Raw genomic sequence first — 110,089 nt, forward strand, 5'->3', positions numbered from 1 at the left:
GAACGACGCCACGGTCGAGGACTGCAAGTCGGCCTATCTGCTGTCCTGGAAGCTCGCCCTCAAGGCCAACGCGCTCTATCGCGACGGCTCGAAACTGTCGCAGCCGCTCAACTCGCAGCTCATCAGCGACGATGAGGACGAGGACGATGCGGTCGAGGCGCTCTACGAGAAGCCGATGGCAGCAAGAGCGGCGCAGATCTCCGAGCGCGTGGTCGAGAAACTGGTCGAGCGTATCGTGGTGATGCGCGAGCGCGAGAAGATGCCGGATCGCCGCAAGGGCTACACCCAGAAGGCGGTGGTCGGCGGTCACAAGGTCTATCTCCGCACCGGCGAATATGATGACGGCCGGCTCGGCGAGATCTTCATCGACATGCACAAGGAGGGCGCGGCGCTGCGCTCCTTCATCAACAACTTCGCGATCGCCGTGTCGCTCGGTCTGCAATACGGCGTGCCGCTGGAAGAATATGTCGACGCCTTCACCTTCACCCGCTTCGAGCCGGCGGGTCCCGTGCAGGGCAACGACTCCATCAAGTACGCGACCTCGATCCTGGACTATGTGTTCCGCGAGCTCGCCGTCAGCTATCTCTCCCGCTTCGACCTCGCCCATGTCGATCCCAGCGAAAGCAATTTCGATGCGCTCGGCCGCGGCGTCGACGAAGGCAAGATGGCCGAGGACGGCCCAAGCCAGCAGGCCGCGAAGTACCTCTCGCGCGGCCTGACCCGCTCGCGGACGGACAATCTGGTCGTGATGCGTGGCGGCTCCTCCAGCCACGGCGGCGGTGCCTCCGTTCCCTCCCCCCTCGTGGGGGAGGGTCAGGGAGGGGGGCCCCGGGTCTCCGCTCTCTCTTCTTCAAGGACCGGCGACACCATCGAAGGCGCCGTCGCCCTGAAGCAGGAGCCGAGCCACGACCTCTCGCCCACCGAGAAGCTGGAAGCCCTGCAGTGGAGCAAGGCCGGCAGCGCCGCCGCCCAAACCGCCACCAAGGCCGAGCGCCGTGCCGAAGCCAAGGCCAAAGGCTACGAAGGCGAGATGTGCAGTGAGTGCGGCAACTTCACCTTGGTGCGCAACGGCACCTGCATGAAGTGCGATACGTGCGGGTCCACGACGGGGTGTTCGTAACGAAGACCAAACCGAAATGCCCGGGCCTCGGCTCGGGCATTTCACCATCTGATCCACTTACGGGGGAATGCGATGACAGATAAGCGTATCTACGTCGAACGCCGGCCGGAAGGTGACTACGCTGTCCGGCGGGCAGGCTCAGAGCGGGCTAGTGATGTCCTGCCGACACAGCGCGAAGCGATCGACCGCGCCCGAGAGCTCAGCCCGGACGCACAGCCCCACGTGGAGCGGGTTCGAAATACGTCTCGCGGCTCGCCCGACAAGTGGCGGAAGCCGTAATCAAGAAAAACGCGCGCGGCCCTGCATGAAGTACGATGGAGTGTTCGTAAGGAACCATCGACGATAAGGAGCTTCAATGGACGATGAGCATGACGATCGCAAGGTCACCCGTCGCTCCAACGACGAGTGTCGGCGCTTAGCTCAACGTACAAAGGAGTACTACCACATCGGCAGAACGTGGCCAGTTAACATCGGCCGCGTCCTTCGTTGTGGAAAAATATTAACTGTCCGAGGTGAGAAGCCGCTTATATATCGGGTGGTCCCAGACGCCGTCCTTGGATTGAAAGATGCCAGAACAGAATTAATTGACGGTTCTGTAGTGATTACTACGAGGCAGTCGGTCGGTTCATCTCTCCTCTGGGGAGATCCCCGAACTCGAATGACAATGGCACACGAGCTTGGCCATGGGGTAATGCATGCCGAAGAGGGCGCCGTTGACCATCGCGCCACTGGCGCCACCGGCACAACCACCATTTCCAAGATGAGCGCCTCAGAGTCGGCTGAACACCAAGCAAAGGTCTTTGCATCAGCTTTTCTCATCGACGACCAAAGAGCCGCAGAACTCGCCACTTCGATGGATATCGCCCTGGAATTCTTGGTTAGCGGTTCGGCTGCCGAGATTTGCTTCGAGCGAGTTCAGGCGCAGCGCGAGCGAGAAGCAGCTGCGGCAAGAGTTATGGAGGAAAATAAAAAGTTTCAGGCCCTAATGAAAACGTCTCAAGAGAAGAACTACCATTTACAAGCTTTTTGCCCTTCTTGTAGACGCCAAACATTGCTCCCATTAGGAACGAAAGTAGGATGCAATGGAGAAGGTTGCGGATATATTGGCGACCACCCCGAAGACAATTAGCTATCCAGGTTATCAGCCCGTTGAGGACAGAAAGCGTCGTGCCAAGCTTACATAAGGCAAGACGACAGCATTTCGAACCGCTCACGAGAGCTAGTCTTAACGCGGCTCGGAGCGAATGGAGAAGGTCACCAAAAACGCGCTTCCTAATGGACGCAAATATGGAGCCTTGGGCGGTGCATGTTATGCGTTACAAAAACTTTGACGTGAAAGAGTGCGACGTGGCACGTCTCAGGACCGTTGACGATCAGACTGTGTTTGCAACTGCATGGAAGCTGCGCCGACTACTCATTACGCACGATGCCGACTTCTTAGATGATCGCCTGTTTCCATTTGAACGGTGCGCTGGACTGTTGGTCCTTCCAAGTTATGGAAGTGTCAGCATGGAATTTGCAAACGTATTAGCAGGCGCCTGTGACCTGATTTCAAAAGGAGCGCACCTTTGGTTTCACACCAAAATTGTCGCTAGACGTGACTTCACCGTCAAGGTTCGAACATGGGAAAGATCGAACGGATTCGTCGCAGAATGGGATTATCGAATCGCTAAGGGCTATCGCCAGGCTGCTCTCCATGCTCCGTGAATTTAGGCGATGGAATTACGGTGGCGTTGCACTTTACTTCCCATAGCCCGGGCCGATTGCCGCGGTCGACCCTTGCGCTGGCAAGGGCGGATTAGCGGAGCGTAATCCGCCAACTTCGGTATGCCGCTATGTGCGGCGCGTTACGCTTCGCTAACGCGCCCTACTCGCTCCATCAATGTCTGGCCACCTGGAGCATGGAGGACCGGAAGCGTCTTCCGCCCTCGCCCCTGCGGGCGAAGGCGGAAGCGACACGCATCAAGACATTTCTTGGAGGCATTTTTCTTTCGACATCGATGGCTTGCGCGTCCGCTCAACCCATGGCACGTGCCCGCCTATCCGACGAAGTCCGCCCAGCACCAGCCGCGGTATGGACCGAGATGGTAGTTGACCGGACAACCGCCATATGGGCCGGGCCGGACCCGTCGTATCCAGCACGCCTGGCCGGCATGGCCGAGCGAATAGCCTGGCGGACATCCGCCGAACGGGCCCGCCGGGACCGAGAGCGGATAAGCCTCCGCATAAGTAGCACAGCCGAAAAGAGGTGAAAGCGAGCGCCGTTGCGCCGAAGAGCAAGCGTAGGGCCGATTAGCGCAGCGTAATCCGCCGCTCTTGCTCCCAGTCGGCGCGTTACGCTTTGCTAACGCGCCCTGCTCACTGATCACGAAGGGAGCGGTGGGACAAATGGCCGATGTCGCGGCTGTAGTCGGCTAGCAGCCGAACGCCGTCCGTTCTCGCTGGGCTCGGCGAGGCATCTACACTTCTCGTCTGCTTGTCGGACCTCGCTGCTCTTCCCCCGAGATCATCTACCCGTGAAGCGAAGACACGCGTTAGATTTCTACTCGGGCTGTTCCCAAAAGTGGTCGGTCGCCGGCGGAGAGACCCATCCGTGTTTGAACTGCTCCCATACCGAAATCATGGGTGGAGGAAGCTGCGGGTCGGCGAAGGCGCCTGCGGCAATAACAACCCAGCCTGGCCTCAGGTCTGGAATTTCCCAATGAACGGTTGAGCCGCATTGCGGGCAAAAATGAAAAATGACGCGCCCTCCGCGATCGGAGATGCGAGAAAAACGATGCGACTCTCCGTGGATCTTTACCTGTTCTGGTAGCCAGAAGGTGTTCATCCCAAACGCTGATCCCGTCCGGCGCTGGCATTGTTGGCAGGAACAGGCCGCGACAAATATGGGCTCGTCCGTTGCTTCCGCTCGCAACGCCCCGCAGCAGCAGTGCGCTCGCCTCAGGCGGACAGGGGCTGTGACCGTCTGCCCCTTCAAGCCGCTGGAGCCATAGGCCAGTCTCGTGCGGGAAGGTGTCGTCTCATCTGTCATCGGCTCGTTCTCCATAAAGGTCTCCGTTCTCTATGGTGTCGGCCGTATATTGCGCGCGCATTTCACCACACTCTGGCGCGGCTACCACTGAAACATATCATCCAATCACGTGAGGGGGGTTTGAGCGGCAAGCGCAGGGCGGATTAGCGAAGCGTAATCCGCCAACTTCGCTGTGCCGCTATGTGCGGCGCGTTACGCTTCGCTAACGCGCCCTACTCGCTCCATCAATGTCCGGCCACATGGAGCATGGAGGACCGGAAGCGTCTTCCGCCCTCACTGCTACGAGGTGACGGCGGAAGCGACACGCATCAAGACATTTCTTAGACGCATTTTTCTTTCGAGGGCGATGGCTTGCGCGTCCGCTCAACCCACCGCACGCGCCCGCCTATCCGACGAAGTCTGCCCAGCACCAGCCGCGGTATGGACCGAGATGGTAGTTGACCGGACACCCGCCATATGGGCCGGGCCGGACCCGTCGTATCCAGCACGCTTGGCCGGCACGGCCGAGCGAGTAGCCCGGCGGACATCCGCCGAACGGGCCGGCCGGCACCGAGAGCGGATAAGCCTCCGCATAAGTGGCACAGCCGAAAAATGTGAAAGCGAGCGCCGTTGCGCCGACGAGAGCAGAACCAACACGGCCTATTTTCATGGGATCCTCGATGGGATTGATGAACGAGCCTCTATTGAGAACGAGCCTCTGCGATGGAGCGGCTTGTTCACCACCATGAACGTGGTGCTTCAATCCGCTTGCTATCGGTATCTACCTAAGGCTGAACGAGCGCTGAACGGTATCGCTGTATCAGCGACGATCTGCGCCCTGTTCATTCATCTACCCCCGCTGTTGTCAGCTTGTAGTTAGGTGGATGTGTTAGCTCGCGTAGGATGGGTAGAGCCGAAGGCGAAACCCATCACCCTGATGCGACAGATAACAGTGATGGGTTTCGCTGGCGCTCAACCCATCCTACACTGGCGCCGAAAGGCGTGATCGGCACGGCGCATAAATTCAGACCATTGGACGAGCGGCTATACCCAGGCCGAACTCGACGACGCCCAGGCGAAGCGCGCAGGGCGGATTAGCGGAGCGTAATCCGCCAACTTCGCTGTGCCGCGATGTGCGGCGCGTTACGCTTCGCTAACGCGCCCTACTCGCTCGCTTCGCTCATCCGGGCTACTGACAGCGACGCACAATCGTGCTAACGTTCTTGCCATGAAAACCAGAAAGCTGACAGAAGCCCTGGAGCGCGTCGAGAGATGGCCGGCCGAGATTCAGGACGAACTCGCCGAGCTCGCCCTTGAGCTCGACGCGGGCCTGGAGGGCGGCGAATACCAGCCCACCCCGGAGGAACTGGCCGGAATCGATCGCGGCTTGCGCGCCGCTGCCGAAGGCCGCTTTGCCAGCGAGCATGAGGTCGAAGCCGCGTTCGCCAAATTCCGCACGCGATGAAGGTCGTCTATACCGACGAAGCCCTCAACGACCTCGCTGCAATCGCCGATTGCCTCATGCTCCACTATCCGACCGTCGCCCCAGCCGTCGAGCGGCGCATCCGACGCGTTGTCGCTCACATCTCGCGCTGGCCGGCGAGTGCGCGGCGCGTCTCGGGCCGCTCGGACGTACGCGTGATGCCGCTGGGGCGCTACCCTTACAAGATCTTCTATCGCGTCGCCGACGACACGATCGAGATCCTGCACATCCACCACGCCGCGCGGCAGCCCTGGGACCCGAGCGGATAGCCGCCAGGTCGCCCGCAGATGAGCAAAGCGTAATTTGCCGACCACTCGGCTGGGGCGGTATGGCGTCCGAAGCCGGCCATCCTTTTGATCGGCCGCTAACGCAATTTGCGCCGCCAGCCGGCTTTTCTGGCTGAAACAAAGTTCCCGTTCGCCCGTTCCTGCAGGGCGAGGTGCGTCAACTCCTTAAGGACACAATACGGTCATGATCAAATCCCGATTGCTGATCGCCGGTTTCATTGCGGGCGCAAGCGCGATCGCCGTCCCCCTGGTCGCGGCGGTTGCCGTTCAGGAGAGCGGCCTCACCGGGCAGGATTTCGCGGTGCTCGCCGGCGTGATCCAGCTCGTCCGCAACGATTACGTCCATCCGGTCGGCTCCGACGAGCTGGTCAAGGACGCGCTCAAGGGGATGCTCAATCGCCTCGATCCGCACTCCGATTACATGGACGAACAGGAATTCAAGGACTCCCAGGCCGACACCGCCGGGAAATTCGGCGGGCTCGGCATGCAGATATCCGAGCAGGATGGCGTGCCCAAGATCATCGCGCCGATCGATGGAACCCCGGCCGCGCGCGCGAAACTCGAACCGGGCGATCTGATCGTGACGATCGACCACACCAGCACACTGGGGGTCAGCCTGCAGAAGGTGGTCGACCAGTTGCGCGGCGATCCCGGCTCGAACGTGACCATCAGCATCCTGCGCGGCAAGCAGGACCCGTTCGATGTCACGCTGACCCGGGAGATCATCAAGGTCGCGTCCGTCAAACCGGAGCTCAAGCCCGACGGCATTGGCTATATCAGGATCACCCAGTTCGGCGGCGATACGTCTGACAGCTTCAAGAAGGCAATCACCGATTTCAAGCGCAACGCCAACGGCGGCGTGAAGGGCCTCGTCATCGACCTGCGCGACGACCCGGGCGGGCTGTTGACCGCAGCCGTCGACGTTGCCGGCGATCTGCTCGACGGCGGATCGGTGGTCAGCATCCATGGCCGGCATACGGACGATCAGCACAGCTTCGATGCGCCCGCACATGGCGACATGCTGCCCGGCGTCCCCGTCGTCGTGCTGATCAATGGCGCCTCCGCGTCGGCCTCGGAGATCGTCGCCGGTGCCCTGCAGGACCGGCACCGCGCCACGATCATGGGTACGCAAAGTTTCGGCAAAGGCTCGGTGCAGACCATCGTGCCCCTGAAAGGACACGGCGCGGTGCGGCTGACGACCGCGCTCTACTACACGCCCTCGGGCCGCTCCATTCAGGATGAGGGCATCGCGCCTGATGTGGTCGTCGAAGCGCCGAAGGACCAGCAGATCAGCGGCGGCCCGCTGCTGCGCGAAGCCGCGCTGCAAGGCGCGTTCAAGAATCCCGGACCGCTCAAGCAGGCCCCTGGCGCGGGCGCGCCGCAGGCCGCAGCGTCGCAAGTCAAATCCACCACGTCGGCGCCGATCAAGGCGGACCTCATCGGCAAGCCCGACGACGCTCAGCTGAAGGCAGCGCTGACCTATCTGGATGCGCATGCGGGCGGGAAGCAGGAATCGACGAGACAACAAAGGGCCAATCCCGGACCGAAGTGATTGTCGCGGCTGCTGTCGAGGCGAGTGTGTAGGATGGGTAGAGCGCAGCGAAACCCATCACTTCTCTTCCCTTGGAGCAATCACGATGGGTTTCGCTAGCGCTCTACCCATCCTACATTTGCCGCACCAACTGATTTGCGCCTGATGTCCAGCCCTTCCGGCAAAAATATTTCACTTTCGTTTTTTCCGAAATCATGGTCTTATCCTCGCCGTCCTGCCTCGATCAAGAGGGACGTATCGCGGTCGTCACGAACGTGGAGTGCGGGATGCGGCGGGCGTGTCGGGTTGCAGCGTGATCATTCATGCCGACGAACGACCTGATACGCACGGCGAAATCGTGTGGTCCTGGCATCCCGGTGCTGATGCCCGCGCAACGCGTCAGCGTTGTCGCGACGCGACGAGGTTCGCCTCGCGCGGATACGGGGGCAAGAAAGCCGGTCCCCGAGGAGAGCGCGTATAAGCCGTAAAGCCATCCGCGCAGGGAATGCCGGGTTGATCCGGCGGCACCTGTGGTGACTGCCGCCTGCTTTTCTTGCTGCAGGCGGGCCATGGGTGAGGCCATCACCCGGCATTCCCTGCACCCTCTCCCATCAAGAGGGTCTTGTTCTCAGCAGAGCTCGGGCCGTTCCGGCCGCGAGAACGCGATGCCGTGACATCACATGGGCGCCGCACATTTGCTTGTTGCGGTCCCGGGCTGGTCAGCCGAGCGCGTGACTTGCGAGCGCATAGGTCACGGGCTGACCGCCGCTGCGGCTTCCGGGATCGGCGGACTGTCGGCCCAGCGACATCGTCAGGACAGTATCAAAAACGCGCAGGCCGGACTGCGACAGGAAGGTGCCGAACTGCCCTTCTCTCAGTTGCGTATCCAGTCTCAAGAACCGTCCCTCATGGTCCGAGACGTGCGGGGCCACCACCGCGAGCGCATCCTCATCGCACGATGCCGCCACGGGTCCGACGACATGGCCCCGGCCAAATCGGCGGCAGAGCGCGAACGCATTCAGTCGGCCGACGCGGAACAGGCCGAAGCCGACCGACTCCTGAACCAGCGCAGCGAGCAGTGCCCGACGTGGCACGCCAAACGCCTGCGCGTCCAGTTCAACGATCGCGGCAAGGTCCGCCTGCTGGAGACGGCGCAATTCGGCACCCGGCGGCACGACATGAGTCTGCCGCGGCACGCGCGCTTCGCCCTGGCACTGGAACACCGTCCTCTCAGGGCGGAAATCGAGCGACAGATAGAGCCGCCGCGCAGCACGCGTCGCATTCAGACGAAGCTCGCGTCCCTGCTGCTGTTCCAGGACACGTCGCATCAGCAGCTCGCCGGCGCCCAGCGACTGAAGACGAGGCGACGTGATGACCATGCCGATGGTGGCAAAGCCCGATCCATGTGGAAACCACATCGCCGATCCCAGCACGCGCCCGATCTCGTCCGACGCGGCGATGCCGTCTCCGACATTGCGCAGGAACTGCCAGTCCTCGTCACGGTGCGGCCAGCCGACGCCGATCGAGAGCGCGTGCAACTGGTCGAGATCGACCGCACCGATATCGGACAGACGCACCGCGAAGGCATCGATCGCAAGTGAGTGAGAAACGGAGCTGTCCATACTGTCCTCTTCGACCACGTCAGGCGCGAGCAGGCCGCGACACTCCAACTCCGCTCATCCTGAGTGGTCGCGAAGACTATCCGAATATGAAGACGTTTCATATCGGTGGGCCGACACCGACCCTCGGCCCCGATCGCTGTCATTGAATGCGATCGAGCGCCTTGTAATACAGCCCCACGAACGGCAGAAACCACGGCTTGCCGAAATGGCCGGGCACGGCGGGCCACTCCACGCCCTTCATCGGATTCCGATCCTCGCGGCCGAGCATCGCGTCCGCCATGATCATCCCGAGATGGGTGGAGAGCTGCGCGCCATGGCCGGAATAGCCCATGGCGTACCAGAGGCCGTCGTGGTAGCCGGCGCGCGGATAGCGGTCCCTGGTGATGTCGACCAGCCCGCCCCAGCAATAGTCGATCTCGACACCCGACAGCTGCGGGAAGATGCCCGCAAGACTGTCCATCAGGATGGCGCCGCTCTTGGCGTCCGAGCGCTGGTCGGAGGTGGCGGAAAAGCGCGCCCGGCCGCCGAAGATCAGCCGGTTGTCCGGCGCGAGCCGGAAGTAGTTGCCGACATTCATCGAGGTCACGCAGGTTCGGTTGCCCGGCATGACCGAAGCGGCCTCCGCCGCGGTGAGCGGCCGCGTGGCGATGATGAAGCTGCCGACCGCCATGATGCGTCGGCGGAAATAGCCAAAATTCGCCGTCGTATAGGCGCCCGTCGCGAGCAGCACCTGCTCCGCGGTCACGGTCCCGCGCGCGGTCGTCAGGCGGTGGCGCTTGCCCTCGCGCGCCGCGTCCGTGACCGTGGCGTTCTCATGGATGACGGCGCCCCGGCGCGTTGCGGCTTGCGCCAATCCGACCGCATAGCGGCCCATATGCATCATCGCGCTCTTCTTCGAGAGCATCGCGCCAAAGAACCGCGCGCCGATCTCGGACCTCAGATCGCTTGCTGTGAGCAGCGCCGTGTCGGGATCCACCTCGCGGTGGACCGCCTCGAAATTCCTGGTGATGCTGTCGAAGTGCTTCGGCTTGGAAGCGAGTTTCAGCTTGCCGGCGCGTCGGAAGTTGCAGTCGATCCCCTCCTCCGTGATCAATGCCTCGAGCGTGTCGATGGAGTCATCGAGCGCACGGTAGAGCGCGATGGCGCGCTCCTTGCCGAGCTCCGCCTTGGCTGCGAGATAGCTATGGGCAAGCCCATTATTGAGGTGTCCGCCGTTGCGACCCGACGCGCCGCCGCCGACCCGGCCCGCCTCCAGCACGACGACGCCGGCGCCGGCCTTGGCCAGTTGGCGCGCCGCGGCGAGCCCGGTGAAGCCGCCGCCGATGATCGCGACATCATAATGTCCCTCGACCCGACCATCGGCCCCGCCAGAAAAGGTCGGAGCCGTGTCGTGCCAGTAAGACACATACTTCATCGCGGCCATCCTTGCGTCAGAGTCCGAACACGCCGGGCAACCCGGAGATGTTCTCGATCTCCACATAGCCGTAATAGGGATTGGCCGGCTCGTGACGGCGATTGACCCAGACCTTGTTCCTGATGCCGAGGTCGTGCGCGGTCATGAGATCGTAGCGAAAGGACGACGAACAGTGCACGATGTCCTCCGGCCCGCAACCGAGCCTGTCGAGCATGTATTCGAAGGCCTTCATCCGCGGCTTATAGGCGTTCGCCTGCTCCGCCGTATAGACCGCGTGGAAGGGGGCACCGAGCTTGGCGACGTTCGAGCCGATCTGCGCGTTCATCGCATTGGACAGGATGACGAGCGGAATCTCCTTTGCGACCTTGGCGAGGCCAGCCGGCACATCCGGGTGAGGCCCCCAGGTCGGCACGCGCGCATACACCGTCTCTCCGTGCTCGGGCTTGAAGGCGACGTGGTTCTTCTTGCAGGCGCGCTCAAGCGCATTCGAGATGACATCGGCGTAGGGCTTCCAGTCGCCCAGGATTTCGTCCAGCCGGTAAGCGGCGAAATCCCTGATGAAATCCACGATGGCCGCCTCCTCCAGAACAGCGCCGTAGAGGTCGCGGGCGGCCTCGGCCATCTGGAAATTGGTCAGCGTTCCGTAGCAATCGAACGTCACGTATTTGGGACGGAAAGAGCTCATCATCCTCATCCAGGCAACGGGAATGGCTGTCTCGAGCCGCCGGCAATCTTAGGCCGGTGGATCGGCATAAGATGCTGCTTTGTCCGATGCTGCGGCGGAAGATGTCGTCCACAGGCCGCGCTTCAGGAGATCTGCCAGATCGGAACGCCTAAGACTTGGGGCCGTCGCGCGCAGAGAAAGGAAGCGGCCTCACTATGACAGCGGAAGCGATCGAGCTTGTCGCCTTCGGTCCGGAGCACCTTGAGGGAGCACTCGCTCTCTCGCAGCAGGCCGGATGGCCGCATCGGATCGAAGACTGGCAGACGGCGTTTGCGCTGAGCACGGGATTTGCTGCCGTTTCGCACCCAAGAAGCGAGCTCATCGGCACCGTGCTGCTGACGCCATATCGGGACGATGCAGCGACCATCAACATGGTGCTTGTGGCGGAGGCCGCGCGCGGGCGTGGGCTGGGGCGCAAGCTGATGGAGGCGGCGCTCGCGCTCGCCGGCAATCGTCCGCTGCGGCTCGTCGCAACCGACGACGGCCTGTCGCTTTATCAGAAGCTGAATTTCGAAAGGACCGGCGTGATCGCGCAGCATCAGGGCATCGCACGATCCTGTCCCCTGCCAGCGGCCATACGCCCGATCACCGCCACCGAGATTCCGGCCGCTATCGAACTCGACCGCGTGGCGTTTGGTGCGGACCGGGCAGATCTCATCTCCCATCTCGCCAAGATCGGCAGCTTCGCAGTGCTCGATCGGGCCGGGACACCCGCGGGCTTTGCCGTGCTGCGTCCATTCGGGCGTGGCGAAGTCATCGGTCCCGTCGTGGCCAGGGACATCGGCGATGCCAAGGCCCTGATCGCTCATGTCCTCGCGGCGCGCGCCGGCAGGTTCGTGAGGTTAGACACGGACATCACGACCGGGCTCGGACCATGGTTGATCGACCAGGGACTGGATCATGTCGGCGGCGGCATCGCCATGCGCCGGCCCGTCGTCGCCCAGTCTGCTGCTCCCTTCACCACCTTCGCGCTCGCCAACCAGGCTCTCGGATAGACAAGAGAAAGTCATGCTAAGCAACTCGCTCATCGAACTCGATCGCGCTCATTTGATTCATCCGGTGGCCTCCTACCATGGCCACGAGGCGTCCGGCGTGCGGGTTCTGACCTCGGCCAAGGGGGCGACCGTCACGGACGCCACTGGCCACCAACTCGTGGACGGCTTCGCCGGCCTGTGGTGTGTCAACGCCGGCTACGGGCAGGACAGCATCGTCGCCGCAGCAACCCGGCAGATGCGCGAGCTGCCTTATGCGACCGGTTATTTCAGCTTGGGCTCGGAGCCCGCGATCCGGCTCGCCGCAGAGTTGGCGGACCGCGCGCCCGGCGACCTCAACCACGTGTATTTCACCCTCGGCGGCTCAGACGCAGTCGACAGCACGGTCCGCTTCATCCGCTACTACTGGCACGCGCTGGGCAAACCGGAACGCGATCAGTTCATTTCGCTGCAAAGCGGCTATCACGGCTCCTCGACCGTGGGTGCGGGGCTCACCGCCTTGCCCGCCTTCCATGCCGGTTTCGGCGTGCCGTTCACCTGGCAGCACACGATCCCGTCCCACTATGTCTATCGCAATCCCGCCGGGCCTGACGATCGCGCCATCATCGCGACCTCGATTGCAGCGCTCGAGACAAAGATCGCTGAGATCGGCGGCCTCGAGCGCTGTGCGGCCTTCTATGCCGAGCCCATCCAAGGCTCAGGCGGCGTCCTGGTGCCGCCGACGGGTTGGATGAAAGCCATCCGCGACTTCTGCAAGGCGCGCGGCATCCTCTTTGTCGCCGATGAGGTGATCACCGGGTTCGGCCGCACTGGGCCGCTCTTTGCGTGCACCGAGGAGGACATCGTTCCGGACTTCATGACCGTCGCCAAGGGACTGACCTCGGGCTACGTTCCCATGGGCGCGGTGTTGATGTCAGACCATGTCTACAACACCATCGCCGACGGCGCGGGCGCATCTGCCGTCGGCCACGGCTATACCTATTCGGCCCATCCGGTCAGTGCCGCCGTGGGGCTCGAGGTCTTGCGCCTCTATGAGAACGGTCTCCTGGAGAACGGCGTGAAAGCGGGTGCCCGGCTGATGGCTGGGCTTAGGTCCTTGAAGGATCATCCGCTCGTCGGCGACGTACGCGGACGGGGCATGCTGGCTGCGCTGGAGTTGGTCGTGGACAAGGAGCGCAAAACGCCCCTGCCCGCGGCCGCCGATCCCTCGCGACGCATCTTCGACCGCGCCTGGTCGAACGGTCTCGTCATCCGCGCCTTCCCGACCGGCGTGCTGGGCTATGCGCCGCCACTGTGCTGCACCGACGCCGACATCGACGCGATCCTGGACCGGACGCAAATGACGCTCGATCAAACCCTTGCCGACCCCGACGTGCGCGAGGCGATGCGCTCACGTGCCAGATGATCCCCACCGGGGCAGAGAATCGAAATGTTGCGGAGCCGGCCAAATTTGCAATTTTCTGCCGTGCGGCCGGTGCATTTCAGGGACTTCGCTCAAGACCAACTCGCGACACTCTTGGTGAAAAAAACGTCGCAAGCCACGCGAAAACGGCCGTTTTCAACACAAGAGCCGGAGCGCGCGCACCTGGACCGACATGTCGATCCGGCAGAATCTTCTGCCGAGCTAACGGCCGCCTCAAACGAGGCACGAGGGTAAAGCGTTGGACACTGGTCTTGGCAGATTCAAATATATGACGTTCGACGTCGTCGGCACGCTGATCGACTTCGAAAGCGGCATCAAAGGATGCCTTTCCGAGATCGCGACCGAAGCAGGAACGGCTATCGACGGCGAGCAGGCTTTGGCGCTTTACCGCGCCGCGCGCTATGACGAGGCTACGGATCTCTTCCCCGATGATCTCGTGAGAGTCTACGGGGTCATCGCGCCGAAACTTGGCCTGCCCCAGGACCGGCATCTGGCCGAACGCTTTCGAGATTCGGCCAGGACCTGGAAAGCCTTTCCCGATAGCGGCGCGGCACTCGCTCGGCTTGCGAGACGGTACAAACTGATCGCCATGACGAATGCGCGCCGCTGGGCGCTCGACCATTTCGAGAAAGAGCTGGGCGCGCCCTTCTATGCGACGTTCACGCCGGACGAGACCGGCACGGAGAAACCGGATCCGGCCTTTTTCGAAGCCGTGTTCGCTTATGTTGCCGTTGATGGGGGCAGCAAGGCCCAGATCCTGCATGTGGCGCAGAGCCAGTATCACGACATCGGTATCTCCCGGAAACTCGGCCTGACCAATTGCTGGATCGAGCGCCGTCATGGGCAGAAGGGCTATGGCGGAACGATCGAGCCGGCCGAGTTCACCAAGCCGGACTACCATTTCATCTCGCTGGCGGATCTGGCCGATGCCGTGGAAGCCGAGGCAAGATCGGCGATGCCATGACCGGCTGACGACACCGGTCGAAGCGTCATCGGTGCAACAAGAGGGGAAGGACATGAGCGACACGATCACGCATTGGTCCCGTTCCGATGACGCGATGCTGGAGACCGCCATCCGAAGTGGAGCTTCCCGCCGTGACCTCTTGAAGCTGATGGTCGCCAATGGCGTCGCGCTCGCGGCCGCAGGCACCGTTCTCGGCCGCGCCTCACGCGCCGCAGCCGCAACGCCGGTCAAGGGCGGTGCACTCAAGGCGGCCGGCTGGTCCTCCTCGACGGCCGATACCCTCGACCCGGCCAAGGCATCGTTCTCCACCGACTATGTGCGCTGCTGCTCCTTCTACAACCGGCTGACCTTCCTCGATCAGTCGGGCGTTCCTCAGATGGAGCTTGCGGACGCGATCGAGTCGAAGGATGCCCAGACCTGGACGGTGAAACTGAAGAAAGGCATCACCTTTCATAGCGGCAAGGAGCTGACGGCCGATGACGTCATCTTCTCGCTGAAACGCCACCTCGATCCCGCGACGGGATCGAAGGTCGCGAAGATCGCGGCGCAAATGGCAGGCTTCAAGGCCGTCGACAAGACCACGATCGAGATCACATTGGCGAGCCCCAACGCCGATCTGCCGACGATCCTGTCCATGCATCACTTCCTGATCGTCGCCGATGGCACCACCGACTTCTCTCTGGGCAACGGCACGGGCGCGTTCAAGCGCGAGCTGTTCGAACCGAGCGTACGCTCGATCGGCGTCCGCAATCCCAACTATTTCAAGAATGGCCCGTATCTGGACTCGATCGAGTTCTTCGCCATCCCTGACGAGAATGCCCGCGTCAACGCCTTGCTGTCCGGCGATATTCAGCTGGCCGCCGCGATCAATCCGCGTTCGTTGCGCCTGTTCGACGGCAAGGACGGCTTCGTGCTCTCGAAGACAACCTCGGGCACCTATACGGACCTGAACATCCGCCTGGACATGGCACCCGGTAGTAGCCGGGATTTTGTCGACGGCATGAAGCACCTGATCAACCGGGAGCAGATCATCAAGTCGGCGATCCGTGGCCTCGGCGTGATCGGCAATGATCAGCCGGTACCGCCGACTCAATTCTTCCACAATGCCAATCTCAGGCCGAAGCCGTTTGATCCTGACAAGGCCAAGTTCCATTTCCAGAAGGCCGGCGTGTATGGACAAACCATTCCGGTGGTCGCATCCGAGGCTGTCAGCTCATCGATCGACATGGCCTTGCTCGTCCAGGCGACCGCTGCGGAGATCGGCATGAAGCTCGACGTGCAGCGTGTGCCCTCCGACGGCTATTGGAGCAATTATTGGCTGAAATCTCCGGTGCATTTCGGCAATATCAACGCGCGCCCCACGGCGGATATCCTGTTCTCGCTGCTCTATGCATCCGATGCCGCGTGGAACGAAAGCCGTTACAAGTCGGAAAAGTTCGACTCGATGCTGATCGAGGCCCGCAGCTCGCTCGATCAGGCCAAGCGCCGCGAGATCTACAATGACATGCAGGTCATGGTCGCCGAGCAGGCCGGCACGATCATCCCGGCCTACCTCTCGAACGTGGATGCCACGACTGCCAAGCTGCAGGGATTGGAGCCCAATCCGCTCGGCGGCATGATGGGCTACGCGTTCGCCGAATATGTGTGGCTGACGGCCTGAGGCGGCCGCTCGCCGGACCTTCGGGCCGGGCGCTGTCTGGCGCGTGCAGTCCGACATGATGACGGGATCTCGAATCGGGGCGCGAATGTGAGAACACGGATCCCATCACTCGTCGTGAGCCGCCTGCTCATCGCAGTGGTCACGCTTGTGATCGTGTCATTCGCCGTCTTCTTTGCGACCGCTCTTCTGCCCGGCGACACCGCGACAATCCTTCTCGGGCAGTCCGCGACTCCGGAAGCCGTCGCGGGCTTGCGCAACGCGATGCACCTCAATGATCCGGCGTATGTCCGCTTCCTCAGATGGATCGCCGGCCTGATGCAAGGTGATTTCGGCACTTCCTATGCCAATAACAAGCCGGTCGCCAGCCTGATCGGCGGACGTTTTGTCAACACGATGAAGCTGGCCGGATTGACGGCGGCGGTTTCTGTTCCATTTGCACTTTCACTCGGCATCACCGCCGCGATATGGCGCGGCACGCTCTACGATCGGATCGTTACAGTCGCCACCATCGGCATCATCTCGGTCCCGGAGTTCATGATCGCGACGTTGGCGGTGCTGCTGTTCGCGGTTTACCTGAAATGGCTGCCGGCCCTTTCCTTCACCAGCGAGATCAGATCGTTCCACGACGCGCTACGCGCTTACGCGATGCCCGTCGTGACTCTCACTTTCGTTGTCACCGCCCAGATGATCCGCATGAGCCGTGCGGCTGTCGTGGAGACGCTCAATACGCCCTACCTGGAAATGGCGCTCCTGAAAGGGGCGTCACGACCGCGGCTGGTGCTGAGGCACGCATTGCCCAACGCGCTCGGTCCGATCGCGAACGCAGTTGCGCTCTCACTGTCCTATCTGCTCGGCGGCGTGATCATCGTGGAGACGATTTTCAACTATCCCGGCATCGCAAAGCTGATGGTGGATGCCGTGTCCACCCGCGATCTTCCGCTGATCCAGACCTGCGCCATGATCTTTTGCCTCGGTTATCTTCTGCTCACCACGATGGCCGACATCGTTGCCATCCTTTCCAATCCGAGGCTTTGATGACGGACGTTTCGGCCCCCTCCCCCACTGGACGATCCGCCTATCGGATCAATCTGGTCGGCCTGGTCGGCCTGACGGTCGTTCTCTTCTGGGCCGTGGTCGCGGCGCTCGCGCCTTACCTCATTCCGCATTCGGTCGGCGAGATCGTCGACACCGATTATTTCGGACCCATGAGTCGAGAACTGTGGTTCGGCTCCGACTATCTAGGCCGGGACATGTTCTCCCGCATCATGATGGGCGCGCGCTACACGGTCGGCATCTCCGTGGTCGCCCTCACCCTCGCCGGCTTCACCGGAATCGTTCTCGGCATGATCGCGGCGGTCAGCGGCGGCTGGCTGGATATGATCCTCAGCCGTCTCCTCGATGCCTTGAACTCGATCCCGAGCAAGCTGTTCGGCCTTGTCGTGGTCGCCGCCGTCGGCTCGTCCATCCCCGTGCTGATCGTGACGCTGTCGGTCATATACACGCCGGGCGCCTACCGGTTCGCCCGCGCACTCGCGGTCAACGTCAATACGATGGATTTCATGGTCGTCGCCCGGATCCGCGGCGAAAGCATCTTCTATCTGATCGGCGCCGAAATCCTGCCCAACATTCTCGGCCCTGTCCTCGCCGACCTCGGCCTGCGCTTCGTCTTCATCGTTCTGCTGCTGTCCGGCCTCTCCTTCCTCGGACTAGGTGTGCAGCCTCCTTATGCCGATTGGGGCGCGCTGGTGCGCGAGAATATCGGTGGCGTGCCCTATGGCGCGCCGGCGGTGATCTTTCCTTCGCTCGCGATCGCAAGTCTCACGATCAGCGTCAATCTCCTGATCGACAACCTGCCGAGCAAGATCCGCGACCGGGGCGCCGAAGCATGACAAGTCTCGTCCAGATCCGCGATCTGAAGGTCGAGGCCACCACTGATGCGGGCCGACGCGTGGAGGTCATCAAGGGTGTCAGTCTCGACATCGCGGAGGGCGAGGTCCTGGCCTTGATTGGCGAGAGCGGCTCCGGCAAGACCACAATCGCGATGACCATCATCGGCTATGCCAGGCCGGGCCTGAGGATCTCAGGCGGCGAAGTTCGGATCGACGGCACCGACATGGTTGCCCTGCCGGAAAACAAACGCGCCGCCCTTCGCGGTGCCAAGGTCGCCTACGTGCCCCAGAGTGCCGCCGCCGCCTTCAATCCGGCCATCACCATCATGGACCAGGTGATCGAGGTGACGCGGATCCACAAATTGATGTCGCCTGCATCTGCGCGAGCCAAGGCCATCGGCCTGTTCAAGGCCCTGTCGCTGCCGCAGCCGGACAGCATCGGCGACCGCTATCCCCATGAGGTCTCCGGCGGCCAGCTCCAGCGCCTTGCGGCCGCCATGGCCCTGATCGGCGACCCGAAGGTCGTGATCTTCGACGAACCGACGACCGCGCTTGACGTGACGACCCAAGTGGAGGTCTTACGCGCCTTCAAGGCCGTCACAGCCGAGAGGCGCGTCGCTTGCATCTATGTTTCCCATGATCTCGCCGTCGTCGCGCAGATCGCCGATCGGATTGTCGTCTTGAAAGGCGGTGAGATCCAAGAGAGCGGCACGACCAGGGAGATTCTGGAGCAGCCGCAGCATCCATATACACGGGAATTGCTGGCAGCTTTCGAGCCGAAAACCCACGCGCGCGCGCCCGACGGCGATGACACCGGCGGGCATCCGCTGCTTCTGGTCGAACAGCTGACCGCCGGATACGGCCCAAAGCAAAGTGGACGGCCACTGGTCAAGGCCATCGAGGCGATCAATCTCAGTGTGAAAAGTGGTCGCAACCTCGGCATCATCGGCGAGTCCGGCTGCGGCAAGTCGACGCTTGCGCGTGCCATCGCCGGTATCCTTCCGGGCTATGACGGCAACATCACCTTCAATGGCCGGGAACTAGGCAGGAATGTCCGTGACCGCACGCGCGATCAACTGCGTCAGATTCAGATCGTGTTCCAGCATGCTGACACCGCCCTGAACCCGGCGAAATCCGTCGAGGACATTTTGGGCCGCCCCTTGACCTTTTATCATCACATGAAGGGCAAGGCGCGCGATGCGCGCATCGACCAGCTTCTCGACCTGGTTCACCTCCCGAAGGCTGTGCGCCGGCGCCTGCCGGGCGAATTGTCCGGCGGCCAAAAGCAGCGCGTGAACTTCGCGCGTGCGCTGGCCGCCGAGCCCATGCTGATCCTGTGCGACGAGATCACCTCGGCGCTCGATGCGGTCGTTGCCGCGGCCGTGATCGATCTGCTGAAGGAGTTGCAGCGCGAGCTCGGACTGTCCTACCTCTTCATCAGCCACGACCTTTCCGTCGTCGAGGCGATCTGCGATGAGATCATCGTCATGTATCGCGGTCAGAAGGTGGAGGAGCTCACGCCGGCCAGCGTGAATGCCCCGCAACACCCCTACACCCAACTGCTGTTCTCCTCGGTCCCCAAGCTCGACCCGACCTGGCTCGACACCTTGCGGCAAGGCGCCAAACAGGTGCGCACATATTGCTAGCACTCAGCACGGCCCATCAGGTCAGCTCATGGAAGCCGGCCGTTCACAGCGGGAACAAGCTGGTGAGCGGCATATGAGAGCGGACGATCGGCGATTTCAGCACGACGTAGCTGAAATATTTGTCGATCCCGATATCCATGTCGGTCAGCCGCTCCATGATCACTTGGTACTCGGCGATTCCAGCAGTCACGAATTTCATCATGTAGTCATAGCCGCCCGAGACCAGATGGCATTCGATCAGTTGCTCGATCTTGTCCACCGCGGTCAGAAATCGCGCAAAATCGATCTGCCGGTGGTTCTTCAGCGTCACCTCGGTAAACACCGTCAGCGTCTGGCCAAGCTTGGTCATGTTGATCTGGGCCGAGTAGCCGTCGATATAGCCTTCCGCCTGCAGCTTTTTCACCCGGATGAGACAGGGGCTCGGGGACAGGCTGACGAGTTCGGCGAGCTCGACATTGGTAATGCGACCGTTCTTCTGCAGTTCGTGGAGGATCTTGATGTCGATCCGATCCAGCTTCATGGCCGATGTCCTTCGCCGGGTGATGGGCTTTGCGCGCTGACAGCATAATATTTGGCAATGTTCGTGCCAAAACCGTATTTTCTTGCCTCCCGCCGAGCCATTCCGGTTATCGCCGTCAATGATAATCCAGGCAAAACAACGTTTCGCAGCCTTCCTTTGATACGGCATAAAATGCTGGGCAATCGCCAAATCCGATGCCCGCTACCCGGCCGGCTGGCTAGGGTGCAGGACCAGTGCCGATTTTTCCAAGTCTGTGCAGCAGCGCGGCATCGTCGCTTCGCGGGCCGCGGAAAGCGGGCACTTGCCCTGCCGAGAGACATGATGCCTGCGCCGCTCCGCCACGTCGAGACTTCGCCACGTCTTCCCGCATCGGCCGATGCAGTCGTCATCGGCGGCGGCATCGTTGGGGTCTTCGCGGCCTACTATCTCGCCGGACGCGGCCTGACCGTCGCGCTGGTCGAGAAGGGGCGGATCGGCGCCGAACAATCCAGTCGAAACTGGGGGTGGTGCCGCCAGCAGAATCGCGATGCACGCGAATTGCCGATGGCGACCAGGAGCCTCGACTTGTGGGAGGCGTTCGGCGCGGAAAGTGGCGAGGATACCGGTTTCTCCCGTTGTGGCCTGCTCTATTTGAGCAATGACGATGCCGAGCTCAGTCGCTGGGCGCGCTGGCGCGATTTTGCAAGAACGGCCGACGTCGTCACCCACATGCTCGACAGCGGCGAAGCCACGCGACGCGGTGCGGCCACGCAACGCGCCTGGAAGGGCGGCGTCTTCTCGCCGACCGACGGCATCGCCGATCCGGCGAACGCCGCGCCGGCGGTGGCCCGCGCCATCCTCAAGCAGAGCAGCACCGTGCATCAAATGTGCGCAGCGCGCGGTCTGGAGACGGAAGGCGGACGGGTCAGCGCCGTCGTGACCGAGCACGGCGTGATCCGCACCCGCGTGGCCATCCTGGCAGCTGGCGCCTGGGCTTCATCCTTCTGCCGTCAGCTCGACATCCGCTTTCCGCAAGCCTCGATCCGCTCGTCGATTCTGTCGGTTTCCGCCGGAGCCCGAGGCCTGCCGGATGCGCTTCACACCGCGGCGATTTCGGTGACGCGCCGCGGTGATGGGGGCTACACGCTCGCCATCAGTGGCCGGGGCCGCATCGATCCGACGCTCCAGCAGCTGCGGTTCGCGCCGCAATTCGCACCGATGTTCCTGCGCCGCTGGCGCAGTCTGTTGCCGGGCGGCCTCGAAGGACTTCGGGCGGGACATGAGACGCTCGGTCGCTGGCGCCTCGATCGGCCCACGCCGATGGAGCGCATGCGCATCCTGGATCCGGCGCCCGACCGCAATACGCTTCGACTGACCCACCAGCGCGCCATTGATCTCCTACCGGAGCTGAACAACACGACGGTGAGCGCGAGCTGGGCCGGCTATATCGATTCGACGCCCGACGGCGTTCCTGCCATCGGTGCGACGTCGGTGTTGCCAGGCTTGATTCTCGCCGCCGGCTTCAGCGGGCATGGTTTCGGCCTTGGCCCGGGCGCTGGGCACCTGATCGCCGACCTTGTCGCCGGATCAACTCCGATCGTTGATCCCAAGCCATTTGAACCCGATCGCTTCCTCGGCTTCAAGGTCGGCAAGGTCGCGGATTTCTAGCTAGTCGCTGCCGACGGCAATCCTGTTCGGCAGCCGCTTCTCGAGCGCGTATTTGAACAGAGCTGCCGCGCGGAACACGGCGTGGGCAAATTTGCCGTAGGGCAAGGTCAGGAACAGCGCCATCACGGTGCCCAGATGGATCGCGAGCCACAGCGCCATGAATCGGGTGTCGCGGAGCGCCAGCAGCGCGAGACCGGTGAGACTGACCACGAGCAGCAGCGCGATGAAGCCGCGATCCATCGGACGCTGCGCGGCGTCGCCCCGCTCAGCACCGCGGTGCAGATTGAGCCAGAGCAGGCCCGCGGGGCCGATCAAGAGGCCGACACCGCCCACCGTGCCGAGCATGACCGGAAGGCTGAACCACGGATACGGCGCCTCATACGCCAACAGATAGTGATAGAGGGTCGCCACGCTGGTGGCGGCGAAGCAAAGCAGGAAGCCGTACATCGTGAGCTGGTGAAACCAGCGCCGCGACTGCGTGAAGCGATCGTCGTCCTCGTTGCAGCCCTCGTCATGACCACCACCGAGATAGCGCAGCCTGGCGATATCAGTGACCGCTTCCACGGCGGCCGGACCGCGCGCCTTGGCCAATTCGGTTGCGCCCGGCGGAACCGCGTCGCGCGCCGGCGAGATATCGCGCCAGAACCTGACGACGCCAACTACAAAGGCTGCAATGGCGAACACGAACACCGCGCCGAACATGATCACCAGCAGATTATGCGGGAATATCGCGTAGAAATTCCCGGCGAGCGGCTTGTCGGTCAGACCGCCCGCCATGGCGGCCGCGAGTACGAGAAACAGCGCAAGACCACCGGCCAGCGCCAGCGCAATCGTCAGGCCTTGGCGCTCATAGAGCCGCCCGAAGGTGGAAGGCCACGCATAGTACTGATAGGTCCGCCCTCTCACCTTCGCCATCGCCTGAGGTACGTTGACGGCGAATTCGTGCGGCGGCGCGTATTGACAGGCGTAGAGGCAGGCCCCGCAATTGTGGCAGAGATTAGCGAGATAATGCGTGTCGGCGGCTGTGAACTCGAGCCGGCGCGTCATCGCCGGGAACACCGCGCAGAAACCTTCGCAGTAACGACAGGCGTTGCAGATCTGCATGACCCGCGCGATCTCCTGCTCGTCCTTGCCGAGCAGTGACGTCAGGTCGGGCGTCGTGGTGCAGGCCGCGGCCTCGACGGTCTCAGTGAGCGGCGGCATAGGCCAGCTCCTCCTTGAACTCAGGATGGTGGAAGCCGGCGCTCGCAGCGGCATTGACGCCCGCGATGCGACCAAAGGCAGTGCCGATGCTCATGCCGACACCGGCCGTATACCCCTTCCCCAGCACGTTGCCGGCCATCATCTCGCCGGCGGCGAACAGGTTGGCGCTCGGCACACCGGCGAAGCGCACCGCGGCGCTCTCGTCGGTCTTCATCCCGAGATAAGTGAAGGTGATGCCGGGCTTCAGCGGATAGGCAAAGAACGGGGGCGCATCGATCGGCTGCGCCCAGTGGGTCTTCGGTGGCGTGAGCCCCTCAGTGCGGCAATCATCGAGCACGGTATGATCAAATGTGCCGGGACGGCAGGCCGCGTTGTAGGCATTCAGGGTTGCGGTGAAGGTCGCGATATCGAGACCGATCTTTTGTGCGAGCTCCTCCAAGCTTTCAGCGCGCGTGCCCGGAAACACCGGCGGCATGAAGCGGCCGACCGCCTTGCGATCGATGATCGACCACGCGGTCTGCCCCGGCTGTTGCGCCACCAGGCGCCCCCAGATGGCGTAGCGCTTCGGCCAGAAATCCTCCCCCTCGTCGTAGAAGCGCTGAGCCTCCCGGTTCACCACGACACCAAGCGAGACGCAATCGATCCGGGTGCAGATGCCGCCATCATAGAGCGGCGCGCGGGCGTCGATCGCGACGCAATGGGCCTGTGTCGGATCGCCGATCGCGTCAGCGCCGGCATCGAGCATGAATTTCAACAGCACACCCTGATTGAAGCGCGTGCCGCGGATCAGGAAGTTCTCAGCCGGCCATTCGCCGCGCTCGTTGCGGCCCCAGGCCTCGCGCTGCCATTCGAGATTGGATTCGAAGCCACCGCAGGCGAGCACGCAAGCCTTGGCGGCGATGCGCTCGCCGCGCTCGGTGACTGCGGCGACGAAGCGTCCGTCCTTGAGCTCAAGGCTTTGCACCGGCGTGTCGTAGCGAACCGCGACGCCGAGTTCATCCGCACTACGGTAGTAGGCGTTGACCAGCGCCTTGCCGCCGCCCATGAAGAAGGCGTTGGTACGTGCCACATGCAGCGCGCCGGAGAGCGGCGGCTGGAAGTGCACGCCGTGACGGCGCATCCAGGGCCGGCAGCGCGAAGAGTGGCGGATCACAAGCCGCGCCAGCCGCTCGTCCGTCAATCCGCCTGTGACCTTGAGCAGGTCCTGCCAATATTCTTCTTCCGGATAGGCATCGACCAGCACGTCCTGCGGGACATCGTGCATGCAGCGAAGGTTGCGCACATGCATCGAATTGCCGCCGCGCCAGCTGTGCGGCGCGGATTCCAACAGCAGCACGGTGGCCCCGGCCTCGCGCGCCATCAGCGCCGCGCAGAGCGCCGCATTGCCGCCGCCGATGACGAGGACGTCAGGCTCTGCTGCCATCAGATGTTTGCTCCTGCAACCGTTCGTCCGGCCAGCCAGCCGAAGGTGAGCGCCGGCCCCAAGGTAATCCCGGGCCCCGGATATGCTCCTTCCATGATCGACGCCATATCGTTGCCGCAGGCAAACAGGCCCGGGATCGGCGATCCGTCCTCCGCCAGCACCCGCGCGCGCTCGTCGGTGACGATGCCTGCGGACATGCCGAGATCGGCCGGATGGACCGCGACCGCATAGAACGGAGCGTCGACGATCGGCGCGACGCAAGGGTTAGGCGTTTGATCGGCATCACCCAGCGAACGCTGATAGATGTTGCCGCCACGCCCAAAGGCAGGGTCGTCGCCGCGCATGGCGTGGCGGTTGAACTCGGACACAGTCTCGACAAAGGCAGTTTCGGGAACGCCGATCGTGCGGGCCAGACTGGCAACGCCATCGGCGCGCTTGAGATAGCCGGATGCGACATCCTGCTCAACCGAGCGCGTGAAGGGTTTAACCTTGCCCAATCCGTATTTCCACAAAAAGCGGCGATCGCAGATCAGCCAAGCGGGAATCGCAACGTCCGCATGGCCGAGCTGCGCGCGTACGAATTCATGATAGGACACGGCTTCGTTGACGAAGCGCCGCCCAGTCGCGTCGACCGCGATGAGACCGGGCTTGGCGCGATCAGTGACGGTGTGCGGAAAGATGCCGCGCGTTCCATCGCGTCGGGTGAAGGTCGATGCCGGCACCCAGAAGGCGCCTTGTTCCGTCGGTGGCGACAGCCGCGCCCCCAGCGCAACCGCCAGACGCGCGCCGCGCGGTGCAACGCCCGGATCGACGGTCGCGGAGAGCGTCCCCGCCGCGCGCGGTACATAATGGCCGCACAACTCGGCATCATGGGACAGGCCTCCCGTGGCCAGGATCACGCCGCGGCGCGCCGTGATCCTGCGGTGGCGGCCGGAATGCTCCGCGACATCGAGGACCGCGACCCGGCCATTGGCGTCCCTTTCGAGCCGTTCGACCGATGCACCGGTGCGGACGATGACGCCGCCATCCAGCGCCGAGCGCAACAGCCGGGCGACAAGCGCATTGCCGAGATAGAGCGTCGTGCCACGCCGTGCCTGCAGGCGCTGCCAACCGTAACGCGCGAGCAGTCCGGCGACGTGCAGGGTCGAACGCAGCGACCGGCCGGCACGGCGCAAATGCGGGATGTCCTGCCGGCTGATCATCATGCCGCCGAACAGCATGAATTCAGGCAGTGGATCGCGCAGCAGCGCAAAGGCCTTGCCCAGCGCCCGCGCATCGAACGGCACCGGCTCCAGCACCCGGCCACCCGCGGTGGCGCCCGGCAGATCGGGATAGTAATCCGGATAGGTCGGCACCGGCTTGAGCCGCAGCGACGTGCGCGCCTCGAGATCACGCAGCGCCTCGTCGCCGAATTTCAAAAATGTCTCCAACCTGGCGCGATCGGCGCCGGGCACCGTCTCGCCGAGATAAGTCCGCGCGGCCTCAAGTGTATCGGCGCGGCCTTCAGCGGCGGCCTTGTGATTGCCCGGGATCCAGACCATGCCGCCGGAGATCGCCGTGGTGCCGCCGACAACATCGGCCTGTTCCAGGAGCAGCACAGACAGACCATCGGCGGCCGCAATCGTCGCCGCAGTCAGACCGCCCGCCCCTGCCCCGACCACGACGACGTCATAGGTTTCGACGTCATCGATTTGGCCGGCGCTTGGCGGCTCCTGCCGGCTCATACCATGCCGCCGTTGGGCTGCACGATCTGGCCGTGGACCCACGACGCCTGCTCGGAGGCGAGGAAGCGCACGACCTCGGCGACCTCGTTCGGCCGGCCGATGCGGTTGAACGGGCTGAACGCCGCCATGCGCTGCTTGGCCTCTTCGGTCTTGCCGGCATTGAACAGGTCGGTATCGACCGGACCGGGAGCGACCGCATTGACGCGAACGCCGCGCGGCGCAAGCTCCTTGGCCACGGAGCGAACCAGGCTCTCGACCGCGGCCTTGCTCGCCGTATACGGCCCGGTGCCGGGCACGGCGTGGCGCACCAGCGAGGTGGTGATCGCGACGATGGCACCGCCATCGCGAACGCGACGGGCGGCCTCGGCGAGCACGTTGAAGGCGCCAATCACGTTCACCTCCATGAGCAGGCGGAAATCATCCGGCTTGAAGCTTGCGACCGGCCCTGCCGGAACATTGATACCGGCATTGGCGATCACCGCCTGGGGCGCGCCGCCAAGATCTGCTGCGACCTGCTCGAACCCGCGCGCCACCGAGGCCGCGTCGCGGATATCAACCTGATACTGCCGTCCGGGCGCGTCGTCGGACGACTTGGTCGCGTAGGTCGAGGCCACCTGCCAGCCGGTGGCGGCGAAGGCCTGCACGCAAGCCGCGCCGATGCCGCGCGAGCCGCCGAAGACGAGAACGATCGGAGAAGAGCTGTTCATGGGTGATCCCTTGCAAATGCTGTTCGATGAAGCTGGTGATGTCGATGCCGCGGCGCGACTAGGATGATGGCTTCGACATCGCTCTGCGTGTTTCGGCGATGGTGGCCTCGATCCCTGCCTGAATGTCGAAGCGCGGCTGGTAGCCGAGCTCGGCCTTGGCGCGGCCGATATCGAGCGCGCCTTTGACCGCGCTCAAGACCTTGCCGCCGTGGCGGTAAGGTCCGCTGTCGCCCACGGTGATCTTGGCACCGGGGATGGCGCGGTTGACTGCCTCGGCCGTGTCCCGCAACGTCGGCGCGACACCGGTTGCGATGTTGTAGGCATCGAACCGGTGCTGCGCTTTGTCTATCGCGAGCAGAACGCCGGCGACGGTATCGGCGATATAGACCTGATCGACCGCGAAAGCGCCGCCGTCCTCCTGATGGTACGGCTCACCGCGCAGTGCCGCCTCGACGAAGGTGCGGGGCATGCGCAGGCGCGGCAGATGCGGGCCGTAAACCCAGCATGTGCGCACATTGATGCATTCGAGCCCGTGATCCCGGCTATAGACTCGGCCGTAGTGCTCGGCCGCGAGCTTGGTCAGGCCATAGACGCTGGTCGGCTGCTGCGGATGATCCTCATCGATGACGGGCGCCTGGAAATCGCCATAGGTCTCTTCCGTGCTGACATGGATCACGCGCTTGAGGCCTGTCAGGCGCATCGCTTCGAACAGATTCACCGCGCCCTCGACATTGACGCGCAGTGCCTTGAGCGGAATGTCCGCCGCCTGAATGACGCCGACGATGGCGGCGGCATGAATCACCGCGTCCGGGCGATACGTCTCGAAGGCGCGCAGCACCTGATGCCATTCGCCAAGGTCGACAGCCACGGTCACGAGCCGCGGCTCGCGCCCAGCAAGCGTTGCCATTGCAGGCGAGACCATGAGGTCCAGCGCGATCACGCTGTCGCCGCGATCGAGCAGCGCCTGCACGATGGCGCTGCCGAGCCAACCGGAGGCCCCCGTGACCAGAATCGTCTTGCCGTTTGCCATTGTCTCCGTCCTCAGCGCGGCGCCGGCTCCTCGTCGGTCGGCGGGCTCGTGATGACCAGGAACACCAGCGGATCGGTTCCGGTGCAGTGGAATTCATGCACCACGCCGGGCGGGATGTAGGTGACGTCATTGGCGCGAACGAGCCGGCGCTCGCCGTCGAGGATCAGGATGCCTTCGCCCGACAGCACGTGATAGATCTGCTCCTGCACCTTGTGCGAATGGCTCTCGACATGCGCGCCCGGCTCGTAGGACGAGATGCGGTGATCGAAGAAGCGGCTGCCCGTGGTTTCCGGCGTGACGATCGCCTTCGACAGCGCCTGATTGTAATGGCCGGGATATTGGGTCCAGAACAGCTCGGCGAGATTGCGCGTCACCGCCTTCTTTTCCTTTTCCGCCTCGGCGAATGCATTCGGCTCGGGAACCACGATCGTCATTGTCTTCTCCTTAAATGATCAGTCCGGCCAGCAGGTGCCGCTGGTCATATTCTGCGGTGAAGCCCAGCCGCTCGGCGGCGTGCGTTAGGTCATAGAGCGGCGCGAAAGGCTGCTTCGCATAGACCTCCGGCGCGCGGATCTTCACGGCGTCCCCATGCAGCCGGCGCAGCCGGTCGAGCGTCGGCTCCGGCGACAACGTCACCTGCGCCGACAGATAGAAGCGCTCGAAACCGCCAGCTTCAAGCGGCATCTGCAACGCAAGGCGGAATGCCCGCGCAAGATCGCGCGGATCGATGTGATGGTGCAGTGGTCCGCCACCGGCCGCCGACGGACCGCTGACCATGGGGCCGCGGTAGTTGGCGGGGTCCTTGGCGCGCGCGACGATCTCACCTTCCATCTCCGGATAGGCGACGAAGACGGTGCGCAAGCTGATCACCGCCATGCCGCGCAACGCGTAGGCATGGGCGAGGTCTTCGCCGAGAATCTTGCTCACCGCATACGGGTCGGTGGCCTGCAACGAATGATCAAGGTCGACGGGCGCATAGAGCGGCGGCAGCATGCGCCCTTCCCTCACCGTGTAGCCCGCGACGGAGTCGCTCGAGCAGAAGACCGCGCGGCGGACGCCAGCAGCCTCGGCCGCCTCGAACACGGTGTAGGTGCCGAGCACATTGACGCGCATGATGGTCTGGCCGTCGCCCGACCAGATGTTCGGCACGGCTGCGATATGGAGCACGGCGTCGGTCCCGGCGATTGCGCGCGCGACCAAATCGGGCGAGGTGACGTCACCGACATGCCATTCGATGTCGGCCTCGCCGGCGCGCCGGTCGAGGCCGCGCACGCGATAGCCCTGCGCCAGAAGCTCGCGGACCACGGAACGTCCAAGCAGGCCGGCAGCCCCGGTGACGAGGACGAGACCGCTCATGCCCGGCCGACCGCAAGCTGCACGGCGTCCGCCGCATCAGTGATGCCGAGCAGCCGCCCCTGGAGGTCGTGATTGGCCGCGAGCTCGGCTGCGTCGCCCGCGTAGGCGACGCGTCCATTCACCAGCACGTAGGCCCGATCGGCCATCGCAAGCACGCTTTCGGCGTGGTGCTCGACGATAACCAGGCTCGCGCGCGACCTCAGCTTCGAAACGGCCTCCCTCACCTCCTGCACCACGGCCGGCGCGAGACCTTCGAACGGTTCGTCGAGCAGGATGAGCCGGCTCGGCACCATCAAGGCACGCGCGATCGCCACCATCTGCCGTTCGCCGCCGGAGAGGTTCTCAGCGCGGGCACGCAGCAGCACGCGCAGCTTCGGGAACAGGTCGAACACATCGTCCAGCGATGCACCGCCGGAGCGCGCCGCCAGCTTCAGGTTCTCCTGCACCGTCAGATTCGGAAACAGGCGCCGCCCCTCAGGCACCAGCGAGATGCCCAGCCGATTGATCTCGTCCGGCCGCAGCCGGCCGAGGTCGGTGCCGTCGAAGACCATCCGACCACTGGTCGGAGGCACCGTCCCGGTGATGGCGCGCAGCGCCGTGGTCTTGCCGACACCGTTGCGGCCGAGCAGCGCGACCACTTCGCCGGGCCGCACGGCGAGATCCAGCCCATCGAGCACGGTGCCGCCGCCATAGCCGGCGCGCACCGCCTCCACCCGGAGCAGCGGCTCCGGCGCAGGAGCGTTCGGAAGCAGCGTGATGGTCGCGCCGCGCGCCGGCACGGACGGAGCTTGGCCATGCGCAGTGCCGAGATAGGCCGCAACCACTTCGGGGTTTTTTGCCACTTCCGCAGGCTTGCCGTCGGCGATCAGCCGTCCCTGATGCAGCACCGTGATCCGGTCGGACATCGCAAGCACGCGATCAATATCGTGCTCGATCAGCAGGACGGCATGCGACTTCGAGAGTCGCTGGATCAATTCGCCTACAATCTTGCGGTCGGACTCGGCCAAGCCGGCCAAAGGCTCGTCGAGCAGCAGGAGCTTGGCATCGATCGCGAGCGACACTGCGATCTCGAGCAGCCGCTTTTCGCCATGGGCGAGCGACGAGCAGAGTTCGGGGGCGCGATCGGCCAGGCCCACAGCATCGAGCAGCGACCACACCCGCGCATTGGCAGCCTCATCGTCGTAGGCGTCGCGCCAGAAGCCGGACCATTGGCGGTTGGCGGCCTGCACGGCGATCCGCACATTCTCGAAGGCGGTGAGGTTCGGGAACACGCTCAGGATCTGGAACGAGCGCGCAATACCGAGCCGCGCACGACGGTGTGGCGGCAGCTGATTGATCGGCTGGCCCTCGAACAGGATGCTGCCGCCGTCCGGCTTGAGCACGCCGGTCAGGAGGTTGAACAGCGTGGTCTTGCCGGCACCATTGGGGCCGATCAGGGTGTGCAGACCGGTCCGGCTCATCTCGAAGGAGATGTCCTTCTGCGTGACGATCGAGCCAAAATGCTTCGACAGGTTACGGACGGCGAGAATTGCCGCATCTGAGGTGGCGGCCTGGGCTGCGTGACCCGGTGTGTACGGCGTGATGCTTTGCGGCCGTGCCGGAATGGCGTCGCGGGTCAAGGTCCAGCGATTGCGGCCGATGATGCGCTGGAAGATACCGTGGATGCCTTCATGCGACAGCAGGGCGAAGGCGATGATGATGGGTGCAAAGATCAGCCACCAGTTCTCGGTGACGGCGCTGAGCCGGTCTTCCAGCACGATGAAGACCGCAGCCCCCCACAACGGCCCAAGGAAGTGGTGGACGCCACCGAGCGCCGCCATCAGCACGGGATCGCCGGCATGCTCCCAATTCAGATTGTTGGCGTAGACACCCTGCAGCAGCAGCGCCATCAGCCCGCCGGCGACGCCGATGCCGCCGCCGGCGATGATGACGGCGACCAGCTTGGTCCGGTAGGTGTCGAATCCGAGGCTTGCCACGCGCTGCTCATTGTCGCGTAACGCCTGCATCAGTCGGCCGAACGGAGCGTGCGCCAGCCGCCAGAGCACCCAGAGCGAGCTGATGACGACGGCCAGCGTGAAGACATGAAAGCCAATCGCGGAGGGAAACAGCGGACGGGCGACGTTCTGCAGGCCGTTCTCGCCGCCGGTGACGGAAGTCCATTTGAAAGCGATCTCGAACGCGATCTGCGAACACGCCAATGTCAGCAGCGAGAAATATAGTCCACGTCGGCGCAGGATGACTGCGCCCACCACGAGCGCGAGCAGCAGCGAGAAGATCGCGGCGATCGCCATGCCCGTGAATTCGTTGCCGCCCGCCATCCATCCTGAGCCGATCGCCAGCGCATAGCTGGCGCAGCCGAAGAAGAAGGAGGCGCCGAACGGCACCAGCCCGAGATAGCCGATCAGGAAGTTCACCTCGGCGCCGTAAAGCGTGTAGATTGCGATCTGGGTGACGCGATGAATCGGCATCCCCACGGCAAGCGCGAGCCCGGAGGCCAGGAGCAGCATCGCCGTGGCGACGATGATGGGATGGCTGAAAAGCCGTCGCCAGAGCGATTTGTTGCTGGTCATTCGAAACGCTCCCAGCGCTCGCCGAACAGCCCGCGCGGCCGCAGCAGCATGATTGCGAACATCAGCGCGTACATCGAGCCGGCGGCCGCTTCGGGCCAGAATTGAATCGTCAGCGAGGTGACGACGCCGACCGCAAGCCCCGCAACGACGGCGCCCCGGAACGAGCCCAGCCCCCCGATCGCCACGATGACGAAAGCCGGCATCACCGCGTTGGCGGCCATCGACGGCGAGACCGTCCATAAGGGTGCCGCGAGTACGCCCGCAATCGCGGCAAGCATGCAGCCGAGGCCGAACACTGCCGTCAGCACCCGCGGCAGGTTGATCCCGAGCAGTTCGACCATTTCCGGATCGCGGCTGCCCGCACGCAGGATCCGCCCGTAGGGCGTAAAGGCAAGGAACGCCCATAGCCCGAGCAGGGTCGCCGTGGTCGCGCCGAGCACGGCGACCCGGTATTTGGTGATCAGGAGCGGGCCGAGCTCGATGATGCCGGAAAACAGCGGCGGCGGATTGAACGGTTTGCCGTCGGCGCCCCAGATGTAACGGATCACGGCTTCGATCAGCAGCGCCAGCGCGAAGGTCACGATCAGGCTGAGCAGCGGCTCCTTGCCGTAGAGACGGCGGATGATCACCACCTCCACCGCCATGCCGACAAGTCCGACCAGAGGCGGAGCGAAGATCACCGCACCCCAGCCGAACAGTTGGAACAGCTGCCACGCCACATAGGCGCCCAGCGCGAAGAAGGCGCCGTGAGCGAAATTGATCACGCCGAGCAGGCCGAAGGTGATCGACAGCCCCACGGCAATCAGCACGTAGATGAAGCCGAGCACGAGCCCGTTGGCCGCCTGTGAAACAAGTGTATCGAGCATCGTTCAAGCCTCTCGGTCGCGGGCGCTGCGACAGCAGCGACCACCGTCGCTCTAAAGCGACGGCAAGCTGCAGCCGATCTCCTCCTTGGCGCCGAAGGCCTTCTCAGTCTCCTCCGCGCTCGCCGACGTATTCTTCAGCACGTCGAAATAGTCCCACTTGTCGGTGATCTGCTTCTTGATCTGTACGATGACGGCAGGACGCACCAGCTGATGATCCCAGTCACGGAAGAAGAAGGGGAATTCGCCCTCCGTATTCTTCCACTGCTCGAGATGGGTGACGATGTCCTTGGCGTCGGTCGACTTCGCCGCCTCAATTGACTCCAGAAGCGCCCGCATGCCGATCCAGCCCGACCACGTCTTGTCGGATGGCGGCTGGTTGTACTTCTTCCTGAAGTCCTCGATCATCTTGCGTTCGGCCGCCGTGTTCTTCGGGTTATTGTAGTACCAGGGCTTGATATAGATGCCGGTCGAGGCCTGCGGACCGACATCCCAGAAGTCCGTATCCGTCACGGCGATGGCCGCATAGGGAATGCGGTCCTTCATCCCCATCTCGTTCCACTGCTTGAGGAAGTTGGAGAAGTCGCCGCCGACGAGCCCGCCGACGATGACATCGGGCTTGGCCTGGCGGATCTTGAGGATGTAGGAGCTGTAATCGGCAGTATTGATCGGCACTTCGTCGACGCCGACCTCGGTGGCGCCGACCTGCTTGAGCAGCGCCCGCGAGGCGCGCAGGATGTCCTGGCCGAAGGCGTAGGACGCCGTGATGAAATAGACCTTCTTGCCGATGCTGGACACATACGGCATCAGGCCCTGCATCTGCACCGGAACGGTGGCCTGGGTCCGAAACGTGTATTTGCTGCAGTTCTTGCCGGTGATCTCGCTCGCCGCCGCGCCGGTCAGGATCAGCGGCACCTTCTCGCGGTTGGCGACGCTCATCATCGCGAGCGCCGACGACGAGTAGTTGCCGCCGACCACCGCGACCACTTTGCTCTCGTCGACGAGCCGCTGCATGTTCTGCTGCGACACCTGCGGATTGGGCTCGTCGAGCCAGACGAGCTCGATCGGGCGACCCAGCACCTTGTTGCCCGCCTGCTCGGCCGCGAGCGCGCTGCCGCGCTGCAGATATTCGCCGATCGAGGCGCCCGGTCCCTGCTTGGAATAAATCATGCCGATGCGCACCGGCCCTTCGGCCTGCGCCCTGGCCGGTCCGCCCCAACCCAGCACGGACGTGGCGGCCACGCCTGCAGACGCGGCCATGAACGACCGGCGGTTCAGATCACCCTTCAACATCATGCTCCTCCCTCGTCCTTTCCTGGACTTTGTTGTCGTTGTTGATCAGTCGCGCCTGTACGGCTTGCCGAACGCCGGCTCCTTGAATGGAATGGGCGGCAGCTCCCAGGTCCCGGTGGACGGCGGACGCACTTCGGCGTCGACATGCACGTCGATCACGCAAGGGCGCCGGTTCTTGACCGCGGTCTCGACCGCGCCGCGCAGATCGGCGCTGCGGGTCACCGTGACGCCATCGGCGCCGCAGGCCCGCGCCCAGGCCGCAAAGTCCGGGTTGTAACGATCGCCCCCCGGCCCCTGATTGCCTTTGTAGAAAGCCGTGCCGAGCTCGCGGCCTTCAAACAGGCCATATTGCAGGTCGCGGATGGCGCTCCAGGCGAAGTTGTTCCAGACCACCCAGACGCAGGGCAGATCGTATTCGACTGCGGTGGCGACGACGTAAGGCGCCATCATGAAGCCGCCGTCGCCGACGACGGCCACGCAGGGACGATCAGGGGCGGCAAGCTGCGCGCCGAGCACGCCGCACACGCCAAAGCCCATCGATGAGTAGCCCCAGCTGTTCATCATGCTCTGCGCGCGCCGCGGCCGCCAGAACTGCATGAACCAGTTGTGGTGCACACCGGAATCCAGCGACAGGATGACATCGTCCGGCAGCACGTCCTGCAACGCGCCCACCACATATTCGGGGCGGATCGGCGTCGTCACCGCACTGAAATTCGGCCGGACGAAGGCCTCCCACTCGGCCTTCCACTTACCGATCTCGTCGCGCCATGTAGCAAAATCCTCGCGGCTGATCTCGGAACGGTCCGGCAGCGCCGCGAGCAGCTGGGCCGCGAATGTCTTGGCATCGGCGATGATGCCGAGCGTCGGCGGATAGTTGCGCCCGAGCTCGGCGGGATCGATATCGACCTGCAGCAGCTTCGTGGTCGGGAAATTCCAGGAATAGCCCTGATGCCAGCTCGACGACGAACGGTCGTCGAAGCGGGTACCGATGCAAAGCACGAGATCGGCATGGCGCCCGGCCTGGTTGGCCGGATAGGCGCCGTTGCGGCCGATGAAGCCGAGGGTCAGCGGATCGTCGGCGGGCACGCAGCCCATGCCGTTCGGCGAGGTGATGACCGGAATGCCGTAGCGGTTCTGCAGCGCGCTGATCTCAGGACCGGCTTCCGACAGCGTCGTGCCCTGTCCGATGAACAACACCGGCCGTTTCGCGGCTGCCAGCAGATCCAGCGCCGTGGCGACATCGGCTTCGCTCGCGCTCGGCCGATGCGCGCCGTGGACATGCGACAGCGGCGGCAGCTCGACGTCGGCCTCTTCCTGGAAGACGTTATAGGGAATGTCGAGATTGACCGGCCCCGGGCGGCCAGTGACCATGGTGTCGAACGCCTGGCGAAGCGCCAGCGGCAGCATGTCGACGCGGCTCGGCTGGAACGAACGTTTCACCACCGGCCGCAAGACCTGGGCGAAGTCGGCCTGGTTATGAGCATACAGTTCCTGGAACGGCGCGCGATTGGCCTGCGACGTCGGCACGTTGGCGGTGATCGCGAGAAAGGTCGAGGAGTCCGACAATGCGGTCGCCAGCGACATCACCATGTTGGCGGAGCCGGGTCCGGTCGACGTCAGCGTCGCGACGGGGCTGTGCTTCACCCGGAAATACGCATCGGCCATATGGCCGGCGCACTGCTCATGGCGCGGCGACACCAGCTTGACGCGATCGCGCACCTGATAGAGCGCATCGAGGATGCCGACATTGCCATGTCCGCAGATGCCGATCACGAAGGGCACTTTCTGCTTGACGAGATATTCGGCGATGACTTCGCCGCCCTTCATCTTGGTCATCGTATTGTCCTTGTCAGGTTGCGGCCCGCGCTGCTTCAGGCGAGGATCGTGACGATGCGCTCCTCGCTCATTTCGCGGATCGCGTAATGCGGTCCCTCACGGCCGAAACCGCTGTCCTTGGATCCACCGTAAGGCATCAGGTCCACGCGCGAGCTCGGGGTCTCGTTAATGTGGACCCCGCCGACCTGCAACTGCCGCGCGGCCTGTAGCGCCTTGTCCAAACGTTTTGTGAAGATGCCGGTGGCAAGCCCGTAAGGGGTGTCGTTGACCCGGGCGATCGCCTCCTCGAACGTGTCAAAGGGAGCGATACACATCACCGGTCCGAACACCTCCTGACAGCCGAGCGGCGTCGCCCTGTCGACGTCGGCGAGCAGTGTCGGTGGAACCACCGCATCGCGGCGCTCGCCGCCCACAAGACGTCGCGCTCCCTTCTGCTCCGCCAGCGCAATCCAGGATTCGATGCGGCGCGCCGCCGCTTCGCTGACCACGGGCCCGACGACAGTGCGATCATCAGCGGGATCGCCATAGGGCAGTTCGGCAACGAGCTTGGTCAAGCGCCGCTCGACTTCTTCGATCAATGCGCGCTGCACCAGAAGCACCTGGATCGAGGTGCAGACCTGCCCTGCCTTGCGGAAACCGGCATTGACGACTTTCGGCAGCGCGGCGTCGAGATCAGCATCATCGCAGATCACGCAATGCGCGATCGAGCCGAGCTCCATCTGCGTCCGCCGCAGACCGGCCTTGCTTTGGATGATGCGCCCGACCTCGGTGCTGCCGGTGAACGCATAGAACTGCACGGCGGGTTCGCTGAGCAGCCAGTCGGCGACCTCGGCGTCGCCGTGCAGTACCGACATCAGCCCGGGCGGCACGCCGGCGGCGACCAGGCACTCGGCCATGATGCACGACGTCATCGGCGTGTGCAGCGAGGGCTTGAGCACCACGGCATTGCCGGCCGCGAGTGCCGGCGCGACCTTATGTGCGACCGTGTTCAGCGGCGCATTGAAAGGTGTGATCGCGGCAACCACACCGAGCGGCACCCGGATGGTGAAACCGATGCGGCCCTTCTGGCCGGCCGCTCCCTCCATCGGCACCACTTCGCCGGCGAGCCGCCGCGCCTCCTCGGCCGACAGGCGGAATGTCGCTGCGCAGCGCTGGATCTCGCCCATCGCGTCGCGCCGCGGGAAGCCCGCCTCCTGGCGGAGAACCTCGACGAGGTCGGCCGCGCGCTTTTCAAGCTCGACCGCTGCGCGGTCGAGGATCACGCCGCGATCATAGGGGCTGAGTGTGTTGGCCTGGAACGCCCGTTCCGCGGCCGTGACGCAGGCCCGAACCTGGTCCCGTCCTGGCAGATGCGCGTGCATGACGGGCGCGAGCCGGTATTTGTCCAGCACAGCAACCGTGCGGTCACCATCCGACCATTCTCCCGCGATCAGCAGGCGGCAGGACGGCAGCTCGGCCGATGTCTGTCGATGGGCCGCGGCATCTGCCATTTTCGCAAGTCCTCCCTGAGACTTCTGGGGTTCTTGTCCTTCCCTCTAGAGTGAATTTGACATTAGCAAAAATACTGTTTTGGATTGGTCGCTATAAGCCTGACATATGGCCGTTCTGACACTCATCTTCGCCCCGGTGCGCCCCATGGACCTGCGTCAATTGCGCTATTTCGCCCAGATCGTTGAAAGCGGCAGCCTGTCGAAGGCCTCGCGCTGCCTTTTCGTGGCACAACCGGCCTTGAGTCAGCAGATCGCGAAATTGGAGGAGGAAGTCGGCAAACCGCTGCTGCAGCGCTCGTCGCGTGGGGTCATCCCCACGGAGAACGGCCTTGCGCTCTATCATCACGCGCGCTTCATGCTGCGGCAGCTCGAGCATGCGCTCTCGATCGCCCGGCAGGATTCCGCCGAGGTCAGCGGCATGGTGTCGGTCGGACTGCCGGCGACGACGGTGCTCGCCATCGGACTGCCGCTCACGAAGTGCATCCGCGCCAAATATCCCGGCATCCTGCTGAATGTCGTCGAGGGCATGAGCGGACACATCGCCCATATGATGCGGCTTGGTCAGCTCGACCTGGCGATCCTGTTCAACAACGACGTCTCGTCCAAGCTCGATGCGACGCCCCTGCTCGACGAAGAGCTGTTCGTGCTGCTGCGCGCCGACAGCCCGCTGGTCTCCCGCTCCCGCCGCAGCATCAGTGTCGCGGAGGTGGCCAAGCTGCCATTGATCCTTCCGACCGGAACGCATGGACTGCGACGACGCGTTGCCGCGGAATTCGAGCGGCGCAATCTGACGCCGAATGTGGTTGCCGAAATCGATTCGCTCTCGCTGGTGATGAGCTGCGTCAGCGAGGGCATTGGCGTGACCATCAAGCCGATGTCGGCCCTGCACGTCGGCGGCAAGGAACACCATGAATGGCGGGCGTTGTCGATCTCGGACGCGCGCATCACCCGGCGCAACTACATCTACTCGATCAAGCCGGACCTGTTGGCGCCGGCCGCATCTGCGGTGGCGAAGGAGCTGTACGACACAGCGCGGACCCTGGTGATCTCAGGGCAATGGCGCGGGGTCACGCTGATCGATGAGCCCGTCGCCGTTGCTGAGCATTCGGTTGCGTGAGGCCATTCAAACCGACCGATCGCCGTCGGATCAGCCGAGCCGATCCGTAGTTCGACGGGGCGGCCCCGCCATGGCGGGTTGCGCGCGCCAGCCCGGCAACGGTACCTGGAACGATGCTGTCGCCTCATTCGTTTTAAACAGAGGTCTTATGTCGACAACCGCCGCAGCTGTTACGGAGGCGAGCGATGACCAAGTTTGCAAAGGGCGACCACGTCTCCTGGAACTCGGAAGCGGGCCACGTGACCGGCCGCATCATCGCGGTTCATATGCGCGACTTCGACTACAAGGGGCACCGCCGGCACGCCACGAAAGACTCCCCACAATACGAGATCAAGAGCGACAAGAGCGACCACATCGCGGCGCATAAGGAGAGCGCGTTGACGAAGGTGAGCGGCAAATGACGTAGCGGTTCGGATCGATGATCCAGCGCTCGCCGTCCGAGAAGGCGATTGCCACCGCGTCCGACGCCTGTCCTGTCTTTACCATCGGCCATTCCAGGCGCACGATTGCGGAGTTCGTCACCTTGCTACGGGCCGGCCAGGTTCAGCTCGTGGTCGATATCCGACGCTTCCCGCGCTCCCGAACCAACCCGCAATACAATGCGGACGCGCTGCCGGCGGAGCTTGCGGGCTACCAGATCGACTACATACGGATTGCCGAGCTCGGGGGCCTGCGCAAGAGCAGCGACGTTGCGCCGGAGACGAACGGCTTCTGGACCAACCAGAGCTTCCATCACTATGCGGACTACGCCCTTGCGGACGACTTCCAACGCGGCCTGGCTTGCCTTCTAAACCTGTCGGCCACGCAGCGCACGGCGATCATGTGTGCGGAAGCCGTCTGGTGGCGGTGTCATCGCCGCATCGTAGCCGATTATCTGATCAATGCCGGCCGGACAGTATATCATCTGATGGACACGAACGAGGTTCACGTGGCGACACTGACAAAGGGAGCCGTGCGAGCCGGAGACAGACTGATTTATCCTGCTTCGGGCTGATCAGGCCGCGCGAACGCACCATCGCATCAATTGTCCGACAGAATGGAGTGAAGCGAACCCAGCTCCGCTCGGCAACGTGGCGGATTGCGTGCATGGCCATGTTGCTGATCACGAAACAGCCTTGCAGCGCGACGGTACAGCCTGCATGAAGTCCACTCCGCCGGTTGACGATCCAGAGGCATGGTTGTGGACAAACTGAATGTGGCGAGACTCGCTGAGGCCGGGTCCGATGCGTTGAACGCGCCCCTACCGTCGGCGGCACGAAGCCGCCGCTCCCTTCCCTATCTGGCCGGGCTGATCGCCGTCCTGTTCTGGGGCGCCACGCCGGCAGCGACCGTGCTGGTCGCCCGCGACATGCCCTCCTCTCTGATCGGACCGTCACGGCTGCACCTGGCCGCCGCGTTTCTGGTGCCGATGGTCCTCATGTTTCGGCCACCGCTCCCGGCGGACAAGGCGGGCTGGGCCGCTTTGGCCATCAACGGCGTGGTCGGGTTCGCTGGCTCGTTCTTCCTGCAGGGTCTCGGCTTCTCGCGGACGTCGACATCTCACGCCGCCCTGATCCTTGCCTGTGCACCGGTCATCACGGCGCTGATCCAGAATCTGCTGTCGCGGACGTTTCCGCGCCCGCTATGGCTCACCGGAAGCGCGATCGCACTGTGCGGCGAGACGCTGCTGATCTTCGTGCGCTTCAACGGCGATGTCGTCAGCAGTGGAACAATGGCCGGGGACCTCATCGTTCTCACGGGAACCATCACGGTGAGCATCGGCTATGTGGCCGGCGCGCGGCTGTCGGCGCGAATTGGGTTGTTCGGCGCCACCGCATGGTCGATCGTTTTTGGCGCGCTCTTCATGCTGCCGCTGGCGCGATCCCTGGCTGAGCCCCTCTCCGCTCTGACCGCTGTAGGCGGCGGATCACTGCTTTTCCTGGCTGTGTTCTGCACGCTGATCGGATTCGCCGCGTGGTTCTGGGCTCTGGACCGCGGTGGCGTATCGGCGATCGCGCCTCTGCAGTTTGGCCAGCCGATCGTGTCGCTGGTGATCGCGACGATGTTTCTCGGCGAGCAATTTCCGCTCACGATGCTGGTTTCGGTCGGGCTTGTCCTCGCAGGCGTCTATATCTGCCGGCGATCGGTGATCGCCCAAGGTCCGTCACGTTGACCGGAGATGGCATCCGCAAGCCCCGATCGCGCAGGAAACGCTGGCGCGCCCTGTACCGCCGCATCACGCGCAGTGCGCGCTGGGCGCGCCGGAAACTCGCCGCAGCACCACGGTCGCTTCGGATCGCGGGCCTCGTCGCGGTCCTGCTTGTTGCGGCCGCGCTGACCAACCTCGTCTATCAGGTGGTTCGCAAGCCGACCGAGCTGTTCGTCTTGGTCGGCCACCGGCTCGACAAGGAGCCGGAAGAGACCTGGAGGCAATACGGATCTCTGTTCCGCAAATACGCGACCAGCACCATCACGCCGGAGCTTCTGGCCGCCCTGGCGCAGACGGAAAGCTCCGGCAATCCGGTGACGCGCACCTATTGGCGCTGGCAGCTCGCGCTCAATCCTTTCCGCGTCTACAAGCCAGCCTCGAGCGCCGTCGGCCTGTTCCAGATGACCGACGGCGCATTTGAAGAATCGTCCCGCTACTGCATTCGCGACCACGCCGTCGAAGACGAAGGCTGCGGCTCGCTTCTCCCCTACATCCGTGCGCTGCCGCGCCATGCCGTCGAGCTGACGGCGATCTATCTCGATCGCCAGGTCGCTTCCGTGCTCGCCCGCGTGCCGGACGCCAAACCGAATGCGCAGCAGAAACAGGATCTCGCCACGCTCATTCACCTGTGCGGGGCCGGGCCGGCCGCGGCGTTCGTGCGCCGCGGCTTTCGAACCGCAGATGGCGAGCGCTGCGGCGATCACCTCGCCGCAGGCTATCTGGGCAAGGTCAACACGATGAAGCGGGAGTTCAAGCGCCTGTCGGCGGAGGATCGCGATTAGCTCCGGCGGATTTCCAACTGCGACTGGAAGGACCGCAGCCCGGCCACGCCGCTCAGCGCCGCTGGGTCACGGTGGCCTGGTTAGCGCTGCCGCTCTGGTTGATGATCGATTGGTTCAGTCCGCCGCTCTGGCTGACGACGGCGAGGTTTTTCGTTCCCTGCTGCGTAATGCTGGAGCTGTTGGACGACAGGTTCGACGCCGATGAAGCCGACATCCCAGTGGTCGCCTGGAAGGCGGCCGGCGAAAGCGGCACGGCAATGCTCGCCGCAGCAACTGCATGCGCGCCCTGGCCGATCGCCTCGACCGCCGGCGATTGCGAGATGAACGCCTCATTCGCAAAGGCCGCGGAGGACGCAACGACCAAGACCGCAACCAGCAGATATGCGCGCATCACGAACTCCTCGGGGGCTTTGCCCAGCGGTATCAGGCCGCCCTTAATACGCCGTATCTCAGGGCGCCGATCGCTCTGCCGAAACGCCTTCGCCTTCACGTGCGCCCTCCAGAACGAGCCGTGCTTCAACAGCACGCGAACCGCGCGCGTTAACCATCAGCATTAAGGCATTGGCAACACATTGGCTCGCATTTTCATCATCCCATTAGCCAAGGAGACACCATGTCAGACATCGGCATTCCCGGCGGCCGGATCAGGTCTTTCGTCGAGCGGATCGAAAATCTCGACGCCGAATTGCAGGAAATCAACGAGCAGAAGAAGGAAGTCTTTGCCGAGGCGAAGGGCGAGGGTTTCGACGTCAAGATCCTCAAGGAGATCATCAAGCTCAGGAAGCAGGACCAGGAGGAGCGCGACGAGCACGAAACGCTGCTCGACATCTATCTGCGGGCGATGGAATCGGCAGAGGCCGAACCCACCGCCAAGGCCGCTTGAGGCGCGATCCCAGCGCGCTCGTCACGCGACGGGCGCGCTGTCGCGGATCAACACATCGGCGGCACACCAAAAGAGTTGGGCCGCCTGCCGCCTTGCGACGGCTGTTCGTCTCGCCGGCATTCACATCGTCCCCGCTATGGATTCGCGATCATGAAGACAACAAGGCTGACCGAGGTCCTGAAGCGCATCGAGGCATGGCCAGCGGACGCACAGGATGAGCTGGCCGAGTTCGTGCTGGTGCTCGACGCCGGCATCAGGACCGCCGATGAAGGCCAACAGCGCAGGAATTGGCCGGCACCGGTCACGACCTGCGCGCCGCCGTCGCAAAGTTCCGCGCGCTGACGGAGCATCGAGGCCGCAGCGCGTCAGGAGACGCTGTCGCTATTGTGGCCAGTGACGGTTATAGGCGCCGAAGCCAGGGCTGCACCAGAAGATGGGATAGCCGGCATAGGCACCACTCCAGGGCGGATGGTCGCCCGAGCAGGCGTCATCGTAGACGTCGCGCCAGACATAGGGGCTCCATCGCCAGCCATGCCAAACCGCGGCGTGGTGCCAGCCGACACGATGAACAGCCACGGGATCAACACGCGTAACATTCGCCTGCCCCATCGGCAGTGGCGCAGATGACACCGACACAGTCGCGCTCGCGACCATCAGGCCTGCGCAGCACAGCATGCCCGCGAGACTCAAAATCCGCATGGACCGGCTCCTCTCATGCTATCGCATCGCAGTCCCTGGCGAGAGCAACGCGCCCGCCATGCGCATGACTCGCGATTACTTCTCTTCTTCCAAGGTGACGGCCACCGCGCCGACGGCCGAGAGCCGCACCTTGTTGCCCTCGACATCAGCGACCAGGCCCTTATCGATGAAATGATGATGGCCTCGGTGGCTGCCCTCGCCGCTGTCCTTCCGGGTCAGCTTGATGCGATTGCCTTCGACGCGATCGACCGTGCCGATATGCACGCCATCAGCGCCGATCACTTCCATGTGCTCCCTGATCTCGTTCATTTTCCAGGCTCCTCTGCGGCAGATACACGGCTCGACGCGGGCACATGCACATCGCATCGCCACAACACGTCTCTTCGGCTGATGAATGTCTCAACCGGCTTCCGTTCCATGCGTTCCCGCAGCGCAAGGACGCATCACATCAATTGATCTTGCGTCGCCACGCCCCATCTAACGCAACACCGTCGCGCAAGATGAGGCACGCTCATGGTCTCCGAATCCGCAACCGCACGCGCTGATAGCTGCCCGCGCGAGTTCCAGTCGCGCACGGAGCAACAGAGGCAAAGCGACGTCTCGCCGGTTGTCAGGGTCGATGGCTTCACCGCGGCGCGGGACGTGCTGAGGTCCCCATCCGTCCGGCAGGCCGGGTTCAATGCGGAACTGGTGGCCCGCTTTATCGGCCGTCGCCATGCGCCGGTGCTGTACCAGGATGGCGAGCCGCATCAGCGGCAGCGGAGCGCCACGGCACGCTTCTTCGCCCCGCGCGTGGTCGCCACGCGCTATCGCGAACTGATCGAGCGAACCAGCCGCGATCTGATCGACCGCTTTCGCGCGGCCGGGCGCGCGCGGCTGGATGACATGAGCCTCGAGCTTGCGGTGGCCGTCGCCGCCGACATCGTGGGCCTGACCGACAGCCCGCGCGACAGGATGGCGGTCCGGCTCAACCGCTTCTTCAGCGCGCCGCCGCGCGACGGCGGCCTGCGCGCGATGTTACGGCAGGTGCTGCTCGGCCAATACCGCATGCTGAGCTTCTATTGGTTCGACGTCCGCCCGGCCATCCGGGCCCGGCGCCGCCAGCCGCGCGAGGACGTGATCTCGCATCTGATCGGCCAGAGCTATTCGAACCGCGAGATCCTGACCGAATGTCTCACCTACGGCGCCGCCGGCATGGCGACCACGCGCGAGTTCATCGTCATGGCGGCGTGGCGGCTGCTGGAGCATGACGATCTCAAAGCGCGCTTTCTCGCAACCGATGAACAGGAGCGGATGACGATCCTCGAAGAGGTGCTGCGGCTGGAGCCGGTGGTGTCCGTGCTCAAACGCCGCGCCGAGCGCGAGATCGCGCTCGACACCGAGTCCAGCCCGGTCGTGCTTCCTGCGCAAAGTCTGGTCGAGATCGACGTCGCAGCCGCAAACCGCGATACAGCGGCGACCGGCCCCTGCCCGCATCAGCTCGATCCCGACCGCACGAGGCCGGCGAAAGTTTCTGCCAGCGTAATGAGCTTCGGCGATGGGCCGCACCGCTGCCCCGGCGCCGCAGTCGCGCTGCACGAGGCTGCGATCTTCCTCGATCAGCTGTTGCGCGTGCCAGGTCTGCGTCTGGAACGGCCGCCGACCGTGAGCATCAACCCGGTCAGCACCGGATATGAGTTGCGCGATGCGGTGATCGTGGCCGACACCGCCTACGGCACGCCGCATGGACCCGCGGAGCGGTGATGCCAATCACTCGCATCAGCGCGTGACCTGCTTCGTGCGCCTGGGCTGGCTCGTTGCGCCGGCTTATTGGCCGATGCGGGACGTCGCACTTGACTTCCCCGGTTCCGCTTCTATCGGTTTGCCTCGTCACAAGAGAAGAGGTCACCATGGACGCGATGACATGCCCGCAATGCCGATCCGAGCACGCCTATCAGGATGGCGCGCTATGGGTCTGCCCGGAATGCGGCCATGAATGGAGCGATGGGCCGGCGGCCGCGGCCGAGACGTCCGAGACCTCACAGATTCGGGATGCGAATGGGAACGTGCTGGCCGATGGTGACAGCGTGATCGTGATCAAGGATCTGAAGGTCAAAGGGTCGTCCTCGGTCGTCAAAGGCGGCACCAAGGTGCGCAATATCCGTCTGCAGGAGGCCAGCGATGGTCACAACATCGCCTGCAAGATCGATGGCATTGGGCAGATGAACCTGAAATCGGAATTCGTCCGCAAGGCATGAGCGCCCGCTTCACGGCAGCGACAGTCGGAGAAGATCATGAACGGCAACCGCACTTACGGCATTCGCGTCGAAGGCGCCAAATATGGCGTCGGCTTCGGCTCGGCGCTCGCCATCAGCATCTCCTACACCAACAATCATTCCATCCTGTGGGCGATCATCCACGGCATTCTCGGCTGGCTCTACGTGGTTTACGTGGCGCTGTTTGGCTGAAGCGCGCGGCTCGAGTTTCGCGCCAACGACAGACAAAAAAATGGCTCCCCGCAAGGGGAGCCATTTCGATTGGAGGGGCGACTGTTAGTCATCCCAATCGTGATAGTGATGGCGCCTGATGATCACGGTGCGGTCAGCGTCGCGATCATACCATCCACGGTGCCAGCCGCGATCGTGCTGATAGACCCGCGGTCCAAAGTCGCGATCGTAGTAGTGGTCGCGGTCGACGCCGACGCGGAAGCCGAAATCGTCGGCGCTCGCCACGGTCGGAACCGCCACCGCGAAGGTCGCAAGCGCAGCGAGAACGCAGGACAGTTTCTGCATGTCGTCTCTCCTCTCGTTACCTTCCTCACCCCTGTTGAGCCAACAAATGCTCGGTGGCGCCGTTCCGGTTTCCGCCCCGAAACTTTCTTGAACGGATATTCACTCCGTTCCGACGCACGAAGATCAAAGGTTCGGCAGATAACGAAGCTACGTGGTCACCGCGACCGCGCAGACAGACGCGAATTACCACCAGGGACCGGGACCCCAGCCCCGCCGCCACAATGGACGGCCATAATAGGCATAGGGCCCAGGCCCATACCCGACGCCGACATAGCCGTAAGCCGGATAGGCGGGACCGTAATCGTAATCATAGGGATCGTCCCAATAGTAGGGCGTCGAGGCGGCGATCCCGGCGCCAATTAGAGCGCCGGCCGCAAGCGCGCCTGCGCCCCAGCCCCAACCGCCGCGGTGCCAACCGCCCCCGCGCCAGCCGCCAAAACCGCCATGCCAGCCGCCAAAGCCGCCGTGGAATCCGCCGCCGTGAAATCCGCCGAAGCGGACCTGCTGGACATTGTCGTTCGCGGCAATGGCGGGTTTAGCAGCTGCAGAGAGCGCCGTGGCCGGCGCCGCCGAAGCAGGCGCGTTCGCTGCCGCGAATACCGCGCCCGAGAGACAAAGAGCTGCAAGCTGTCTTGATCTCCGCATGGTCAACTCCTTTCGTCAAGCCTGTCCTCATCGCGATGCGCGCAAGATCGCGGGCACCGAACCAACTACAAACGGCAGCGCCAAGACGCATCGCCAAGACGCATTGGCCGTTCGAGCAACAAACAGCTCAAGCTTCTGCGCGTTCCAACGTTGCCTATCAACGCGGCAAAACACGATCTCGCCGGTCGTCAATGCCGGCCGAGATGGCTCGAGCTGTCCGCATGGCCGTCGCCCGAGCCCGAAGCATTGTTGTTGTTCATCGTGCCGGTGCACGCCCCGCGCACGGCGACATGCCGGCGTCGCCCGGTCCGGTGCCAGCGCCACCACCGCCTGCTTGCGCCGATACGCAACCGCTCGCCACGACAAGCGCAGCCGCCAATCGGATGGTGCCGAGTTTCATCCGATCATCCCTCATCCTTGAAGAAGAGAAGGCCGTCGCATCGCATCCCATCGGGGCCGTTCCCACTGATCCGGGCCACGCAACGGCGAAGCGGAATTCGTTGTCCGTCGCGCAACAGCTTCGAAGGATTGCGACCGGCAAGAGCAACCCACTACCGTAGAATCACGGTTCAGATTCATAACTTGGCATGAACCCTGCTTTCGTCATCCTTAACCGGGTTCACTTTTTGAAGGCAGGAATACCGTGCTCGTCACTCTCGTCGCACTGCTCTGCAACGGCCAGGTCTGCATGGAGAAGGTGGTCACCAACAGCGAGATGTCTGGGATCACCATGATGTCATGCTCCGTCAACGCCCAGATCGGCATCGCCGACTGGCTGTCGAAGGGGCCGTACCAGGCTTGGCATCTGGAAAGCTATAAATGCATCGCGGGCAAATATACGCCGAAGACCAGCGCGTGAGCCGCTAACGGCCCACATTGCCACTGTCGGCTCCGCGACGCAGACCCGCGTCATCTCCGGGACAAACTGCGTGCCGATGGGCGTGAATTGCCGCCCTTTGAGGCAGTCGCCGCGGAAACCGGCATGGCCCGGTTTCTGCAGTGCCGGTCGTATCCAACAGGAGACGCGGCATGCCGTTCTACAGCTTTCACTGCGCCAAATGTGCCGAAGATATCGAGTTGTTGATCGGCATGTCGGAGACGCCGGTTTGTCCGAGCTGCGGCAGCAAGAGGCTGACGCGACTGCCTTCGCTGGTCGCACCTCCCGGCAAGAGCGCGGGCATCAAGAAGGCGGCGCGGGCACAAGCCGCGCGGGAAGGCCATTTGAGCAATTTCAGCCGCGCCGAGCGGAAGCGCTGAACGCATAGTGCCAGACTGAGTGGATCGGTTACGCCAGCGGCATGCCGAGGCGGCCGACACCGGGAAATTTCAGTGCCGGCCTGCGCAGATCGACGCCGAGCACGCCGCCGAAGACGTTCAACTCGACGCCTTCGATCCAGCCGATTGTCAGCCCGAGATAGCCGCCGAGCGAAGCGAACACGCCGGTGCCGGATGGGGTCAGGCCCCACCAGTCGGCGACCGGAAAATCCTTGCCGATCGCCGTCGGCGGCAGCACCGCATTGAGTTCGGGAACGGCATTGAGCGCGGCCTGCACGAAGGTGTTGGAGTTCGGTCCCGGCCAGGCATTGTAGTCGCCGTAGGCGCGAAACCGGTAGGTCTCGATCACGCTGCGGATCGTGGGAATGACGCGCTCGGCGTCGTCGCCATCGACCGCAAGCACGACTTCAGGGACCGCCCCGAACCAGCGCCCGTCTGGCGCAAAACCGTCGACCCGGACGGGCTCGCCCCACGCGGTGTAGTCGTAGCGCGTGTAGCGCGGCGCGCCCTTCTCCTTCACCACGATCCAGGTGTGGACCGCGAAGATCCCGCGCCAGCGCACCGTGCGCGCGGCGAAGACGCGGACGACAGCGTCCGCACGCTCGGACGGAGGCGCCAGGAGCCCGGCGCTCGAACGATCAGCGGTCTGCCAACTGCCGCGGCGATCGCCGCGCAGATAGTTCACAGCCGATACAGAGATCGGCACGACGATGAGCATCAGGAATACAAGCACGAGCTTCTTCACGCGGCAGCAGAGAGACTGAATGATGCGGGGGGAATGCGGATTTATGTAGTCGCTGACGCGGCATTCGCCAGTCCGGTATTCCCACAGCAAAAAGCCCGGCGCGATGGCCGAGCTTCTTGCCTGAATCACAAGTTGGCGAGATCAATGTGGATGACCGGGGCCACCGCCCCGCGGACCACCACCTCCGCCACCCATATGAGGCGCGGCGCCCATCGGGGCACCACCGCCATGCGGCGCGCCACCCATCTGCGGGGCACCACCAGATGGGCCGCGCGGAGCGCCGCCCATCTGCGCGTGGGCCGCCATCGGAGGCCCGCTCGGCCGCGCGAAGTTGGGTTGCGCTATGTGGGGCGTCACGTTCGGACGGGCCACCGGGCCGGGTGCAAAGCGCGCGCCGACCTGTGCGCCAGGGCCTGGCTGCATGCCGCCGAAGCGATGTGGGCCGGCCTGGTGCCCGATCGCGATCGGAGCGCCTGGGCCGCGCTCATGCTGCGCAAACCCGCCTGGCCCCTGCCGATGCCATCCGCGGCCGACCACGCCCGGTCCGGGCGCGACGCCAATATCGGACCGCCCGGCGAAGCGCGCATGCGGGCGCGGGCCATACGCCACTGCCGGCGGGTGCTGATGCCAGTAGCGATCCCAATAAGCGTGGCGGTGATACCAGGAACGGCCGACATAATAGCTGTCCCAATAGCTTGACAGTACGAACGGCACGATCGGAACGTCATCGGCATAGTCGGGCAGATAGACGTAGCGATGGCGATACAGATAAGCGAGCCTGGTCGCGGCGACCCAGCCGCGTTCACCCGCAAAGCTCACATCGCACCACGCACCGCCACGGATGCAGCCGTGAATGTTGACGCGGGCGCCGGCGGGAATGCGATCGACGGCTGGAAAGCCGAACCCGGGTCCGGCGCGCAGCGTGGCCGAATTGCGGACCAGCCCCGGCGCAGCCAATGCCGAAGCGGGCGCTGCCACAACAAGTGCGGCAGCGAGACATGTCTTCAGGTTCATGATGACGACCTCCTCATTTGAAGGAGGAACTCAGGAACAAACGCGCCGTTCCGTGCACGGATTGTCGCAGTCGCGATGCAGCAAGCGCGATTGCTATTGCGGCGCGCCGTTACCGGACAGGATCTGCGCGGCGCCGCCGAGTCCGCGCCGAAACGCTTCGTCGAAGGTGACGCCAGCGAGATGCCAGCGATGCGGCCGGCCGTCGACATCCAGCCGCCACTCCGTCGACCAGCCAAGCGCGTCATCATCCCAGCTGAGCTGCCCGATCAGGATCGCTTCCGCGCCTTGCCCGCTCAGCGCCGCTGCCAAGTCCGCGGACGATGTCTTGATAACATCGGCAGTTTCGATCTTTCCCTGCGCCAGAGCTGCGCTGTCGGGCAACACGATCGAGACTCCGCGCTTGAGCGCCGCCGCACGGAGCGCCTCGCGCTGCAGCTCCGACTGCCGGCCATCGGCGGCCACGAAGTAGGTGCGCCCGCCCGGCGCCATCGCGACGATGACACCGAGCATGGGGCGATGCGATGCCCACGGCTTCAGCCCCAGCGTGCCGAGCAGATCGTCGATCTTGGCTTTGTCGAAATCAACGATGAGATCGTAAGGCCGGTCGCGGGTGCCCTGTTCGTCACGCTTCGGCGTGCCCGTCATCTGGTCGTGATAATCGAAGCCGGTGACGAACTCGGCGGCGCGCGCCTTGTACGGCGCAAGTCGGGAATCTCCGGCGAGCTGCAGCGCGCCGGAGACCTTGATCAACACATCCTCGAGGCAGACCGCAAAGCCGATGCTTCGGTTCGGCTCGAACTGCCCGGTGACGATGGTCTGTGCGCGGTAGAGATCATCTGCGCGCACGGGCTGCGAGAGCAGCAGCATGGCGATCAGCTGGATCGCGAGACTCAGCGCGACGCCGCCCCGCTCATTTCCCGTCGTCCGGTCGACCCACCGCCGATGCATCATCTGCGCCCCCCGCTCCGCACACCGCGAACGCGCAGCTCCCCGGCGGCCGGAGATCTTGTGCCGGCCTGATCGCAGGAGCTGCGCGCCTCGATCTTATCGCACTATTTCTGGCGGTCGAGCTTGGTAATCGTCTTCGTGCCGCCGCCGTCGGACGTCGAAAACGTCACGCGGTCTCCGGCGTGGATGTCCTCGACCATCGCATTGTCTTTGATCTTGAACTCCTCGGCCGTGCCGGAGGTGTTGGCGCCCACGGTCCCGGTCTGAATCCGCTGGATCGAAATCGTGCCGTTCAACCGGTTGATGCCTGTCACCATGCCGGTCGTGCCTTGCTCGGCCGCCGCCACAGACATGCTGATAGCTACGGCCGCGATCCCCGCCAAAGCGATTGTTGCTGCTCTCATCGGCCTTCTCCTGAATGTTGACCCCGGGCAACAAGACGCCGTGAATCCATTTGGTTCCCGGGAACCTCTATTCGCATACTCCGCAAACGCGGCAGTTTGACGAACATCGCTGCGGCGGAGCTGACAGACACTACGTGTTGTTCATCCGCGCAAACTGCGCAGCGTCAATGGCGGACTAGCTGTCACCTATCTAGTTTGCTATCCGACGCCGGCAAGGATGGATTCGCACACTTGCTTACCGCAGCGGTCAGACACGGAGGCGAGGCGCGATTCGCTTGCGACATCTGCCACAATGACTCATTCATCATCGTGTCACAAAGTGCCTTGACAGCGCCGTGGCATGGGAGGAGCATAACATGTGTCAATGCAGCGGGTGCAGCCGCGCAAGCGACGGCAGCCGCAAGCTGACAATGGCCAACCGCGAAAGCAAGGGAGGTTTGATGACTCCACCTCCGTACCAGATCCGCTGAGTGCGTCGGTAACCCTTCGGACCAGCGCATAGCGGCAAACCCACGAACGGCACGCCGGGTTCGAGGTTTAGTGGGCCGCATCAGCAAGGCATGGCCCCTTACCCACCCGGCGCTGTGCCGTCTGAAGGGCGCGGCGGGTTGCCCGCTTCTTGACGCGACTGATACGAGGTCGCGACGATTGCTTGTACGCCGCAACGATATTTGCAATGAGTTGGTCGCGCAACAAGGTTTGCGCAGAACTGATTTTTGCGAATTGGTTTTGAAGCAATAATTGTCAGTCCGGAATGGTCGATCCGATCATCGCTGCGGCGGACGCGCCCTTGCCGCCCGCCGCAACGATCAAAGCGCTCCGCAATTACTACTTGCTGTAATCGTAGAAGCCCTTGCCGGTCTTGCGGCCGAGCTGCCCGGCAGCGACCATTTCCTTCAGCAGCGGCGCCGGGCGATATTTCGGATCGTTGAAGCCGTTGTAGAACACTTCCATCACCGACAGCATCGTGTCGAGGCCGATGAGATCGGCGAGCGCCAGCGGCCCAATCGGATGATTGCAGCCGAGCTTCATGCCTTCGTCGATGTCAGCGGCGGTCGCGATGCCTTCCGAGAGCGCGAAAATCGCCTCGTTGATCATCGGGCAGAGAATGCGGTTGACCGCAAAGCCGGGGCTGTTCTTGGCGGTGATCGCGACCTTGCCGATCCGCTTGGCAAAGGCCTCAGCGGCGGCATGGGTCGCGTCGGAGGTCTGCAGGCCCCGGATCAGTTCGAGCAGCGCCATCATCGGCACCGGATTGAAGAAATGCAGGCCGATGAAGCGATCCGGCCGGTCGGTCGCGGTCGCAAGCTTGGTGATCGAAATCGACGACGTGTTGGTCGCGATCAGCGCCTCCGGCTTCAAGGTCGCGCAGAGGTCCTTGAGGATCTTGTGCTTCAGCTCCTCGTTCTCGGTCGCAGCTTCGATGACGAGATCGCATGCCGAAAGCTTGCTCTTGTCGGTGGTGCCGGTGATGCGCGACAGCGCCGCCTCTTTGTCGGCGGCCGTCAGCTTGTCTTTCTTCAGAAGGCGATCGAGGCTTGAGCTGACGGTCGACAGGCCGCGTTCGACCGCTGCGTCCGAAATGTCGACCATGACCACGGGCACGCCGGCAAGCGCGCATACCTGCGCGATGCCGTTGCCCATGGTGCCTGCTCCGATGATGCCGACGGTCTCAATCATGATTGTGTCCTCTTCTTCTGCGCCAATTCTTCCACGCCAAGCGCTCGTACGCGCTGCTTAGCAGCCAATCGTCGCAATCGATAGCTCCCGCATCCCGGCGGTCAAGCCGCACCGCTGACGCGCGCCGGACTTGTCGCCGCCACGGCATGAAAGGCGTTGCGAATGGCGGCGAGCAAGGTCTGCACACGCGCCAGATTGGCCCGTGTGGCCGGGACCAGCGCCTTGACCCAGAGATCCGGAATCGGGATCTCCGGCAGGATTTCGACCAGCGCGCCGGTGCGCAACGGCACCGCGACCGCCGCCCGCGACACCACCGCAATGCCGCTGCCTGCGCACAGCGCATCGATCAGAAGCGCATTGTTGTTGCTGACGAAGTGCGGACGCACTGCGACCGTGATCACTCCGGTCCTGCCTTCGAACGTCCACACCGGTCCCATCGGAGCGAAGACGAGACAATCGTGATGGACGAGATCGCGGACGTGATGCGGAGCGCCGCGCCGCGCGAGATAGGACGGGGCGGCACAGAGCACGCGCGGAAACGCCTGCAATGGCTCTTCGAGCACGCCGTGGAACGACGACGGCATCATCGTTAGCACGATGTCGAATCCCTCTTCGACCGGATTGACGGTGCGATCGACCAGAACGGCCTCCAAGGTCACACGTGGATATTTGATCTGAAACGATGAAAGGATTTCTGCCAGATCGATCGCCATTGGCGAGGCCGGTGCCTTGATTCGCACCTGGCCTTCGAGCTCCTCGGGCGAGCGTCTGATGCCCGCGACCATTTCATCATATTCGCGCACGATGCCGCGGATGGCATCGAGATAGCGCTCGCCGACCTCCGTCAGCTGTAGCCGGCGCGTGCTGCGGCGCAGAAGCGTGCAGCGCAGCGACCATTCGAGCTGCCCCACCCGCTTGGTCACGACCGAGGGCGCGACCCCAAGCTGCCGGCCGGCCTCGGAGAAGCTGCCGGCCCGGACGGTCGCCACAAAAGCCTTCATATTCAAAAGGCTATCCGTCATTTCATCCAATTGGGAAAAGATATCACGCCGAAATAGCTTATTCTCCTGCGAACCCGAAGCAAATAGCCTTCTCCTGCAAACTGCTTTGGCCGCCGGCGCGACTTTCAGTTGCGCTTGCGAGGTCGGCTGCTCCGCCCAGAAAGGCCGGCCGTCGCCAGAGCGGTTTGCATCAAAGCCGCCAAAAACAAAGCAACGGCGAAGGGGAAGGAACGACAATGAGCGCAGCCGCCATCATTGATGTCAGCGCTGTTATCGAGCGCCAGCGCCGGAACGGGCTGGTGCTGACCGTCATGATCCTGTCGACGGTCATGATGTTTCTCGACGGATACGACCTGCACGCGATGGCGTTTGCCGCGCCGACCGTCGTCCGCAGCTGGAGCATCGACAAGGGCTCGCTCGGCATCGTCTTCAGCGCCGGCGTGTTCGGCATTCTCGTCGGAGGCCTGATCTTCGGCTATCTCGGAGACCGCATCGGCCGGCGTCTGTCGATCATCGCCGCGACGGTCACCTTCGGCGGCTTCAGCCTGCTGACCGTCTGGGCCGGCGATCTCAATTCCCTCATCGCGTTGCGCTTCCTCGCCGGCCTCGGCATCGGCGGCCTAGCGCCGTTGTGCTTCTCGCTCAATCTCGAATATGTGCCGGGCAGATATCGGGGCACGGTGGTCGCGATCATCATGCTGGGCTATGTCGCAGGCGGCAGCGCCGGCGGCGTCATCGCGGCCTGGCTGGTGCCGCAGTTCGGTTGGCCGATCGTGTTCTGGATCGGCGGCGTGCTGCCCTTGGCTGCCGCCGTGCTCAGCTTCTTCACGCTTCCCGAGTCGATCAAATTCCTGGTCGTTCAAGGGAGACAACCCGACGAAGTCGCGCGCATCCTCAACAGGATCGAGCTGGGCCTGCAGGCACGCTCAACCGCACGCTTCGTCATCGATGAAGAGAACCAACCCGGCCATGCCGGCACCGGCCTGAGTTCGAAGATCGCGGCCTTGTTCGACGGGCAGCTCGCGCTGATCACCCCGCTATTGTGGCTCGCCTATATCGCCAGCTCGATGACCATGTTCTTCCTCGGCAGCTGGACACCGATCCTCGCCGAGGCATCGGGACACACGCCGGCGCAGGCCGCGTTCGCGCTGTCGATGTTCAGCCTCGGCGGCGCCGTCGGCGCCTTGATGGTCGGCTGGATGCTGGACAGGCTCGGCGTGCTGGCGATTGCGATCATGCCGGTGATCGCGTCGCCCTTGGTTGCCTCGGTCGGCCTCGCCGGCTTCGGTGGCAGTGCGTTCCTGGTGGCGATGGCCTGCGTCGGCTTCTTCGTGGTCGGCGGTCACCAGGGCCTGAACAGCGCCGTCGGCCTGTTCTATCCGAGCGCCAACCGGTCCACCGCGGTCGGCTGGGCGCTGTCGGTTGCCAAGATCGGCTCGATCACGGGACCGCTGATCGCCGGCTTCCTGATCGCGCGCCAGCTGCCGGTCGCCAACCTGTTCCTGCTTGCGGCGCTGCCGCCGCTCATCATGGCCAGCTGTGTCGTCGTGCTTGGACTGTCGCAGCGCAGGCAGACGACGAGCGCGGCTTCGGACGTAGCGGCAGCAAAGATGGATCAAGCCGCCCCGGCATGAGACGCCGCGGATCGGGATCAGAACGATTGGAGTTACGGAGCACGCCGATGAAGATGCCTTCCGCAGGAGCAATCGATTGCGATCTGCATGTGCCCGCGCCCAGCATGGCGCAGCTCCTGCCTTATCTCAACGACTATTGGCGCGACCAGATCGTCAATCGCGCGATCGACCGCATGCCGTTTGCGATGATGAGCTATCCGCCGAATGCGCCGATCAGCATGCGCGCCGACTGGCGGCTGCAATCGACAGCCAATCCGCTCGAAGCCTTGCGCGCGCATGTGCTCGACGCTTTCGATCTCAAATTCGCCATCGCCAATGTGATCCACGGCTGCGTGGCGCTCCACAATGACGACATGGCGGCAGCGCTCTGTCGCGCCGTCAACGATTGGCTCCGGACCGAATGGCTGGATCGCGAGCCTCGCCTGCGCGGCTCGATCCTGATCCATCCGCAGGATATCTCGCAGGCGGTCGCCGAGATCGAGCGGCTCGCCCCGGACCACCGCTTCGTCCAGCTGCTGCTGCTGGCGATGGGCGAGCGGCCGCTCGGCCGGCGCGAGTTCTTTCCCGTCTACGAGGCCGCCGAACGGCACGGATTGGTCGTGGCCGTGCACGCCGGCAGCACCTATCGCTACGCGCCGACCATCGTCGGCTGGCCGTGCTACCAGTTCGAGGACTATGTCGCGCAGGCGCAGGCGTTCGAAAACCAGACCGTGAGCCTGATCGCCGAAGGCGTGTTTCAGCGTTGTCCGGGCCTCAAATTCGTCTTCCTGGAATCCGGTGTCAGCTGGCTTCCAGTAACGATGTGGCGAACCGACAAGACCTGGCGCGGCGCACGGCCCGAGACGCCCTGGGTCGACCGCTGGCCGTCCGAGATCATCCGCGAGCATATCCGCCTGACCACCCAGCCGTTCGATGCGCCCGACCCGACGGCGGTGGCACAGGTGGTCGACCGGATCGGCTCGGACGAGATGCTGCTGTTCGCGACCGACTATCCGCATTGGCAGTTCGATGGCGAGGACGTGCTGCCCGACGGGCTGCCCCAGCCCTCCGTGAGGAAGGTTCTCATCGACAATGCGATGGCGACCTATCAGCGCCTCTCGCAACGCGCGGTCGGCGGCGGGACTGCAGCGATCAAGGAGGACGTGCGATGAACGCTCCATTTCTCGAACAGACCGCGCGCCAGACGCTCGCGGTGGTCGATTGCGACATCCATCCGGCGCACCGCACGCCGGGCGAACTCTCACCCTATCTCGAGCCGCGCTGGCGCGAGCACTATCAAACCTATGGCGTGCATGTGCGACAGGCGCTCTCCAGCTCGCTAATGTTTCCGCGGATGATGGCGGCGGGCATGCGCAGCGACGCCCTGCCCGAGACCGGGCCTGCCGGCTCTGATCTCGACATGCTGCGCAAGCAGCATCTTGATCCCGTCAACGTCGAGTTCGGCCTGCTGATGGCGCTGAGCAAGGGCGGCATGGAGGAGCGCAATCCCGGCTTTGCTGCCGCAATGTCGCGCGCGACCAATGATTGGCAGATCGACCGTTGGGTCCGCGAGGAGCCGCGGTTGCGGGCCGGCATCGTCGTGCCGCAGGAATTCCCCGAATCTGCGATTGCCGAGATCGAGCGCTGCGCCGGCGATCGTCGCTATGTGCAGATCATGATGTCGTCGCGGCCGTCCGATCCGCTCGGTCATCCGCGCTATTGGCCGATCTACGAGGCGGCCGAGCGCGCCGGCCTGCCGATCGGCCTGCATCCGGTCGGCTACAATGGCGGACACCCGTCGACCGGCTCCGGCTGGCCGACCTATTACCTGCAGGAGCATTATGTGTTCGTCGCCTGCATGGAATCGCTTGCGGCCAGTCTCATCCTCGGCGGCGTGTTCGAGCGCTTCCCGAAGCTGAAAGTGGTGCTGGTCGAAGGCGGCTTCGCCTGGGCGCCGGCGCTGGCCTGGCGCATGGACAAGCACTTCGAGAAATTCCGGAAAGAGGTGCCGCACCTGAAGCGGCGCCCATCGGACTATCTGCGCGAGCACATCTGGTGGACGACACAGCCGATCGAGGAGCCGGACCATGCGCGTCATCTGGTCGAGATCATCGATTGGATCGGCTGGGATCGCCTGCTCTACTCATCGGACTATCCGCACTGGGATTACGACAATCCGAGCTTCTCGTTCAAATTCCCGATGACGGAGGAACAGCGCCGCAAGATCTTCAGGGACAATGCCGTGGCATTGTATCGGCTGTCATGAGCCGCCACGTGGTTTGTCCGGCAGACGAGCTGCCGCCGGGATCGCGCAAAGTCGCAACCGTCGACGGCCGCGAGATCGCGCTCTTCAATGTCGAGGGACGCTTGCACGCGCTGCTCAACCGCTGTCCGCATGGCGGCGCCCAGATCTGCAAGGGCGTGGTCACGGGCATCGCAAGATCCGCCGGTCCGGGCGACTACCGATTGGAACGACATGGGGAGTTCCTGCGCTGTCCCTGGCACGGTTGGGAATTCGAGCTCGCCACCGGTCAGTCCTGGTGCGACCCGCGCTCGACCCGCCTGCGCAATTACGAGGTCAAGCTCGAAGCCGGCGCCGAACTGGTGAAAGGGCCCTATGTGGCCGAGCGCTATCCGGTGACGATCGAGGACGCCTATGTCGTGATCGATCTCTGAGCGCTGGTCCTAAGTAGCTCTTCTAAGTAGCTCGTCTAAGTAGCCCGCGCCGAGTGCGCTGCGATCTCGGAACGATTTGGCTGGCCCGTTTGTTTTGCTCGATGACGTCGACTTCGGGTCGGCATGAACGAGCAAAATGGAGCGGCTTCCATGGGCGGCGGAACAGGCGGCGCTGAAACGTTTTGGGGCTGGGGAATCGGCATCATCATCCTCGGTCTGGTCCTGGCCTATGCCGTCATACGCGCGGGCCGGTTGCGGCCGGCGGAGCGCGCCCGTCTTGATCAGAACACCAGGGACACTTTCGCGGCGCAGGATCAGATGGAGCGCAACGGCCCGGCCGGCAGCGATGTTCCAGTGCGCAGCAGCATGCCTTATGGTGTGATCATTCCGATCGCCCTGGTCGCCTTCGCGATCGTCCTGATGATCTGGTCGTTCGCAGGCGATCGCGTGCCACGGCAGGATGCGCAGACCACGAGCCAGCAGACCACCGGCAGCGCCGTGCCGAAGCAGAGCGAGCCTTCCGCTCCCGCGCCGGCGATGCCACGCAACGACGCCGGCAGCGACAGCGCGCGCGGCACGCAGGCGCCGCTGAACAAGACCCACTGATCACGCTGAGGTGCCGCTCGAGTGCCTCGCGCCGCTGATGCATTCCTGGCATGTCCCGAGCAACTGGCGTCATTGCGAGGGACCGACAGCGACGAAGCATGCAGTTGGTCGCCATCCGCCATTGATCGATACGGCTGCCGCGCGAGCAGAGCGACATCGCGCTCTCGGAACTCGCCGCCACCAACAAACAGTGAAGTTCGCCGTCCAAAAGGAACCGACGCGAGGCAGTCAGGTTGGCGCAGCATCCCTCTTCTCGCTGCCGAGGAGCTCCGCTTTGACGATTTCCGAAACCCATAAAGTCATGCTTGAGCCGACCGTACAAATCGCGCGGCACCCGATCCATCCCATGTTAGTACCGTTCCCGATCGTGTGTTTCATCGGCGCGTTCATCACCGATATCGTCTATTGGCAGACCGGCGAGATGATGTGGACCGATATCTCGGCCTGGCTGCTGCTGGTCGGCCTGATCATGGGCGTGCTGGCCGGAATCGCCGGACTGATCGACTTCCTCGGCAATCGCCTGATCCGGTCGCAGACGCCGGCCTGGCCGCATATGCTCGGCAACCTGCTGTTGCTCGTACTGGCGTTCTTCAACAACATGGTCCACACGCGCGATGCCTGGACATCGGTGGTGCCGACCGGCCTCATCCTCTCGCTGCTCACGGTTCTGATCCTGCCGATCACCGGTTGGCTCGGCTGGTCGATGGTCTACCGCCACGGCGTAGGAGTGGCCCGATGATGAGATCGAACACCTTCCGCGTCGCGCCGCTCTTCATCACACTGCTGCTCAGCGGCACCGCGCTCGGCTTGGCCGGCTGTCACGAGGGCGGCGATCCCAAGGCCGAATACGGCCCCAACCCGCCCCTGCCGGCGCTGCAGCAATTCCTGCTGCCGCCGATGAAGCTGGCGACCGTCGTTGGCTGGAAGCAGGGTGAGACCCCGACCGTGGCGCCAGGTCTGAAGATCGAGGCGCTCGCCACTGACCTGCAGCACCCCCGCTCGCTCTACACGCTCCCGAATGGTGATGTCCTCGTCGTGGAATCCAAGGCGCCCCCGCCGCCTGCGCCCAAGCGGCCGAAAGACATCGTCATGGGGTTGGTCGAATCCTGGGTCACATCCGGCGGCAAGACCGGGCCGAGCAACCGCATCACGCTCCTGCACGACGCCAACGGCGACGGCGTGCCGGAGAGCAAGAGCGTATTCCTCGACCACCTCAATTCGCCGTTCGGCGTCGCGCTGGTCGGCAACGATCTCTACATCGCCAACACCGACGCGATCGTGCGCTACCCCTACACGCCGGGTGAGACGCAGATGACCGCGCCCGGCACGACCTTGATGCCGCTGCCGGGCGGCCCGATCGACCATCACTGGACCAAGAGCCTGACCGCCAGCCCCGACGGCAACCTGCTCTATGTGGGCGTCGGCTCCAACAGCAACATCACCGAGAACGGCATCGAGGCCGAGAAGAACCGCGCCGACATCCTCGAGGTCAACCGCGCCAACGGACGCTGGCGCATCTTCGCCAGCGGCCTGCGCAATCCGAACGGTTTGACCTTCGAGCCGCAGAGCGGCGCGCTCTGGACGGTGGTCAATGAACGCGACGAGCTCGGCCCGGACCTGGTGCCGGACTACATGACCTCGGTGAAGGATGGCGGCTTCTACGGTTGGCCCTATAGTTATTACGGCCAGCATGTCGACCCGCGCGTGATGCCGCAGCGTCCGGATTTGGTCGAAAAGGCGATCGTGCCGGACTACGCCTTGAGCTCGCATGTCGCGCCGCTTGGGCTGGTGTTCTACACCGCCGACGCACTGCCGCAGGCCTATCACGGCGGCGCCTTCGTCGGCGAGCACGGCAGCTGGAACCGCACGCCGCTCAACGGCTACAAGGTCGTGTATGTGCCGTTCGCCGACGGCAAACCAAACGGTCCGGAGCAGGACGTGGTCACGGGCTTCTTGAACAGCAACGATGAAGCGCGGGGCCGGCCCGTCGGCCTTGCCGTCGACAAGACCGGTGCGCTGCTGATCGCCGACGACGTCGGCAACACGGTGTGGCGCGTGACCGCCGCCGGAGGTTGATGCGAGAGACGGCGCCGCGGGCGTACAAACGGCCGCAGCGCAGACTCGATCCATCTCGAGCCGCTCACTTCTCGAGCCTGTTCACTTCAAACGAAGTGCGTTTTCCAGCTGACGCTTGCTCATCTTCGAGCGGCCCTCGATCCCACGCTTCTTTGCCTTGGCGTAGAGCTCTTGCCGCGTTGGACCGCCGGACCTCCGCGCCCGCGATCGCGCAGCTTTCCGTCCCCGCGCGGTTGACTTGCGCGCGTTGCGCCCGCCCATGGCGCGCGTGCTCTCGCGCCGGCCGGACGCCCCGACACGCGATTGGCCTTCGCGCTCCTGCTGCCCGGTGCGTCCCTCGGCCTCCTTGCGCTCGGTCCGCCGCAGATTGCGCTTGTTGCGGCGGGGGCTTTCATATTTGGACTCGCCCGCCTCCTCCAACGCAATTGCGATCGCCTGCCGCCGGTTCTTGACCTTGCCGCCGCGGCCGCTTCGGAGCTCGCCATGCTTGAACTCATGCATCACCCGACCGGTGATGCGCCTTTGCCGTGCTGATTCCTTCGCCATCGCAAGACCTCCCGTCACGACGCAGCAACACACCGATGCGCGGCAATGTTCCCCGGCACAACGTGATGTAATGTTGGCGGCTCTGACACTGCGTATCGCGCTTACTCCGCCGCCTCCAACCTGCGTGGGCTCAGGGTGGAACCGCATCTGGCTTGATCGCTTGTGATGTGAGAAGCTTGTTTGCAATCGCGAGCGGATCATGGCGCGGATTCTGATCGGCACTTCCGGCTGGCATTACGGCTCCTGGCGCGGCGTCTTCTTCCCCGGCGAATTGTTGATCAAGCATCAGCTGCGGTACTATGCGAGCCAGTTTCAGACCACCGAGCTGAATGGCGTGTTCTATCGCACACCGACCGAAGACGCGGTGCGCAGCTGGCGCGAGCAGACCGGGCCCGACTTCGTCTTCGCCTGGAAGGCGTCCAAATTCATCACGCATTGGAAACGGCTGTCGGACCGTTCGGTCAACAGCCTGGAACTGATGGAGAGCCGGCTCAAGCTGCTCGGCGACAAAGCCGGCCCGGTGCTGTTTCAGCTGCCGCCGCAGTTCGAAGCCGATCCCGACCGGCTCGGTGCGTTCTTCAAGCTGTTGCCGAGCAAGCGACGATACAGTTTCGAATTCCGTCATCCGAGCTGGTATTGCCCGCGTATCATGCGGATGCTCGCCGACGAGAACATCTCGCTTTGTTTGTCCGACCATCACGACGCGCCGGCGCCATGGAAGCGCACGGCCGATTTCGTCTATGTGCGCGGGCACGGGCCCGGCGGCGACTACAAGGACAACTATCCGGCGGCCATGCTGAGCGCCTGGGCGAAACGCATCCGCTCCTGGAAGGCGCAGGGCTGCGATGTCTTTGTCTATTTCGACAACGATCAGAAGAGCGCTGCACCCGCCGATGCCTTGAAGCTGCGCGGCCTGCTCGAGTCGGGCCAGCGCCCCTCGCACGCCCCGCGCGCCGCGGCTTAGTTAACAATCCGCGCTCAGCCGCCCGGACGCGACCCAGGGGCCGATCCGGCGCCTGAGAATGCTTGTGGGTCGCTCTCATCAGCTGCAGCGTCGCCCCATAATGCAAGTGCGAAAGACGTAAGCCCTTGGTAAGGTGGGCCGTCGATCAGGCGCCATCAAACCCAGTCGTGTGGGGGGACCGGGCCTTGAATCATGTCATTCGGAAGCTTGAGCACTTTGTTCATTTGTCCGCGGCCGATCGCGCGGTGCTCAACCGGGCGGCCGCACAACGTGTCAGAAGCTTCGCCGCGCGAGCCGATGTCGCGCGCGAAGGCGAGAAGCCGAAAGACGTTCACTTGATTCTGGCCGGCTGGGCCTGCCGCTACAAGCAGCTCGACGACGGCAGGCGGCAGATTCTCTCCTTCCTGCTGCCTGGGGACATCTGCGACCTCAACGTCTTCATCCTGGAGGAGATGGATCACTCGATCGGCACGATCACGCCGGTCACGATCGCCGACCTGCCCCGGGAATTTTTCGACGACATCAACGCCGAGCATCCGCGCATTGCAGCCGCGTTCTGGTGGGAGACCTTGGTCGCCGCCGCCATTCAGCGCGAATGGACGACGAATCTCGGACAGCGGACCGCCTTGGAGCGCATGGCTCACCTGCTCTGCGAGATATTCTATCGGCTACAGCTCACCGGACTGACGGAGCAGAATACGTGTGAGTTTCCGCTCACCCAATCCGATCTTGCCGAGGCAACCGGATTGTCCAAGGTCCACGTCAACCGGACGCTGCAGGACATGCGGGCCGGTGAGCTGATCGTGCTGAAGGGCAAGATCCTGATGCTGCCGGAGCTTGATCGCCTCGTGAGCACCGGCTTGTTCAACGCCAAATACCTGCACATGAGCCACGACGGCCGTCAGCTTGACGCCAATGACTGACACCGGTCGGGTCGTCTATGCTGACTATTGGGTCTGCCGAGTCGGTCTGTGGCGCTATCGGAGATCACTCCTGTCAGCCGAACCGCTTGCCGAGCCCAACGCCAAAGGGAAAAAAGTTCCACATCGGCCTTGCTGCAGAGCAAACTATTTTGGTTGGCAAGGCGCATCTGGCATTGCAAAATGAAGGCGGAGGTATCCGACGGACCCACAAAGCAGCCCCAGATTTACCAGGTAACCGCCTTGCTTTGGTCAAATCTGGCTGGACTGTGGAGAATGGCAGGGATCGACCAGCCGATGCGCGACCTGACGTAGATGGGAACGTCGGTCGGCGCGGGCTGAGTTTGGAATTGAACCGCGAGTTGGAAGTGAACGGTGCTGGCGCAGGATGCGCTGGGCACGAGGGACAACCGGTATCAGTTTTGCGTCGACGCGGCCGCGAAGGTCGATCATGCGAGCGAAGGCTGCGCCCTGCTGATGCGGGCGGCCATAGAGGACGGATCGCCAATGCTTTCCACCCCACCTGGGCAAGACACCACTCAGCAACCTAAGGCTGTGATCGATCCCGAGATCATCCTGGCCGCCCGCGCGGACAGAGTCTCGTCACCGCAGGGCGCCGAGGCTGCACGGCGTGCCGAACGCCAGGGCCAGCGGCCGGCCGAGATTCCTGTTCCTGCCGTCGACACCCGCCTTCGTGTAACCGACGCCGGCGTGGAGGATGGACCCGCCGAACGCAGTTCGATCACGACCTGGGTGATCCGGACCGTGATGGCGGTGGGGTTTGCGGTCTGCAGTGCCGTCGCAGCTGCCGCCTGGCAGACCTACGGCGACCAGGCGCAGGAGGTGATCGCGCGCTGGATACCGCATATCTCGCTGATGTCGACACCCACGGACAAGACTGCCTCCGAGCCGGCCGCGCAGCAGGCTAGCGCAGAGGGCGAGAGCGCTACTGCCGACGCGCCGCAGCCTGCTCCGGCCGCGGCGCCCGCGGCTGCCGCTCCGGCAGCCGGAGCCGATGCAGCTTCGGACCAGACCCAGTTGTTGCAGTCCATGGCGCATGATCTTGCGGCGATGGGACAGCAGATTTCCGACCTCAAGGCCAGCATCGCCCAGCTGAAAACGGGCCAGGACCAGCTGACGCGCGAGGTCGCGCGGCTGTCGGAGGCCAGGGCGGAAAAGACCAGCGAGGCCAGGCCGTTCGACCCCAGGGCGATCGAGCAGACCTTGCGCCCGCGCCCCGCGCCACGGCCGGCGACCGCTGCGGCAGGTGCCTTGCCTACCCCCGCACCAGCGCCCGTCCATCGGCCGCGCCCGACGCCACCACCCGCCCAGAGCGTGGCGGCCCCGCCGTCTTCCCCGGCGCCGATCCCGCTGCAATCCGCTCCGGCGGCCCAGCAGGTGACCACTGATTCCGACGGCAATAACGTGGTGCGGCCGCCGATGCCGGTGCGCTGAGCGGATCGCGCCCTATCCGCTGCCTCTCGAGCCGAGCTCAAGGCGCGGCGATTTGGCGTATTCTGCTGCTGGCTTGATGCTTGTCGGCGCGCGGGCTTCCACGTTATGGAACCCTACGAGGCGCAGTGCACGGGAGATTCTGCGTCCCCAAAATTAAGCAAGCATTGGCGAGGAGCCCATGAGCCTGACCGATCCGACCATCTTGAGCGCGTCCGAGCTCGCCACCCGCATCGCGATCCTGCGCGACAACATTCGCCAGATCACCGAGCAGGCTGCGTCCCAATCGGGAGCAGCCGACGAGGAGCGCAATGCCGACCGCCTCGCGCAGCAGAGCGAGGAGCTCGACCTCCTGATCAAGGAGCAGGAGCGCCGTCTCAATAAATAGGCCGCGCGGCATCCTGTGTGCCGGTTCACAGCGTCCCGCTGTTGCTCAAGCCGCTTCTCCGAGCTAGCCTTGAAAAAAACAGCGGGAGGTTTCCAAGGATGCGTTATGCGTTGACGGTGGCGGCGTTGCTGATGATCGCGGCTCCAGCCCAGGCCGAGCCACGCTCGGAATATGTGACGATGGTGCTGCAGGCGTTCGCCGCCAAAGTCGAGTGTCCCGGCACTGACCTGGTCTACCAGGACCTCGTGCAGAAGGCCCAGGACATGCACATGCCCGACGGCACCACCGAGCAGGTGCGCAAGGCCATCGCCTATCTGCACACCGGCGGCCGCATGGGCGAGCGCCAGGACGACAGCCTGATGTCGGAAGTCGCTGTAGCCACGCAGACGACCGATTTCGATCAGCGTCGGCTCGGCATGACCACCTGGTGCGAAGAACAGAAGAAGCGCCTGGCCGGCTTCATTCGCACCAAGAACTAGTCGCGACTGACCGGTATCGGCCCGCTCACCTGCAAGGGCTCACCTGCAAGGGATCACCTGCATGTGATGTCAACCATCGCACCCACAGTCGGTTGGCAGGCCGCTCGCGAACGTCAGATCCGCTCGGTTGGCATCGAGCGGTCAGAGATGTCTGATAGGCTGGGAACACCCTGGCGGTGTCATGCGTGATGCATGACACCGCGCCGAAAAGGAGCCGGCCGATGCGCATCGAAACCGCCTTTCTGTTCGATCTGGACGGGACGCTGGTCGACAGCGTCTACCAGCATGTGCTGGCCTGGAAGACGGCGCTGGACGCCGAGAACATCGAGCTCTCGGTCTGGCGCATTCACCGCAAGATCGGCATGAGCGGCGGGCTCTTCACCAACCAGCTCCTGCGCGAGACCGGCGAGGCGATCGAACCCGATCGTATCGATCGGCTGCGTCTCGCTCACGCCGAAGCCTATCGGCAGCTCGGCAACAAGGTCCGCCCCCTGCCCGGCGCGCGCGAGCTGCTCACCTTCCTGACCGACGCTGGCATTCCCTGGGCGGTCGCGACCAGCGGCCGCATGGAGACTGCAGCCATCAATCTGGCCGCTCTCGGCGTCGACCCGGAGAAATGTCCCGTGGTGACCCGCGATCAGGTTCGCTACGCCAAGCCGGATCCGGACCTGTTTCTGGCCGCAGCAGCGCGCCTCGAAATGCCAATCGAGCGCTGCGTCGTGGTTGGCGACAGCATCTGGGACATGCTGGCGGCGACGCGCTGCCGCGCGCTCGGAGTCGGCCTGCTCAGCGGCGGCTACGGCTCGGAAGAGTTGCGGCAGTCCGGGGCCATCCGCGTCTATGAGGACCCAGCCGATTTGCTCGATCATATCGACGAGGTCGGCGGCAGGCGTTAACGCAGCCTCCTGCTTCTCAGCCCGAAACAGGCGACGACCGCGACCGGGGCACCGACGCCCAGCCAGCACAGCACCTCGCCGATCGGGCCAAGTGCAAAGGCTGCGACCAGGCCTATGGCGCTGATCGCGGCGAGCGCGAGCGGCGGCCCCACGATGCCGGCGACGCTCGGCTTGCGCTGGGCCGGCCGCCTCATGCGCGACGTCCCGGCGTTATGACCGCGCGCTGCGGCCTACGCCGGGTGCGCGCGATCCAGAGATAGAGCCCACTGCCGATCGCCACGATGGTGAAGAGATCGAGAGCGGCCAAGATGATCTTCAGTGGCAGTCCAGCGTAATCGCCGAAATGCAGCGGCTGCGACACGAACAGCGCTTTCAGATAGAACGGCAGCTCGGCCGTCCCGGTCACTTCCCCGGTGACGCCGTCGAGCAGCACTGGCTTCAACAGCCTGGAGGTCAGCGGCTGGTCGCCGCGCATGAACGCGGCAAAATGATGCGAGCTCGTGAACGGCGTCCCCGGAAAGGCCAGGAATGCGATCTCCATGCCCGGCGCTGCCGCACTGGCATTCGCCACCACCTGATCGAGCGAGGCCAGCTGTGACGGCCTCGGCATCCCCGCATAGGGCGCAACCATGGCGGCGAGTTCGGTCGCCTGCCAGCGCATCAGCATCAGCTCCGCCCAGGTATTGACGACGCCGGTGCCGCCGACGACGAGGGCCCAGACCAGCGTGGTGATGCCGATCAGATTATGCCAGTCGAGCCAGAGCAGCCGCCGCGATGCGCTTCGCCGCAAGCTGCCGAATTCGAGCCGCCGTGTGAATGGCCAATACAGCACAACACCGGAGACGATCGCGATCAGGAACAGCAATCCCATCCCGCCAAGAAACAGCTTGCCGGCAAGCCCGCCATACATGTCGGTGTGCAGTTTCAGCAGGATCAGCATCGGGCCGATGCCGACCGGCCCCGCCGCACTGGTATCGGCGATGTTGAAGGCCGTGAGCACGGCATCATCAGGCGGCCCGTCGACGGCGTGGTTAGTGTAGGCGATGACCAGCCCCGGAGCATCGCGATCCCAGGCGAGATATTGCAGGACCTTTCCCGGCGCATGCGCCAGTGCAGCGCGCGCGATCTCGTTCACCGTCGCTTTGCCACCGCGTTCCAAGACTGGCATGGCCTGTGGCGCGTAGCCGAGCCATTCATCGATCTCATGGTGGAAGATCAACGGCAGGCCGGTCAGGCAGAGCAGCAGCAGGAAGACGGTCGAGATCAGGCTGGACCATTGATGCACTAGCCTGATGACCCGGATCGTTCCTGCCGTCACCGTAGCACCTTCACCGCGACGCCTACCATTTGTAGGTCGCGCTCAGGGTGGCGCGCCGACGGTCGGCATAGAAGCAGGCGGTCGCGGAGCTGCAGCCGGCCACGTAGATCTTGTCGGTAATGTTGGTGACATTGAGCGCGAAGCGCCAGCGATCAATCTCGTAGTGAAGCGCCGCATCGCCGACCACGAAGGACGGCACCACCAGCGTGTTCTGGGCATCGGCGTAGGAGTGCCCGCTGTAGCGGACGCCTCCGCCGAAGCCGAAACCGGTGAGCGGGCCGGTCTTGACCGTGTAGTCACCCCAGAGCGAGGCGATCTCGCTCGGCGTATTGGTGGGCACCTTGTCGATCAGCGTGGGATCGTTGTCCTTGCTGACGAAGATCCGGAAATTGGTGTAGGAGCCCTTGAGCTTCAGTTCCGGCGTGAGGTTGGCAACCGCTTCGAGCTCGACGCCGCGCGAGGTCACCTCACCCGTCTGAACCGACTGCAGCACGTTGTTGGGATCCACCGTCTGCACGTTCTGTCGCTTCAAGTCGAACACCGCTGCAGCGAAATAGCCGTCCAGACCCTTGGGCTGAACCTTGACGCCGACTTCGGCCTGCTGCCCGGTTTCCGGCGCAAACAGCACAGTATTGCCGGAGCTGTTCGTGAGCGTGCCGATGATCGGATTGTAGCTCGTCGCATAGGATAAGTACGGCGCAATGCCGACATCCGTGTTGTAGATCGCCCCGAGACGGCCGCTGAAGCGACTGTCGTCGCGGGACTGGCTCGCACCGATCCGATTGTCCAAGTCGGTGTCGACCCAGTCATTGCGGCCGCTGAATACCAGGCTCAAATGGCCGATCTTCATCTGCTCCTGGGCGTAGATCGCGGCCTGTTTCTGCGTGATGGTCCGATCCAGGAAGGTCGTGCCCGGAAAACCTCCCGAGTATCCATAGGTTGGCGCGAGCAGATTGAGCGAGGGCGTCGCGAAGTCGAACGCCTGAAGGTCGTGGATCTCATAGTGTTTCAGGTCGACGCCGACCAACGCGGTGTGCTGAACCGCGCCCGTATTGAACCGGTACTCGAGCTGGTTGTCGAGATTGGCCTGGTCGGCGATATCCCGCGCATAGTCATTGAAGCGCGACAGCGTGGCGTTCGCGGCCGAGCCGACATAGCCGTTGCCCAGCAAGGTCTGCAGCGTCACGTCGTCATGGGCGTAGCGGGCGTTCTGCCGGAAGGTGACACTGTCGGTCAGGTTCTTCTCGAACTGATAGCTGACCATCTCCTGTTCACGTGAGAACTTGTCATTGGCTGGATCGCCCGTGAACAGATGCGTGGGGATTCGTCCGAACGGCGCATCCACCACGGTGCCGGTGTAAGGCAGGAAGTTTTGTGGCCGCGTCTCATATTTCGTCGCCGAGGCCAGCAGCGTGAACTTGGTGTCGAGATCGGGCTGATAGGTGAAGGACGGCGCGAAGAAATAGGCATTGTCGGGCGTGAACGCAGTCTGGGTATCGCCGTTCTTCACCGAGCCGATCAGCCGGTAGGAAAGCTCCTTGCTTGGCCCGCTGGCCGTCATGAACGGACCGGTGAAGTCGAAGCTCGTATAGGCGTTGCCGAACGAATTGACACCGACTTCCACGCTGTTCGACGGGGTGGTCGACGGCACCTTGCTGATGGCGTTGATGATGCCGCCGGGGCCGCTGCCACCGTAGAGCACGGCCGAGGGACCGCGCAGAATATCGATGCGTTCGAGTCCGGCGGGATAGAGCTTCCAGGTCGCAAATGCGGTGCTGAACAATTGCAGTCCGTCGGCGAAGAAGCCGACGTCCTGCGCGTCGAAGCCGCGAACCTTGAACCAATCGTTGCGCACGTCGGAGCCGAACGTCTGAGTGCCGACACCCGGCGCATAACGCAGCGCCTCGGAGAGATTGATCGGCTTCTGATCGCGGATTTCCTCCGCGCCCACCACCGAGATCGCCTGCGGGGTCTCCATGATCGGCGTATTGGTCTTGGTGCCGGTCATCGCGCGGGTCGCGACATAGCCGTTGATCGGACCACGCGGATCGCTGCCCGGCTCGGACGCCTGCGTCCGGGCCGGCTGGTTCGAAGCTGCGGCTGCCGCTATCCCGCGATTGCCGCCGCCACGCGCACGCGCTGCGGAGGCGGTCGCGCGTCGGCCTGCGGCGGTCGGCGCGTTGTGCACCTGGCGTGCTTTCGGCGCGTCGATCGTGACCGCCGGCAGATTGCGGCTCTCATTCGAGCTTGCGCTTTGAGCCGACGCGTCGGCTGCCTGAACGCACAGCGCGACAAGTGATACCGAAGCGAACTGAACCATTCTCACGCTCGACCGCGCCGTCATCGTCATCCCCGAACTGAACGCATTGATTTGGAAACAATGCGAAATCATCTCACCGCGAGTAGCGGCTTCGGGGGCTGCTTAGCATCGGCACGCGCTTCGCGAACCGAGCGGCGCAATTGAATCCATCTAACTGATGACACGCGTGCGAGTATCGCGCATGCAGAGCACGCGCTGCTGACTGATTTTAAAATCGATCTAATGTTTCACTGGGAGATACGGCGTCGGGCCGACGCGCAGGCGGCGCTGGTTGAGGGATTTTTTAGCTCTGCGGCCCCGACAACGAGATCTCGCGCTCGGCGCGAAACACGTTGGCGTAGAGATTCGCGATCCACTGCCGTCCGGTCGAGGTCATGTTGAGATAGCGGATCTCGGTCTGGATATGCGGGGCAACGCTGTTCCAGTAGAACTGGGGATAGCGGTCGACGATGTCGGCTGGCGAGTCGTAGCCGAGCTGCCGGTTGATCCCGACCTCCTCGAACTCGTGATAAAGCGCGTTGGCCTTGCGGATGTAGTTGGGATCGCCGAGCTGCCCGATCAGGTCGGCAGCGCGCACGATCGACTGTTCCTCGTCGAACTGCTGCCCGGCCAGCGGCGGAAAGCGCGTGCCCTCGATCGCGCGCGCGATGCGCTTTTTGTCGAGCGGCTCGAGGCCTTCGAATCGGTCCAGGACGTACAGCTTGGAACGATCGACGTGGTAAGGCATCAGCCCTGCATCCGAGGATCCGCGCGGCAGGTGGATCTTCCGGCCGGCGTCATCGATCACGAACCCCGCGTTGCCATCGTCCGTGAACAGCCCGCGCACATAGCCGATATCGTGCAGCAGGCAGGCAATGATCACCTGCGCGTAGTCGTCGGCCGTGAGATGGCTGTGCAGGGCGCGGCCGCGCAGGATTTCATGTCCGGCCAGCGTCACCAGCAGTGTGTGCTCGACATTGTGATAGAGCGCGTCGCTGTTGCCGATGCATTCCAGCGCGACGCGCGCGACACCCGGGACGACCTCGGCAAGGCGCGTTTTTGACGACCCGAAACGACGGCGCATATAGGAGCCGAGAAACTCCTCCAACGCTGCGGACGCGAGTTCCGGTAAGGTCATCATTGGGTGGTGCCCCCGCTTCAGTCAGCCCGCCTTCGCTCCACTCGTCCATTGACCGTGGAGCATAGACGAGAACGGGCTGACCGGCCACATCCGGGGTGATGCGGCCGGTGGTCTGCGGGAACGTTGTTGCTCAAAGAGCTAATGACCCGTCACTGGCCTCGGCGGGCGCGGGGGCCGGTCTGAGCGGCCCTTCGTGCGGTGCGGCGTTGTGCCGTGCGCGGCCGGCGGCTCGTCGACGGACTGGAGATAGGAGGCAAGTGCAGAGGCCGTATCCGAACCGCTGGTGTAATGCTGCTGCAAAAACAAGTAGAGCGTGAGGCGGAAGCGCCCCTTGGCAAGGCCGCGCGGGCTGCGATGGCAGCTTGCGCAGCTGTCCGCAAACAGCCTGGCGCCGGACTTGCCGGCATCGAAATTCTCGGCAAGCGCCGCAGTGCCGGCCAGCAGCAAAAGCGTACCGCCGATCCCTAGCCCCCACGAGAGTATGCGCAACCGCCGGGGCCGAAAGCCCCGGCTACCGTCACGGACCCGCGCCGGGCTGCGACGCTCAGGCCACATCGGCCTGCGGCGGCTCGTGCGCTGCGGCGGCTAACGCATCAAGATCGACGAGAGCCGGATCATCCTCCCGCGGTTCCGCCTGCTGCTGCCCGCTGCCATGGACATGCATCAGGGTCTGCACTCGCCGTGCGTTCAGATAGTCGACATGCTGGTGCTGCAGTGCCGCTGCCAGCAGCGGCTTTGGCAGTGCCACCATGGTGAACGCCGCCACGCGCTTGACCTCGTCGCCTTCCCGCCAGGTGAGGGGGTTCAGCGCATAGATCATCTGCCGGTCGGTCTCCGGCGGCGGCAGCTGCTTGATCTCCGGCGGCGCCAGCAGCGCGACATTGGCGTTTCCGGCGCGGGTTCGCACCGCGGCCGAGCGCAATTCCCAACAGATCAATTCGGCCGCGGCCAGCACCTCGTGCCTGATGGCCTCCACATCGGTCGCAAAGCGCGTCGCCTCGCTGAGCGCCGCCTTGCTGCGCGTGACGGCATCGACCAACGCGGCCGCACCGATCTCGAATCGCGGCGCCGCCTGCTCAATCGCCGCAGCGACGGCCTCGATCTCATTCGCTGCGCGGTCACGATCGCGCTGGGCGACGGCTTCAGCCAGCGCACGCTCGGCGAGCACGATCTGCTCATCGCAGTCGGCCACCGCAGCCCGCATCGCCTTGGCCTTGTCTTCGACCGAGGCCATCTTGGCCTCGGCCCGGTCGAGCTGCGCATTGGTGGCCCCTGCCCTGGCGAGGCGCTCAGCGGCAAGCCGCTTCTCTTCCAGCGCCTTCTCGGCCAGCTCCAGCCGCTCCTTGAGCTTGTGGCGGGTCGCCTGCTTGTCCTTCAGCGCCCGCTCGAAAATCTCGACCGGGCTGAGCTCACGCTTGAAAAAGGCCATCGAGTATCCCTTTGGCGACATCTCGCCGCGAACGCGTCAGGTCGCGGCGAGATTCGCCGCCGAATCATTTCGGTTGGATTCTTGCGTGGAAATTGGGTCGGAAACCAGGATGAGATCGCTTTGCGCGCACGATTGACAGTGGAGAAACCGGCACGCCGAATCACCGCCCGAGGCGGCGAAGGCTGCCTCGGAGTGCTGCAAGAGCGTCTTGCGTCGAAACTCTCAGCTCTGATGCGGGCCCCGCATCATCTTCATGGCATCCGCGATATGACGCCATTCCTTGGCCTCGTCGGCCTCGCCTTTGCTCTCGCAAGCTTGTGCCTTCTGTGCGGCCTGAGCAATCGCCTGCGCGCCGTGCTGCTCCATCATCTGTCGTGCGATCGTGTGGATTTCGATTTCCGACATCATCTCGCTCTCCCTCGTCCAACAGCGGCGTTCGTCGTCGACACGATTCAACGAGCAAGCGTTCGTAAGGGTTCCCGCTGTGGCCACAATAGCGCGAACAGTTCCATCAAATTGTATGTAATTTCCGTAATTTACCCTACGTGGTCACCCCGAATTTCGCGCCGCGCGCCGCGCTGCTATGAGTGAACTAACGATGATTCACTCCGCGATCGAGGAGGCGGAATATGGCTCAGGTCTTCTTCCATTGCTCCAATGACGACGAAGTTTTGATCGATCGCCGCGGGGCAGCGGTCCTCGATCTGACCGAGGCGCGCGACTACGCGGCACGGGTGATGCGGTCGCTGATCTCCGCGAAGACCAGCGAGGATTGGCGTGAATGGGTGGTTCACGTCGCTGACGATCTCGGCGAGGAGATTTTCGCGGTTCCCTTCGCGTCCGTGCTCGGCCGTATGCAGTGAGCAACCCGATGCTGACCCGCTCGCCTTTGGTTCATGGATTGCGTGCTCTGACGGCGCAGTGGCAGCGATTGATCGCGCTGGCCCGCGATCCCTACCGTCCGGAACGTCACTACATGCGCGGGCCCGGCCCGAAATGGCACGCGAAACATGGAGAGCCGCGCGCCGCGTCCTAACGCCGCACACAGAAAGCCGGGAACTCTGCCGGCATTCTTCTCGCCACATTTCTCCGTATTGCTCGCCCTCGATGAGGACGGAGAGACTTTTCATGATCAGGACTTGGACACGGATTGCCGCCGCGACGCTGACGCTTGCTTGCGCTGTGTCTCCGGCGCTGGCCGACGAACACCGCGGCGGTGACGCTGCGCTCGGCGCTCTCTCTGGTGCGGTGGTGCTCGGTCCGGTCGGAGCAGTTGCGGGCGCCGTAGTCGGTTATACCGCCGGTCCCTCGATTGCACGGTCCTGGGGTTTTCGCCGTTCGCACGCCAACCGACCGTCGAGACAGTCCGAATCGCGGCAGCCCGCCCGCGAGGCCCATGCCGAGGTTCCCCTGCCCACTCCACGGACCGCGCCCCGGCAGGCGGTGGCAGCACCGGCCGCGGCTCCCCAGGGGCCGACCGCGCCGCCGGTCCAGACCTTCGAATAGCCAGCTAAAGCGCGATGAGATCAGGATGAATCGTCATCGCGCTTTAGATTGTTGCTTGAGCATGATCTCCGCGCAAACGCATTCCGCGTTTGTCGCGAGCGAAAACCGCTAGGCACTTTTCCGGATCATGCTCTAAGCGATCTTCTTGAGCATCTCGACGTCGTTCATGGCGCTGGCGAGATCGCCACTGCGTTCACGTACGAACGAGGCGAGATCCGACAATACCCCGTTGATCATGTCGAGGTTATTGAACATCGCCTCGATCTGACCCACGATGCTGTTGTAGCCCTCCTGGGTCTGGACCAGCTGTCCGCGCGTATCCTGAATATTGCTGCCAAGTGAGGAGAGCGAGCTCTCCATCCCGCCGATCGAGGCATGCGTGCGGGACAGGCTGCTCCTGGTGTCCTGCGCCAGTTTCTTGACCTCGCTTGCGACGACCGAGAAGCCGCGCCCCGCCTCACCGGCGCGCGCCGACTCGATCGTAGCATTGAGTGCGAGCAGGTTGGTCTGGCCCGCAATCGTGTCGATGATCTTGAGAATATCCCGCAGGCCGTTCATGGCCTGCGTCAGACCCGCGAACTCCTCCGCCAGCGCCGTCGTATCCGTCGCCTTCGCCGCCGCGGCGGCACTCGACAGGATCACCGAATGGACCTCCTTGACGATCGCGTTGATCGAGGCGGTCTGCTTCAGCGCGTCCTCGACCTTGCTGCTGAGCGTCGCGCTCGCGCCGAGATATTCGGTGAGGCGCTTGACGATGTCGTCCTTGATCCGGTTCAGAACCACCATGCGGTTGAGATGGCTGCGGGTGAAGTAGCCGGCGAAATTCGCATAGTGCACCGGAAACATGTCCACGAACGGATCGCGCAGCTCATGCGCGCGGGTATCGAAGAACACGACGGCCGTCAGCGTCTGGTTGATGTTGATGCCGAACAGCTCACCAAAGGTCGAGAAGCCGGCGGCCGGCATCGGCCACAGCCCGGCCATGCTGCGCAGCGCACTCTCGTTGTTGAGGCGGCGCAAGATGCAGTCATTGAGCACGACCCCGATCGCGGGCGGCTTGCCTTGCAGGAAGGCCTGCAGGTCTCGCCTCGTCTGCTCGACGAAATCGGTGGCCTCCAGCAACTCCAGCCGATCACCCGAATTGACGTCGCAGAAGAAGGAGATCACGCCGGTAGCGGCATCGATGCTCGCCACCGAGCGCACGAACAAATCGCCGCCCACCTCGATGCCGAAGGAATAGCGTTGCATCTTCGACATGAGGTTGGCAGGCGCTGTCTGGAGCGCCTCGGCTGCCGCAGTCGCAAACGGCCGGATCTCGTTGACCCGTTCGTCAAGCACGCCAGAAACAGTCCGCCGATTCGGATCGGCGCCCATCACTACGAAGGATTTTCCGGTCTTCTTGAAATTCTGGCTCTTGAACAGGCTGTAACCCCGTCCCGGCGCCATCTTCATGAAGATCACGACGGCGTGGTTCTCGACCGTCCTGCTTCCGTCGAAAATGTAGGTGTTCTTGAAGTCGAACTTGCCTCCGGCCGAGCCGCCGACGAACGTGCAGGGAAACTTGCCGGCGCGGTAGACGGCTTCCATAAAGTAGTTTTCCGAATTGGACACCCCGTCCACCAGCGCAAAGGCGAGTGTATCGCGGATGTCGATTGGAAACGGCGTGCGCACCGTCGACAGCGACCGGGCAATCGCATCGATGCGCGCATCATGCGCCACCGAGGGCGCACCCTTGCGGATATCATCGTTGTGCAGCGGAACGGAGTGGATGCTCACCGCCTTGAGCAGATCGGCCGGAAAGATCTGCACGACGACCGACGACCAGCGTTCGCCGGTCGGCTTGTACAACGATCCCCCTTGCGCTGAGCATAGTTCGCCGGCGGTCGACACCGCGATGATCGGCGTTCTGCCGGCAACCCGCTGCAAGCTTGCGACGACGCGCGAGAAATCGACGTGAGGAGAGACGAAGGCGAAGGCGAGCGGCGATTGATCGCCGTCGAAGCTGAAATCTTGTGGTGAGACGTTGCCAAGACGGTCGTCGCTTTCGATGACCCGGATCTGCGATGCTTCGCGGGGTTTCGGCGCATCGCTCGGCGCGTCTGTCCGAACAGTGGGCTCCGGCGTGTTCTGAGCAGGCTTCGAGAACAATGTGAACATCAGGCAATCCCGTCGCGTAAAGTCTTAACCTCCTTAGAAGCTCCGGATTGCCAATCGGTGTACGCGAACGCCCTGGCGCCGCTTAGTTGCACAGTTCGATATCCGTATCATTACGGATCCATTTCTAGTTGCAACCCACTCTCAATAGCCGCGGATGCGGTCGACCCGGTTGAGCAGCGGTTCGCCGCGTACGAGCCGGCGGACATTCTCCGCGATCTGCTGCGCGATGACGCTCCACGAGGCGATCGCGGCCATATGCGGCGTCACCAGCACGCCCGGCTCGCGCCACAACGGATGATCCGCAGCCAGCGGCTCGCGTTCGAAGACGTCGAGCACGGCGCCGCGCAGATGACCGTTTCGCAACAGCGCAATCAGGTCGTCGGCGACGAGATGCTCGCCGCGGCTGCACAGGATCAGCGCCGCGCCGTGGCGCAGCCGGCTCAATCGCTCCGCATTCAACAGACCCACGGTCTCGGACGTCAGCGGCAACAGCGACACCAGGATGTCGACCTCGCCGAGGAACGCGTCGAGCGCGGCGCTGCCGCTGGAGGTCGCAACGCCGGCAACCGTCTTGGGCGATCGCGACCAGGCGCTGACCGAAAAACCGAGATCGACCAGCCGCCGCGCGGCGGCAGTGCCGAGCTCACCGAGACCGAGAATGCCAACCCGCGTGTCCTGCGGCGCACGCTGCTCATAGCGACGCCAGATGCCGCTGCGCGCATTGGCGACCGCGCGATCGAAGTCGCGGTGGAAGTACAGCGTGCTCCACAGCACGAATTCGGTCATGGCGACGCTGAGGTCGGGATCGACGATGCGGCAGATCGGCCGGTCCGGCACGGTCGGATCGGAGAGGATGTTGTCGACACCAGCGGCGATCGAATGGATCAGCTTCAGGTTCGGCATCGCCGCGAGCGCGTCGGCCGGCGGCTTCCAGCACACCGCAAGCTCGGCCTCGCGCGCGGCCGGCTCCGGCCAGGACGCACAGGTGACGCCGGGCAGTTCGCGCTGCAGCAACGGCACCAGCGGATCCATCAGGCCGGGCGAACTGAGAAACGCGACGGAAATCACGCTGTCATCGAGAGCTCGATCCGTCATGCCGTTCGCAGACCGCACCATTGTGCAACAAACAACGCAATGCTCAACGTGGTCTTGCGCAGGCTCTCGAGATCGACGCGCTCGTCAAAGGCATGCGGACCGATGCCGTAGGGCCCGTAGCACAGCGCCGGGATGCCATAATCGACGGTGTAGTAACGGGTATCGTTGACGGCGGTTGAAAGCCTTTCGTCCAGCGGACGCCCGAACACGCGCTCATGGACGGCGGCGAGCGCGGCCTCCGCGGCACTGCCAGGCTCGCACGCCGCGGGATCGGCCTGAAAACCGCTCCAGATCAGCTCGGCGGGATTGCTGGACAGGAAACTGTCGCTCTTCTGAGCCTCGGCGAGGCAGCGAGCGATACCGTCCATGGCCTCTCGCGGCGTCTCGCCGGGCAGGATTCCGAGCCGGCAGTCGAGCTCACACCACGCCGCGGTCGAGCTCGCCCAGTCGCCACCCTTGATGATGCCGACGTTGAACTTGATCGGATCCTTCACCGCGCCGAACCATGCGTTGCTGACCGCCTTGGCGTTGATCGCCTTCGTGTAGTCCTGGAACGCGCGCACCAGATGCATCGCCGACAGGATGGCGCTGGTGCCGGTCTCGGAATAGGCGACGTGCACGGGCGTGCCGCGTACCCGCAGCCGGAACCAGATCGCGCCGACCTGGGCCCGCGTCAGCGTGTGACCGGTCGGCTCCGGGATCAGGCAGGCGTCGGCGGTGTAGCCGCGCATCAACGTCGCAAGCGCGCCATTGCCGGTGCTCTCTTCCTCGGTGACGGTTTCGAGATGAACGCGTCCATCAGGCACGAACCCGGCGCTCCTGATCGCATCGAGCGCGAAGATCATCGCCGAGACGCCAGCCTTCATGTCCTGTGCGCCGCGGCCGATCATCCAGCCGTCACGGACAATGCCCTCGAATGGCGGGTCGGCCCAGAGATCGAGCGGTCCTTCCGGCACCACATCGACGTGGCCCTGCAGGATCAGGCTGCGGCCCTTGCCGCTATTGTCCAGCGTCGCCACCACCTGCCTGGAGCCTTCCAGCGGGATGTCGTCCATCGGCGCCGCCTTCGGATGGCGCATCAAGCCGACCTCGGCGAGACTGAACTGATCGGTCTTGTAGCCGCGTTTCTCGAACTGCTTCGCCAGCCAATCCTGCACCGGCTCCTCTTCGCCGCGCAGGCTGCGGAACTGCACCAGCTTCTGCAGGAACGCGACCTGGTCCTGAAAATTCCGGTCGATCGCGGCGCGCAGCCGCTCCATTACGTCGTTCGGCACCGCCGCCGTATTGTCCGCCACAGTCCTCGCCTCCAGCCGCTCAGTTCCATTCGCCGCGTATCGCGCGGGAGAACAGTTCTCCAGGATCGCAAGCCCCTCGTCCACCATGGTCGGCAAGCTTGTCAAACTGCCATGGAAGCGAGATCTGCGCGGAAGCGGCTCGCACGCTCAGTGACTGAGCAAGGCCTGTGCAAGCATTGAGCGGCCTGAGCAAAACGCGCCCATCGGTGCGGCTGGGAACGGCAGCGGCTTGCGCGGCGCGCATTCACCCATGCATCGCCAGCGCAGCTTGTTTTCGCCTAGAGCATGATCCGGAAAAGTGCGAAGCGGTTTTCCGGAAAGATCATGCTCAAACAATAACCTAAAGCGCGATGACGATTCATCCTAATCTCATCGCGCTTTAGTCCGCGAGCACTGTCTTCAGCCACAGCCGCAAGGCGACGACCGCGGGATCCTCCCAGCGCTCCTTGAGCGCAACGATCTGATAGGAGTCCATATAGATGGACGACGGAATGACCTCGACCAGTTTGCCCGAGCGCAGATCCTCTTCGGCGAGAACCTCGTTCGCGAGCGCCACGCCCTGCCCGAACCGTGCGGCCTCGATGGCAAGATGCGTGTGCCACAGCCTCTGGCCGTGCAGCGGCCCCGGATCAGGGTGGCCCGCGAGCGCAAACCAGCGCTCCCACTGCTCGGTCGAATCCTCGTGGTTCAATGCGGCCGCCGCGAGCTGGGCCAGCGTCGAGATCTCAGGGTGCCGCGAGAGATAGGTCGGGCTTGCCACCGGGAACACGCGCGGGCGCACCAGAGCTTCCGCCATCAGCGCACCATTGGTGTCGATCTTCTCGCCATAGACGATTTCCGCGTCGGCCTCACGGCGCGTCAGGTCCGGCCGCGACAGCGTCGGCTGGAGACTGATGTCCAGGTTGCGCGGTGGTCCCGTGAGTTCCGGCAGCCGCGGCAGCAGCCGGCGGATGGCGATGCCTGGGATGCACCAGATCTTCAGGCTCGGCCGCGTGGCCGGGCGTATCATGGCGGTGGCGCGCACGATGATGTCGAACGCCTGCGTGACCTGCGCATGGAACAATTGGCCGGCATTGGTGAGCGCGATCCCGCGCCCTTCCGCACGCACCAGCGCCACGCTGAGACTCCGCTGCAGGTTCTGCAGATGCCGCGAGACGACGGTATGGCTGACCGCGAGTTCGTCTCCCGCGGCGCGTACGCTGCCTGTGCGCCCGACTGATTCAAATGCGCGCAAGGCAATAAGAGAGGGCAATCCCGATTTCATCATCATAATGGTTACGCTCGGCACAGAGTATGTACGGACCACGCTGCCGAGCCACCGGGACATCCCGCTCTCACCCTCTTCCCTGCGGGGCAGCGAAAACCAGCCCATACCGGCTTTTTAGCGAGTCTAAGCCGGCTTCATGGCTGCGCCGGTTCCCTTTTCAGACGGTGGAGTAACGGAGCTTCAACCACGACTACGGAAGAGCCGCGCATTCGTCTCAAAGTTTCCACAATCGGCTATAGAAAACACTGTTGCTTCGAGCAGGAGAACCCAAAAGATGCGGATCACGGTTGTGATCTTCGTCGGTTCGCTGGCGGCCCTTGTTGCAGTGGCGGCGCCGGCACTGGCGAAGAATTCCCAAGCTCCAAAAATTGAGGATCAACAGGTCTCGTCATCCCCCTGCCGGGCCTATCAACAGGCACCGGATGGAACCTGGACAGAGCTGCCCTGCCAGGAACCTGGCGCCAGCGCGCCCTCCCGGCAGAAGTCGGTGAGCAGCGGCGCCGCGGCGCCGTCGCGCTGATTGCCCGTCCGACCAATGGTCGATGTGTCTACACCGTGAGGGACGCCGGAGAAGCAATCCAGGGTCGTTATGATCCGGATTGCTTCAGCCGCGACTGACAACCGTCAGCAGATATTGGCCGGCACGGGTCAATACGGCGGCGGCTTCCGCGCATGCTGCGCCTTGGTCGCCTCCACCCACCACAAGAGATCATCGGCGAAGCGCGGGAAAGCATGCTCCAGCGCTTTGCCCGCGTCCCCGACCGGCTTACCTTCAGCCGACAAGGTCTGCGCGATCGGCCCAACGGCCAGCGTGCTCGACACCACGACCATCCCCATTTCCGACAGCGTGCCGTGCCAGGCGGTGGCGGCACGCGCGCCGGAGAGGCGGCCGGCCGAATAGCTTGCGATCGCCGCCGGACGCCAGAACCACTCCTCCAGGAAATGGTCGGTCAGGTTCTTCAGCCCCGGCTGCAGGCCCCAATTATATTCGCCGGTCACGAACACGAAGCCGTCTGCCGCGCGGATCTTCCCCGCGAGCTCTTCCATGGCGGCCGGGGCTTCGCCTTTCTTGTATTCCTTGTACATGCGGTCGAGCATCGGCAGGCCAACCGCCTTGGCGTCGACCAGCTCGACCTCCTGCCCCTTGGCGCGGAGCCCGTCGACCACGAACTGTACGAGGCGGATGCCCATCCGGTCGGAGCGGTAGGAGCCGTAGAGGACGAGAAGCCGGAAGCTCATGGCAAATCACCTTCGCAAGTCACCTTTGGATCGAATGATCGAGCCAAAGTACCATGCCCTCATGCTTCCAGGAGACGGATCCGCATCTAAGCCGAGCGCGGCACTTCACAGCTGCGGCATAACCAAAATCTGGGCATATCGCATCGCACGACGGCAGCGAGCTACCATCGGACAAGCATTTCGAGGCGAGGCTACCGCATCACCGACGCGGAGGCCGAGCGCTCGCTGGGCTTGCCGAACACGCTGCGGCAGCCTGCGCTCAGGCTAGCGCGCTGCCGATGCATGCAGGCGATGATCCGGTCGCGGTCGGGGATCTCGGACGCGCAGAGCCGGAAGACGTCGCCCGTGCAGAGCCGGCGCTGATCGTCTTCGGTGAAGGCGCGGCTCGCCGACGGCAGCATCGCAACACAGGCCGCCAAGCCTGCCGCGGCCAGAGTCAAGTTTCGTATCCCGAACACGTCAGTCCGCATCGTCGCCCCCAGATTGCCTGCTATTTGCCTTGATCCCATCCCGCTGCTCGCCATCAGCGACGCAGCGCCACCGCCGCAGAATCAAATCATGACACGTCGAGAGGCGCCTTCAACACGCGCGTTTCTCCGTGCACCACAATTTTGTCAGCTGTTGCAGCTGAGACTCTGGAAGCGGCTCCCTCCGCGGACAATCCGTCGGGTCAGGAAGCCGTCAGCGCCGTCAAATTGTCACGACGTGACCGCAATCCGGCCCCGGCCCGTGCACAGTTCCCCGCCGTAATACTAACGGTTGAGGAATGTAGCGTGAGGGGAGTCGGGTCATGGCGTACACAATGATCGCCGAGCGCGATGGGCACAAGGTGCGCAAGCAGCGTGAGAGCGCGCTGATCGTCCTGGCCAACGCGCGCGTGATGGAAAGCGAGGGCTGGCAGGTCGTCATCACCAACAACGACGGCAAGGACTTCGGCCTTGCCGAGTTCGAGGCCGGTCTGGCGAAGACATTCTCGTCCTGGTTCCACGCGGCGCCGCAGCAAACGGCCCCCGCCGCGCCGGTGGTCATTGTCGCGCCGGCGGCTGCCGCCAACGAGAGCGTGGATGCCGCTCCCGATGAGACGGAGGCGCTGGTTGCCGCAGAGCTTGCCGCCGAAGCCATCGAAGCGGACGCGCACGAGCTCCAGGAAGTGCACGAAAGCGAATTTGAAGACGTCGATGCCGAGGAACCCGAGCTCGAGGATGCCGACCTCGAGAAGGCCGTCCTCGACGAGATCGCGCTCGAGATCGCAACCACGCACTGACGCTCTTATTGTTTTTGCTGCGGTCGCGACCGACCGCAGCGCCGGCATTTTGCCGGTAGCGCCGTGGGTCCTGCCGCGGCGCCTCGTTATTCTGCTCCTTCGGAGAACAGCTCGCGTGGCAGGCCGACTAGGCCCTGCCGATCCATTCGCGCGCGATCATGTTGGACCCGTTCGGCGTCGATGCCGGCCAGGACCGCACCGGCAACCTACCCTCCCTGCCCAGCATCTTCCCCGACTATCCGGCGCCGCTCGTGCGAAATGGCGAAGCGCGAGCACGCGATAGCTCGCTGGGCCAGCCTGCGCAGGCCAACGAAAGCGAGGTTGCCTGCGATTTGTTCGGCTTTCTGACCTACGAACCGAATGCCGATCAGGATCACGATGTCGGCTTCGCGGGTGCAAAGAGAGCGGCACCGGATCCGTCAGGCACGTCGGCAACTGATCCACTCGGAAGTTGCCTCGGCTCGAAACTCGGCTTTCGCGTTGCCGTCGACACTCGCTATTTCCAAAATCCGAAAGACTAGAACATTATCTGGAACTTCCCGGACCTCTCGTTATTGAACGGTCAGATGTAGTCGTAGCTCGTACTTGGCAGGCTAGTAAGCGGCCCGCATTCGGGACCTAAGATCAAAGTCTAACTAGCCGACCCGAAACTCAGAAGCACGCGGGCGTCCCTGGCGCGAATGAGCGGCCAACCGTGCTTCGGCACATCGGTGCCGTCAACAGGGGACGGAAACATGACCACAGCAGCAATAGATTCCCGATCGCACGCCATTCCGGCAACACGCTGGACTCAGCTCATCTGCTGCATCTTATGCATGATACTGATCGCCAACCTGCAGTACGGTTGGACGCTCTTCGTCAATCCCATCAGCAAAGCGCATGGCTGGTCGATCGCATCGATCCAGGTTGCATTCAGCATCTTCATCGCGCTCGAAACTTGGCTCACGCCGATCCATGGCTGGATCGTTGATAGTCTCGGCGGGCGACGTGGCGCCAAGCTGGTCGTGGCAGTTGGAGGCATCCTGGTCGCTCTCGGCTGGATTATCAATGCGTACGCAGAATCCCTCGCAATGCTCTACCTCGGTGCTGTGGTCGGCGGCACGGGAGGTGGAGCGGTGTACGCGACCTGTGTCGGTCAAGCCGTCAAGTGGTTTCCTGACCGTCGCGGTTTGGCCGTCGGTCTTACCGCGGCGGGATACGGGGCCGGCGCAGCGCTGACCGTCGTTCCTATTCGGGCGGTCATTGATGCGGCCGGCTACGAAGCAGCTTTCTTCTGGTTCGGGCTGGTCCAGGGTGGGATTGTTTTTGTCCTCGCGTGGTTTTTGCGGGCACCGGATCCCGGCGAGATGGTCGGCGTCGCCGCGCCAAGAGTGATGCAGACGGCGCGCAGCTACACGCCTCGGCAAGTACTGAGCACTCCGGTCTTCTGGCTGCTCTACATCATGTTCATCCTGGTGTCGGCCAGCGGATTGATGGCGACGGCGCAGATCGCACCTATTGCCAAGGACTTCAATGTTGGGGACGTGGTCGTCCTGTTCGGCGCGTCGGCGCTGAGCGTGGCACTGGTCGTCGACAACATCTGCAATGGTGGAGCGCGTCCTCTATTTGGCTGGATCTCAGACCAGATCGGCCGCGAATATACCATGGCGATCGCGTTCGGTCTGGGCGGAGTAGCCTATTGGTTGCTGGGGACTCTGGGTCACGCCCCCTGGGCATTTATTGTCTTCGCTGCGTTGATCTTCCTGACGTGGGGTGAAATCTTCAGCCTATTCCCGTCCACGTGCACGGACACTTTCGGAACCAAGTTTGCAACTGTCAATCTCAGCCTGCTCTATACTGCCAAGGGCGCGTCGGCCTTCCTCGTGCCGGTTGCCAACCTCATCAAATCAGCGAGCGGCGGTTGGCACTTGGTATTCGTGTTGACTGCCATCATGAATTTCGTGGTGGTGGGATTGGCTTTATTCGTGCTCAAGCCATTGCGGCTGCGATTCATGGGCAACGATTGAAGCCACGGCCGTCAATTCAAGGCGCTTGCTGACGACGTGCTTGCGCTCGCGCGATGGGGCTTCGTGGAAAGGAGGCGTTCCCTTGCCCACTGAGCTGCCGGTGAGAACCCGATCTCCGCTGGCGTCCGAGTTTGAGCTGATAGCGCTGGCCTCACTCCTGCCGTGGTGCTTGAGCCTGCTCCTCGCCCACCACTCCTCCGCTATTGCACATGCGTTTCTGCTCATGGGGCAACTCGGCTGAACGACGGCCGCGCCGTAACATGGCGGCTCTGCGGGTGAATCGCCAGCGGTAGCCACAAGCCTAGAAGCAACCGCAGAACACTATCAAAGACGAGAGACACCTTCGATCGCGACTTCCTAAGAACGACCTGACGCCCGTGCGTACCACCGCACTGAAATCCGCCGCCAGCGCGCGAATTGACCGTCTTGGAGGTCAGGCTTCGCGCCTGCTCGACTCTCTTCCGCGGGCGCAGCAGGTGCTGGTATCCGCCCGCTGCCTCCTGCGATGCGCGCAAGAACGAATTTCTCCCGACGCATCAAGCTGATTTGGCCTGTCCAGTCCCACCGCGAAAAATATTCTGCTTTCTGTTTTTCGGAAATCGTGGTTGTCTATCGAGATCCCGCCTCATGCAGAGGGACGTACGCGTCGTCACGATACGTAGAGGCGGGCTGCGATGGACGTGAGGGAGCCAGTGGACGACTGGCACTTGCACGGACGGTCAAGTCGTATGGTCCTGGCATCCCGACGCTGATGTCCGCGCTGATGCGATCAGCATCATGCGCAATACGGTGGCCAGAAAGCCCGGCGCACCGGGGAGAGTACGAAGCAGCCGTTAAAACCATTCGCGCAGGGAGGGCCGGGTTGAATCGGCCGAACCTGTGGTGACTGCCGCCTGCTTATTTTTCTGCAGGCGGGCCATGGGTGAGGTCTTCACCCGGCCTTCCCTGCGCCCTCGCTCTTAGAGGGTGTCCCGATCATACATCACTCGGACGCGTCAGCGTCGCGAGAACGCGAGACTGTGTTTGGATGCGAAACAAGCAGCCCCGCCGTCAGCTCTCATGCCCCGCGCACGCGGAGCATCCCGTACGCCCCGGCTCCTCGGTTGATCACTGGTGCGCTGGACTACGGGATCGTCCGGTCAAGCCGGGCGACAGCGGGAGCAAGAAGCGACGGCAGGTCAAACGAAACGCTCTGTCTCAGGCACGTCCAGGCCCAAATCCGCGCTCACAGGAGCTTGGCCTGGACAAACAGCGTGCGCACCGCGTTGGTCGCCTGCACGGTCATGATCGCGTTATCGGCCGCCGCCTGCAGCGCGGTCATGGCCTGGTCATGCAAGGACTTGAACTCCATCCACTCAACCGCGCTGACGCTCGTGAGGAACTGATGAGCCTGCCCGACGGTCGAGATTGCGGTCGATCTTCCATTGACCTTGATGTTGAAGGTGGTGCGCAGCCGCGTCTCGGAGCTTGCCGGATCGTTCATCGGCATGCTCCAGGATGGGCGCCGGAAAGGGGCGCCGCGGTCGCGCAGGGGCGCAGCAAAGCGTTGCTACTCCGACTTCAAGGCGGTCTTGGTGAGGGTGGCGCCGTCGAGCCTGGTCACGACCACGAGGCGGCTGAACTCGCCGTCATCGTAAGCCTTCAGGAAGCGCTCATAGTTCCTGATCGACACGCAGCCGTTGGAGTCGCCGTCGGGACCGAGCATATAACTGTGGGTGAGCAGGCCGACGCGCCCGAGCGCCGAGCCTTCGACCGCCGTCATGCGCAGCGCGCGGACGCCGTGAAACAGCTTTTCGCGCGGCTTGAGGTCGTAAGTCGCCGGCGGGGTTGCGCCCACCATGCGCTGGTTGACGTGATCAGGGTCGTCGCGCAGACCGCCCATACCGGAATGCGCCTCAAGGCCGATGCCCGAGGGCAGATAGACCATCTTTGCCGTGATGTCGTAAACCGCGGTCTGCCGGTCATAGCCGAGGGCTGCGAGGTCAACACCGGCGCGGATGCCGCTGTCCGGCGTCAGCGAGGCGAGCTTGGACGGGCTCGGCAGGAGGTCCGACAGCTTCTGCAGGAAGGAGCGGTCGTCCACGCGCCCGCCGACGTCGCCAGGATTGGCCGAGGCCAGCAGCGTCGGCATGTTGGCAGCGGCCGGTCGCGGCCGTGGCAGCGGCACGCCGGGCGCCGGCATCGCGACCGTGGTCCCTTCGGTCAGGGTCGGCCGCCAGTCGTTGCTAGCGGCATCGCCCGACATGGGATCGCGCGATCCCATTCCTTTCACCAGCGCAGCGCGCGCATCGAGCAGCTGGGTATCGATGCCGCGCGAGGCGAAACGGTCGAGCGCCCGGATGGCGTCTTTTTCCGAATAGGCGGTGGCGGACGCAGCCGCGGGCGCGAAACGCGATTCGAAGGAGATCGGAGCGGCCGCCGGGATTGCTGCTGCCGCAAGCGGCGCCTGGTCGGCATCGGCGCCGATCCAGGCGGCGGCCCCCGCGGAGATGGCGAGCGCAGCCAGCAACAGCGCAACCACTTCGGAACGCCCGAACCGATCACGCGTCAGCAGCACGTCTACACCTGCTTCGTCGGAAGCCATCGCGACCCCAGTGTACTCCCATCGGTCCACCCTACCAGGCAACCGACCCCATGGGAGATTCGACCCGTTTTGACATAGGAAGGACAAGAGTGCGGCATAATCTAGACCAAGACCACCCCAAACCACGGAAACTTGCCGAAGTGATGGACAGGGATCAGCGGCCGATCAGCTCCGTCTTCACCGCGATCACCCTGGAAACTCCTTTTAACCCAAAGGCTTGGAGCTGGACCTGAGCATGCTCGCATTTGACCTGGACCGCTTTGTGGCGGCACAAGACCCGCTTTTTTCACAAGTGGTCGCAGAGCTTGCCGCCGGCCACAAGCAAAGCCACTGGATGTGGTTCATCTTCCCGCAGCTGGCAGGTCTCGGCTTCTCCGCCATGGCCCAGCGCTATGCGATCGGCTCGCGTGCGGAAGCCGAGGCCTATCTCGCCCACCCCGTTCTCGGACCGCGTCTGGTCGAATGCACCCGCCTCGTCGTCGAGGTAAGCGGCAAGAGCATTCACGCCATTCTGGGCTCTCCGGACGACATGAAATTCCGCTCGTCGATGACGTTATTCGATGCGGTCTCGGATCAAGCGCTCTTCGCGCAAGCGCTCGACAAATACTACGAGGGCAAGAAAGATCAGGCGACGCTGGACATTCTCGGCCGGATATAGCGCTGGTCCTGCGCTTCAGCTTTGCGACGCAGCGACGAACGCGCAGAGGACCGTGGATGGAGCAACGACACGATATTTCGGGTGACAGAAGCACAACTGAGCTTGATCGCGCCAAGATTTGGGGGTCCGATCCGCGCGTTATTTGTCCCAAGGAGACATGCCCATGAGAAAATTGTTTCTGGTTGCTGCGCTTGCCACCTTCGCTGCCGGGTCCGCCTTCGCTCAGGATACCTGCGAGACCAAGGCGGTCGGCAAGGATGGCAAGCCGCTCGCCGGTGCTGCCAAGACCTCTTTCATGAAGAAGTGCATGGCGGACACGTGCGAAACCAAGGCGGTCGGCTCCGACGGCAAGAAGCTCGCCGGCGCCGCCAAGACCTCCTTCATGAAGAAGTGCGAAGCCGGCGGCTAGAGCATGATCCGGAAAAGTGCGAAGCGATTTTCCCTCGCGACAAACGCGGAACGCGTTTGCGCGGAGATCATGCTCAAACAATAACCTAAAGCGCGATGACGATTCATTCTCATCTCATCGCGCTTTAAGTTTGGATCTGAGACGGAAGACAAGCGCCCCGCCGTGCGCGGCGGGGCCATTACAAAGAAAGGAGCGGCACGCGCTGGTCAGCTGCGCAAGCCGGGGGCCTCGTGGCCGCTGCGCGTGACATATTCGGTGTAGCCGCCGCCATATTGTTGAATGCCTTCCGGCGTCAGCTCGAGCACGCGGTTCGACAGCGCCGCCAGGAAATGGCGGTCGTGCGAGACGAACAGCATCGTGCCTTCGAAATCCGAAAGGGCGGCGATCAGCATCTCCTTGGTGGCCATGTCCAGGTGGTTGGTCGGCTCGTCCAGTACCAGAAAGTTCGGTGGGTCGTAGAGCATCTTGGCCATCACCAGCCGCGCCTTCTCGCCGCCCGACAGCACCCGGCATTTCTTCTCGACGTCGTCGCCGGAGAAGCCGAAGCAGCCGGCCAGCGCGCGCAGCGAGCCCTGCCCGGCTTGCGGGAAGGAATCTTCCAGCGACTGGAATACGGTGCGGTCGCCATCGAGCAGGTCCATCGCATGCTGGGCGAAATAGCCCATCTTGACGCTGCCGCCGACCGTCACTGCGCCATTGTCCGGCTCGGCCGCGCCGGCGACGAGCTTCAGCAGCGTCGACTTGCCGGCGCCGTTGATGCCCATGACGCACCAGCGCTCCCTGCGGCGGATCATGAAGTCGAGGCCGCCATAGATCCGGCGGCTGCCATAGCTCTTGTGCACGTTCTTGAGCGCGACCACGTCCTCGCCCGAGCGCGGCGCCGGCTGGAATTCGAACGCCACCGTCTGGCGGCGCTTCGGCGGCTCGACCCGCTCGATCTTGTCGAGTTTCTTGACCCGGCTCTGCACCTGAGCGGCATGCGACGCCCGCGCCTTGAAGCGCTCGATGAACTTGATCTCCTTGGCGAGCATGGCCTGCTGGCGCTCATACTGCGCCTGCTGCTGCTTCTCGTTCAGCGCCCGCTGCTGCTCGTAAAATTCGTAATTGCCCGAATAGGTGGTCAGCTGGCCGGCATCGATCTCGACCACCTTTCCGATGATGCGGTTGATGAACTCGCGATCATGCGAGGTCATCAGGAGCGCGCCCTCGTAGCCTTTGAGGAATTGCTCCAGCCAGATCAGGCTCTCGAGATCGAGATGGTTGCTCGGCTCGTCCAACAGCATCACGTCGGGACGCATCAACAGGATGCGCGCCAGCGCCACCCGCATCTTCCAGCCGCCGGACAAGGCGCCGACGTCCTTGTCCATCATCTCCTCGGAAAAACCGAGGCCGGCCAGCGCCTCGCGCGCGCGGCTGTCGAGCGCATAGCCGTCGAGCTCCTCGAACCGCGCCAGCACCTCGCCATAGCGGGCGATGATTTCGTCCATCTGATCTGCCTTGTCGGGATCCGCCATCGCTGCCTCGAGCTGCTTCAGCTCGCTCGCAACCGCCGACACGGGACCCGCGCCGTCCATGACTTCGGCCACGGCGCTGCGGCCGGACATCTCACCGACGTCCTGGCTGAAATAACCGATGGAGATGCCCCGATCGACCGCAACTTGGCCCTCGTCGGGCTGCTCCTGGCCCGCGATCATGCGGAACAGGGTGGTCTTGCCGGCGCCGTTCGGGCCGACAAGGCCGATCTTTTCGCCCCTTTGCAGGGCGGCGGAGGCTTCGATGAAAAGGATCTGGTGGCCGACTTGCTTGCTGACGTTATCGAGGCGGATCATACGGGCTCAAAGCGTGGACGCGTTGGCGCCGCTCTTAATCCATGCCGCCGACGGTTGGAAGGCGCTTTCTCTGCGCCTCCGCCCTTACCGCTTGCCGGACTGCCGGAAAACCTGATTGGAAAACGGGTTTTCCGTGGGAACGCGGATCATGACAAAGCTGCGCTCCATGGAGCCGTGGCAGGCGTTGCAGCCATCGGTGAGATCGCCGACCGCCTTGGCAAAGCGCTTGTTATCCTTCGCATCGATCGAATCGGAAATCGCCTGAATAGGCGTCATCATGGTCGTGACGTTACTGACGGGGATTCCCGTATAGAGCACGGCCGCTTCCGCAAGCGCCGTCTTGAGCTGGCTAAGCTCGTAGGCGGCGAGCGGCCAATTCTGCGCCTGGCCCGCAAACCACAGCTTGGCATGGCGAACCTGAATGCGGGTCATCATGTCGCTCAGCCGCGGCGCGTTGGCGGGCGTGTCGAGCCCGGATTGCGCGAGAGCCAACGGGACCACACCGCAGGCAACCACCAGGCCAGCAACCCATCCACGCCATTTCATCCGACTTCCCCATTTCTTGCACGCCGCGCAGCATCGCCGGTGCGACCATGCCACAGAAAAGCATCTAGCGCACAGCCAAGGGCGCCCTTTGCGCTCGATCAAAGTCGCACAAGGGCTTCGCTCACGACCATGAGAGCTCTTCTAGAAGCACAGATTGCTGACGAGATTGCCGCGCTTGTCCTTCAGAACGTACGGGCATTCCAGTCGCTTGAGCGCCTTCTTGGCATCCTCGTCGCCGAGATCAGCCGCGCGCTGGTAGTAGGTCTTTGCGAGATCACGGTCCTTCGCGCCGCCGCGTCCCTCCTCCGCGAAGGCACCCATCCGCTCCAGCGCACCGGGATGATTTTGTGCCGCCGCCTTCTCAAACATCGCTCGCGCGGCCGCCTCATCCTGCGGACCGCCCTTGCCGTCCGCCAGCATCAAACCGAGCTGATACTGTGCTTCGGCATTGGTCTCGGCGGCCTTGGCAAGCAGATCGCGCGCATGGGCCGGATCGGCCGCGGACGTGCTGGCGCCGCCCAGCGCAGCGAGGTTGCTGACCCCGCGCGGGTTGCCAGCCTCCGCCGCGCGTTCGAACAGCTTGCGTGCCTGCGCCTCGTCCCTGGCTACGCCTGCGCCCGTCGCATAGAGCACGCCGAGCTCCACCATCGCGGAGGTCGAGCCTTTATCGGCGGCCTTGCGCCATGCCGCGATCGCTTCCCTCATCTGCTTGCCGGCCGCGTAGGCGCGGCCAAGCTCGAACAGCGCGCGCCGCGAACCGTTCGAGGCCTGTTTGCAGAACCTGATCGCGGTCGGAACATCCGCAGGCGCGATCTCGGTCACGCCTTTGACGTCGGCCGGTTTGTCGGGATCGGATGGATCGGCTGCGATGCGATCGCACAGCACGAGATCGGCCGATTGCGCATGCACGCCGGATGGCGCGGACGTGAACGCCAGAACCGCAAAGCCGAGGACGGGAAGGAGCTTTCTCATGGCGCGAAGGTGCGGCGACACGCCGGCAAATTCAAGCGCGATCGCAGCACTCTCGACGCGCAGGTGCGGGGACGGCGTCCAGCCTCACGCCCGCTGCAGCAGCCTCAGTGCGGCCCTCAGACGCAAGCTCCGTTTGCCGGCCAGTGCCGTCGCCTCCAGCTGCGCGCCCGCCTCATCGCAGGTCCCGGAAAAGCCGATCCCGACCTCATGACCTCCGAAGATCAGGTCAACACCGCGGGCCGGCGAATGCTCCTGGTTGAGGATCTGCCCCTTCCAGCGGCCGTGTCCGGACGTATAGCTGCCGAGGTAATAGAAGTAATTGTCGCCGCCCAGAATACGCCCGTCGAGCAGCAGCATGACGCCCGACAGACCGCCATCGACCCCGTCGAGCAGCCGAATGTGAATGGAATAGAGGCCGTTGACGATGCCCGCCTCGCTCGGCATGGCGTCGGTCGCAAATGGTTGGTCCTCGACCGGGGTCAAGGTCGATTTAAACGGCACGCCCGGCAGTTCATCGAGTTCGCCGGCGAAACGGTACAGGCTGCCGTCCGGCCAGCCGCGGGCTCGCAATGTTGCCTCGTCGGTGCCCGCCATCGCTGGAAAGGTCGGGTCGGGATTATGCCGGCTCGTCCTGATGATGATCGCCACCTCGTCGTGGCTCTCTTCAAAACGGCCGATATGTGCGAAGGCCGAACTGCCGCCGAGCATCTTGCCATCCCGCGCATACATCACGCCGCGGCCGGGTGTCGGCCCGAGCTGGAACCTGCTCGTATAAAATCCCCTCAACACAGCCGTGTCCCCTTGCCGGCTGGACATCGCATTCTCCTGGTTAGCACGGTCGGCAAAGCGAGGGAAAGCGCCTCCAAAGCGAATGATCCGCCAGAGCGTTCGAGCTCTGACGGATCATCGCGGAGAACCCCCTGCCCCGGGGGTCGTGACGTTACGACCTTACGCCGCCGCTTTGGCGCCGGTCGGAACCGTGGAGATCGTCTTCAGGACCTGGGACGCGATCTGGTAGGGGTCGCCCTGCGAATTCGGGCGGCGGTCTTCCAGATAGCCCTTGTAGCCATTGTTGACGAAGGAGTGCGGCACGCGGATCGAGGCGCCGCGGTCAGCAACACCCCAGCTGAAGGTGTCGATCGAGGCAGTCTCATGCTTGCCGGTCAGGCGCATGTGGTTGTCCGGACCGTACACCGCGATGTGGTCGGCACGGGCCTCCTTGAACGCATCCATCAGCTTCTCGAAGTACTCCTTGCCGCCGACTTCGCGCATGTGCTTGGTCGAGAAGTTGCAGTGCATGCCCGAGCCGTTCCAGTCGGTGTCGCCGAGCGGCTTGCAGTGGAACTCGATGTCCACGCCGTACTTCTCGGCCAGGCGCAGCATCAGATAACGGGCGATCCACATCTGGTCCGCCGCGGTGCGCGAGCCCTTGCCGAAGATCTGGAATTCCCACTGGCCCTTCGCCACTTCGGCATTGATGCCTTCGTGGTTGATGCCAGCCGCGAGGCAGAGGTCGAGATGCTCTTCGACCATCTTGCGGGCGATGTCGCCGACGAACTTGTAGCCGACGCCGGTGTAGTACGGACCCTGCGGAGCCGGATAGCCGTATTCCGGGAAGCCGAGCGGACGGCCGTCCTTATAGAAGAAGTATTCCTGCTCGAAGCCGAACCACGCGTCGGGATCGTCGAGGATGGTCGCGCGCGAGTTCGACGGATGCGGGGTCTTGCCGTCCGGCATCATCACTTCGCACATCACCAGCACGCCGTTGGTGCGGGCAGCGTCCGGGAAAACCGCAACCGGCTTCAGCACGCAGTCGGAGCTATGGCCTTCGGCCTGCATCGTCGACGAGCCGTCAAAGCCCCAAAGAGGCAGCTGTTCCAGGGTCGGAAAGGAGGAAAATTCCTTGATCTGAGTCTTGCCGCGCAAATTAGGCACCGGCTTGTATCCGTCGAGCCAGATGTACTCGAGCTTGTATTTCGTCATTGAGCCTCTCTGTCTAATCGAAAGGTGGGAGCGCAAAAATCGAGCGCACCCCGCTTACCCGGCCACGATCGGCCAGCGCACTCTTAAGCATGGAGCGTGCCAACCCCGCGACGTCGCGCCGCAGGCAAACGGGGCGACTGCCCTGCCTCGCGCTGTGGATACCGCAAGGAAAGCGTGCGGCAAACCAGCGCACATAGGCTGGCGGCGCACGCTGCGCCGCGAAGGTTTTGTGACCGAATCCCGCTTGATTCTGTGGCATTTTCCGCACCGCCACACAGGCCGAGATCAGCGCGGCGGCAGCTTTCCGAAATTTTCGGAAAGAGGAGATCGCCCGCCAGCAACCTTCAGTCCGGCTTAAGCGTTAATCAGCTGCCTGCTGCCTCAGGGAAGGCAAAGCCGAAATTGCCTCCAAATTGCGCACAGACTGATCTTCTTTTCATCAGATTGCATTTCGCGAGGCATCGCCGATATCGAGCTTGGTAACCACAAGAGAACGAGTCGGGCGCACCATGAGGTTGTGTTCCGATGGAAAGGAGATCGAGAATGAACACAGACTCCCCGATCGAGGGATCCGCCAGGATCTATCAATTCCCGCGAGGTGGCCGTGCGGCCCTCGGCGGCCAGCGCTACGGCGAAACGCAATCGTCTACACCGGTCAGCCAGGCGGTGCAGCCGTCGATCTATAGCGGCAGCTGGTATCATGACGAGGCGATCCAGGAAGCCAGGTCCAAATCACAGCCCAGCTGGGACCACTAATGCCGTCAAGTCATGGGAAAGCGAGCAGTCGTTGCCGCAGGTGCTGAAGGGTCGGAACGAGATCGTTCCGGCCCTTTTTGTTTGAGGACAATATTGTATCAGCTCGCAGGCAGTTTTGGAGAATGCGAGCATCACGTCTCACCTCGGATTGTCGACGATACCGGGACCGCAGGACGAGACCGCGCGCAGCAACGTTTCACACGAACTGGCGATCGCGTAGATTAGGGCCATGCCAGATATCCCGGCCCGCCATTTCAATCTCCAGGGCGCGAGCAATTTTCGCGATCTCGGCGGCTATCCGACCGGCCACGGGCGCCGCATGCGCTGGCGGCATCTCTTCCGCTCCAATCATCTCGGGCAGCTGACCAACGCCGACATCGCGATCATTCGCGCGCTCGGCCTGCGCGCGGCATTTGACTTCCGTGGACGCGAGGAGCGCATCGCGGCCCCATGTGGCATCGCTGAAATCTCAGTCCACTCGCTGCCGATCGAACCCACCGTGGTGGCGGCGCTTCGGACCGCGCTCGCTGCGGGACGGCTGAGCGCCGAGGCCGCCCTCGAGATCATGCGGGAATCCTATCGCAACTACGTGCGCCATAACACGCAGAGCTTCCGGACGTTGTTTGCGCACCTTCTAGACGATCACACACCAATGGTGATCCACTGCACTGCCGGCAAGGACCGTACCGGTCTTGCCTGCGCCCTGGTGCTGCATGCGCTGGGCGTGGCTGATAACGTCATCCTGGACGATTATCTGCTCACCAACCGGTATTACCGGCGCGATCCGACGGCCGGCACCGACCTGCCGGACGATGTGCGGCAGGCCATCGGCACCGTTGACGCGTCATTCCTGGCCGCGGCATTCGATGCAATCCAGGCAGACTATGGCGGTCTTGATGCCTATCTTCGGGAAGGCATCGGCCTTGGTGCAGCGGAGCGCAACGCGCTCGAAGGGCGATACCTGGAATCGGCCTAGGGATCGCCTGCGGCACGGCTTACCCGCTCGAGTCTGCGCGTTGGCTTGTCTTCAGATCAGGCGGCTTCGTCCGATTCCACCGATTCCGCGGCCTCCATTGCATCCAAATCGGCAATCACTTCTTCGAAAGCCGAAATGGCCTGCTGAACGGCCGCGATCTGCATCAACTCCCAGCCGCTGACCGGACCGGTGCGATTTTGCAGGGCGACCACGAGATCGCGCCGCTGCTCCTTGAGTTGCACCAGCGGCAAACCATGGTCCGGCAGATGTCTCATCATTATAAGGCTCCAACACCCCTCGACTGCAGGGACCAACCGTAATCTGGGCTCCGTCGCGATCCGATTACAAATGTCCGGTCAATTTTAACGATCGGGCGCTTAAACCTTCTGGCTACGCGACCGCGCCAGGGACGCCGCTGACCGCTGCGCCAATGGCCGCATCGAGCGCCGCCGTGACGCATGCAGTCGAATACTCTGTTTGGTGCAGACCATCCCCGGCGATGAGCTTCCCGGGGTCAATGCCATCCTTGACCCACTGCTCCATCAGCCTGAAGCGCGGAAACAGATTGGCCTTGGCCGCAACTGCGGCTTCGGCAATCAACGCCACCATGAGGCGCGTGTCAGCCTCCTTGTCCTTCAGCAGCTCCGGTGCGTATTGGAGATCCATCAGGATCACATCTGCCTCGATCTCGAGGCTGGCCAGCCAGCTCAATCCGGTGGCGATGGTCGCGGCCACTCTGTGCGGATCGTAGAGAGACCGGTGATAGATCGCGTTCGTGCCGACCTGCCAGATCACCAGCGCCGGCCCCTCCTCGATCACGTCAGCCTCGAAGCGCGCGGCTTCCTCCGGTGCTTCCTGCCCGCCGATCCCGCGATTGACGACGTCGATCATGCGATCCGGAAAGCGCTTGCGCAGCGCAAGTTCGAGGCGCGCCGGATAAGGGATCACATCGCCTTCGCCCGCCGTCGTCGACGATCCGATCGCAACGATCCGCGTTTTTCGCCACCGCTTGAGGCTTTCGGAGAGATGCTTGAGAGGATAGTTGAACTTGACCAGTTCAAGGTGCGGATTGCAGTTTGGCGTATCCGTCATCTGCGTTCCCCCTAGCCATCTTTGGTTGCATGTTCGTGCCGCGAAGTGGCGGCCATTGCAAGTCCCGTCGGGCTTGGCGATATTAGGCCCTTGGCGCCGATGGGCATGTGAATTGGGATTGAGGTGCGATGAACGGTACGGTGGTCGTCATCACGGGAGCGCTCGGCGCGCTGGGCAGGAGCGTTGCGGAACTCGCCCTCGCCCGCGGCGCCCGCGTCGCAGGCATCGATCACGCTCAGGCTGAAATTCCTGCGAGCGACGACCGGATTGAACTGGGCGGCGTCGACCTGTCCGATGCGGCGCAGGCCAAGACGGCGATTGACGCTGTTGCAGCCCATTTCGGATCGCTCGACGCATTGATCAATATCGCAGGCGCCTTCACCTTCGAGCCGGTCGCCGATGGCGACGATACCGCGTGGCAGAAAATGCACGCGCTCAATGTGTTGACGGCAATTCATGCATCGCGTGCCGCGATCCCTCATCTTGCCCGGTCGAAGACGGGCCGAATCGTGAATATCGGCGCCATCGGCGCACTGCAGGCAGGCGCCGGTATGGGCCCCTATGCCGCTTCCAAGTCCGGCGTGCATCGACTGACAGAGGCGCTCGCGGCTGAGTGGAAAGGCAAGATCACGGTCAACGCCGTGCTCCCCTCGACGATAGATACGCCTGCCAACCGCGAAGCCATGCCAAAAGCCGAATTTGAAAAATGGGTGACGCCGCAGGAGGTCGCCGAAGTCATCCTGTTCCTGGCGAGCGACGCGGCAAGCGGCGTCACCGGCGCGTTGATTCCAGTCGCGGGGCGCGTCTAGTACGGCGGACTTGGGACTCTGATCACTTTCATCCGCGCGTCCGTCGTCAGCGCTCAATCCAAGCTGCACGAGGAGCAACGATCTGCTCGTGCTCTCCTACGCTTCCGAAGTTCGCTTCATTTCGCGGCAGCCTCGCAAAGCGGAACTCGGCTTCGAACGGCACGCCGTCTGCGAGCCCGGATATTCGTTGGCGGCACCACGACTTTGGCTGCACTTTTGGGCTGCCCTGGGTGGATACATGCGGCTAGAGTCGCGCGACCTGAGTCGCTTGCCCGGGACCTGCCTTGGAAACCGCGCTCTACATGCCAGTGAAACGCTTCCTCGAGACGCTCGGCTTCTCGGTCAAGGGCGAGATCGGCGGCTGCGACGTGGTCGCACTGAAGGGCGATGATCCTCCGATCGTGGTCATCTGCGAGCTGAAACAGGCCTTCAATCTCGAACTCTTGCTGCAAGCCGTCGACCGTGCCGGCGCCAGCGACGAGACGTGGATTGCAGCCAATCTGTCCGCCCGCGGCAAGGGCCGTGAAGGCGATGCCCGCTACCGTAATCTCTGTCGACGGCTCGGTTTCGGCATGCTCGGTGTGACGACTGGCGGCGATGTCGAGGTGCTCGTCGCTCCGGCCACCACTGCCCCGCGTCGCAATCCAAAGAAGCGCTCGCGACTTGTCTCGGAGCATCAGCGCCGCAAGGGCGATCCGGCGCTCGGCGGCTCGACGCGGGCCCCGATCATGACGGCCTATCGTCAGCAGGCGCTTGCCTGTGCATCGGCCCTGGCGACGGGCCCGAAGCGGGTGCGCGATCTCCGCCCAGAGATTCCGGATGCAGCCAAAATCTTGTTGCGGAATGTCTACGGCTGGTTCGATCGCACCGAGCGCGGTGTTTACGCACTGACGGAATCTGGCCGCGCCGCCTTGCGGCGATGGCCGCAGCACACCCACATGCAGGACGCTGAGATGCAAGGTCGCAACATGGTGAATGCATAACAGGCCTGTCGCATCGATTTCATATTGCAATGCAACATTCAGCCTTCTAGGTATCCCGGATCATTCATGAGGCCCCAATGAGCGAAGACTGGAATACCAAGTATGGCCCTCGGCGCGTCCGGCGTGACCCGCCGACCCTTGAGGAGGCGATTTTCGCTGCGGCGGGCATCACTGAAGATGTGCAGGCCCAGGCCGAGATCGCGTCGGCGCTGATGGGTCTTCCGCTCGAGCAAGTTCTGCCGGAAGTGAAGAAGGCGAGCCGCGTCGCGGCCCGCACTGCGACCCGCGTCATCACCGCAGATCAAGGTACGCAGCAGCGCGCCGTGGTGGTCGAACGCCGCACTGTCAGGCGCTTCAACATCGACAAGCGCACCGGAACCTGAAGCCCGTCGGCGCTCGTGCCGTGCGCAAATCATAGGCTTCGTTTCTGGTAGAAAGACCTTCCTCAACAAAAACGCGAAGGCGATGATCGCCCTCGCTTTTCGTATGCGACATTTGCCGTGTGGATCAGGCGGCGCGCTTGGTCGCGTACATGCGGCTCACCAGCTTCCAGCAAGCGCGGTTCAGGTTGAAGATCGCACGCGCTGCGGCGATCGGGGTGTCGATCACGATCTTGGCCAACTCGTCCTGCGGCTGCTGTGTGAGATCGATCGTGCCGGTTGATTCGCCGTGGCTGAAGACCAGATGCGCTCCGAATTTCGCAGCAAGGGCACGCATCGCGTGGTTCTGCGCACCGGTCGTGACCCGCAGCCTGCGGTAGCCCTTCCAACGCGCTTCCGAAATCACCCTCTCAAACAACAGGCTGCCGACGCCGCGCCGACGCACGCAGGTCTCGACGCTGAAAGCAACCTCCGGCAGGCCATCATCGGACTGCTCCGGCGGATGCAGTTCAGCCGCACCACGTACGATCCCGTTTTCCATGTAGGCAACGATCACAGTGCCGTCGGCAGCACATTTGGCGGCATAACGCTCGATGAAACCGTCATCCAGGAAACCGTTGAATCGATCGTGACGGCTTTCCGAATCAAGTCGCAACAGATGGTCGCGCAACAGCGGCAGTTCTTCGTGCTGGCTGAGTGTCCGCACATAGCCGAACCCCGGCCGCGGACGGAAAACATCTACCTGTGGCACAGCAAATCTCCTCTTGGCAGCAGCCCTCGAGGAGGCGTCGATCCCTAGACAGACGCTATATTGTGCATCGCAACATTAAATTCAAGCCCGCGGCTCTACTGAGAAAACATGAAGCCCATGCGACAAATGCTTGGTTAAAGAATGATTTCAGCGTTCAGAGCACAAGCTGGGTCTGCGTGACGACCGCAACCAGCTTCCCGTCGTCAGTTTCGACCCGGGTCTGCCATACCTGCGTGCGGCGGCCGCGATGAATCGGGGTCGCGGTCGCGACGACGGTACTTCCCTCCTTTGCACCGCCGATGAAATTGGTCTTGCTCTCGACGGTGGTCGTGCCCTTTGCGTCCTCGGGCAGATTGATCACGGTTGCTGCGGCGCCTACCGAATCGGCGAGCGCCATGATTGCGCCGCCGTGGAGCGTGTGGTTCAGGGTGCAAAGGTCGGGACGCACGGTCATGCTGGCGACCACGCGGTCGAGCGTGGCTTCCGTGAAAGTCACCCCCTTCAGCTCGGCAAACGGCATTTTGAGCGCATTGATCTTATCAAGCGGCGTCATACCGTCCCCTCCTCCGGTTGTTGCCAAGGATGTTCGGGAGATTGGCCCCGCAGCGTCATCGCGACAACGACCTGCGAGGTCATTGCCAGCAATGGCCGACCGTTCTAGGCCGCCTTTTCCACACCGCACCATTCAGCGATGAAGAGCGCGGTCGCCTTTGTCGATTTGCGCAGCGAATCCAGATCGACATATTCGTTGAAGCCGTGCATTGCAGCACCGCTCGCGCCGAAGCAAAGGCTGGGGATGTCGTAGTTCAGTCCATAAAACCGCGTGTCGGTCAGGGCAGTGAAGACGAGATCTTCGACAGCGCCGCCGAAGACAGCATTGTAGGCACGGTCGAAGGCGGCCTCCGGTTCTGCCGCATTCGTGAGCTCATAGCCTTCGGACAGAAAGCCCGACCATTCCACGATCGGCGGATTGTTCGACAGGAAACGGTGGTGACGCGCAGCCGCCGCGACGCAGGACAGAATCTCTTTCTGGCACTCGGAAACCGACCAGCCCGGAAGGATCGCGATGCGACAATCGACATCGCACCAGGCCGGGACACTCGAGGCCCAATCGCCTCCCTTGATGATCCCCGGATTGAAGTTGATCGGATGTTGGAGCGTCTTGAAGTACCGATCGCTTCGGGCGCGCTCGTTCCATTCGGACTCGAGCTGCTCGAGCGCCTGGATCAGGTGGTAGGCCGCCGTAATCGCGTTGGCGCCGGATCCAGCCTCGAAGACGTGTACCGGGAAGCCGCGGACCTTCAGCCGAAACCAGATCACGCCGACCTGGGATCGCACCATTTTGCAATCGGTCGGCTCAGGGATGAAGCAGGCATCGGCCCGATAGCCACGCTGCAAGGTGGATAGCGCGCCGACGCCCGTGCTTTCCTCCTCGATTACGGACTGGAAATGGATTCGCCCCGTGGGCTTTAGCCCAGCGGCGCTGATCGCATCCAAGGCGTAGAGTGCGCCGATGGTGCCGGACTTCATGTCACAGGCGCCACGCCCGTACATCTTGCCGTCCTTGATCACGGGCGAGAATGGCGGCGTCTCCCACATATCGAGCGGACCAGCCGGCACCACGTCACAATGGCCCTGCAGGATCAGTGACTTGCCCACGCTGCTCGGCGGGCGATAGGTCCCGACCACGGTGCGTCCCTTGGAGACGTCGGTCTCGACCGGACCATAGCCGCGCAAATCCTTCAGCTCACTGAGGTCGATGTGCCAGTCGTCCACCTCGTAGCCACGCTCGCGCAGGAGATCGCCGATCATGTCCTGGCAAGGCCCCTCCGCACCGCGCGTGGAAGGAATTGCGACGAAGTCGCAGGTGGCGGCCAATTGCCGGTCAAACCCATCATCCACCGCGTCGACAATGCGCCGCGCAATATCGTTGGTGATCATTGCATTGAACATTCCTGTGTCCCGACTGACCATGAAATCACAACTTCGCGCCAATGGCACGGTTTTTGGCCCCGGCTTTCAGAATCGCAGAGGTCACCCTACAGTGCCGCATGCATTTCTCGACCGGGTGGACCATTTGATGGGCAACAATCGCAACGTTCTCAGGCAGGTAGCGAACGTCAAATCCGCTCCACCAGCATCAGCCATCTGCGTTCCCGACCGGAATCTCTGTGCGGCCGGGCAGCAACCTGAAGGTGTACGGATCAATATCGGGCGAAAAGGCTTCGAGAGCAAGTGATGGGTGTGGCGTTCTCGTCCACGGCTCGCCTGAGCCGGTCCTTGTCTTGCCTGTGCGTTGGCTTGGCGCTGGTTGGCTTTGTCGTCGCGCCCGCGCAAGCGCAATATATCGGCCGTGAGCAAGACATCGCCGATCTCAGACTGGGCCAGCGGGTCCTGGTCGACGACGGAACTTGCCCGGCGGGTCAAGTCAAGGAGGTCTCCGGCGCCAGGATGACGTCGATGGGCGTCGAACGTGCTCGGAAATGCGTCCCGCGCTTCGGGTCCAAGAAATAAAGGTAGGGGTAGATCTGGTCGCGATAGCTATTTCGCGGGATCGAACATGCACTGGAGGGCGGGCTTCGCGATCTTCGTGAAGGTCGGACCGATTTCCGCCTGCTTCCCAGCCGGCACCCAGTCGGTTTCGATGGTCGGTACACCCGTCTCGCTGATTCCACGCAACAGCGCCTCACGCATGTCCGTGTCCTCAACGACGGCGGCGGCATGATCATGCAGACACGAGCAGACCTCTTCGGGATGGGCCCAGCGGCCGAGCATATGCGGAGCGCATTGCCGAACGAAGTCTCCGCGCGGATCCGGAAGTCTGGCGGTCGGGCGCGCCTCGACGGAGACAAGCTGAAGACCAAAGCACAGGGCAAGGGCCGCTAGCCCAAGACGAGACAGCATGACGAGCCGTTGTTCTTCCGGTTCTTTCATGGTCGACACCGCCTTGACCGAGCGGAATTTGAGCTGGCCACTTGCCGCATTCTTATTGTCCGCGCTGGCACCGGGCAAGGGTGATAACCATGGCCGGTTTCGGCAATTTTGCGTTGCAAGCAGAAAATGGTTTCATCCAGGGCGGAATTGTTTCGTCAGATCCCACTCCGCGAAACAATTCCGGGCGCTCGAGCTTCCGAGAGCTGCTGCGCGGATCTCGAGCTGTAAGGTCCAATCTATTGCCCGCGCGGAGTAATGACAGGCGCGAATTTCGGAAACGAAAGGTCGCTAGCAAGCCATTGTTTCTAGAGCGGCTTTTGAATCTGAAGTTCCGACGAGACCTGCGTGGACCAACTGACTGGAACTTAAATTCACCGTTCCAGGCAGCGACTTAGAACGGCGTTTTAAATCTCTTCTGTGACGAGTCGCTCGACCGCATCTCATTGGATGTAATCGCCACATTTTTGGATCACGCCATCATCGGCGTTGCCCCACGGCATGATCGGTACCGTCGATGTCGAGTTCTTTGGCGAGCCCTCGATCAGCTTGTCGGAATAGACCATATAGACCAGCGTATTGCGCTTGGCGTCGCAGCCGCGCACGATTTGCATCTTCTTGAAGAACAGCGAGCGCCGCTGCCGGAACATGTCGTCCGCCTGTTCGAGCTTGTGCTTGAACCTGATTGGGCCGATCTGCCGGCAAGCCAATGAAATATCTGAGACCTGTTCGGACAGGCCGAGCCAGCCTGCATAACCGCCCTTTTCCGGAACGGTAAAGTGACAGGCGACGCCCTCCACTTCGGGATCGTCGACTCCATAGGTTGCAAGCTTGTCGTTGGGACTGAGCAGCTTGAAAACGGTGGAGCGACGGAAGATGAGATCAGGTTCGTCGGCCGCGGAGGCAGATGAGACGGGTGAGAACAGGCCGGCAAGTAGCAGCAAAGTGAAGCTTTTCAGCCTCAGTTCACACAAGCCGACAGTTTTAAACGCCATCTCGATCTCCCATTTTTACCACAGCCAAGGCAGCTTCAGGATTCTGCCCATGTAGGACCACAAACGCCTGCGAGAAAGGCACCCGATGCCCCCCGGAGCGCCCGCCGTTTAACGTGATGTGAGGCTTTTTTGCTACGCTGATGGCGAGAATCGCAGAGGGCAGAAGCCCCAAGCTGGTGAACGCAGACCCCGTCTGCGACACTAACACCATCTGGTTGTTGAGGATTTGTCGGAATGCTCTGCGTTCATTCGGCCGTCAGGCGCAGGTTTTATTGCGCAGCCATTCTTTCAGGCTCGATTGCGATCGGAGCCGGATCACAGGCCGCGGCACAGGGCTATTCCTACTGGACCGATTCATATCCGAGTTTCTACCGACCTGAGCGGCAGATCTTTCATCACCAGCGTCCCAAGGCGCGCCACCATCAGACGCAATCCGCTGTCACCCAGAAGGAAGCCGTCAAGCCGCAAGGGCCCCTGATCGTCGCGGTCTCGATCAACAGACAGCAGGTCAAGGTCTACGACAGTAACGGTCTGTTCGCCGAGGCGCCGGTCTCCACCGGCATGAAGGGTCATTCCACGCCGACGGGCGTGTTCAGCGTGATACAGAAGCAGAAATTTCATCGTTCGAATATCTATAGCGGCGCGCCGATGCCGTTCATGCAGCGCATCACCTGGTCGGGTATCGCGCTTCACGCCGGTGTGCTGCCAGGATATCCGGCCTCTCATGGCTGCATCCGCATGCCGCCAAGCTTCGCGGTGAAGATGTATGGCTGGACTCGAGTCGGCGCCCGCGTGTTCGTCACGCCGGCTGAGGTCGAACCGTCCGACTTTACGCATCCCTTGCTCGCGTCCTTGAAAGCGCCACAGCCGAGCGCATCGGCTCTGCCGGAAGCGACCACGCCGGCTGCGCCGAAAGCCGACAAGGGGGCCGCCCTGATTCCCTCCGTCACCGTGAACGCCAATCTCGACTTGCGCTCGACGATTGGTCACGATGAGTTGAGCGGCTCCGCCGGGCCCGCAGCACCGCTGCGTGGCCAGACCCATACCGCGGACGCCAGTGTTGCTCCCGGCTCGACCACCATCTCCGACGTGCCGCCGGTTCAGGTGACACCGCGCGTTGACGTGTCCGAGAATGTCGCGCCGGTCAACGCCGGCCAGAGCTCCGCAAGCGGAAGCGAACCGGCGGCGGCGGACATTCCGACCAAGCCGGGCACCGGCGCGACTGCCGAGGCCGGGACCAGGTCGGAGAGCAAGCCGGCCGATAGCGAGCCGAACAAACATGACGATACGCCGACGGCAACAACCAACGGTCCGGACAAGCCTCAGGACGTGACTGCAGTGCCGGCTCCTGGTGTTCCTGCTTCCAATGTCGACAAATCCGCCGAAAAGGCGCCCGCCGCGAAGCCCGAACTGAAGCGCAACAGTCCGGTTGCCATCTTCATTAGCCGCAAGGATTCCAAGCTCTACGTTCGGCAGAACTTTGCGGCCGTCTTCAAAGTTGCGGTCACGATTGCACCGGCTGATCGGCCACTCGGGACCCATGTGTTCACGGCAACGGCCGATAAAGCCGATTCCAATGTGATGCATTGGTCTGTGGTATCGGTTCCGGTCTCGGCGCGCGCGACCGCGCGAAACGAGGACGGCGAGCGGACCGCCCGGCACGGTCATAAGAAGGGCGGCGAGGCGCCGGCTGAAGCCAAGGCCGTACCGCAGCCGGACAGCCCGACCGAGGCGCTGGACCGGATCACGATCCCCGCCGACGTTCAGACATGGCTTGGCGATGCGCTGTCGAGCGGCAGCTCGCTGATCGTGTCCGACCAGGGCATCAACCAGGGCGAGACCGGCGAGGGGACCGAGTTCATCCTTTCGCTGCGCTGACGGCGGTTCCGGCTTCCTGGTGCGAGGCGGTTGAGCTAAGTCCGCCGCATGACCCAGCTTGCTGCCCCTGCCCGCGCTGCTGCGCCGCAATCCCTGAGCCCCCAAACCGCGCTTGACCGTCTGACCATGTTCGGTTGGCGCGGCGGCTTGGCGGCCATCCTGGCCGGGCTGGTGCTTTCGTTCGTCCTGTTTGGATATTGGGTCGTCTATTTCCGCAATGCGGATATGGACTTCATGGTCATCTACAACGCGCTTGTCATGAACGACGGCAAGCCGCAGGCGTTTTTCGATCATCCCGCCTATCTCACCATTCTCAGCCTGAAATCCTGGTTTCGCCTGCTGCACGCAGGAGGTCTGCTCAAGGCCTGGACGTTATCGGCGATTCCGCCGGCCTCCGATGTCGCCGCCTTCGATGCGGCGATGACAGGCGCGGTGCGCGCCGGCCGCGTGCTCGCACTTCTGATTGCGCTCGCCTGCGTGGCGATCTTCGCGTTCCTGACCCGGCTCATCGTCCGCGATTGGCGGGTTGCCCTGCTCGCCACCCTGGCCTTCGCCTTGTCCGGCGGTGTCGCGGTGCATTCGCGCATCCTGCGCAGCGAGCTGATCGCGGCGATGCCGGTGATCTTTGCGCTGATGATCCTGATCGTGATGAGCCGGCGCGCCAGCGCTCTGCGTCCGTTTGCGCTGGCGCTTGCGGCTGCGTTGTGCGTGATAGGACTTGAAAACAAGGTGCAGGCCATTCTGTTGATCGGCGCCCTGCCCGTTCTGATCCTGCCGTTCGGCAGCAAGGCCAGCCGGAGCGTCGCATTCTGGGATCAACGCTCCGCCTGGGTGACGGCCTTCGTGGCGATGAGTGCCGCCGCTGCAGCAGTGTGGATGGCGTTCCCGCTCGTCACCGTCGGTTTTGATCGTGCCCTGCTTGACGCAGCGCAACTTCGTCCCATCCTGTTCAACAGCTTTGGTCACTATCAGGCGGCGATCATGCTTCTCATTCTGAGTTGCATGATCATCTACGCCCGGATCTGGCGAATCAGCGCCGCCGAGACTGTCGCCTCAATGGCCGCCGTGATCGCAGGCGCGGCGCTCGCGCTTATGCTGCTCGATGTCGACTACGACAGCCGAAACGTGATCGCCATCTTCAATCCGTTGGAAAAGATGCTGGCCTTCGCCGACGCCAGCACGTCAGATGCCGCCCATGCAGCGAGCCCGGGCGCGGCGCTGTTGATGCTGCTGCAAGGCCTGGGATCGGTGCTGGCGCGTTATACGTTCGTGCTGCATTCGTCGGCTCGCCCAACCGTATTTCTGACCTGGCTGATCGTTCCGGGTCTGGTCGTGGCATGGCGGCGCGGTGAGCGGCTGTTGGCGCTGCAGGCGCTCCTGCTGCTGCTCGCTGCGATCGGGATCGACACGCTCGGCGTCCGCCGCGGTTTGAAAACCGAGTACTTCATTTTCACCGACCCCCTGATCATCCTGACCGGCGCCATCCTGCTCGATCGCATCATCGAGATCGGATCGCATCGCTTCGCGCTGCCGATCGGCTATGCGCTGATCGCGCTCCACATCGCGATCGGACAGGCCGAGCCGGTGAAATATGCGACCAAGCGCACCGGACCGGAGTCGATCTGCGAATGGCATGGCTACTATATGCCGCTGCTGCAGCTGCCCTGGTGTCCGCCATCAAAGACGTGACCGGAACACGAAGGAAGGATGCGCGGACCGCAGCTTCAACACTTTGTTACCTTCTGCCGCTGCTGAAAAAATCGTCGTGGGATTCGGCGCTCGTGCGGGCTTGTGCCGGACCTATAAACCACACTGCGAAACATTGCTGCGGACGACCGCAATTTTGGCGCTGTTTTGCAGATCGTTTCCTTTGCCGCGGGTCGAACGACTGGGCTAATATCCTCAACAGGATAGGCACTGGATGAAGCGCTCGCGTGCGCCGTGACGGTGCGGACCATTCGAGGGAACAAGATGCGTGTTGCAGCAGGATTGATCGTCGCGGGTTCCGTCGCCGGTTTCTTGGCGATGTCGATGTTCACCTCTGGAGCGGCGTGGGCCCAGGCACAGAAGACGGCCGCCGCCCCTGCTCCGGCGCCAGCAGCGGCTGCTCCCGCGCCTGCACCCGCAGCAACGCAAGCTGTTGCGCAGCAGCAGCCGCCCCGTGCTCCCTGCATGAACCCGGAGGCGCTCGGCGTCGGCCGCACGGTCGAGATCGACACCACCGGCGGTCCCGGCTTTGGCTTCGAGCATTTCAAGGAGCTGGACTTCCTGCGCGATCATGAAGTCGTGCTGACCTTCGACGATGGCCCCTGGCCGGAGAACACCCCTGCCGTCCTGAAGGCGCTGGCCGACCAGTGCACGACCGGCATCTTCTTCTCGATCGGCAAGCACGCGACCTATTATCCGGAGATCCTCAAGCAAGTGTACAATGCCGGGCACACGGTCGGCACCCACACCTGGTCGCACGCGACGCTGACCAACAAGAAGCTGACGGAAGACCAGCGCAAGGACGAGATCGAGCGCGGCATCAGCGCCGTCAAATGGGCGCTCGGCGGCGTCTCGCCGGCGCCCTTCTTCCGCTTTCCCGCCCTGCAGCATCCGCCGGAGATGGTGACCTATCTCGGCACCCGCAACATCGGTATCTTCTCCTGCGACCTCGATTCCTTCGACTTCAAGGCCCGCAACGCCCAACAGGTCATCGATGTCACCTTCAAGAAGCTCGACAAGCTCGGTAAGGGCATCATCCTGATGCACGACTTCCACAAGCACACCGCCGAGGCGCTGCCGGAGCTTTTGCGTCGGCTCAAGGCGGGCGGCTACAAGGTCGTCGCGATGCGGGCCAAGGCGCCGGTGCAGTCGCTGCCGCAATATGACGAAGACCTCGGCAAGATCGCCAAGCTGCCGACGGTCAGCCAGCGCCCGGTGTCGAGCGTGGTGACCACGGTCGCGGAATAATTTTCCGTTCGCGTCGTTCGTGGCTCCGCTCCGCATCGAGGGCTATGTCATCGTCTCGGCTGAGGGCATGCTGGCGGACGCCCGCAACGTCATGCCCAACGCCCTCAAATTCGACGGCGACGCCAAGTTCTTCAGCGCCGCGCTCGACCGTGCCGACATGATCGTGCATGGCCGCAACTCCTACGAAGACCAGCCGAACTCGCCGAAGCGCAGGCGCATCATCCTGACCCGCGGCGTGAAGGCGTTTGCGCCTGATCCTGACAACCCCAAGGCGACCTTGTGGAACCCTGCCGGCGCACCGTTCGACGCGGCCTGCGGGGCGGCCGGCGTCAAGAGCGGCACGGTCGCGATCATCGGCGGGCCAGTCGTGTTCGGCATGTTCCTGGACCGCTACGACACGTTTTATCTGTCGCAGGCCCCGCACGTGCACCTGCCGGACGGCGAGCCCTGTTTTCCCGGCGTGACGGCCGCTCGCTCACCGCAGCAGGTGCTCGCCGCTCATGGCCTGCAGCCGGCTGAGAGCGAAGTCCTCGATCCGGCTTTCGACGTGACTGTGACCGCGTGGCGGCGGAACCGGCAGAGCTAGATATCCCCATAGGCCGTTTCGGCCGGCTTCGCCGGTCCGCGGCCATAGCCGAAGATCATGAACAGCGCGCCGATGATCGAGACATTTTTCAGCGCATCGATCAGGGTCTTGGCGTTGTCGGGCGACGGCTGGTTCCAGAAATCGTGGAAGTAGTAGATCGTCGCGCCCACGAAGATGATCATCAGCAGCGAGAACAGCCGCGGCAGGAAATTGATCGCGATCATCAGCCCCGCCACGATCTCGAATGCGCCGACCGCAATCGCCAGGAGCTGCGCGATCGGCATCTTGGTCAGGGTCTCGAGCTGCGCCGTGTAGGGTGCCGCAATCTCCGGGATCGTCACCTTGGTCGCGATGAAATCGGCCGTCGCCTGAATGCCGAACAGCTTGGTCGCGCCCGTGTAGATGAACAGCACGGCGAACAGGACGCGCCCGAACGTAATGAATGCTGGCATGCTTGGCCTCACGATGAGCTAGTTTGGCGGGGAACCGGCGAAAGTATGGAGCTTCTCCTCAAGTCTTTCAAACAATCAAATAGCGGGCGGAATGCGACCGAACTCGGACGAATTCCGCCACACCGTCGTCAAATCACGCAAACAGCGTCGGCTGCTGGCGCCCTGCCCGCTCTTGGGCTTCGACCGCAGCCACCGCCGTCATGTTGAGAATGCCGCGCGCCGTCACCGACGGCGTGAGGATGTGCGCCGGGCGCGCCGGGCCGATCAGGATCGGTCCGACCGGCACGGCATCCGCCAGCACCTTGATCATCTGATAGGCCACGTTGGCCGCGTCGAGGTTCGGCATGATCAGGACGTTCGCCTCACCCTCCAGATTGGAATGCGGCAGAATCAGCTTGCGCGCCGTTGCCGACAGCGCAGTGTCGCCCTGCATCTCGCCGTCAGCTTCCAGATCCGGGCGGTTCTGCTTCAGGATCGCAGTAGCCTGGCGCATCTTGCGCGAGGACTCGGTGTCGTAGCTGCCGAAATCCGAATGTGAGACAAAGGCGATCTTCGGCTTGATGTTGAAGCGCGTCACATGGTTGGCCGCAAGCGAGGCCATTTCCGCCAATTCCTCGGCGGTGGGGTTCGGTCGCACCTGGGTGTCGGCGATGAAATAGGCGCCCTTGCTGGTGATGGTCAAAGCCAGCGCCGCGAAATCGCTCACCCCCGGCATGAAGCCGATGATCTCGCGCACGTGGCGCAGATGGCTCATATAGCGGCCCTCGACGCCGCAGATCATCGCGTCCGCCTCGCCCCGGATCACCGCGAGCGCCGCGATCACGGTGGCATTGGTGCGCACCACCGTGCGCGCGGCATCCGGCGTCACGCCGCGACGGCCGCCGACGTCGATATAGGTCTGCACATAGGAGCGATAGCGCGGATCGTCCTCGGGATTGACGAGATCGAAATCCTTGCCCGCTTTGATCGACAGGCCGAAGCGCTTGATGCGCGCCTCCACCACCGAGGGACGTCCGACCAGGATCGGGCGCGCGAGCTTCTCCTCGAGCACGACCTGGGTTGCCCGCAGCACGCGCTCGTCCTCCCCCTCGGCATAGATCACGCGCACCGGCTGGGTTTTCGCTTTCGCGAACACCGGCTTCATGATCAGGCCGGAGCGGAAGGCGAAGCGCTCGAGCAGTGCGGTATACTCGTCGAAATTCTTGATCGGGCGCGTCGCGACGCCGGACTCCATCGCCGCCTTGGCCACCGCCGGCGCGATGCGCAGGATCAACCGCGGATCGAACGGCGACGGGATCAGCGAGCCCGGCCCGAAGCCTTGCGTCTCGCCGGTGTCGAAGCCGCGCGAGACCG

Annotated in this window: 117 protein-coding genes and 2 pseudogenes (2 of these 119 running past the window's edge); 59 read left to right on the forward strand and 60 right to left on the reverse strand. The window is 63.5% G+C overall.

Going from position 1 to position 110,089, the window contains the following annotated elements:
* From ACQR1W_RS03375 to ACQR1W_RS03390, 4 genes are all read left to right on the forward strand, one after another.
* Positions 1-1,120, forward strand: the final stretch of a protein-coding gene (locus tag ACQR1W_RS03375; RefSeq protein WP_434849477.1) for a vitamin B12-dependent ribonucleotide reductase. It extends 2,660 nt beyond the left edge of the window; 1,120 of the gene's 3,780 nt are visible here — the last part of the coding sequence; its start codon lies beyond the left edge, outside the window; the stop codon is at positions 1,118-1,120.
* Positions 1,121-1,192: 72 nt separating this feature from the next.
* Entirely contained in the window at positions 1,193-1,399 is a 207-nt protein-coding gene (locus ACQR1W_RS03380; RefSeq protein WP_434849478.1) for a DUF2188 domain-containing protein, read from the forward strand.
* Positions 1,400-1,475: 76 nt separating this feature from the next.
* A complete protein-coding gene (locus tag ACQR1W_RS03385) occupies positions 1,476-2,249 on the forward strand; it encodes an ImmA/IrrE family metallo-endopeptidase (protein WP_434849479.1) in 774 nt (257 codons plus the stop codon).
* A 146-nt stretch (positions 2,250-2,395) separates the two neighbouring features.
* Positions 2,396-2,827, forward strand: a complete 432-nt coding sequence (locus ACQR1W_RS03390; RefSeq protein WP_434849480.1) for a DUF5615 family PIN-like protein — start codon at positions 2,396-2,398, stop codon at positions 2,825-2,827.
* Positions 2,828-3,662: 835 nt separating this feature from the next.
* On the opposite strand, the gene ACQR1W_RS03395 is transcribed toward ACQR1W_RS03390, so the two are convergent.
* Positions 3,663-4,166: a GFA family protein gene (locus tag ACQR1W_RS03395; protein WP_434849481.1), complete on the reverse strand. Its 504-nt coding sequence runs from the start codon at positions 4,164-4,166 to the stop codon at positions 3,663-3,665.
* A 1,192-nt stretch (positions 4,167-5,358) separates the two neighbouring features.
* Here ACQR1W_RS03395 and ACQR1W_RS03400 point away from each other — a divergent pair.
* From ACQR1W_RS03400 to ACQR1W_RS03410, 3 genes are all read left to right on the forward strand, one after another.
* Positions 5,359-5,595, forward strand: a complete 237-nt coding sequence (locus tag ACQR1W_RS03400; protein ID WP_434849482.1) for a hypothetical protein — start codon at positions 5,359-5,361, stop codon at positions 5,593-5,595.
* On the forward strand, positions 5,592-5,882 hold the full coding sequence (locus tag ACQR1W_RS03405) for a type II toxin-antitoxin system RelE/ParE family toxin (RefSeq protein ID WP_434849483.1): 291 nt from the start codon (positions 5,592-5,594) through the stop codon (positions 5,880-5,882). The genes ACQR1W_RS03400 and ACQR1W_RS03405 overlap by 4 nt, the downstream gene beginning before the upstream one ends.
* 202 nt (positions 5,883-6,084) lie before the next feature.
* Positions 6,085-7,452 carry a S41 family peptidase gene (locus ACQR1W_RS03410; protein WP_434849484.1) on the forward strand — a complete coding sequence of 456 codons (1,368 nt, stop codon included), beginning with the start codon at positions 6,085-6,087 and terminating at the stop codon, positions 7,450-7,452.
* A gap of 698 nt (positions 7,453-8,150) precedes the next feature.
* On the opposite strand, the gene ACQR1W_RS03415 is transcribed toward ACQR1W_RS03410, so the two are convergent.
* The 3 genes from ACQR1W_RS03415 to ACQR1W_RS03425 all read right to left on the reverse strand — a co-directional run bounded on the left by ACQR1W_RS03415 (position 8,151) and on the right by ACQR1W_RS03425 (position 11,152).
* Positions 8,151-9,053, reverse strand: a complete 903-nt coding sequence (locus ACQR1W_RS03415; RefSeq protein WP_434849485.1) for a GNAT family N-acetyltransferase — start codon at positions 9,051-9,053, stop codon at positions 8,151-8,153.
* Positions 9,054-9,192: 139 nt separating this feature from the next.
* Positions 9,193-10,467 carry an NAD(P)/FAD-dependent oxidoreductase gene (locus tag ACQR1W_RS03420; RefSeq protein ID WP_434849486.1) on the reverse strand — a complete coding sequence of 425 codons (1,275 nt, stop codon included), beginning with the start codon at positions 10,465-10,467 and terminating at the stop codon, positions 9,193-9,195.
* A gap of 16 nt (positions 10,468-10,483) precedes the next feature.
* Positions 10,484-11,152 carry a haloacid dehalogenase type II gene (locus ACQR1W_RS03425; protein ID WP_434849487.1) on the reverse strand — a complete coding sequence of 223 codons (669 nt, stop codon included), beginning with the start codon at positions 11,150-11,152 and terminating at the stop codon, positions 10,484-10,486.
* A gap of 194 nt (positions 11,153-11,346) precedes the next feature.
* On the opposite strand from ACQR1W_RS03425, the gene ACQR1W_RS03430 reads away from it, so the two are divergent.
* The 7 genes from ACQR1W_RS03430 (at position 11,347) to ACQR1W_RS03460 (ending at position 19,765) form a co-directional block, all read left to right on the forward strand.
* The gene (locus ACQR1W_RS03430) at positions 11,347-12,186 is read left to right on the forward strand and encodes a GNAT family N-acetyltransferase (protein ID WP_434849488.1); all 840 of its coding nucleotides are present in this window, start codon (positions 11,347-11,349) and stop codon (positions 12,184-12,186) included.
* A gap of 13 nt (positions 12,187-12,199) precedes the next feature.
* Complete coding sequence (locus ACQR1W_RS03435) at positions 12,200-13,588, forward strand: aspartate aminotransferase family protein (RefSeq protein ID WP_434849489.1); 1,389 nt, start codon at positions 12,200-12,202, stop codon at positions 13,586-13,588.
* Between the two features lie 286 nt (positions 13,589-13,874).
* Positions 13,875-14,570 (forward strand): HAD-IA family hydrolase, encoded by a 696-nt coding sequence (locus ACQR1W_RS03440; protein ID WP_434849490.1) that lies wholly within the window; start codon positions 13,875-13,877, stop codon positions 14,568-14,570.
* Positions 14,571-14,622: 52 nt separating this feature from the next.
* Entirely contained in the window at positions 14,623-16,230 is a 1,608-nt protein-coding gene (locus ACQR1W_RS03445; protein ID WP_434849491.1) for an ABC transporter substrate-binding protein, read from the forward strand.
* 87 nt (positions 16,231-16,317) lie between these two features.
* Positions 16,318-17,265, forward strand: coding sequence for an ABC transporter permease (locus ACQR1W_RS03450; RefSeq protein WP_434849492.1), 948 nt, complete (start codon positions 16,318-16,320; stop codon positions 17,263-17,265).
* A complete protein-coding gene (locus ACQR1W_RS03455) occupies positions 17,265-18,119 on the forward strand; it encodes an ABC transporter permease (RefSeq protein WP_434849493.1) in 855 nt (284 codons plus the stop codon). The genes ACQR1W_RS03450 and ACQR1W_RS03455 overlap by 1 nt, the downstream gene beginning before the upstream one ends.
* Positions 18,116-19,765, forward strand: coding sequence for an ABC transporter ATP-binding protein (locus tag ACQR1W_RS03460; RefSeq protein ID WP_434849494.1), 1,650 nt, complete (start codon positions 18,116-18,118; stop codon positions 19,763-19,765). Before ACQR1W_RS03455 ends, ACQR1W_RS03460 begins: the two co-directional genes overlap by 4 nt.
* A gap of 43 nt (positions 19,766-19,808) precedes the next feature.
* On the opposite strand, the gene ACQR1W_RS03465 is transcribed toward ACQR1W_RS03460, so the two are convergent.
* On the reverse strand, positions 19,809-20,285 hold the full coding sequence (locus ACQR1W_RS03465) for an Lrp/AsnC family transcriptional regulator (RefSeq protein WP_434849495.1): 477 nt from the start codon (positions 20,283-20,285) through the stop codon (positions 19,809-19,811).
* A gap of 321 nt (positions 20,286-20,606) precedes the next feature.
* Between ACQR1W_RS03465 and ACQR1W_RS03470 the strand changes: the two genes are divergently transcribed.
* Positions 20,607-21,932: an NAD(P)/FAD-dependent oxidoreductase gene (locus ACQR1W_RS03470; protein WP_434849496.1), complete on the forward strand. Its 1,326-nt coding sequence runs from the start codon at positions 20,607-20,609 to the stop codon at positions 21,930-21,932.
* Here ACQR1W_RS03470 and tcuB read toward each other — a convergent pair whose 3' ends face one another.
* The 14 genes and pseudogenes from tcuB to ACQR1W_RS03540 all read right to left on the reverse strand — a co-directional run bounded on the left by tcuB (position 21,933) and on the right by ACQR1W_RS03540 (position 37,427).
* The gene (gene tcuB / locus ACQR1W_RS03475) at positions 21,933-23,135 is read right to left on the reverse strand and encodes a tricarballylate utilization 4Fe-4S protein TcuB (protein ID WP_434849497.1); all 1,203 of its coding nucleotides are present in this window, start codon (positions 23,133-23,135) and stop codon (positions 21,933-21,935) included.
* Positions 23,119-24,558 (reverse strand): FAD-dependent tricarballylate dehydrogenase TcuA, encoded by a 1,440-nt coding sequence (gene tcuA, locus ACQR1W_RS03480; protein ID WP_434849498.1) that lies wholly within the window; start codon positions 24,556-24,558, stop codon positions 23,119-23,121. Before tcuA ends, tcuB begins: the two co-directional genes overlap by 17 nt.
* Positions 24,558-26,282 (reverse strand): FAD-dependent oxidoreductase, encoded by a 1,725-nt coding sequence (locus ACQR1W_RS03485; RefSeq protein WP_434849499.1) that lies wholly within the window; start codon positions 26,280-26,282, stop codon positions 24,558-24,560. The genes tcuA and ACQR1W_RS03485 overlap by 1 nt, the downstream gene beginning before the upstream one ends.
* Positions 26,279-26,989: an SDR family NAD(P)-dependent oxidoreductase gene (locus ACQR1W_RS03490; protein ID WP_434849500.1), complete on the reverse strand. Its 711-nt coding sequence runs from the start codon at positions 26,987-26,989 to the stop codon at positions 26,279-26,281. The genes ACQR1W_RS03485 and ACQR1W_RS03490 overlap by 4 nt, the downstream gene beginning before the upstream one ends.
* Before the next feature lie 58 nt (positions 26,990-27,047).
* Positions 27,048-28,019: an NAD-dependent epimerase/dehydratase family protein gene (locus ACQR1W_RS03495; protein ID WP_434849501.1), complete on the reverse strand. Its 972-nt coding sequence runs from the start codon at positions 28,017-28,019 to the stop codon at positions 27,048-27,050.
* 11 nt (positions 28,020-28,030) lie between these two features.
* Entirely contained in the window at positions 28,031-28,453 is a 423-nt protein-coding gene (locus ACQR1W_RS03500; RefSeq protein WP_434849502.1) for a cupin domain-containing protein, read from the reverse strand.
* Between the two features lie 10 nt (positions 28,454-28,463).
* Positions 28,464-29,375: an NAD-dependent epimerase/dehydratase family protein gene (locus ACQR1W_RS03505; protein WP_434849503.1), complete on the reverse strand. Its 912-nt coding sequence runs from the start codon at positions 29,373-29,375 to the stop codon at positions 28,464-28,466.
* On the reverse strand, positions 29,372-30,280 hold the full coding sequence (locus ACQR1W_RS03510) for an ATP-binding cassette domain-containing protein (protein ID WP_434849717.1): 909 nt from the start codon (positions 30,278-30,280) through the stop codon (positions 29,372-29,374). Before ACQR1W_RS03510 ends, ACQR1W_RS03505 begins: the two co-directional genes overlap by 4 nt.
* 117 nt (positions 30,281-30,397) lie before the next feature.
* A pseudogene (locus tag ACQR1W_RS03515) lies at positions 30,398-30,994 on the reverse strand (ATP-binding cassette domain-containing protein); the annotation flags it as partial.
* Positions 30,995-31,069: 75 nt separating this feature from the next.
* Positions 31,070-31,945, reverse strand: a pseudogene (locus ACQR1W_RS03520) (branched-chain amino acid ABC transporter permease); the annotation flags it as partial.
* Positions 31,942-32,811, reverse strand: a complete 870-nt coding sequence (locus ACQR1W_RS03525) for a branched-chain amino acid ABC transporter permease (protein WP_434849504.1) — start codon at positions 32,809-32,811, stop codon at positions 31,942-31,944. The gene ACQR1W_RS03525 and the pseudogene ACQR1W_RS03520, both read right to left, overlap by 4 nt.
* A gap of 51 nt (positions 32,812-32,862) precedes the next feature.
* Positions 32,863-34,104, reverse strand: coding sequence for an ABC transporter substrate-binding protein (locus ACQR1W_RS03530; protein WP_434849505.1), 1,242 nt, complete (start codon positions 34,102-34,104; stop codon positions 32,863-32,865).
* Positions 34,105-34,146: 42 nt separating this feature from the next.
* Positions 34,147-35,937, reverse strand: a complete 1,791-nt coding sequence (locus tag ACQR1W_RS03535) for a thiamine pyrophosphate-binding protein (RefSeq protein ID WP_434849506.1) — start codon at positions 35,935-35,937, stop codon at positions 34,147-34,149.
* A 35-nt stretch (positions 35,938-35,972) separates the two neighbouring features.
* On the reverse strand, positions 35,973-37,427 hold the full coding sequence (locus tag ACQR1W_RS03540) for an aldehyde dehydrogenase family protein (RefSeq protein ID WP_434849507.1): 1,455 nt from the start codon (positions 37,425-37,427) through the stop codon (positions 35,973-35,975).
* A gap of 106 nt (positions 37,428-37,533) precedes the next feature.
* Here ACQR1W_RS03540 and ACQR1W_RS03545 point away from each other — a divergent pair, with 106 nt between their 5' ends.
* The 5 genes from ACQR1W_RS03545 (at position 37,534) to ACQR1W_RS03565 (ending at position 41,514) form a co-directional block, all read left to right on the forward strand.
* Positions 37,534-38,544: a LysR substrate-binding domain-containing protein gene (locus ACQR1W_RS03545; RefSeq protein ID WP_008966925.1), complete on the forward strand. Its 1,011-nt coding sequence runs from the start codon at positions 37,534-37,536 to the stop codon at positions 38,542-38,544.
* A gap of 185 nt (positions 38,545-38,729) precedes the next feature.
* A complete protein-coding gene (locus ACQR1W_RS03550; protein WP_434849508.1) occupies positions 38,730-38,945 on the forward strand; it encodes a DUF2945 domain-containing protein in 216 nt (71 codons plus the stop codon).
* A 17-nt stretch (positions 38,946-38,962) separates the two neighbouring features.
* Positions 38,963-39,538, forward strand: a complete 576-nt coding sequence (locus ACQR1W_RS03555; protein WP_434849509.1) for a DUF488 domain-containing protein — start codon at positions 38,963-38,965, stop codon at positions 39,536-39,538.
* Positions 39,539-39,718: 180 nt separating this feature from the next.
* A complete protein-coding gene (locus ACQR1W_RS03560) occupies positions 39,719-40,696 on the forward strand; it encodes a DMT family transporter (RefSeq protein ID WP_434849510.1) in 978 nt (325 codons plus the stop codon).
* Positions 40,693-41,514 (forward strand): lytic transglycosylase domain-containing protein, encoded by an 822-nt coding sequence (locus ACQR1W_RS03565; protein WP_434849511.1) that lies wholly within the window; start codon positions 40,693-40,695, stop codon positions 41,512-41,514. The genes ACQR1W_RS03560 and ACQR1W_RS03565 overlap by 4 nt, the downstream gene beginning before the upstream one ends.
* A gap of 52 nt (positions 41,515-41,566) precedes the next feature.
* On the opposite strand, the gene ACQR1W_RS03570 is transcribed toward ACQR1W_RS03565, so the two are convergent.
* A complete protein-coding gene (locus ACQR1W_RS03570) occupies positions 41,567-41,905 on the reverse strand; it encodes a curlin repeat-containing protein (protein ID WP_434849512.1) in 339 nt (112 codons plus the stop codon).
* Between the two features lie 222 nt (positions 41,906-42,127).
* On the opposite strand from ACQR1W_RS03570, the gene ACQR1W_RS03575 reads away from it, so the two are divergent.
* On the forward strand, positions 42,128-42,397 hold the full coding sequence (locus ACQR1W_RS03575; protein WP_008970083.1) for a DUF2312 domain-containing protein: 270 nt from the start codon (positions 42,128-42,130) through the stop codon (positions 42,395-42,397).
* 150 nt (positions 42,398-42,547) lie between these two features.
* On the forward strand, positions 42,548-42,739 hold the full coding sequence (locus ACQR1W_RS03580; protein ID WP_434849513.1) for a hypothetical protein: 192 nt from the start codon (positions 42,548-42,550) through the stop codon (positions 42,737-42,739).
* 39 nt (positions 42,740-42,778) lie between these two features.
* Here the strand turns inward: ACQR1W_RS03580 and ACQR1W_RS03585 are convergent, their stop codons facing one another.
* Both ACQR1W_RS03585 and ACQR1W_RS03590 read right to left on the reverse strand, forming a co-directional pair.
* Positions 42,779-43,096 carry a hypothetical protein gene (locus ACQR1W_RS03585; RefSeq protein WP_434849514.1) on the reverse strand — a complete coding sequence of 106 codons (318 nt, stop codon included), beginning with the start codon at positions 43,094-43,096 and terminating at the stop codon, positions 42,779-42,781.
* Between the two features lie 75 nt (positions 43,097-43,171).
* Complete coding sequence (locus tag ACQR1W_RS03590) at positions 43,172-43,405, reverse strand: DUF2171 domain-containing protein (RefSeq protein WP_434849515.1); 234 nt, start codon at positions 43,403-43,405, stop codon at positions 43,172-43,174.
* A 204-nt stretch (positions 43,406-43,609) separates the two neighbouring features.
* Between ACQR1W_RS03590 and ACQR1W_RS03595 the strand changes: the two genes are divergently transcribed.
* The 3 genes from ACQR1W_RS03595 to ACQR1W_RS03605 all read left to right on the forward strand — a co-directional run bounded on the left by ACQR1W_RS03595 (position 43,610) and on the right by ACQR1W_RS03605 (position 45,543).
* Positions 43,610-44,839: a cytochrome P450 gene (locus ACQR1W_RS03595; RefSeq protein WP_434849516.1), complete on the forward strand. Its 1,230-nt coding sequence runs from the start codon at positions 43,610-43,612 to the stop codon at positions 44,837-44,839.
* A gap of 146 nt (positions 44,840-44,985) precedes the next feature.
* Entirely contained in the window at positions 44,986-45,333 is a 348-nt protein-coding gene (locus ACQR1W_RS03600; protein ID WP_434849517.1) for a zinc ribbon domain-containing protein YjdM, read from the forward strand.
* A 36-nt stretch (positions 45,334-45,369) separates the two neighbouring features.
* On the forward strand, positions 45,370-45,543 hold the full coding sequence (locus ACQR1W_RS03605) for a hypothetical protein (protein ID WP_434849518.1): 174 nt from the start codon (positions 45,370-45,372) through the stop codon (positions 45,541-45,543).
* An 84-nt stretch (positions 45,544-45,627) separates the two neighbouring features.
* On the opposite strand, the gene ACQR1W_RS03610 is transcribed toward ACQR1W_RS03605, so the two are convergent.
* Positions 45,628-45,867: a hypothetical protein gene (locus ACQR1W_RS03610; RefSeq protein WP_434849519.1), complete on the reverse strand. Its 240-nt coding sequence runs from the start codon at positions 45,865-45,867 to the stop codon at positions 45,628-45,630.
* Positions 45,868-46,050: 183 nt separating this feature from the next.
* A complete protein-coding gene (locus ACQR1W_RS03615) occupies positions 46,051-46,512 on the reverse strand; it encodes a hypothetical protein (RefSeq protein ID WP_434849520.1) in 462 nt (153 codons plus the stop codon).
* 643 nt (positions 46,513-47,155) lie between these two features.
* Here ACQR1W_RS03615 and ACQR1W_RS03620 point away from each other — a divergent pair.
* Entirely contained in the window at positions 47,156-47,371 is a 216-nt protein-coding gene (locus tag ACQR1W_RS03620; protein WP_008970073.1) for a hypothetical protein, read from the forward strand.
* A gap of 170 nt (positions 47,372-47,541) precedes the next feature.
* Positions 47,542-47,769: an FmdB family zinc ribbon protein gene (locus ACQR1W_RS03625; protein ID WP_434849521.1), complete on the forward strand. Its 228-nt coding sequence runs from the start codon at positions 47,542-47,544 to the stop codon at positions 47,767-47,769.
* Between the two features lie 28 nt (positions 47,770-47,797).
* Here ACQR1W_RS03625 and ACQR1W_RS03630 read toward each other — a convergent pair whose 3' ends face one another.
* From ACQR1W_RS03630 to ACQR1W_RS03655, 6 genes are all read right to left on the reverse strand, one after another.
* Entirely contained in the window at positions 47,798-48,520 is a 723-nt protein-coding gene (locus ACQR1W_RS03630; protein ID WP_434849522.1) for a DUF3750 domain-containing protein, read from the reverse strand.
* 153 nt (positions 48,521-48,673) lie between these two features.
* Entirely contained in the window at positions 48,674-49,546 is an 873-nt protein-coding gene (locus ACQR1W_RS03635; RefSeq protein ID WP_434849523.1) for an SH3 domain-containing protein, read from the reverse strand.
* Positions 49,547-49,639: 93 nt separating this feature from the next.
* Complete coding sequence (locus ACQR1W_RS03640) at positions 49,640-50,497, reverse strand: DUF2066 domain-containing protein (protein WP_434849524.1); 858 nt, start codon at positions 50,495-50,497, stop codon at positions 49,640-49,642.
* A 101-nt stretch (positions 50,498-50,598) separates the two neighbouring features.
* Positions 50,599-50,898 carry a copper-binding protein gene (locus tag ACQR1W_RS03645; RefSeq protein WP_434849525.1) on the reverse strand — a complete coding sequence of 100 codons (300 nt, stop codon included), beginning with the start codon at positions 50,896-50,898 and terminating at the stop codon, positions 50,599-50,601.
* Between the two features lie 828 nt (positions 50,899-51,726).
* The gene (locus tag ACQR1W_RS03650; protein ID WP_434849526.1) at positions 51,727-52,578 is read right to left on the reverse strand and encodes a 3-hydroxybutyryl-CoA dehydrogenase; all 852 of its coding nucleotides are present in this window, start codon (positions 52,576-52,578) and stop codon (positions 51,727-51,729) included.
* A gap of 101 nt (positions 52,579-52,679) precedes the next feature.
* Positions 52,680-53,579 carry a LysR substrate-binding domain-containing protein gene (locus ACQR1W_RS03655; RefSeq protein WP_434849527.1) on the reverse strand — a complete coding sequence of 300 codons (900 nt, stop codon included), beginning with the start codon at positions 53,577-53,579 and terminating at the stop codon, positions 52,680-52,682.
* A 236-nt stretch (positions 53,580-53,815) separates the two neighbouring features.
* Here ACQR1W_RS03655 and ACQR1W_RS03660 point away from each other — a divergent pair, with 236 nt between their 5' ends.
* The 7 genes from ACQR1W_RS03660 to ACQR1W_RS03690 all read left to right on the forward strand — a co-directional run bounded on the left by ACQR1W_RS03660 (position 53,816) and on the right by ACQR1W_RS03690 (position 60,550).
* Positions 53,816-55,213 carry an MFS transporter gene (locus tag ACQR1W_RS03660; protein ID WP_434849528.1) on the forward strand — a complete coding sequence of 466 codons (1,398 nt, stop codon included), beginning with the start codon at positions 53,816-53,818 and terminating at the stop codon, positions 55,211-55,213.
* A gap of 47 nt (positions 55,214-55,260) precedes the next feature.
* The gene (locus ACQR1W_RS03665) at positions 55,261-56,364 is read left to right on the forward strand and encodes an amidohydrolase family protein (RefSeq protein WP_434849529.1); all 1,104 of its coding nucleotides are present in this window, start codon (positions 55,261-55,263) and stop codon (positions 56,362-56,364) included.
* Entirely contained in the window at positions 56,361-57,458 is a 1,098-nt protein-coding gene (locus ACQR1W_RS03670; RefSeq protein WP_434849530.1) for an amidohydrolase family protein, read from the forward strand. Before ACQR1W_RS03665 ends, ACQR1W_RS03670 begins: the two co-directional genes overlap by 4 nt.
* A complete protein-coding gene (locus ACQR1W_RS03675) occupies positions 57,455-57,868 on the forward strand; it encodes a Rieske (2Fe-2S) protein (protein ID WP_434849531.1) in 414 nt (137 codons plus the stop codon). The genes ACQR1W_RS03670 and ACQR1W_RS03675 overlap by 4 nt, the downstream gene beginning before the upstream one ends.
* A gap of 150 nt (positions 57,869-58,018) precedes the next feature.
* Positions 58,019-58,474, forward strand: coding sequence for a hypothetical protein (locus ACQR1W_RS03680; protein WP_434849532.1), 456 nt, complete (start codon positions 58,019-58,021; stop codon positions 58,472-58,474).
* A gap of 301 nt (positions 58,475-58,775) precedes the next feature.
* Positions 58,776-59,213 (forward strand): DUF2231 domain-containing protein, encoded by a 438-nt coding sequence (locus ACQR1W_RS03685; RefSeq protein WP_434849718.1) that lies wholly within the window; start codon positions 58,776-58,778, stop codon positions 59,211-59,213.
* Positions 59,210-60,550, forward strand: a complete 1,341-nt coding sequence (locus ACQR1W_RS03690; RefSeq protein ID WP_434849533.1) for a PQQ-dependent sugar dehydrogenase — start codon at positions 59,210-59,212, stop codon at positions 60,548-60,550. Before ACQR1W_RS03685 ends, ACQR1W_RS03690 begins: the two co-directional genes overlap by 4 nt.
* 81 nt (positions 60,551-60,631) lie before the next feature.
* Here ACQR1W_RS03690 and ACQR1W_RS03695 read toward each other — a convergent pair whose 3' ends face one another.
* Positions 60,632-61,096: a DUF6496 domain-containing protein gene (locus tag ACQR1W_RS03695; RefSeq protein ID WP_434849534.1), complete on the reverse strand. Its 465-nt coding sequence runs from the start codon at positions 61,094-61,096 to the stop codon at positions 60,632-60,634.
* Positions 61,097-61,295: 199 nt separating this feature from the next.
* Here ACQR1W_RS03695 and ACQR1W_RS03700 point away from each other — a divergent pair, with 199 nt between their 5' ends.
* From ACQR1W_RS03700 to ACQR1W_RS03725, 6 genes are all read left to right on the forward strand, one after another.
* On the forward strand, positions 61,296-62,060 hold the full coding sequence (locus ACQR1W_RS03700) for a DUF72 domain-containing protein (protein WP_434849535.1): 765 nt from the start codon (positions 61,296-61,298) through the stop codon (positions 62,058-62,060).
* Between the two features lie 185 nt (positions 62,061-62,245).
* Complete coding sequence (locus ACQR1W_RS03705) at positions 62,246-62,983, forward strand: Crp/Fnr family transcriptional regulator (RefSeq protein ID WP_434849536.1); 738 nt, start codon at positions 62,246-62,248, stop codon at positions 62,981-62,983.
* Between the two features lie 372 nt (positions 62,984-63,355).
* The gene (locus ACQR1W_RS03710) at positions 63,356-64,435 is read left to right on the forward strand and encodes a hypothetical protein (protein WP_434849537.1); all 1,080 of its coding nucleotides are present in this window, start codon (positions 63,356-63,358) and stop codon (positions 64,433-64,435) included.
* 178 nt (positions 64,436-64,613) lie between these two features.
* Positions 64,614-64,820 carry a hypothetical protein gene (locus ACQR1W_RS03715; RefSeq protein WP_008970494.1) on the forward strand — a complete coding sequence of 69 codons (207 nt, stop codon included), beginning with the start codon at positions 64,614-64,616 and terminating at the stop codon, positions 64,818-64,820.
* A 98-nt stretch (positions 64,821-64,918) separates the two neighbouring features.
* Positions 64,919-65,299, forward strand: a complete 381-nt coding sequence (locus ACQR1W_RS03720) for a hypothetical protein (protein ID WP_008970493.1) — start codon at positions 64,919-64,921, stop codon at positions 65,297-65,299.
* 221 nt (positions 65,300-65,520) lie between these two features.
* Positions 65,521-66,195, forward strand: a complete 675-nt coding sequence (locus ACQR1W_RS03725; protein ID WP_434849538.1) for an HAD family hydrolase — start codon at positions 65,521-65,523, stop codon at positions 66,193-66,195.
* Here ACQR1W_RS03725 and ACQR1W_RS03730 read toward each other — a convergent pair.
* The 7 genes from ACQR1W_RS03730 to ACQR1W_RS03760 form a co-directional block, all read right to left on the reverse strand.
* On the reverse strand, positions 66,192-66,389 hold the full coding sequence (locus ACQR1W_RS03730) for a hypothetical protein (RefSeq protein WP_434849539.1): 198 nt from the start codon (positions 66,387-66,389) through the stop codon (positions 66,192-66,194). The two genes, ACQR1W_RS03725 and ACQR1W_RS03730, sit on opposite strands and share 4 nt — an antisense overlap.
* On the reverse strand, positions 66,386-67,513 hold the full coding sequence (locus ACQR1W_RS03735; RefSeq protein WP_434849540.1) for a PepSY-associated TM helix domain-containing protein: 1,128 nt from the start codon (positions 67,511-67,513) through the stop codon (positions 66,386-66,388). The genes ACQR1W_RS03730 and ACQR1W_RS03735 overlap by 4 nt, the downstream gene beginning before the upstream one ends.
* 22 nt (positions 67,514-67,535) lie before the next feature.
* Positions 67,536-69,833, reverse strand: a complete 2,298-nt coding sequence (locus tag ACQR1W_RS03740; protein WP_434849541.1) for a TonB-dependent siderophore receptor — start codon at positions 69,831-69,833, stop codon at positions 67,536-67,538.
* Between the two features lie 283 nt (positions 69,834-70,116).
* Positions 70,117-70,953: an HD domain-containing protein gene (locus ACQR1W_RS03745; protein ID WP_434849542.1), complete on the reverse strand. Its 837-nt coding sequence runs from the start codon at positions 70,951-70,953 to the stop codon at positions 70,117-70,119.
* A 138-nt stretch (positions 70,954-71,091) separates the two neighbouring features.
* Positions 71,092-71,442 (reverse strand): cytochrome C, encoded by a 351-nt coding sequence (locus tag ACQR1W_RS03750; RefSeq protein WP_434849543.1) that lies wholly within the window; start codon positions 71,440-71,442, stop codon positions 71,092-71,094.
* Between the two features lie 55 nt (positions 71,443-71,497).
* Entirely contained in the window at positions 71,498-72,382 is an 885-nt protein-coding gene (locus ACQR1W_RS03755) for a hypothetical protein (RefSeq protein WP_434849544.1), read from the reverse strand.
* Between the two features lie 222 nt (positions 72,383-72,604).
* Positions 72,605-72,790 (reverse strand): hypothetical protein, encoded by a 186-nt coding sequence (locus tag ACQR1W_RS03760; RefSeq protein WP_035982080.1) that lies wholly within the window; start codon positions 72,788-72,790, stop codon positions 72,605-72,607.
* A gap of 221 nt (positions 72,791-73,011) precedes the next feature.
* On the opposite strand from ACQR1W_RS03760, the gene ACQR1W_RS03765 reads away from it, so the two are divergent.
* On the forward strand, positions 73,012-73,245 hold the full coding sequence (locus ACQR1W_RS03765) for a DUF6894 family protein (RefSeq protein ID WP_008970483.1): 234 nt from the start codon (positions 73,012-73,014) through the stop codon (positions 73,243-73,245).
* Positions 73,246-73,510: 265 nt separating this feature from the next.
* The gene (locus tag ACQR1W_RS03770) at positions 73,511-73,888 is read left to right on the forward strand and encodes a hypothetical protein (protein ID WP_434849545.1); all 378 of its coding nucleotides are present in this window, start codon (positions 73,511-73,513) and stop codon (positions 73,886-73,888) included.
* 132 nt (positions 73,889-74,020) lie between these two features.
* On the opposite strand, the gene ACQR1W_RS03775 is transcribed toward ACQR1W_RS03770, so the two are convergent.
* The 4 genes from ACQR1W_RS03775 to ACQR1W_RS03790 form a co-directional block, all read right to left on the reverse strand.
* Complete coding sequence (locus ACQR1W_RS03775; protein WP_434849546.1) at positions 74,021-76,045, reverse strand: methyl-accepting chemotaxis protein; 2,025 nt, start codon at positions 76,043-76,045, stop codon at positions 74,021-74,023.
* Positions 76,046-76,186: 141 nt separating this feature from the next.
* Positions 76,187-77,140, reverse strand: a complete 954-nt coding sequence (locus ACQR1W_RS03780; protein ID WP_434849547.1) for a 2-hydroxyacid dehydrogenase — start codon at positions 77,138-77,140, stop codon at positions 76,187-76,189.
* Complete coding sequence (locus tag ACQR1W_RS03785; RefSeq protein ID WP_434849548.1) at positions 77,137-78,435, reverse strand: ArgE/DapE family deacylase; 1,299 nt, start codon at positions 78,433-78,435, stop codon at positions 77,137-77,139. Before ACQR1W_RS03785 ends, ACQR1W_RS03780 begins: the two co-directional genes overlap by 4 nt.
* Positions 78,436-78,814: 379 nt before the next feature.
* Positions 78,815-79,702 (reverse strand): LysR substrate-binding domain-containing protein, encoded by an 888-nt coding sequence (locus tag ACQR1W_RS03790; protein ID WP_434849719.1) that lies wholly within the window; start codon positions 79,700-79,702, stop codon positions 78,815-78,817.
* Positions 79,703-79,976: 274 nt separating this feature from the next.
* On the opposite strand from ACQR1W_RS03790, the gene ACQR1W_RS03795 reads away from it, so the two are divergent.
* Entirely contained in the window at positions 79,977-80,222 is a 246-nt protein-coding gene (locus tag ACQR1W_RS03795) for a hypothetical protein (RefSeq protein WP_434849549.1), read from the forward strand.
* Between the two features lie 128 nt (positions 80,223-80,350).
* On the opposite strand, the gene ACQR1W_RS03800 is transcribed toward ACQR1W_RS03795, so the two are convergent.
* A complete protein-coding gene (locus ACQR1W_RS03800; RefSeq protein ID WP_434849550.1) occupies positions 80,351-80,941 on the reverse strand; it encodes an NADPH-dependent FMN reductase in 591 nt (196 codons plus the stop codon).
* 191 nt (positions 80,942-81,132) lie between these two features.
* Positions 81,133-81,381 carry a hypothetical protein gene (locus ACQR1W_RS03805; protein ID WP_244425351.1) on the reverse strand — a complete coding sequence of 83 codons (249 nt, stop codon included), beginning with the start codon at positions 81,379-81,381 and terminating at the stop codon, positions 81,133-81,135.
* Between the two features lie 362 nt (positions 81,382-81,743).
* Here ACQR1W_RS03805 and ACQR1W_RS03810 point away from each other — a divergent pair, with 362 nt between their 5' ends.
* The 3 genes from ACQR1W_RS03810 (at position 81,744) to oxlT (ending at position 84,211) form a co-directional block, all read left to right on the forward strand.
* Entirely contained in the window at positions 81,744-82,205 is a 462-nt protein-coding gene (locus ACQR1W_RS03810) for a hypothetical protein (RefSeq protein ID WP_434849551.1), read from the forward strand.
* Positions 82,206-82,363: 158 nt separating this feature from the next.
* Entirely contained in the window at positions 82,364-82,726 is a 363-nt protein-coding gene (locus ACQR1W_RS03815; protein WP_434849730.1) for a hypothetical protein, read from the forward strand.
* Between the two features lie 294 nt (positions 82,727-83,020).
* Positions 83,021-84,211, forward strand: a complete 1,191-nt coding sequence (gene oxlT / locus ACQR1W_RS03820; protein WP_434849552.1) for an oxalate/formate MFS antiporter — start codon at positions 83,021-83,023, stop codon at positions 84,209-84,211.
* A 1,225-nt stretch (positions 84,212-85,436) separates the two neighbouring features.
* Here the strand turns inward: oxlT and ACQR1W_RS03825 are convergent.
* Together ACQR1W_RS03825 and ACQR1W_RS03830 are read right to left on the reverse strand one after the other, a co-directional pair.
* A complete protein-coding gene (locus ACQR1W_RS03825; RefSeq protein WP_008970767.1) occupies positions 85,437-85,694 on the reverse strand; it encodes a hypothetical protein in 258 nt (85 codons plus the stop codon).
* A gap of 66 nt (positions 85,695-85,760) precedes the next feature.
* Positions 85,761-86,795 carry a DUF2778 domain-containing protein gene (locus ACQR1W_RS03830; RefSeq protein WP_434849553.1) on the reverse strand — a complete coding sequence of 345 codons (1,035 nt, stop codon included), beginning with the start codon at positions 86,793-86,795 and terminating at the stop codon, positions 85,761-85,763.
* 235 nt (positions 86,796-87,030) lie between these two features.
* Between ACQR1W_RS03830 and ACQR1W_RS03835 the strand changes: the two genes are divergently transcribed.
* The gene (locus tag ACQR1W_RS03835) at positions 87,031-87,453 is read left to right on the forward strand and encodes a DUF1810 domain-containing protein (protein WP_434849720.1); all 423 of its coding nucleotides are present in this window, start codon (positions 87,031-87,033) and stop codon (positions 87,451-87,453) included.
* A 163-nt stretch (positions 87,454-87,616) separates the two neighbouring features.
* Positions 87,617-87,862: a hypothetical protein gene (locus tag ACQR1W_RS03840; protein ID WP_434849554.1), complete on the forward strand. Its 246-nt coding sequence runs from the start codon at positions 87,617-87,619 to the stop codon at positions 87,860-87,862.
* A 206-nt stretch (positions 87,863-88,068) separates the two neighbouring features.
* Here ACQR1W_RS03840 and ACQR1W_RS03845 read toward each other — a convergent pair whose 3' ends face one another.
* From ACQR1W_RS03845 to ACQR1W_RS03865, 5 genes are all read right to left on the reverse strand, one after another.
* Positions 88,069-89,691 carry an ABC-F family ATP-binding cassette domain-containing protein gene (locus tag ACQR1W_RS03845; protein WP_434849555.1) on the reverse strand — a complete coding sequence of 541 codons (1,623 nt, stop codon included), beginning with the start codon at positions 89,689-89,691 and terminating at the stop codon, positions 88,069-88,071.
* Positions 89,692-89,775: 84 nt separating this feature from the next.
* Positions 89,776-90,237 (reverse strand): hypothetical protein, encoded by a 462-nt coding sequence (locus tag ACQR1W_RS03850; protein WP_434849556.1) that lies wholly within the window; start codon positions 90,235-90,237, stop codon positions 89,776-89,778.
* 141 nt (positions 90,238-90,378) lie between these two features.
* Positions 90,379-91,209 carry a tetratricopeptide repeat protein gene (locus tag ACQR1W_RS03855; RefSeq protein ID WP_434849557.1) on the reverse strand — a complete coding sequence of 277 codons (831 nt, stop codon included), beginning with the start codon at positions 91,207-91,209 and terminating at the stop codon, positions 90,379-90,381.
* A gap of 84 nt (positions 91,210-91,293) precedes the next feature.
* A complete protein-coding gene (locus tag ACQR1W_RS03860) occupies positions 91,294-91,998 on the reverse strand; it encodes a GrlR family regulatory protein (protein ID WP_434849721.1) in 705 nt (234 codons plus the stop codon).
* Positions 91,999-92,157: 159 nt separating this feature from the next.
* A complete protein-coding gene (locus ACQR1W_RS03865; protein ID WP_008970775.1) occupies positions 92,158-93,192 on the reverse strand; it encodes a glutamine synthetase beta-grasp domain-containing protein in 1,035 nt (344 codons plus the stop codon).
* A gap of 543 nt (positions 93,193-93,735) precedes the next feature.
* On the opposite strand from ACQR1W_RS03865, the gene ACQR1W_RS03870 reads away from it, so the two are divergent.
* Both ACQR1W_RS03870 and ACQR1W_RS03875 read left to right on the forward strand, forming a co-directional pair.
* Positions 93,736-93,948, forward strand: coding sequence for a DUF2735 domain-containing protein (locus tag ACQR1W_RS03870; protein ID WP_434849558.1), 213 nt, complete (start codon positions 93,736-93,738; stop codon positions 93,946-93,948).
* Positions 93,949-94,177: 229 nt separating this feature from the next.
* Positions 94,178-94,924 carry a tyrosine-protein phosphatase gene (locus ACQR1W_RS03875; RefSeq protein WP_434849559.1) on the forward strand — a complete coding sequence of 249 codons (747 nt, stop codon included), beginning with the start codon at positions 94,178-94,180 and terminating at the stop codon, positions 94,922-94,924.
* A gap of 56 nt (positions 94,925-94,980) precedes the next feature.
* On the opposite strand, the gene ACQR1W_RS03880 is transcribed toward ACQR1W_RS03875, so the two are convergent.
* Complete coding sequence (locus tag ACQR1W_RS03880; protein ID WP_434849560.1) at positions 94,981-95,199, reverse strand: hypothetical protein; 219 nt, start codon at positions 95,197-95,199, stop codon at positions 94,981-94,983.
* 115 nt (positions 95,200-95,314) lie between these two features.
* Complete coding sequence (locus ACQR1W_RS03885) at positions 95,315-96,016, reverse strand: SGNH/GDSL hydrolase family protein (protein WP_434849561.1); 702 nt, start codon at positions 96,014-96,016, stop codon at positions 95,315-95,317.
* Between the two features lie 128 nt (positions 96,017-96,144).
* On the opposite strand from ACQR1W_RS03885, the gene ACQR1W_RS03890 reads away from it, so the two are divergent.
* From ACQR1W_RS03890 to ACQR1W_RS03900, 3 genes are all read left to right on the forward strand, one after another.
* Positions 96,145-96,825, forward strand: coding sequence for an SDR family oxidoreductase (locus ACQR1W_RS03890; protein ID WP_008970780.1), 681 nt, complete (start codon positions 96,145-96,147; stop codon positions 96,823-96,825).
* Between the two features lie 284 nt (positions 96,826-97,109).
* Positions 97,110-97,808 (forward strand): DUF2161 domain-containing phosphodiesterase, encoded by a 699-nt coding sequence (locus ACQR1W_RS03895; RefSeq protein WP_434849562.1) that lies wholly within the window; start codon positions 97,110-97,112, stop codon positions 97,806-97,808.
* Positions 97,809-97,885: 77 nt separating this feature from the next.
* Positions 97,886-98,191: a hypothetical protein gene (locus tag ACQR1W_RS03900; RefSeq protein ID WP_434849563.1), complete on the forward strand. Its 306-nt coding sequence runs from the start codon at positions 97,886-97,888 to the stop codon at positions 98,189-98,191.
* A gap of 124 nt (positions 98,192-98,315) precedes the next feature.
* Here the strand turns inward: ACQR1W_RS03900 and ACQR1W_RS03905 are convergent, their stop codons facing one another.
* From ACQR1W_RS03905 to ACQR1W_RS03915, 3 genes are all read right to left on the reverse strand, one after another.
* The gene (locus tag ACQR1W_RS03905) at positions 98,316-98,939 is read right to left on the reverse strand and encodes a GNAT family N-acetyltransferase (protein WP_434849564.1); all 624 of its coding nucleotides are present in this window, start codon (positions 98,937-98,939) and stop codon (positions 98,316-98,318) included.
* 154 nt (positions 98,940-99,093) lie between these two features.
* Positions 99,094-99,492, reverse strand: coding sequence for a PaaI family thioesterase (locus tag ACQR1W_RS03910; protein ID WP_008970784.1), 399 nt, complete (start codon positions 99,490-99,492; stop codon positions 99,094-99,096).
* A gap of 104 nt (positions 99,493-99,596) precedes the next feature.
* Positions 99,597-100,880 (reverse strand): ArgE/DapE family deacylase, encoded by a 1,284-nt coding sequence (locus tag ACQR1W_RS03915; RefSeq protein WP_434849722.1) that lies wholly within the window; start codon positions 100,878-100,880, stop codon positions 99,597-99,599.
* Between ACQR1W_RS03915 and ACQR1W_RS03920 the strand changes: the two genes are divergently transcribed.
* Both ACQR1W_RS03920 and ACQR1W_RS03925 read left to right on the forward strand, forming a co-directional pair.
* The gene (locus tag ACQR1W_RS03920; protein WP_434849565.1) at positions 100,873-101,178 is read left to right on the forward strand and encodes a hypothetical protein; all 306 of its coding nucleotides are present in this window, start codon (positions 100,873-100,875) and stop codon (positions 101,176-101,178) included. The genes ACQR1W_RS03915 and ACQR1W_RS03920 overlap by 8 nt on opposite strands.
* Positions 101,178-101,453, forward strand: a complete 276-nt coding sequence (locus tag ACQR1W_RS03925; protein WP_434849566.1) for a DUF6719 family protein — start codon at positions 101,178-101,180, stop codon at positions 101,451-101,453. Before ACQR1W_RS03920 ends, ACQR1W_RS03925 begins: the two co-directional genes overlap by 1 nt.
* Positions 101,454-101,480: 27 nt before the next feature.
* Here ACQR1W_RS03925 and ACQR1W_RS03930 read toward each other — a convergent pair whose 3' ends face one another.
* Together ACQR1W_RS03930 and ACQR1W_RS03935 are read right to left on the reverse strand one after the other, a co-directional pair.
* A complete protein-coding gene (locus ACQR1W_RS03930) occupies positions 101,481-101,873 on the reverse strand; it encodes a hypothetical protein (RefSeq protein WP_434849723.1) in 393 nt (130 codons plus the stop codon).
* 440 nt (positions 101,874-102,313) lie between these two features.
* The gene (locus ACQR1W_RS03935) at positions 102,314-102,865 is read right to left on the reverse strand and encodes a CreA family protein (RefSeq protein WP_434849567.1); all 552 of its coding nucleotides are present in this window, start codon (positions 102,863-102,865) and stop codon (positions 102,314-102,316) included.
* A 234-nt stretch (positions 102,866-103,099) separates the two neighbouring features.
* Here ACQR1W_RS03935 and ACQR1W_RS03940 point away from each other — a divergent pair, with 234 nt between their 5' ends.
* From ACQR1W_RS03940 to ACQR1W_RS03955, 4 genes are all read left to right on the forward strand, one after another.
* On the forward strand, positions 103,100-104,743 hold the full coding sequence (locus ACQR1W_RS03940) for a L,D-transpeptidase family protein (protein WP_434849568.1): 1,644 nt from the start codon (positions 103,100-103,102) through the stop codon (positions 104,741-104,743).
* Between the two features lie 48 nt (positions 104,744-104,791).
* Positions 104,792-106,432, forward strand: a complete 1,641-nt coding sequence (locus ACQR1W_RS03945) for a hypothetical protein (RefSeq protein ID WP_434849569.1) — start codon at positions 104,792-104,794, stop codon at positions 106,430-106,432.
* A 282-nt stretch (positions 106,433-106,714) separates the two neighbouring features.
* Positions 106,715-107,698, forward strand: coding sequence for a polysaccharide deacetylase family protein (locus ACQR1W_RS03950; protein ID WP_434849570.1), 984 nt, complete (start codon positions 106,715-106,717; stop codon positions 107,696-107,698).
* A 19-nt stretch (positions 107,699-107,717) separates the two neighbouring features.
* The gene (locus tag ACQR1W_RS03955; protein ID WP_434849571.1) at positions 107,718-108,284 is read left to right on the forward strand and encodes a dihydrofolate reductase family protein; all 567 of its coding nucleotides are present in this window, start codon (positions 107,718-107,720) and stop codon (positions 108,282-108,284) included.
* Here ACQR1W_RS03955 and ACQR1W_RS03960 read toward each other — a convergent pair.
* Positions 108,281-108,736 (reverse strand): DoxX family protein, encoded by a 456-nt coding sequence (locus ACQR1W_RS03960; protein WP_434849572.1) that lies wholly within the window; start codon positions 108,734-108,736, stop codon positions 108,281-108,283. The genes ACQR1W_RS03955 and ACQR1W_RS03960 overlap by 4 nt on opposite strands.
* Positions 108,737-108,869: 133 nt before the next feature.
* Positions 108,870-110,089: the 3' portion of an NADP-dependent malic enzyme gene (locus ACQR1W_RS03965; protein WP_434849573.1), read on the reverse strand. The gene runs 1,090 nt beyond the window's last position; only the last 1,220 of its 2,310 coding nucleotides appear in the window; the start codon falls outside the window, past its right edge — the gene reads right to left on this strand; its stop codon occupies positions 108,870-108,872.

The sequence above is a fragment of the Bradyrhizobium sp. HKCCYLS1011 genome, from assembly GCF_051167795.1.
In the GTDB taxonomy this organism is placed as follows: domain Bacteria; phylum Pseudomonadota; class Alphaproteobacteria; order Rhizobiales; family Xanthobacteraceae; genus Bradyrhizobium.

Bases quoted from the DNA above. Each gene is read 5' to 3' on its own strand.
- ACQR1W_RS03380 (WP_434849478.1), top strand. From the start codon at position 1,193: ATGACAGATAAGCGTATCTACGTCGAACGCCGGCCGGAAGGTGACTAC.
- ACQR1W_RS03885 (WP_434849561.1), bottom strand. From the start codon at position 96,016: ATGACGGATACGCCAAACTGCAATCCGCACCTTGAACTGGTCAAGTTC.
- ACQR1W_RS03725 (WP_434849538.1), top strand. From the start codon at position 65,521: ATGCGCATCGAAACCGCCTTTCTGTTCGATCTGGACGGGACGCTGGTC.
- ACQR1W_RS03385 (WP_434849479.1), top strand. From the start codon at position 1,476: ATGGACGATGAGCATGACGATCGCAAGGTCACCCGTCGCTCCAACGAC.
- ACQR1W_RS03760 (WP_035982080.1), bottom strand. From the start codon at position 72,790: ATGATGTCGGAAATCGAAATCCACACGATCGCACGACAGATGATGGAG.
- ACQR1W_RS03845 (WP_434849555.1), bottom strand. From the start codon at position 89,691: ATGATCCGCCTCGATAACGTCAGCAAGCAAGTCGGCCACCAGATCCTT.
- ACQR1W_RS03715 (WP_008970494.1), top strand. From the start codon at position 64,614: ATGAGCCTGACCGATCCGACCATCTTGAGCGCGTCCGAGCTCGCCACC.
- ACQR1W_RS03870 (WP_434849558.1), top strand. From the start codon at position 93,736: ATGAACACAGACTCCCCGATCGAGGGATCCGCCAGGATCTATCAATTC.
- ACQR1W_RS03645 (WP_434849525.1), bottom strand. From the start codon at position 50,898: ATGAGAGCAGCAACAATCGCTTTGGCGGGGATCGCGGCCGTAGCTATC.
- ACQR1W_RS03775 (WP_434849546.1), bottom strand. From the start codon at position 76,045: ATGTTCACATTGTTCTCGAAGCCTGCTCAGAACACGCCGGAGCCCACT.
- ACQR1W_RS03510 (WP_434849717.1), bottom strand. From the start codon at position 30,280: ATGTCCGACCGGATCACGGTGCTGCATCAGGGACGGCTGATCGCCGAC.
- ACQR1W_RS03800 (WP_434849550.1), bottom strand. From the start codon at position 80,941: ATGAGCTTCCGGCTTCTCGTCCTCTACGGCTCCTACCGCTCCGACCGG.
- ACQR1W_RS03765 (WP_008970483.1), top strand. From the start codon at position 73,012: ATGGCTCAGGTCTTCTTCCATTGCTCCAATGACGACGAAGTTTTGATC.
- ACQR1W_RS03655 (WP_434849527.1), bottom strand. From the start codon at position 53,579: ATGAAGGCTTTTGTGGCGACCGTCCGGGCCGGCAGCTTCTCCGAGGCC.
- ACQR1W_RS03530 (WP_434849505.1), bottom strand. From the start codon at position 34,104: ATGATGTTGAAGGGTGATCTGAACCGCCGGTCGTTCATGGCCGCGTCT.
- ACQR1W_RS03740 (WP_434849541.1), bottom strand. From the start codon at position 69,833: ATGGTTCAGTTCGCTTCGGTATCACTTGTCGCGCTGTGCGTTCAGGCA.
- ACQR1W_RS03915 (WP_434849722.1), bottom strand. From the start codon at position 100,880: ATGATCACCAACGATATTGCGCGGCGCATTGTCGACGCGGTGGATGAT.
- ACQR1W_RS03680 (WP_434849532.1), top strand. From the start codon at position 58,019: ATGGGCGGCGGAACAGGCGGCGCTGAAACGTTTTGGGGCTGGGGAATC.
- ACQR1W_RS03455 (WP_434849493.1), top strand. From the start codon at position 17,265: ATGACGGACGTTTCGGCCCCCTCCCCCACTGGACGATCCGCCTATCGG.
- ACQR1W_RS03485 (WP_434849499.1), bottom strand. From the start codon at position 26,282: ATGAGCCGGCAGGAGCCGCCAAGCGCCGGCCAAATCGATGACGTCGAA.
- ACQR1W_RS03595 (WP_434849516.1), top strand. From the start codon at position 43,610: ATGGTCTCCGAATCCGCAACCGCACGCGCTGATAGCTGCCCGCGCGAG.
- ACQR1W_RS03540 (WP_434849507.1), bottom strand. From the start codon at position 37,427: ATGGCAGATGCCGCGGCCCATCGACAGACATCGGCCGAGCTGCCGTCC.
- ACQR1W_RS03600 (WP_434849517.1), top strand. From the start codon at position 44,986: ATGGACGCGATGACATGCCCGCAATGCCGATCCGAGCACGCCTATCAG.
- ACQR1W_RS03430 (WP_434849488.1), top strand. From the start codon at position 11,347: ATGACAGCGGAAGCGATCGAGCTTGTCGCCTTCGGTCCGGAGCACCTT.
- ACQR1W_RS03880 (WP_434849560.1), bottom strand. From the start codon at position 95,199: ATGAGACATCTGCCGGACCATGGTTTGCCGCTGGTGCAACTCAAGGAG.
- ACQR1W_RS03460 (WP_434849494.1), top strand. From the start codon at position 18,116: ATGACAAGTCTCGTCCAGATCCGCGATCTGAAGGTCGAGGCCACCACT.
- ACQR1W_RS03950 (WP_434849570.1), top strand. From the start codon at position 106,715: ATGCGTGTTGCAGCAGGATTGATCGTCGCGGGTTCCGTCGCCGGTTTC.
- ACQR1W_RS03500 (WP_434849502.1), bottom strand. From the start codon at position 28,453: ATGACGATCGTGGTTCCCGAGCCGAATGCATTCGCCGAGGCGGAAAAG.
- ACQR1W_RS03550 (WP_434849508.1), top strand. From the start codon at position 38,730: ATGACCAAGTTTGCAAAGGGCGACCACGTCTCCTGGAACTCGGAAGCG.
- ACQR1W_RS03670 (WP_434849530.1), top strand. From the start codon at position 56,361: ATGAACGCTCCATTTCTCGAACAGACCGCGCGCCAGACGCTCGCGGTG.
- ACQR1W_RS03505 (WP_434849503.1), bottom strand. From the start codon at position 29,375: ATGAGCGGTCTCGTCCTCGTCACCGGGGCTGCCGGCCTGCTTGGACGT.
- ACQR1W_RS03585 (WP_434849514.1), bottom strand. From the start codon at position 43,096: ATGCGGATTTTGAGTCTCGCGGGCATGCTGTGCTGCGCAGGCCTGATG.
- ACQR1W_RS03835 (WP_434849720.1), top strand. From the start codon at position 87,031: ATGCTCGCATTTGACCTGGACCGCTTTGTGGCGGCACAAGACCCGCTT.
- ACQR1W_RS03755 (WP_434849544.1), bottom strand. From the start codon at position 72,382: ATGGCCTTTTTCAAGCGTGAGCTCAGCCCGGTCGAGATTTTCGAGCGG.
- ACQR1W_RS03660 (WP_434849528.1), top strand. From the start codon at position 53,816: ATGAGCGCAGCCGCCATCATTGATGTCAGCGCTGTTATCGAGCGCCAG.
- ACQR1W_RS03570 (WP_434849512.1), bottom strand. From the start codon at position 41,905: ATGCGCGCATATCTGCTGGTTGCGGTCTTGGTCGTTGCGTCCTCCGCG.
- ACQR1W_RS03435 (WP_434849489.1), top strand. From the start codon at position 12,200: ATGCTAAGCAACTCGCTCATCGAACTCGATCGCGCTCATTTGATTCAT.
- ACQR1W_RS03415 (WP_434849485.1), bottom strand. From the start codon at position 9,053: ATGGACAGCTCCGTTTCTCACTCACTTGCGATCGATGCCTTCGCGGTG.
- ACQR1W_RS03470 (WP_434849496.1), top strand. From the start codon at position 20,607: ATGCCTGCGCCGCTCCGCCACGTCGAGACTTCGCCACGTCTTCCCGCA.
- ACQR1W_RS03675 (WP_434849531.1), top strand. From the start codon at position 57,455: ATGAGCCGCCACGTGGTTTGTCCGGCAGACGAGCTGCCGCCGGGATCG.
- ACQR1W_RS03700 (WP_434849535.1), top strand. From the start codon at position 61,296: ATGGCGCGGATTCTGATCGGCACTTCCGGCTGGCATTACGGCTCCTGG.
- ACQR1W_RS03770 (WP_434849545.1), top strand. From the start codon at position 73,511: ATGATCAGGACTTGGACACGGATTGCCGCCGCGACGCTGACGCTTGCT.
- ACQR1W_RS03730 (WP_434849539.1), bottom strand. From the start codon at position 66,389: ATGAGGCGGCCGGCCCAGCGCAAGCCGAGCGTCGCCGGCATCGTGGGG.
- ACQR1W_RS03490 (WP_434849500.1), bottom strand. From the start codon at position 26,989: ATGAACAGCTCTTCTCCGATCGTTCTCGTCTTCGGCGGCTCGCGCGGC.
- ACQR1W_RS03465 (WP_434849495.1), bottom strand. From the start codon at position 20,285: ATGAAGCTGGATCGGATCGACATCAAGATCCTCCACGAACTGCAGAAG.
- ACQR1W_RS03535 (WP_434849506.1), bottom strand. From the start codon at position 35,937: ATGACCAAGATGAAGGGCGGCGAAGTCATCGCCGAATATCTCGTCAAG.
- ACQR1W_RS03940 (WP_434849568.1), top strand. From the start codon at position 103,100: ATGCTCTGCGTTCATTCGGCCGTCAGGCGCAGGTTTTATTGCGCAGCC.
- ACQR1W_RS03610 (WP_434849519.1), bottom strand. From the start codon at position 45,867: ATGCAGAAACTGTCCTGCGTTCTCGCTGCGCTTGCGACCTTCGCGGTG.
- ACQR1W_RS03945 (WP_434849569.1), top strand. From the start codon at position 104,792: ATGACCCAGCTTGCTGCCCCTGCCCGCGCTGCTGCGCCGCAATCCCTG.
- ACQR1W_RS03405 (WP_434849483.1), top strand. From the start codon at position 5,592: ATGAAGGTCGTCTATACCGACGAAGCCCTCAACGACCTCGCTGCAATC.
- oxlT (WP_434849552.1), top strand. From the start codon at position 83,021: ATGATACTGATCGCCAACCTGCAGTACGGTTGGACGCTCTTCGTCAAT.
- ACQR1W_RS03400 (WP_434849482.1), top strand. From the start codon at position 5,359: ATGAAAACCAGAAAGCTGACAGAAGCCCTGGAGCGCGTCGAGAGATGG.
- ACQR1W_RS03615 (WP_434849520.1), bottom strand. From the start codon at position 46,512: ATGCGGAGATCAAGACAGCTTGCAGCTCTTTGTCTCTCGGGCGCGGTA.
- tcuB (WP_434849497.1), bottom strand. From the start codon at position 23,135: ATGCCGCCGCTCACTGAGACCGTCGAGGCCGCGGCCTGCACCACGACG.
- ACQR1W_RS03425 (WP_434849487.1), bottom strand. From the start codon at position 11,152: ATGAGCTCTTTCCGTCCCAAATACGTGACGTTCGATTGCTACGGAACG.
- ACQR1W_RS03690 (WP_434849533.1), top strand. From the start codon at position 59,210: ATGATGAGATCGAACACCTTCCGCGTCGCGCCGCTCTTCATCACACTG.
- ACQR1W_RS03580 (WP_434849513.1), top strand. From the start codon at position 42,548: ATGAAGACAACAAGGCTGACCGAGGTCCTGAAGCGCATCGAGGCATGG.
- ACQR1W_RS03445 (WP_434849491.1), top strand. From the start codon at position 14,623: ATGAGCGACACGATCACGCATTGGTCCCGTTCCGATGACGCGATGCTG.
- ACQR1W_RS03830 (WP_434849553.1), bottom strand. From the start codon at position 86,795: ATGGCTTCCGACGAAGCAGGTGTAGACGTGCTGCTGACGCGTGATCGG.
- ACQR1W_RS03930 (WP_434849723.1), bottom strand. From the start codon at position 101,873: ATGAAAGAACCGGAAGAACAACGGCTCGTCATGCTGTCTCGTCTTGGG.
- ACQR1W_RS03625 (WP_434849521.1), top strand. From the start codon at position 47,542: ATGCCGTTCTACAGCTTTCACTGCGCCAAATGTGCCGAAGATATCGAG.
- ACQR1W_RS03795 (WP_434849549.1), top strand. From the start codon at position 79,977: ATGCGGATCACGGTTGTGATCTTCGTCGGTTCGCTGGCGGCCCTTGTT.
- ACQR1W_RS03960 (WP_434849572.1), bottom strand. From the start codon at position 108,736: ATGCCAGCATTCATTACGTTCGGGCGCGTCCTGTTCGCCGTGCTGTTC.
- ACQR1W_RS03790 (WP_434849719.1), bottom strand. From the start codon at position 79,702: ATGATGAAATCGGGATTGCCCTCTCTTATTGCCTTGCGCGCATTTGAA.
- ACQR1W_RS03640 (WP_434849524.1), bottom strand. From the start codon at position 50,497: ATGATGCATCGGCGGTGGGTCGACCGGACGACGGGAAATGAGCGGGGC.
- ACQR1W_RS03815 (WP_434849730.1), top strand. From the start codon at position 82,364: ATGTTGGACCCGTTCGGCGTCGATGCCGGCCAGGACCGCACCGGCAAC.
- ACQR1W_RS03685 (WP_434849718.1), top strand. From the start codon at position 58,776: ATGCTTGAGCCGACCGTACAAATCGCGCGGCACCCGATCCATCCCATG.
- ACQR1W_RS03650 (WP_434849526.1), bottom strand. From the start codon at position 52,578: ATGATTGAGACCGTCGGCATCATCGGAGCAGGCACCATGGGCAACGGC.
- ACQR1W_RS03410 (WP_434849484.1), top strand. From the start codon at position 6,085: ATGATCAAATCCCGATTGCTGATCGCCGGTTTCATTGCGGGCGCAAGC.
- ACQR1W_RS03720 (WP_008970493.1), top strand. From the start codon at position 64,919: ATGCGTTATGCGTTGACGGTGGCGGCGTTGCTGATGATCGCGGCTCCA.
- ACQR1W_RS03695 (WP_434849534.1), bottom strand. From the start codon at position 61,096: ATGGCGAAGGAATCAGCACGGCAAAGGCGCATCACCGGTCGGGTGATG.
- ACQR1W_RS03390 (WP_434849480.1), top strand. From the start codon at position 2,396: ATGGACGCAAATATGGAGCCTTGGGCGGTGCATGTTATGCGTTACAAA.
- ACQR1W_RS03855 (WP_434849557.1), bottom strand. From the start codon at position 91,209: ATGAGAAAGCTCCTTCCCGTCCTCGGCTTTGCGGTTCTGGCGTTCACG.
- ACQR1W_RS03420 (WP_434849486.1), bottom strand. From the start codon at position 10,467: ATGAAGTATGTGTCTTACTGGCACGACACGGCTCCGACCTTTTCTGGC.
- ACQR1W_RS03665 (WP_434849529.1), top strand. From the start codon at position 55,261: ATGAAGATGCCTTCCGCAGGAGCAATCGATTGCGATCTGCATGTGCCC.
- ACQR1W_RS03575 (WP_008970083.1), top strand. From the start codon at position 42,128: ATGTCAGACATCGGCATTCCCGGCGGCCGGATCAGGTCTTTCGTCGAG.
- ACQR1W_RS03810 (WP_434849551.1), top strand. From the start codon at position 81,744: ATGATCGCCGAGCGCGATGGGCACAAGGTGCGCAAGCAGCGTGAGAGC.
- ACQR1W_RS03875 (WP_434849559.1), top strand. From the start codon at position 94,178: ATGCCAGATATCCCGGCCCGCCATTTCAATCTCCAGGGCGCGAGCAAT.
- ACQR1W_RS03555 (WP_434849509.1), top strand. From the start codon at position 38,963: ATGATCCAGCGCTCGCCGTCCGAGAAGGCGATTGCCACCGCGTCCGAC.
- ACQR1W_RS03910 (WP_008970784.1), bottom strand. From the start codon at position 99,492: ATGACGCCGCTTGATAAGATCAATGCGCTCAAAATGCCGTTTGCCGAG.
- ACQR1W_RS03900 (WP_434849563.1), top strand. From the start codon at position 97,886: ATGAGCGAAGACTGGAATACCAAGTATGGCCCTCGGCGCGTCCGGCGT.
- ACQR1W_RS03605 (WP_434849518.1), top strand. From the start codon at position 45,370: ATGAACGGCAACCGCACTTACGGCATTCGCGTCGAAGGCGCCAAATAT.
- ACQR1W_RS03825 (WP_008970767.1), bottom strand. From the start codon at position 85,694: ATGAACGATCCGGCAAGCTCCGAGACGCGGCTGCGCACCACCTTCAAC.
- ACQR1W_RS03545 (WP_008966925.1), top strand. From the start codon at position 37,534: ATGGCCGTTCTGACACTCATCTTCGCCCCGGTGCGCCCCATGGACCTG.
- ACQR1W_RS03840 (WP_434849554.1), top strand. From the start codon at position 87,617: ATGAGAAAATTGTTTCTGGTTGCTGCGCTTGCCACCTTCGCTGCCGGG.
- ACQR1W_RS03525 (WP_434849504.1), bottom strand. From the start codon at position 32,811: ATGCTCGATACACTTGTTTCACAGGCGGCCAACGGGCTCGTGCTCGGC.
- ACQR1W_RS03495 (WP_434849501.1), bottom strand. From the start codon at position 28,019: ATGGCAAACGGCAAGACGATTCTGGTCACGGGGGCCTCCGGTTGGCTC.
- tcuA (WP_434849498.1), bottom strand. From the start codon at position 24,558: ATGGCAGCAGAGCCTGACGTCCTCGTCATCGGCGGCGGCAATGCGGCG.
- ACQR1W_RS03780 (WP_434849547.1), bottom strand. From the start codon at position 77,140: ATGACGGATCGAGCTCTCGATGACAGCGTGATTTCCGTCGCGTTTCTC.
- ACQR1W_RS03865 (WP_008970775.1), bottom strand. From the start codon at position 93,192: ATGACGAAATACAAGCTCGAGTACATCTGGCTCGACGGATACAAGCCG.
- ACQR1W_RS03935 (WP_434849567.1), bottom strand. From the start codon at position 102,865: ATGGCGTTTAAAACTGTCGGCTTGTGTGAACTGAGGCTGAAAAGCTTC.
- ACQR1W_RS03560 (WP_434849510.1), top strand. From the start codon at position 39,719: ATGGTTGTGGACAAACTGAATGTGGCGAGACTCGCTGAGGCCGGGTCC.
- ACQR1W_RS03890 (WP_008970780.1), top strand. From the start codon at position 96,145: ATGAACGGTACGGTGGTCGTCATCACGGGAGCGCTCGGCGCGCTGGGC.
- ACQR1W_RS03590 (WP_434849515.1), bottom strand. From the start codon at position 43,405: ATGAACGAGATCAGGGAGCACATGGAAGTGATCGGCGCTGATGGCGTG.
- ACQR1W_RS03745 (WP_434849542.1), bottom strand. From the start codon at position 70,953: ATGATGACCTTACCGGAACTCGCGTCCGCAGCGTTGGAGGAGTTTCTC.
- ACQR1W_RS03925 (WP_434849566.1), top strand. From the start codon at position 101,178: ATGGGTGTGGCGTTCTCGTCCACGGCTCGCCTGAGCCGGTCCTTGTCT.
- ACQR1W_RS03395 (WP_434849481.1), bottom strand. From the start codon at position 4,166: ATGGAGAACGAGCCGATGACAGATGAGACGACACCTTCCCGCACGAGA.
- ACQR1W_RS03850 (WP_434849556.1), bottom strand. From the start codon at position 90,237: ATGAAATGGCGTGGATGGGTTGCTGGCCTGGTGGTTGCCTGCGGTGTG.
- ACQR1W_RS03440 (WP_434849490.1), top strand. From the start codon at position 13,875: ATGACGTTCGACGTCGTCGGCACGCTGATCGACTTCGAAAGCGGCATC.
- ACQR1W_RS03635 (WP_434849523.1), bottom strand. From the start codon at position 49,546: ATGAACCTGAAGACATGTCTCGCTGCCGCACTTGTTGTGGCAGCGCCC.